General features: G+C 38.3%; 107 protein-coding genes (1 of these 107 running past the window's edge). 78 read left to right on the forward strand and 29 right to left on the reverse strand.

The features are described from left to right. The 37 genes from D9O48_RS16545 to D9O48_RS16720 form a co-directional block, all read left to right on the forward strand. Nucleotides 1-393, forward strand: partial view of a S9 family peptidase gene (locus D9O48_RS16545; RefSeq protein ID WP_126974107.1) — the 3' end only. Its footprint begins 1,731 nt before the window's first position; 393 of the gene's 2,124 nt are visible here — the last part of the coding sequence; its start codon lies off the left edge, out of view; it ends in the stop codon at nt 391-393. A 373-nt stretch (nt 394-766) separates the two neighbouring features. Continuing rightward, the gene (locus D9O48_RS16550; RefSeq protein ID WP_126974108.1) at nt 767-2,092 is read left to right on the forward strand and encodes a serine hydrolase domain-containing protein; all 1,326 of its coding nucleotides are present in this window, start codon (nt 767-769) and stop codon (nt 2,090-2,092) included. A gap of 371 nt (nt 2,093-2,463) precedes the next feature. After that, entirely contained in the window at nt 2,464-2,769 is a 306-nt protein-coding gene (gene rpsJ / locus D9O48_RS16555; protein ID WP_014220852.1) for a 30S ribosomal protein S10, read from the forward strand. A gap of 411 nt (nt 2,770-3,180) precedes the next feature. Next, on the forward strand, nt 3,181-3,798 hold the full coding sequence (rplC, locus tag D9O48_RS16560; RefSeq protein ID WP_126974109.1) for a 50S ribosomal protein L3: 618 nt from the start codon (nt 3,181-3,183) through the stop codon (nt 3,796-3,798). A 68-nt stretch (nt 3,799-3,866) separates the two neighbouring features. After that, nucleotides 3,867-4,502 (forward strand): 50S ribosomal protein L4, encoded by a 636-nt coding sequence (gene rplD, locus D9O48_RS16565; protein WP_126974110.1) that lies wholly within the window; start codon nt 3,867-3,869, stop codon nt 4,500-4,502. Nucleotides 4,503-4,556: 54 nt separating this feature from the next. After that, nucleotides 4,557-4,856, forward strand: coding sequence for a 50S ribosomal protein L23 (rplW, locus tag D9O48_RS16570; protein ID WP_126974111.1), 300 nt, complete (start codon nt 4,557-4,559; stop codon nt 4,854-4,856). Nucleotides 4,857-4,937: 81 nt separating this feature from the next. Then, on the forward strand, nt 4,938-5,780 hold the full coding sequence (rplB, locus tag D9O48_RS16575) for a 50S ribosomal protein L2 (RefSeq protein WP_126974112.1): 843 nt from the start codon (nt 4,938-4,940) through the stop codon (nt 5,778-5,780). Between the two features lie 28 nt (nt 5,781-5,808). After that, nucleotides 5,809-6,075: a 30S ribosomal protein S19 gene (gene rpsS, locus D9O48_RS16580; protein WP_126974113.1), complete on the forward strand. Its 267-nt coding sequence runs from the start codon at nt 5,809-5,811 to the stop codon at nt 6,073-6,075. A 65-nt stretch (nt 6,076-6,140) separates the two neighbouring features. After that, the gene (gene rplV / locus D9O48_RS16585; RefSeq protein WP_126974114.1) at nt 6,141-6,485 is read left to right on the forward strand and encodes a 50S ribosomal protein L22; all 345 of its coding nucleotides are present in this window, start codon (nt 6,141-6,143) and stop codon (nt 6,483-6,485) included. 25 nt (nt 6,486-6,510) lie between these two features. Then, nucleotides 6,511-7,272: a 30S ribosomal protein S3 gene (gene rpsC, locus D9O48_RS16590; protein ID WP_126974115.1), complete on the forward strand. Its 762-nt coding sequence runs from the start codon at nt 6,511-6,513 to the stop codon at nt 7,270-7,272. Nucleotides 7,273-7,367: 95 nt separating this feature from the next. Continuing rightward, the gene (gene rplP, locus D9O48_RS16595) at nt 7,368-7,787 is read left to right on the forward strand and encodes a 50S ribosomal protein L16 (RefSeq protein WP_126974116.1); all 420 of its coding nucleotides are present in this window, start codon (nt 7,368-7,370) and stop codon (nt 7,785-7,787) included. 105 nt (nt 7,788-7,892) lie between these two features. Continuing rightward, nucleotides 7,893-8,102, forward strand: coding sequence for a 50S ribosomal protein L29 (rpmC, locus tag D9O48_RS16600; RefSeq protein ID WP_126974117.1), 210 nt, complete (start codon nt 7,893-7,895; stop codon nt 8,100-8,102). Nucleotides 8,103-8,202: 100 nt separating this feature from the next. After that, complete coding sequence (gene rpsQ, locus D9O48_RS16605) at nt 8,203-8,460, forward strand: 30S ribosomal protein S17 (protein WP_126974118.1); 258 nt, start codon at nt 8,203-8,205, stop codon at nt 8,458-8,460. Between the two features lie 79 nt (nt 8,461-8,539). Further along, nucleotides 8,540-8,908 carry a 50S ribosomal protein L14 gene (gene rplN, locus D9O48_RS16610; protein WP_126974119.1) on the forward strand — a complete coding sequence of 123 codons (369 nt, stop codon included), beginning with the start codon at nt 8,540-8,542 and terminating at the stop codon, nt 8,906-8,908. Between the two features lie 71 nt (nt 8,909-8,979). Then, nucleotides 8,980-9,315: a 50S ribosomal protein L24 gene (gene rplX / locus D9O48_RS16615; RefSeq protein WP_126974120.1), complete on the forward strand. Its 336-nt coding sequence runs from the start codon at nt 8,980-8,982 to the stop codon at nt 9,313-9,315. Nucleotides 9,316-9,347: 32 nt separating this feature from the next. Continuing rightward, nucleotides 9,348-9,926: a 50S ribosomal protein L5 gene (rplE, locus tag D9O48_RS16620; protein WP_126974121.1), complete on the forward strand. Its 579-nt coding sequence runs from the start codon at nt 9,348-9,350 to the stop codon at nt 9,924-9,926. 80 nt (nt 9,927-10,006) lie between these two features. Next, nucleotides 10,007-10,276 carry a 30S ribosomal protein S14 gene (gene rpsN, locus D9O48_RS16625; RefSeq protein ID WP_126974122.1) on the forward strand — a complete coding sequence of 90 codons (270 nt, stop codon included), beginning with the start codon at nt 10,007-10,009 and terminating at the stop codon, nt 10,274-10,276. Between the two features lie 70 nt (nt 10,277-10,346). Then, a complete protein-coding gene (gene rpsH / locus D9O48_RS16630; RefSeq protein WP_126974123.1) occupies nt 10,347-10,745 on the forward strand; it encodes a 30S ribosomal protein S8 in 399 nt (132 codons plus the stop codon). Nucleotides 10,746-10,851: 106 nt separating this feature from the next. Then, complete coding sequence (gene rplF / locus D9O48_RS16635) at nt 10,852-11,406, forward strand: 50S ribosomal protein L6 (RefSeq protein WP_126974124.1); 555 nt, start codon at nt 10,852-10,854, stop codon at nt 11,404-11,406. Between the two features lie 102 nt (nt 11,407-11,508). Continuing rightward, complete coding sequence (gene rplR, locus D9O48_RS16640) at nt 11,509-11,862, forward strand: 50S ribosomal protein L18 (protein ID WP_126974125.1); 354 nt, start codon at nt 11,509-11,511, stop codon at nt 11,860-11,862. Nucleotides 11,863-11,897: 35 nt separating this feature from the next. Next, complete coding sequence (rpsE, locus tag D9O48_RS16645) at nt 11,898-12,416, forward strand: 30S ribosomal protein S5 (RefSeq protein ID WP_126974126.1); 519 nt, start codon at nt 11,898-11,900, stop codon at nt 12,414-12,416. Nucleotides 12,417-12,502: 86 nt separating this feature from the next. Beyond that, a complete protein-coding gene (gene rpmD, locus D9O48_RS16650; protein ID WP_126974127.1) occupies nt 12,503-12,682 on the forward strand; it encodes a 50S ribosomal protein L30 in 180 nt (59 codons plus the stop codon). A gap of 114 nt (nt 12,683-12,796) precedes the next feature. After that, nucleotides 12,797-13,246 (forward strand): 50S ribosomal protein L15, encoded by a 450-nt coding sequence (gene rplO, locus D9O48_RS16655; protein ID WP_126974128.1) that lies wholly within the window; start codon nt 12,797-12,799, stop codon nt 13,244-13,246. A gap of 74 nt (nt 13,247-13,320) precedes the next feature. Next, complete coding sequence (gene secY, locus D9O48_RS16660; RefSeq protein ID WP_126974129.1) at nt 13,321-14,646, forward strand: preprotein translocase subunit SecY; 1,326 nt, start codon at nt 13,321-13,323, stop codon at nt 14,644-14,646. A 91-nt stretch (nt 14,647-14,737) separates the two neighbouring features. Beyond that, nucleotides 14,738-15,550: a type I methionyl aminopeptidase gene (gene map / locus D9O48_RS16665; RefSeq protein ID WP_126974130.1), complete on the forward strand. Its 813-nt coding sequence runs from the start codon at nt 14,738-14,740 to the stop codon at nt 15,548-15,550. A 5-nt stretch (nt 15,551-15,555) separates the two neighbouring features. Continuing rightward, nucleotides 15,556-16,815, forward strand: a complete 1,260-nt coding sequence (locus tag D9O48_RS16670; RefSeq protein ID WP_126974131.1) for a BaiN/RdsA family NAD(P)/FAD-dependent oxidoreductase — start codon at nt 15,556-15,558, stop codon at nt 16,813-16,815. 843 nt (nt 16,816-17,658) lie between these two features. Beyond that, nucleotides 17,659-18,003 (forward strand): hypothetical protein, encoded by a 345-nt coding sequence (locus D9O48_RS19045; RefSeq protein ID WP_233589266.1) that lies wholly within the window; start codon nt 17,659-17,661, stop codon nt 18,001-18,003. 14 nt (nt 18,004-18,017) lie between these two features. After that, nucleotides 18,018-18,476 carry a hypothetical protein gene (locus D9O48_RS19050; protein ID WP_233589267.1) on the forward strand — a complete coding sequence of 153 codons (459 nt, stop codon included), beginning with the start codon at nt 18,018-18,020 and terminating at the stop codon, nt 18,474-18,476. Nucleotides 18,477-18,757: 281 nt separating this feature from the next. Continuing rightward, the gene (locus D9O48_RS16680) at nt 18,758-19,261 is read left to right on the forward strand and encodes a DUF6141 family protein (protein ID WP_126974132.1); all 504 of its coding nucleotides are present in this window, start codon (nt 18,758-18,760) and stop codon (nt 19,259-19,261) included. Between the two features lie 44 nt (nt 19,262-19,305). Then, nucleotides 19,306-19,959 (forward strand): DUF5710 domain-containing protein, encoded by a 654-nt coding sequence (locus D9O48_RS16685; RefSeq protein ID WP_126974133.1) that lies wholly within the window; start codon nt 19,306-19,308, stop codon nt 19,957-19,959. A gap of 296 nt (nt 19,960-20,255) precedes the next feature. Continuing rightward, nucleotides 20,256-21,527 (forward strand): DUF418 domain-containing protein, encoded by a 1,272-nt coding sequence (locus D9O48_RS16690; RefSeq protein WP_126974134.1) that lies wholly within the window; start codon nt 20,256-20,258, stop codon nt 21,525-21,527. Nucleotides 21,528-21,622: 95 nt separating this feature from the next. Then, on the forward strand, nt 21,623-22,279 hold the full coding sequence (locus tag D9O48_RS16695) for a hypothetical protein (RefSeq protein ID WP_126974135.1): 657 nt from the start codon (nt 21,623-21,625) through the stop codon (nt 22,277-22,279). A gap of 112 nt (nt 22,280-22,391) precedes the next feature. Next, nucleotides 22,392-23,156, forward strand: coding sequence for a type I methionyl aminopeptidase (gene map / locus D9O48_RS16700; RefSeq protein WP_126974136.1), 765 nt, complete (start codon nt 22,392-22,394; stop codon nt 23,154-23,156). 29 nt (nt 23,157-23,185) lie between these two features. After that, nucleotides 23,186-24,022 (forward strand): serine hydrolase domain-containing protein, encoded by an 837-nt coding sequence (locus tag D9O48_RS16705; RefSeq protein ID WP_126974137.1) that lies wholly within the window; start codon nt 23,186-23,188, stop codon nt 24,020-24,022. Between the two features lie 409 nt (nt 24,023-24,431). Beyond that, nucleotides 24,432-24,800: an iron chaperone gene (locus D9O48_RS16710; protein WP_126974138.1), complete on the forward strand. Its 369-nt coding sequence runs from the start codon at nt 24,432-24,434 to the stop codon at nt 24,798-24,800. Nucleotides 24,801-24,837: 37 nt separating this feature from the next. Then, nucleotides 24,838-25,197, forward strand: coding sequence for a DUF2200 domain-containing protein (locus D9O48_RS16715; RefSeq protein ID WP_126974139.1), 360 nt, complete (start codon nt 24,838-24,840; stop codon nt 25,195-25,197). A gap of 53 nt (nt 25,198-25,250) precedes the next feature. Then, complete coding sequence (locus D9O48_RS16720) at nt 25,251-25,613, forward strand: bleomycin resistance protein (protein ID WP_126974140.1); 363 nt, start codon at nt 25,251-25,253, stop codon at nt 25,611-25,613. 216 nt (nt 25,614-25,829) lie between these two features. Here the strand turns inward: D9O48_RS16720 and D9O48_RS16725 are convergent, their stop codons facing one another. After that, entirely contained in the window at nt 25,830-26,336 is a 507-nt protein-coding gene (locus D9O48_RS16725) for a DUF1572 family protein (protein WP_233589268.1), read from the reverse strand. A 249-nt stretch (nt 26,337-26,585) separates the two neighbouring features. Between D9O48_RS16725 and D9O48_RS16730 the strand changes: the two genes are divergently transcribed. Both D9O48_RS16730 and rpsA read left to right on the forward strand, forming a co-directional pair. Then, a complete protein-coding gene (locus D9O48_RS16730; RefSeq protein ID WP_126974141.1) occupies nt 26,586-27,062 on the forward strand; it encodes a hypothetical protein in 477 nt (158 codons plus the stop codon). Between the two features lie 62 nt (nt 27,063-27,124). Next, a complete protein-coding gene (rpsA, locus tag D9O48_RS16735) occupies nt 27,125-28,999 on the forward strand; it encodes a 30S ribosomal protein S1 (protein WP_126974142.1) in 1,875 nt (624 codons plus the stop codon). 235 nt (nt 29,000-29,234) lie between these two features. Here the strand turns inward: rpsA and hxpB are convergent, their stop codons facing one another. Continuing rightward, a complete protein-coding gene (gene hxpB / locus D9O48_RS16740; protein WP_126974143.1) occupies nt 29,235-29,891 on the reverse strand; it encodes a hexitol phosphatase HxpB in 657 nt (218 codons plus the stop codon). A 146-nt stretch (nt 29,892-30,037) separates the two neighbouring features. Between hxpB and D9O48_RS16745 the strand changes: the two genes are divergently transcribed. Next, entirely contained in the window at nt 30,038-30,775 is a 738-nt protein-coding gene (locus D9O48_RS16745) for a lysophospholipid acyltransferase family protein (RefSeq protein WP_126974144.1), read from the forward strand. Between the two features lie 44 nt (nt 30,776-30,819). On the opposite strand, the gene D9O48_RS16750 is transcribed toward D9O48_RS16745, so the two are convergent. Next, nucleotides 30,820-31,338 carry an acyl-CoA thioesterase gene (locus D9O48_RS16750; protein ID WP_126974145.1) on the reverse strand — a complete coding sequence of 173 codons (519 nt, stop codon included), beginning with the start codon at nt 31,336-31,338 and terminating at the stop codon, nt 30,820-30,822. A 153-nt stretch (nt 31,339-31,491) separates the two neighbouring features. Then, entirely contained in the window at nt 31,492-32,592 is a 1,101-nt protein-coding gene (locus D9O48_RS16755; protein WP_126974146.1) for a mandelate racemase/muconate lactonizing enzyme family protein, read from the reverse strand. A 130-nt stretch (nt 32,593-32,722) separates the two neighbouring features. Here D9O48_RS16755 and D9O48_RS16760 point away from each other — a divergent pair, with 130 nt between their 5' ends. Next, on the forward strand, nt 32,723-33,943 hold the full coding sequence (locus tag D9O48_RS16760; RefSeq protein ID WP_126974147.1) for a proline dehydrogenase family protein: 1,221 nt from the start codon (nt 32,723-32,725) through the stop codon (nt 33,941-33,943). 91 nt (nt 33,944-34,034) lie between these two features. On the opposite strand, the gene D9O48_RS16765 is transcribed toward D9O48_RS16760, so the two are convergent. Continuing rightward, nucleotides 34,035-34,685 (reverse strand): hypothetical protein, encoded by a 651-nt coding sequence (locus tag D9O48_RS16765; protein WP_126974148.1) that lies wholly within the window; start codon nt 34,683-34,685, stop codon nt 34,035-34,037. Nucleotides 34,686-34,772: 87 nt separating this feature from the next. Between D9O48_RS16765 and D9O48_RS16770 the strand changes: the two genes are divergently transcribed. Beyond that, complete coding sequence (locus tag D9O48_RS16770) at nt 34,773-35,048, forward strand: hypothetical protein (RefSeq protein WP_126974149.1); 276 nt, start codon at nt 34,773-34,775, stop codon at nt 35,046-35,048. A gap of 4 nt (nt 35,049-35,052) precedes the next feature. Here D9O48_RS16770 and D9O48_RS16775 read toward each other — a convergent pair whose 3' ends face one another. Continuing rightward, entirely contained in the window at nt 35,053-35,643 is a 591-nt protein-coding gene (locus D9O48_RS16775) for a DUF1684 domain-containing protein (RefSeq protein WP_158624924.1), read from the reverse strand. 37 nt (nt 35,644-35,680) lie between these two features. On the opposite strand from D9O48_RS16775, the gene D9O48_RS16780 reads away from it, so the two are divergent. From D9O48_RS16780 to D9O48_RS18810, 8 genes are all read left to right on the forward strand, one after another. Then, nucleotides 35,681-36,496 (forward strand): thymidylate synthase, encoded by an 816-nt coding sequence (locus D9O48_RS16780; protein ID WP_126974151.1) that lies wholly within the window; start codon nt 35,681-35,683, stop codon nt 36,494-36,496. Between the two features lie 8 nt (nt 36,497-36,504). Then, a complete protein-coding gene (locus D9O48_RS16785; protein ID WP_126974152.1) occupies nt 36,505-37,008 on the forward strand; it encodes a dihydrofolate reductase in 504 nt (167 codons plus the stop codon). Between the two features lie 5 nt (nt 37,009-37,013). Then, the gene (locus D9O48_RS16790; RefSeq protein WP_126974153.1) at nt 37,014-37,811 is read left to right on the forward strand and encodes an O-methyltransferase; all 798 of its coding nucleotides are present in this window, start codon (nt 37,014-37,016) and stop codon (nt 37,809-37,811) included. A 29-nt stretch (nt 37,812-37,840) separates the two neighbouring features. Beyond that, entirely contained in the window at nt 37,841-39,229 is a 1,389-nt protein-coding gene (locus D9O48_RS16795) for a methyltransferase RsmF C-terminal domain-like protein (protein WP_126974154.1), read from the forward strand. A 67-nt stretch (nt 39,230-39,296) separates the two neighbouring features. Next, nucleotides 39,297-40,433 carry a LysM peptidoglycan-binding domain-containing protein gene (locus tag D9O48_RS16800; protein ID WP_126974155.1) on the forward strand — a complete coding sequence of 379 codons (1,137 nt, stop codon included), beginning with the start codon at nt 39,297-39,299 and terminating at the stop codon, nt 40,431-40,433. A gap of 173 nt (nt 40,434-40,606) precedes the next feature. Next, nucleotides 40,607-40,861: a hypothetical protein gene (locus D9O48_RS16805; RefSeq protein WP_126974156.1), complete on the forward strand. Its 255-nt coding sequence runs from the start codon at nt 40,607-40,609 to the stop codon at nt 40,859-40,861. After that, a complete protein-coding gene (locus tag D9O48_RS18805) occupies nt 40,861-40,998 on the forward strand; it encodes a hypothetical protein (RefSeq protein WP_158624925.1) in 138 nt (45 codons plus the stop codon). Before D9O48_RS16805 ends, D9O48_RS18805 begins: the two co-directional genes overlap by 1 nt. After that, nucleotides 40,999-41,142 carry a hypothetical protein gene (locus D9O48_RS18810; protein ID WP_158624926.1) on the forward strand — a complete coding sequence of 48 codons (144 nt, stop codon included), beginning with the start codon at nt 40,999-41,001 and terminating at the stop codon, nt 41,140-41,142. Between the two features lie 388 nt (nt 41,143-41,530). On the opposite strand, the gene fmt is transcribed toward D9O48_RS18810, so the two are convergent. Both fmt and D9O48_RS16815 read right to left on the reverse strand, forming a co-directional pair. Continuing rightward, nucleotides 41,531-42,463: a methionyl-tRNA formyltransferase gene (gene fmt, locus D9O48_RS16810; RefSeq protein ID WP_233589269.1), complete on the reverse strand. Its 933-nt coding sequence runs from the start codon at nt 42,461-42,463 to the stop codon at nt 41,531-41,533. 2 nt (nt 42,464-42,465) lie between these two features. Continuing rightward, on the reverse strand, nt 42,466-43,674 hold the full coding sequence (locus D9O48_RS16815) for an exo-beta-N-acetylmuramidase NamZ family protein (protein ID WP_233589270.1): 1,209 nt from the start codon (nt 43,672-43,674) through the stop codon (nt 42,466-42,468). Nucleotides 43,675-43,818: 144 nt separating this feature from the next. On the opposite strand from D9O48_RS16815, the gene D9O48_RS16820 reads away from it, so the two are divergent. Next, on the forward strand, nt 43,819-44,271 hold the full coding sequence (locus tag D9O48_RS16820; RefSeq protein WP_126974157.1) for an FKBP-type peptidyl-prolyl cis-trans isomerase: 453 nt from the start codon (nt 43,819-43,821) through the stop codon (nt 44,269-44,271). A 161-nt stretch (nt 44,272-44,432) separates the two neighbouring features. After that, nucleotides 44,433-45,680 carry a peptidase T gene (gene pepT, locus D9O48_RS16825; RefSeq protein ID WP_126974158.1) on the forward strand — a complete coding sequence of 416 codons (1,248 nt, stop codon included), beginning with the start codon at nt 44,433-44,435 and terminating at the stop codon, nt 45,678-45,680. Here the strand turns inward: pepT and D9O48_RS16830 are convergent. After that, a complete protein-coding gene (locus D9O48_RS16830) occupies nt 45,677-46,681 on the reverse strand; it encodes a YpdA family putative bacillithiol disulfide reductase (RefSeq protein WP_233589271.1) in 1,005 nt (334 codons plus the stop codon). The two genes, pepT and D9O48_RS16830, sit on opposite strands and share 4 nt — an antisense overlap. Nucleotides 46,682-46,820: 139 nt before the next feature. On the opposite strand from D9O48_RS16830, the gene D9O48_RS16835 reads away from it, so the two are divergent. Both D9O48_RS16835 and D9O48_RS16840 read left to right on the forward strand, forming a co-directional pair. Continuing rightward, on the forward strand, nt 46,821-47,516 hold the full coding sequence (locus D9O48_RS16835) for a MotA/TolQ/ExbB proton channel family protein (RefSeq protein ID WP_126974160.1): 696 nt from the start codon (nt 46,821-46,823) through the stop codon (nt 47,514-47,516). Nucleotides 47,517-47,542: 26 nt separating this feature from the next. Continuing rightward, nucleotides 47,543-47,950 carry an ExbD/TolR family protein gene (locus D9O48_RS16840; protein ID WP_126974161.1) on the forward strand — a complete coding sequence of 136 codons (408 nt, stop codon included), beginning with the start codon at nt 47,543-47,545 and terminating at the stop codon, nt 47,948-47,950. Nucleotides 47,951-48,093: 143 nt separating this feature from the next. Here the strand turns inward: D9O48_RS16840 and D9O48_RS16845 are convergent, their stop codons facing one another. The 4 genes from D9O48_RS16845 to prmC all read right to left on the reverse strand — a co-directional run bounded on the left by D9O48_RS16845 (nt 48,094) and on the right by prmC (nt 50,339). Beyond that, complete coding sequence (locus D9O48_RS16845) at nt 48,094-48,498, reverse strand: DoxX family protein (RefSeq protein ID WP_126974162.1); 405 nt, start codon at nt 48,496-48,498, stop codon at nt 48,094-48,096. 6 nt (nt 48,499-48,504) lie between these two features. After that, a complete protein-coding gene (locus D9O48_RS16850) occupies nt 48,505-48,969 on the reverse strand; it encodes an SRPBCC family protein (protein ID WP_126974163.1) in 465 nt (154 codons plus the stop codon). A 1-nt stretch (nt 48,970) separates the two neighbouring features. Continuing rightward, nucleotides 48,971-49,291, reverse strand: a complete 321-nt coding sequence (locus D9O48_RS16855; protein WP_126974164.1) for an ArsR/SmtB family transcription factor — start codon at nt 49,289-49,291, stop codon at nt 48,971-48,973. 199 nt (nt 49,292-49,490) lie between these two features. Further along, nucleotides 49,491-50,339, reverse strand: coding sequence for a peptide chain release factor N(5)-glutamine methyltransferase (gene prmC, locus D9O48_RS16860; protein WP_126974165.1), 849 nt, complete (start codon nt 50,337-50,339; stop codon nt 49,491-49,493). Between the two features lie 27 nt (nt 50,340-50,366). Here prmC and ribD point away from each other — a divergent pair, with 27 nt between their 5' ends. Together ribD and D9O48_RS16870 are read left to right on the forward strand one after the other, a co-directional pair. After that, nucleotides 50,367-51,452: a bifunctional diaminohydroxyphosphoribosylaminopyrimidine deaminase/5-amino-6-(5-phosphoribosylamino)uracil reductase RibD gene (gene ribD, locus D9O48_RS16865; protein ID WP_233589272.1), complete on the forward strand. Its 1,086-nt coding sequence runs from the start codon at nt 50,367-50,369 to the stop codon at nt 51,450-51,452. After that, a complete protein-coding gene (locus D9O48_RS16870) occupies nt 51,452-52,060 on the forward strand; it encodes an IMPACT family protein (RefSeq protein ID WP_126974166.1) in 609 nt (202 codons plus the stop codon). The genes ribD and D9O48_RS16870 overlap by 1 nt, the downstream gene beginning before the upstream one ends. Before the next feature lie 279 nt (nt 52,061-52,339). Here D9O48_RS16870 and D9O48_RS16875 read toward each other — a convergent pair whose 3' ends face one another. Beyond that, nucleotides 52,340-53,239 (reverse strand): 3-hydroxyacyl-CoA dehydrogenase family protein, encoded by a 900-nt coding sequence (locus D9O48_RS16875; protein ID WP_199750604.1) that lies wholly within the window; start codon nt 53,237-53,239, stop codon nt 52,340-52,342. 60 nt (nt 53,240-53,299) lie between these two features. After that, a complete protein-coding gene (locus D9O48_RS16880; RefSeq protein WP_126974167.1) occupies nt 53,300-53,929 on the reverse strand; it encodes a carboxypeptidase-like regulatory domain-containing protein in 630 nt (209 codons plus the stop codon). A gap of 103 nt (nt 53,930-54,032) precedes the next feature. On the opposite strand from D9O48_RS16880, the gene D9O48_RS16885 reads away from it, so the two are divergent. Beyond that, nucleotides 54,033-55,127: an Mrp/NBP35 family ATP-binding protein gene (locus D9O48_RS16885; RefSeq protein ID WP_126974168.1), complete on the forward strand. Its 1,095-nt coding sequence runs from the start codon at nt 54,033-54,035 to the stop codon at nt 55,125-55,127. A gap of 167 nt (nt 55,128-55,294) precedes the next feature. Here D9O48_RS16885 and D9O48_RS16890 read toward each other — a convergent pair whose 3' ends face one another. The 5 genes from D9O48_RS16890 to D9O48_RS16910 all read right to left on the reverse strand — a co-directional run bounded on the left by D9O48_RS16890 (nt 55,295) and on the right by D9O48_RS16910 (nt 59,960). Then, nucleotides 55,295-57,454 (reverse strand): TonB-dependent receptor, encoded by a 2,160-nt coding sequence (locus D9O48_RS16890; protein WP_126974169.1) that lies wholly within the window; start codon nt 57,452-57,454, stop codon nt 55,295-55,297. Between the two features lie 52 nt (nt 57,455-57,506). After that, on the reverse strand, nt 57,507-57,815 hold the full coding sequence (locus D9O48_RS16895) for a hypothetical protein (RefSeq protein WP_126974170.1): 309 nt from the start codon (nt 57,813-57,815) through the stop codon (nt 57,507-57,509). A 93-nt stretch (nt 57,816-57,908) separates the two neighbouring features. After that, a complete protein-coding gene (locus tag D9O48_RS16900) occupies nt 57,909-58,283 on the reverse strand; it encodes a hypothetical protein (RefSeq protein WP_126974171.1) in 375 nt (124 codons plus the stop codon). 135 nt (nt 58,284-58,418) lie between these two features. Beyond that, a complete protein-coding gene (locus D9O48_RS16905) occupies nt 58,419-59,429 on the reverse strand; it encodes an amidohydrolase family protein (protein WP_126974172.1) in 1,011 nt (336 codons plus the stop codon). Between the two features lie 3 nt (nt 59,430-59,432). Next, nucleotides 59,433-59,960, reverse strand: coding sequence for a 3-hydroxyanthranilate 3,4-dioxygenase (locus tag D9O48_RS16910; RefSeq protein WP_126974173.1), 528 nt, complete (start codon nt 59,958-59,960; stop codon nt 59,433-59,435). A gap of 169 nt (nt 59,961-60,129) precedes the next feature. On the opposite strand from D9O48_RS16910, the gene D9O48_RS16915 reads away from it, so the two are divergent. From D9O48_RS16915 to pyrF, 6 genes are read left to right on the forward strand one after another with little or no spacing between them, the layout of a single operon-like run. Continuing rightward, entirely contained in the window at nt 60,130-60,915 is a 786-nt protein-coding gene (locus tag D9O48_RS16915) for an SDR family oxidoreductase (protein WP_126974174.1), read from the forward strand. A gap of 11 nt (nt 60,916-60,926) precedes the next feature. Then, nucleotides 60,927-62,384, forward strand: coding sequence for an aldehyde dehydrogenase (locus D9O48_RS16920; protein WP_126974175.1), 1,458 nt, complete (start codon nt 60,927-60,929; stop codon nt 62,382-62,384). A 3-nt stretch (nt 62,385-62,387) separates the two neighbouring features. Beyond that, nucleotides 62,388-62,804, forward strand: a complete 417-nt coding sequence (locus D9O48_RS16925) for a RidA family protein (RefSeq protein ID WP_126974176.1) — start codon at nt 62,388-62,390, stop codon at nt 62,802-62,804. Nucleotides 62,805-62,811: 7 nt separating this feature from the next. Then, on the forward strand, nt 62,812-64,089 hold the full coding sequence (gene kynU / locus D9O48_RS16930; RefSeq protein WP_126974177.1) for a kynureninase: 1,278 nt from the start codon (nt 62,812-62,814) through the stop codon (nt 64,087-64,089). Continuing rightward, nucleotides 64,089-65,426, forward strand: coding sequence for an FAD-dependent oxidoreductase (locus tag D9O48_RS16935; RefSeq protein ID WP_126974178.1), 1,338 nt, complete (start codon nt 64,089-64,091; stop codon nt 65,424-65,426). The genes kynU and D9O48_RS16935 overlap by 1 nt, the downstream gene beginning before the upstream one ends. 39 nt (nt 65,427-65,465) lie before the next feature. Next, nucleotides 65,466-66,269 (forward strand): orotidine-5'-phosphate decarboxylase, encoded by an 804-nt coding sequence (pyrF, locus tag D9O48_RS16940; RefSeq protein WP_126974179.1) that lies wholly within the window; start codon nt 65,466-65,468, stop codon nt 66,267-66,269. A gap of 162 nt (nt 66,270-66,431) precedes the next feature. On the opposite strand, the gene D9O48_RS16945 is transcribed toward pyrF, so the two are convergent. The 5 genes from D9O48_RS16945 to D9O48_RS16965 all read right to left on the reverse strand — a co-directional run bounded on the left by D9O48_RS16945 (nt 66,432) and on the right by D9O48_RS16965 (nt 70,141). Continuing rightward, nucleotides 66,432-66,953: a DUF4199 domain-containing protein gene (locus tag D9O48_RS16945; RefSeq protein ID WP_126974180.1), complete on the reverse strand. Its 522-nt coding sequence runs from the start codon at nt 66,951-66,953 to the stop codon at nt 66,432-66,434. A 110-nt stretch (nt 66,954-67,063) separates the two neighbouring features. Continuing rightward, nucleotides 67,064-67,534, reverse strand: a complete 471-nt coding sequence (locus D9O48_RS16950) for a helix-turn-helix transcriptional regulator (protein WP_126974181.1) — start codon at nt 67,532-67,534, stop codon at nt 67,064-67,066. A gap of 286 nt (nt 67,535-67,820) precedes the next feature. Beyond that, nucleotides 67,821-69,041 (reverse strand): hypothetical protein, encoded by a 1,221-nt coding sequence (locus tag D9O48_RS16955; RefSeq protein ID WP_126974182.1) that lies wholly within the window; start codon nt 69,039-69,041, stop codon nt 67,821-67,823. Further along, nucleotides 69,028-69,597 carry a hypothetical protein gene (locus D9O48_RS16960; protein ID WP_126974183.1) on the reverse strand — a complete coding sequence of 190 codons (570 nt, stop codon included), beginning with the start codon at nt 69,595-69,597 and terminating at the stop codon, nt 69,028-69,030. Before D9O48_RS16960 ends, D9O48_RS16955 begins: the two co-directional genes overlap by 14 nt. After that, nucleotides 69,590-70,141 carry an RNA polymerase sigma factor gene (locus tag D9O48_RS16965; protein ID WP_158624927.1) on the reverse strand — a complete coding sequence of 184 codons (552 nt, stop codon included), beginning with the start codon at nt 70,139-70,141 and terminating at the stop codon, nt 69,590-69,592. Before D9O48_RS16965 ends, D9O48_RS16960 begins: the two co-directional genes overlap by 8 nt. Nucleotides 70,142-70,333: 192 nt before the next feature. Between D9O48_RS16965 and D9O48_RS16970 the strand changes: the two genes are divergently transcribed. The 3 genes from D9O48_RS16970 to D9O48_RS16980 are packed head-to-tail and all read left to right on the forward strand — an operon-like array spanning nt 70,334 to nt 72,421. Continuing rightward, complete coding sequence (locus tag D9O48_RS16970) at nt 70,334-71,518, forward strand: acyl-CoA dehydrogenase family protein (RefSeq protein ID WP_126974185.1); 1,185 nt, start codon at nt 70,334-70,336, stop codon at nt 71,516-71,518. Nucleotides 71,519-71,526: 8 nt separating this feature from the next. After that, nucleotides 71,527-72,036, forward strand: a complete 510-nt coding sequence (locus tag D9O48_RS16975) for a shikimate kinase (protein WP_126974186.1) — start codon at nt 71,527-71,529, stop codon at nt 72,034-72,036. After that, on the forward strand, nt 72,029-72,421 hold the full coding sequence (locus tag D9O48_RS16980; RefSeq protein WP_126974187.1) for a DUF423 domain-containing protein: 393 nt from the start codon (nt 72,029-72,031) through the stop codon (nt 72,419-72,421). Before D9O48_RS16975 ends, D9O48_RS16980 begins: the two co-directional genes overlap by 8 nt. 374 nt (nt 72,422-72,795) lie before the next feature. Here D9O48_RS16980 and D9O48_RS16985 read toward each other — a convergent pair whose 3' ends face one another. Next, a complete protein-coding gene (locus D9O48_RS16985; RefSeq protein WP_126974188.1) occupies nt 72,796-74,703 on the reverse strand; it encodes a sensor histidine kinase in 1,908 nt (635 codons plus the stop codon). 126 nt (nt 74,704-74,829) lie between these two features. On the opposite strand from D9O48_RS16985, the gene D9O48_RS16990 reads away from it, so the two are divergent. Both D9O48_RS16990 and D9O48_RS16995 read left to right on the forward strand, forming a co-directional pair. Beyond that, a complete protein-coding gene (locus D9O48_RS16990) occupies nt 74,830-77,352 on the forward strand; it encodes an FtsK/SpoIIIE family DNA translocase (RefSeq protein WP_126974189.1) in 2,523 nt (840 codons plus the stop codon). A gap of 109 nt (nt 77,353-77,461) precedes the next feature. Beyond that, nucleotides 77,462-78,103, forward strand: a complete 642-nt coding sequence (locus D9O48_RS16995) for a LolA family protein (RefSeq protein ID WP_126974190.1) — start codon at nt 77,462-77,464, stop codon at nt 78,101-78,103. Nucleotides 78,104-78,235: 132 nt separating this feature from the next. Here the strand turns inward: D9O48_RS16995 and D9O48_RS17000 are convergent, their stop codons facing one another. Further along, a complete protein-coding gene (locus D9O48_RS17000) occupies nt 78,236-78,799 on the reverse strand; it encodes a UbiX family flavin prenyltransferase (protein ID WP_126974191.1) in 564 nt (187 codons plus the stop codon). A 32-nt stretch (nt 78,800-78,831) separates the two neighbouring features. Between D9O48_RS17000 and D9O48_RS17005 the strand changes: the two genes are divergently transcribed. Beyond that, nucleotides 78,832-79,359, forward strand: a complete 528-nt coding sequence (locus D9O48_RS17005) for a thioredoxin family protein (protein WP_126974192.1) — start codon at nt 78,832-78,834, stop codon at nt 79,357-79,359. 256 nt (nt 79,360-79,615) lie between these two features. Here D9O48_RS17005 and D9O48_RS17010 read toward each other — a convergent pair whose 3' ends face one another. Further along, entirely contained in the window at nt 79,616-81,358 is a 1,743-nt protein-coding gene (locus tag D9O48_RS17010) for a T9SS type A sorting domain-containing protein (RefSeq protein WP_126974193.1), read from the reverse strand. A 215-nt stretch (nt 81,359-81,573) separates the two neighbouring features. Further along, nucleotides 81,574-82,833, reverse strand: coding sequence for an aminotransferase class I/II-fold pyridoxal phosphate-dependent enzyme (locus D9O48_RS17015; RefSeq protein ID WP_126974194.1), 1,260 nt, complete (start codon nt 82,831-82,833; stop codon nt 81,574-81,576). A 181-nt stretch (nt 82,834-83,014) separates the two neighbouring features. On the opposite strand from D9O48_RS17015, the gene pafA reads away from it, so the two are divergent. The 9 genes from pafA to D9O48_RS17060 all read left to right on the forward strand — a co-directional run. Then, nucleotides 83,015-84,655, forward strand: a complete 1,641-nt coding sequence (gene pafA, locus D9O48_RS17020) for an alkaline phosphatase PafA (RefSeq protein WP_126974195.1) — start codon at nt 83,015-83,017, stop codon at nt 84,653-84,655. An 88-nt stretch (nt 84,656-84,743) separates the two neighbouring features. Then, on the forward strand, nt 84,744-87,548 hold the full coding sequence (locus D9O48_RS17025; protein ID WP_126974196.1) for a M16 family metallopeptidase: 2,805 nt from the start codon (nt 84,744-84,746) through the stop codon (nt 87,546-87,548). Between the two features lie 274 nt (nt 87,549-87,822). Further along, a complete protein-coding gene (locus D9O48_RS17030; protein ID WP_126974197.1) occupies nt 87,823-88,620 on the forward strand; it encodes a M57 family metalloprotease in 798 nt (265 codons plus the stop codon). 177 nt (nt 88,621-88,797) lie between these two features. Next, the gene (locus tag D9O48_RS17035) at nt 88,798-89,478 is read left to right on the forward strand and encodes a M57 family metalloprotease (protein WP_158624928.1); all 681 of its coding nucleotides are present in this window, start codon (nt 88,798-88,800) and stop codon (nt 89,476-89,478) included. Nucleotides 89,479-89,516: 38 nt separating this feature from the next. After that, nucleotides 89,517-90,314 carry a M57 family metalloprotease gene (locus D9O48_RS17040; RefSeq protein ID WP_126974199.1) on the forward strand — a complete coding sequence of 266 codons (798 nt, stop codon included), beginning with the start codon at nt 89,517-89,519 and terminating at the stop codon, nt 90,312-90,314. A 106-nt stretch (nt 90,315-90,420) separates the two neighbouring features. Beyond that, nucleotides 90,421-91,212, forward strand: coding sequence for a M57 family metalloprotease (locus D9O48_RS17045; protein ID WP_126974200.1), 792 nt, complete (start codon nt 90,421-90,423; stop codon nt 91,210-91,212). 101 nt (nt 91,213-91,313) lie between these two features. Continuing rightward, nucleotides 91,314-92,093: a M57 family metalloprotease gene (locus D9O48_RS17050; RefSeq protein WP_126974201.1), complete on the forward strand. Its 780-nt coding sequence runs from the start codon at nt 91,314-91,316 to the stop codon at nt 92,091-92,093. A 66-nt stretch (nt 92,094-92,159) separates the two neighbouring features. Then, entirely contained in the window at nt 92,160-92,933 is a 774-nt protein-coding gene (locus D9O48_RS17055; RefSeq protein ID WP_126974202.1) for a M57 family metalloprotease, read from the forward strand. A 37-nt stretch (nt 92,934-92,970) separates the two neighbouring features. Then, nucleotides 92,971-93,241 (forward strand): hydantoinase B/oxoprolinase family protein (locus D9O48_RS17060; RefSeq protein ID WP_148114551.1); only part of this gene is annotated, 271 nt, incomplete at its 3' end.

Genomic DNA, 93,241 nt, shown 5'->3' on the forward strand with positions numbered 1-93,241 from the left:
GGCGGTTCTGCAACATTACACCTTCTGTTCAGATATCCGGATATATATACAATGGGAATTGCCATCGCCGGACTCACTGATCCGCGTCTGTACGACAATATTTATACTGAACGGTATATGGGCCTGCCCTGGGAAAACAAAGATGCCTATACGAAAGGAGCGGCGCTGCAATATGTGTCGGGCTTAAAAGGTAAGTTACTGTACATACACGGAACAGCTGATGACAATGTGCATATTAATAATGCAGATTTATTAATAGATGCGTTAGTGCGTGAGAAAAAAGATTTTCAGATGATGTACTATCCGGGCAGGTCTCATTCTATAGACGAGCGAAGCGGAACGTCTGAACATTTAAGTAATTTGTTTACGAAGTATATAAAAGAAAACCTTTAAAACATAAATAGGTGACCCCGAAGGGGTCGTTTGTTTTTAAATAAAAATCATCGTTATACTTTAAGCAGGGTGTATTTAAGATTACTTGCATAGCTCAACCGGTTCAGAAGGAGGCACATGTTTTTTGTTTTTGTTTGCAGTATAAAAATTATAGTTATAAGCTCATTATTTTGCTTGTAAGATCTTTTTGTATAGCTGAATCGACCCTGAAGGGGTCATATGTTTTTTGTTTTTGTTTGCAGTATAAAAATCATAGTTATAAGCTCATTATTTTGCTTGTAAGATCTTTTTGTATAGCTGAATCGACCCTGAAGGGGTCATATGTAATAAAAACAAACTTTTAACGACTAATCATCAAAGCCAAAAAACAAATATGAAAAAGTTACTTTTTATTTTCTCAATGCTGTTCGCAGGGTTGGGAATGCATGCTCAGACTCCTGAGCTTGAAAAAATAAAAGCTTACATAGATACACTCTATAAGTATGAACGGTTTATGGGAGCGGTATCCATTTATAAAGACGGCCGTCCGGTAATGGATTATGCGGTAGGGTACAGGGATTACCAGCAAAAGGTGCCGATTAATCTGGATACGAAGTTTCGTGTGGGATCTATTTCAAAAACTTTTACCGCTGTATTGATTATGAAGGCGGTGGAAGATAAAAAATTGAGCTTGAACGATTCGCTGTCGAAATATTTTCCAACGGTGAAGAATTCGGATAAAGTCACTATAAAAAATTTGTTACAACACCGTTCGGGTATCTTTAATATAACAAATGATCCGGCATATCGCCAGTATTATCAGCAGCCGGTAACACAGCAACAGTGGGTGGAAAGAATCAGCAGTAAAGATCCGGTTTTCACTCCCGGCGAAAAATATCAATATAGTAATTCAAACTACATACTACTCACTTTCATTTTAGAGAAAGTGTATAAAAAAGATTATGCCTCTTTACTGAATCAGTATATTGTAAAACCAGCCAGGCTGGAGTCAACTTATTACATGCGTAAAACCGATGTGCAACAAAATGAAGCTTATTCTTATAGCTGGAATATAGATTCAATCTGGGTGAAGCAAAACGAAACGGATCCGTCAATTCCGGTGGGAGCTGGTGCGATCAGTTCGAATCCGCGTTCGCTGAATCAGTTTTCGTGGGCTTTATTCAATGGCAAAATAATCAAGCCGGGCTCTTTAAAAGCAATGCAGGAAGTAGTGGATGAAGTAGGCCTGGGGTTATTCCGTACAAAGCAGGGAGAACAGTATTATTGGGGGCATGGTGGTGCAATTGATGGTTTTTTGTCGGGCTATCAGGTAAATTCAGAAACCGGGTTATCGTTTTCTATCGCTGCAAACGCTCAATATGGGGGAGTGGATCCGGTATTGGCGGATATCATTAAGATTTACCAGGGGGGTGATTTCAAGATGCCGGATTATAGTAAAATGTTAAGCAATGAGGAAGAATTGAAAAAGTATGTAGGAGAATATGCTACTGAAGGAGTACCGTTGAAAATCAATCTGATCGTAAAGAAAGGCAGATTGTTCGGACAGGCGACAGGGCAGGCGCCGTTTGAGTTAAGCGAGTTGTCGGAAGGGGTATATGAGTTCAGGCCGGCGAGTATTAAAGTAAAACTGAACGGAAAAGCGGATGGGTTTTACTTTGAGCAGGGAGGAAACGGGATTGATTTTAAGCGTGTAAAGTAAAAAAGAACTCTTAAAAGAGCCCAAAATGTACAGTTGAATAAAAAAACAGCTGAATATTTTAGAAAATAGCGAGGAAATAAGTTGTTAGATTGTGTAGAATGATTATTTTTGCAGCTCCAAAAAAATGCACTTTAGGAAGAAGTTCTTCTATTAAGATAGTAAATTTTTGGTAAAGGAAAAAATAGAATTAAACATACAAACAGGAAAAGGGAACTTGCGAGCTGGAAGGTGAACGACGAAATAGGTGATTTTGAAGGTTTTATGTGAAAACATAAAATTTGAGATTTTTCGAAAAAAAAGTCTCAAAAAATTTTGCCTAAACGGAAACATCTCCTACCTTTGCATCCCCATTCCAAAAATGGGTTTGCTTTATGTCTCAAAGAATAAGAATCAAATTACAGTCTTACGATCACAATTTAGTTGATAAATCAGCTGAGAAAATCGTTAAAACTGTTCGTAGCACCGGAGCAGTGGTAACAGGTCCAATTCCTTTACCTACTCGTAAAAAGATATTTACTGTTTTACGTTCGCCGCACGTGAATAAGAAGAGTCGTGAACAATTCCAGTTATGTACGCACAAGCGTTTATTGGATATTTACACTTCTTCTAGCCGCACTGTAGATGCGTTGTCTAAATTAGACTTACCGTCAGGTGTTGAGGTAGAGATTAAGGCGTAAGAAAGTGCTCCGTTGGGTTCTCTTATTAGTTAGGAGGAACGAACGGGGTGTTTTTCTTTATAAGAGTTAATTAAGATCTTTGCAAACCTATCTGTAAACTTTGTGATGAATCACAGATAAAGCAGCGCTGGGTATACAAATAAAAACATTTCGCCCGCTTGCGAAGGCGGGCGAAAGTAGCTAACATTAAACAAAATATGAACTAGCCCTTCGCGGTTAGTTTACTATTGGTACTTCCTAAGTTATGTATCGATTGAGGTAACGAAGGTTATTTAGATACGAGAAACGCAAACGGAAAAGGTCAATAGCAAACGGGGATTGAAGTTGTCATGGTTGTACAGGCCGCGTATGCGCATAATGTATTTCTATTGCAATTGTCTCTTAAACCAAGAAGGCAAAAACAGAACAACGATGAAAGGAATCATTGGCAAAAAAATCGGGATGACCAGCATCTTCAGTCCTGATGGTAAGCAGACCTCCTGCACCATCATTGAAGCCGGTCCCTGTGTAGTTACTCAGGTAAAGACAAAAGATACTGACGGCTACAACGCAGTACAGATTGGGTACGGCGATAAGAAAGATAAGCACACTACTGGTGCTGAAAAAAATCACTTCGCAAAGGCAAATACAGCCGGTAAGAAAGTAGTAAAAGAATTCCGCGATTTTTCCATCGAAACAAATTTGGGTGATGCACTGACAGTTGAAATCTTCGCTGAAGGCGAGAAAGTAGAAGTTGTTGGTACAACAAAAGGTAAAGGTTTCCAGGGTGTTGTAAAACGTCATGGATTCTCTGGTGTTGGTGAGCAATCTCACGGACAACACGACCGTCAAAGAGCGCCAGGTTCAATTGGTAACTCTTCTGACGCTTCTCGCGTTTTCAAAGGTATGCGTATGGCTGGCCGTATGGGTAACGATCGCGTGAAAGTGAAAGGACTGAAAATATTGAAAATATTCCCTGAGAAAAATTACATCTTAGTGAGTGGTTCAGTACCAGGCCATAACGGTGCTATTGTTTTGATTCAGAAATAATCATTCTACACGAAAGTGAAACGACAGCGTAGCCTGCTGTATAAATAAGGCGATTAAAAATTAGTACAATGCAAGTAGATGTTTTAAATATAAAAGGTGGAAAAACAGGTCGTACTGTAGAGTTACCAGAAGAAATTTTTGGTGCAGAGCCGAACGATCACGTAATCTACCTGTCAGTTAAACAATATTTAGCTGCACAACGTCAGGGTACGCACAAAGTAAAGACCCGTTTAGAGGTTAAAGGGTCTAGCAAAAAGTTACACCGTCAGAAAGGTACCGGTGGTTCTCGTAAAGGTAACCTTCGTAACCCTTTATACAAAGGTGGTGGTACTATTTTCGGACCTAAGCCACGTGATTATAGCTTCAAATTAAACCGTAAGGTGAAAGATTTAGCAAAAATCAGTGCATTAAGTTATAAAGCAAAAGAGCAGGCGATCGTAATTGTTGAGGACATCAACTTAGATGCACCGAAAACAAAAGATGTAGTTGCGATTTTGAAAGCTTTAAACATTGATAGCAAGAAGTCATTAGTATTATTACCGGAAGAGAACAGTAACTTATATTTAAGCTTACGCAACATTCCAAGAGTAAATGGTACACACGTAGCTGATATTAATACTTATGACATTATCAATGCTGATGTTCTTGTGATTACAGAGGCGGTAGCGAAAATTTTCAGTGAGGAAGAAGAAGCAGCAGCTTAATTAGAAAGCTAGAATGCTAGCAATTATTTTCAAATTTTTTCAAATCGAGTTAATATGAAACTCTCAGAAGTGCTGATAAAACCGATTTTAACCGAGAAAAGCAATAAGCTTACTGATAAAGCAGCAACTTATGCATTCCGTGTTAATCGTAAGGCGAATAAACTGGAAATTAAAAAAGCGGTAGAGAGCTTTTATGGTGTAAAAATTATAGAAGTAAACACTATCGTAGTTCCGGGAAAAGCTAAAAGTCGTTTCACTAAAGCTGGTTTTATTTCAGGTGTTAAGCCTGCTTATAAAAAAGCATATGTAAAAGTAGCTGAAGGTGAAGCAATCGATTTATACGCAAATATTTAATCGACCTTTTAAATAGTATGGCGAGTCAATCGCCGCGAAGCATTGACAAACGAATTTTAAAAACTGAATAAGCACTAAAAAATGGCAGTAAAGAAGTTTAAACCAATGACTGCGGGAACGCGTTGGAGAATCGGCAATGCTTATGCTGAGGTTACTACCAATGTACCTGAAAAGTCATTAGTTGAGAAAGTAAAGTCTACTGGTGGCCGTAACGCGCAAGGTCGCAGATCTATGCGTTATATCGGTGGTGGAAATAAAAAAATGTATCGTGTAATTGATTTCAAACGTAACAAGAGTGAAATTCCTGCTACAGTTGTATCAATCGAATACGATCCGAACCGTACAGCGTTCATCGCATTATTGAATTATGCTGATGGTGAGAAAAGATATATTTTGGCACCGCAAGGTTTGCAGGTAGGTACTACTGTAGTGTCTGGTGACGCAGTAGCTCCTGAAATTGGAAACTCATTGCAAATGAAGAACATGCCATTAGGTACTAACATCCATAACATTGAGATGCAGCCTGGTCAGGGTGGTAAATTAGTACGTAGTGCAGGTACTTCAGCACAGCTTACCAACAAAGAAGAGCGTTATGCAGTATTGAAAATGCCTTCTGGTGAACTAAGAAAAGTATTGATCAACTGTTACGCTACAGTAGGTGTAGTATCTAACGGAGATCATAGCTTGGAAACAATGGGTAAAGCAGGTCGTAACCGTTGGAAAGGCATTCGTCCTAGAACCCGCGGTGTAGCGATGAACCCGGTAGATCACCCGATGGGTGGTGGTGAAGGTAGAAGCTCTGGTGGTCACCCACGCTCAAGAACCGGTAAATATGCGAAAGGTTTGAAAACCCGTAAGCGCGGTAAAGGCAGTGACAAACTGATTCTACAGAGAAAAGATGGTAAGAAATTAGCCAAAAAATAACTTTTTAAACATCAACTAAAATCAAGATATGGCTCGTTCAATTAAAAAAGGTCCTTATGTAGCCACTAAATTGGAGAAAAAGGTTTTAGCAGTAAACGAAGGCAAAACGAAGAAAGGTGTGATCAAGACTTGGAGCCGTCGTTCAACTATTACTCCGGATTTTGTGGGACATACCTTGGCGGTGCACAATGGCAATAAATTCATCCCTGTTTATGTGACAGAATTTATGGTTGGCCACAAATTAGGAGAGTTTGCACCTACCCGTAATTTCAGAGGACACGCAAATAAAAAGTAATCACTAAGTTTCTGGGTTTTGAAAGCTAAAGTGAGTAGAAACCAGAAATGTTGAAATAATAAAAAATGGAAGCAGTAGCTAAACTTAAGAATTATCCAACATCACCGCGCAGAATGCGTTTGCTAGCTGATGAGATCCGTGGAATGGAAGTGGAGAAAGCATTGGCATTACTGGAGTTTCACCCACAGCATTCAGCCACTCCTTTATACAAATTATTGAAGAGTGCTATCAATAACTGGGAGCAGAAGAATGAGGGTCAGGGCGTAGCAGATGTAAACCTGATCGTTAAAACGATCTTCGTTGATGGTGCCCGTACGATCAAACGTATGTTACCAGCTCCGCAAGGTAGAGCATATCGCCTACGTAAGCGTAGCAATCACGTAACGATAATTGTAGATGCTAAAAACTAATTTTCAAATTTTCAAATTGAAATAAATGGGTCAGAAAACAAATCCTATTGGTGCCAGGTTGGGGATCATTCGTGGTTGGGAATCCAACTGGTATGGTAACAAAAAAGATTTTTCTACCAAATTGATCGAGGATAATAAAATCAGAACTTATTTGAATGCTCGTATCAATAAAGGTGGAATCGCTAAAATCGTTATTGAGCGTACGCTGAATAAACTGATTGTTACCATTCACACTTCTAAGCCAGGTATCATCATAGGTAAAGGTGGCAACGAAGTTGACCGTATTAAAGAAGAGCTGAAAAAATTGACTGGTAAAGAAGACGTACAAATCAACATCCTGGAGATTCGTCGTCCTGAATTGGATGCGATGATTGTAGGTGATACGATTGCGCGTCAGATTGAGAACCGTATCAATTATAAAAGAGCTATCAAAATGGCGATCGCTTCAGCATTACGTATGGGTGCAGAAGGTATCAAAATTAAAGTAAGCGGCCGTTTAGGTGGTGCTGAAATTGCTCGTTCAGAAGAAATCAAACAAGGACGTACTCCATTACATACATTACGTATGGATATCGATTATGCAAACGTATTTGCATTAACCGTGTACGGTAAAATCGGTATCAAAGTATGGATCTGTAAAGGTGAAGTCTTAGGACAAAGAGATTTGAATCCGAACTTCGTAGGTGGTAAAAGTGAAGTAAGCGACAGAAGAGAGCGTAGAGATGGCGGTGGCGAAAGAAGAGGTGGTGGAAATAACCGTAACCGCGGAGAAAAAAGACCAGCATAAAATACTGTTCAACGATGCGATAACGACGGTGAATCAGTAAAGTGAGGCAGAATCGTTATCAAGATCAATTTTAAAATTTTCAAATAGTTTTATAAATGTTACAGCCTAAAAGAACGAAACACAGGAAATCCCAAAAAGGACGTATCCGTGAGGTTGCTAAAAGAGGAACTTCAATTTCATTCGGTTCTTTCGCCATTAAAGCTCTGGAGCCTGTATGGTTAACCAACCGTCAGATTGAAGCAGCTCGTCAGGCTATGACCCGCGCAATGAAACGTGAGGGTAACGTATGGATTCGTGTTTTCCCTGATAAATCAGTTACTCGTAAGCCTTTAGAAGTACGTATGGGTAAAGGTAAAGGTAACCCTGAGTTTTGGGCAGCAGTTGTAGAACCAGGTCGTATCCTTTTCGAATGCGATGGTGTTCCTTTACAAGTTGCTAAAGATGCTATGGAGTTAGCGGCGCAAAAATTGCCGATCAAAACGAAATTCATTGTTCGTAGAGACCTTCAAGCATAATCCAAACCGGAAAGTTTGAAATTCGAAAAAAAGGTGAAGTATGGTCGTGCATCTTTCCTTTTCAACTTCAAATTTTCAAATTTTCGAAATTCAAATTTATAAACAATGTCAAAGAAAATTGAGTTCTTAAATAGTCTGAAAGATCTGTCTGTAGCAGATTTACAGGCGCGCATTCAGGAAGATGAGTTGCGTTTGAAGAAGCTCGAGTTTGCTCACGCAATTTCTCCTTTAGAGAATCCAATGAGCATCCGTGCTTTACGCAAAGACATCGCTCGCTTAAAAACGCTTTTAACGGGTAAATCTAATAATGCGTAAGGTGTCAATTTCGAAAGAAGTTGTTACCAATTAGATAGTAGACAATTTTTAAATTATATGTCTTTGCAAAACAAAGGCAAATAGCTAAAAGCTAAATAGTATGTCTGAAAGAAATTTGCGTAAAACTAGAACAGGGGTGGTTACTAGCAATAAAATGGACAAAACCATCACCGTTGCAGTTGAAAGAAAGGTGAAACACCCTATCTATGGCAAGTTCGTAAAAAAGACCACGAAGTTCCACGCTCATGATGAAAAAAATGAAACTGGAATTGGCGATACGGTTAAAATTATGGAGACTCGCCCATTAAGTAAAACAAAGCGTTGGAGACTGGTTGAGATCGTTGAGAAAGCGAAATAGTACTCCGCATTTGTTCATAAACATTTTTTAATCATTTGCTGTTAGCAATTGCTAACGGTAGGAGCTAAAGCTTAATACAATGATTCAGCAAGAAAGCCGATTAAACGTAGCTGATAATAGTGGCGCAAAAGAAGTACTTTGTATTCGCGTACTGGGAAACAGCGGCCAGGATTACGCCAAAATTGGTGATAAAATCGTGGTTACTGTAAAAGATGCTATCCCAGCAGGTGGAATCAAAAAAGGAACCGTTACTAAAGCCGTAATTGTTCGTACTAAAAACAAATTACGTCGTAAAGATGGTTCTTATATCCGTTTCGACGACAATGCAGTAGTATTATTGAACAACTCTGACGATCCAAGAGGTACTCGTATCTTCGGACCAGTTGCTCGTGAATTGCGCGATAAAGGATACATGAAAATTATTTCGTTGGCTCCTGAAGTTCTTTAATACCCGTTCAATGCAATTGCAAAGAACAGAAAGCAAGTCAATAATTCTCTTTTGAGAAAAATTATACGAAAATGAGTAATCGATTCAAACCTAAATTTAATATCAAAAAAGGTGATACCGTAGTGGTAATCGCTGGTGATGATAAAAACAGAACCACTCCTAAAAAGGTGTTGGAAGTATTTCCTGAAACTGGTAAAATATTAGTGGAAGGCGTGAATATCATCACTAAACATACCAAACCGTCAGCACGTGAGACGAAAGGTGGCATCGTTAAAAAAGAAGCCCCTATCAATATCTCTAACGTGATGTTATGGGATGCTAAAGCTGGTGCTCCTGCTAAAGTGAAACGCACTCGCAACAATGGCAAATTGGTACGTATTTCAAAAAAATCCGGAGAGGCTATCTAATCAGACATCCTTACACGGATAAATTTTAAGACATGAGCACAACAAATTATACTCCAAGATTAGCAGACAAGTACAAAAAAGATGTTGTACCTGCTTTGATGAAGCGTTTTAACTACGACAGCGTAATGCAGGTTCCTCGTTTAGAAAAAATCTGCTTGAACCGCGGTGTTAATGGCGCAGTAACTGATAAAAAGTTAGTGGATGTAGCTGTTGATGAATTAACGCTAATCACTGGTCAAAAAGCAGTGCCTACTTTGTCTAAAAAAGATATCTCTAACTTCAAATTGCGTAAAAATATGCCAATTGGAGCAAGAGTAACTTTAAGAGGTACGCAGATGTACGAATTCTTAGACAGATTAATCGCTACCGCTTTACCACGTGTACGTGACTTCAAAGGAATCAATGATAAAGCTTTCGACGGCAGAGGTAACTATACCTTAGGCGTTACAGAGCAAATCATCTTCCCTGAAATCGATATCGATAAAGTAAATAAAATTACCGGTTTAGATATCACTTTCGTTACCACTGCTGGTACTAACGAAGAAGCTTACGAGCTTTTGAAAGAGTTAGGAATGCCTTTCAAAAACATTCGTAAAGAGCAAGCTATTTAGTACTCAACATTTTAGTGAGTGGGCAAGTACTAAGTAGTATACTACCGATTCAACATTATAAAAAATCGAAATTTACAATTATGGCTAAAGAGTCAGTTAAAGCCAGACAAAGAAAAAGAGAACGCATGGTTGCTCAGTACGCTGAAAAACGTGCTGCATTAAAAGCTGCCGGCGATTGGGCTGCATTAGACGAATTACCAAAAAATTCATCTTCTGTTCGTCTTAAAAACCGTTGTCAATTAACAGGACGTCCTAAAGGTTACATCCGTTACTTCGGTGTTTCTCGTGTTACTTTCCGTGACATGGCTTTACAGGGAAAAATTCCGGGAGTTAGAAAAGCTTCTTGGTAATCGGTTGTTCGAAACAACAGATCTTCACCCGATTTCAAACAAATTGTGAACTGATATAATATCAAATAAAATGGTAACTGATCCCATAGCAGATTTCTTGACCAGAGTTCGTAATGCGCAGATGGCTGGCCACAGGATCGTTGAAATCCCAGCTTCAAACTTAAAAAAACGTATTACCGAAATTCTTTACGATCAAGGTTATATCTTAAAATATAAATTTGAGGATGATAATAAACAAGGTGTGATTAAAATCGCCCTTAAATATGATGCTCAAAGTAAAGAGCCTGCTATCAAATCTTTGGAAAGAGTTAGCCGTCCTGGTTTACGCCAATACGCTAGCCCTGCTGAATTCAAAAGAGTGAAAAACGGCTTAGGAATCGCTATCGTTTCTACTTCTAAAGGAGTAATGACCGATAAACAAGCGAAAGTAAACAACGTAGGTGGCGAAGTTCTTTGCTACATCTACTAGTAATATTTAGAAAATATTCAGGTTGAGTTGATCATTAAGTTTTCTATACGGAGCTGAACTCGCTCAACCATTATCATCTATTATTTATAATTAATAATTAATTACTATGTCTCGTATAGGTAAAAAACCTGTTGTCATCCCTGCCGGTGTTACCATCACTGTTGGTAAAGATAACGTGGTAACTGTAAAAGGACCTAAAGGCGAATTAAAACAAACTATCGATAGAGATATCACGGTAGAAGTAAAAGACGGTGAACTGAACGTAACCCGTCCTACTGAACAAATTCGTCACCGTGCCATGCACGGTTTATACCGCTCGCTTGTAGCAAATATGGTAAAAGGTGTTACTGAAGGATTCGAGAAAAAACTCGAATTAGTGGGTGTGGGTTATAAAGCTTCTAACCAAGGTAATGTCCTGGATTTATCTTTAGGATATTCTCACAATATTATTTTTGACGTACCGTCTGAACTGACTGTAGTAACTCAAACTGAAAAAGGGGATAACCCGAAAATCACTTTGACCGGTGTCGACAAACAATTATTAGGTCAGGTAGCAGCAAAAATCCGTAGTTTACGTAAACCTGAGCCTTACAAAGGAAAAGGTGTTAAATACGTGGGCGAATTTATCCGTCGTAAAGCCGGTAAAGCTGCTGGTAAATAGTTTAATCTCTAAAGTGAGTGCTTTTCTCACTCACTTTAGAACCTTATATATTCTACTAATAAGAATTACTTCCGGCAGTATCGGAAGAAAAAAATAAATACAATGAATAATAAATCTTTAAGAAGACAGAAAATCCGTTACAATATCCGTAAGAAAGTTGCGGGTGTTGCTCAAAAACCAAGATTGGCTGTTTTCAGAAGTAATACCGACATCTACGTTCAACTTATTGACGATGTAAACGGTGCAACGCTGGCTTCTGCTTCTTCTAAAGCAAAAGACATTACCGCTCAAAAAGGTACAAAAGTTGAAAAAAGTAAATTGGTTGGATTAGCCATTGCTCAGAAAGCTACAGAATTAGGCATTACTACTGTTGTTTTTGACCGTGGTGGTAACCTTTATCACGGCCGCGTTAAAGCAATCGCTGATGGCGCACGCGAAGGTGGTCTTCAATTCTAATCCTCTATTTTAAAACAGAATTTCAAATTGAAATAATGGCAAAAGTTAATTTAAACAGAGTAAAAGCCGGCGATCTGGAGCTTAAAGAGAAAGTGGTAGCTATCAACCGTGTTGTTAAAACAACCAAAGGTGGTCGTGCATTCAGCTTTTCTGCTTTAGTAGTAGTGGGTAACGGAAGCGGTGTGGTAGGTCATGGTTTAGGTAAAGCTAAAGAAGTTCAAGAGGCTATTACCAAAGGTATCGAAGATGCTAAAAAGAACCTGATTAAAGTTCCTATCATGAAAGGTACTGTTCCTCATGATCAATTAGCTAAAGAAGGTGCAGCTATAGTTTTAATTAAACCTGCAGCTCAAGGTACCGGTGTAATTTCCGGAGGTAGCATGCGTGCTGTACTGGAAAGCGCTGGTGTAACCGACGTATTGGCTAAATCTTTAGGTTCAGCTAACCCTCACAACGTGGTAAAAGCAACTTTTAAAGCTTTATCATTATTACGTGAACCAGTTACTGTAGCCCAAACACGCAAAGTGGCTTTGAAGAAGGTATTCAATGGTTAAATAGTACAAGGGTAAATCCGGTTTCAAATTCTTGAATTTATTTCATACATTTGCTTCCCTTTTACTGGGTACTGAAACATATTATAATGAAAAAGATTAAAATAACACTTGTAAAAAGTGCCATCGACCGCCCGGAACGCCAAAAGCTGACCTTGCAGGCGCTGGGATTAAATAAATTACATGTTTCTAAAGAAGTAGAAACTACTCCCCAAATCTTAGGTATGATCCGTAAGGTAAACCACCTATTGAAAGTGGAAGAAATCTAATTCAGAAATAACTTTTTAGCTTACAATGCTTTATTTTGCATTGTAAGCTTTCCTATTTTTATTATTAATTATTTAGCGAGGGGAGTCAACCCCGTTGAGTTAAAAAAACATCTCATGAAATTACATCAAATTAGACCAGCGAAAGGCGCAACACACAAAGAGAAAAGATTAGGACGTGGTGAAGCTTCCGGTAAAGGTGGTACTTCAACCAAAGGTAACAAAGGTGGTCAAAGCCGTGCCGGTTACAGCCGTAAAATCGCCTTCGAAGGTGGTCAGATGCCTATCCAACGCCGTACTCCTAAACGTGGATTTAACAACATTAACCGCGTTGAGTTCAAAGTGTTCAACTTAGGTCAGGTAGATCATTTGGTTGAAAAATACGAATTACAAGAGTTCTCTTTAGAAAACCTGTACATCAATAACCTGGTGAACAGAACCGATAAAGTGAAGATCCTTGCCAATGGTGAGTTGAAAAACAAAGTTAGCTTCCGTGTGAATGCTGTTAGTGAGAAAGCTAAAGCTGCTATCGAAGCTGCTGGCGGGTCAGTAGAAATCGTAAAGTAATTTATGTAACTTGCGTAGACGCATGAAAATGCGTCTTTTTTGTTTAAGCGATCATTTAAAAATTTCTACAGTCCGTGAAAAAATTTATTCAGACGCTCAAGAATATTTGGAGCATCCCAGAACTGAGAAGTAAAATCACTGTTACCTTAGCGTTTATCGCAATCTACCGCTTAGGTACACACATCGTACTTCCCGGGATGGATCCTTCCAAAATTAACACTGCTGCCTCCAGTGGAGGTATCCTTGGTCTTATCGACGCTTTTGCCGGTGGTGCCTTCTCGCAAGCTTCTATCCTTGCCTTAGGTATCATGCCGTACATCTCTGCTTCAATCTTTATGCAGCTGATGACCCTTCTTTATCCGCGGTTCCAGAAAATGCAAAAAGAAGGCGAAAGCGGAAGAAAAAAAATTAACCAATACACCCGTGTTCTTACGGTAATTGTTGCTATCCTTCAGTCCAGCGCGTACGTTGCTTTCCTTCAGAAAACAAGTGGTGACGCAATGCTCGCAGCTTACAAAGACTATTTCTGGTTCAGCACTACCATCATTCTAACCGCAGGTACTTTATTCGTTATGTGGTTGAGTGAAAGAATCACCGACAAAGGTTTAGGAAACGGTTCTTCTGTTATCATCATGGTGGGTATCCTGGCCCGTTTGCCTCAGTCGCTGTGGCAAGAGTGGTTAGCTCGCTCTACCAGCGGTGGCGGCGGATTATTCTTCTTCCTGATCGAAATCGCTGTTTTCGTAGCAATCGTTATGGGATTAATCGTATTAATTCAAGCTGTACGTAAAATTCCTCTTCAATACGCTAAACAAATCGTTGGTGCCAAACAATTCGGCGGAGCACGTCAGTTCCTGCCATTCAAATTGTACAGCGCCGGGGTAATGCCAATCATCTTCGCTCAGGCGATCATGTTCTTACCTACCTTGTTCAGCAACTTCGATTCTACTAAAGGTATCGCTCAGATTTTCAGCGACCACTCTAACGCATGGTATATGGTCGTGTACTCTGTAATGGTAATCGCATTTACCTACGTTTACACCGCATTGATCTATAATCCGCGTCAGATCGCAGACGATCTGAGAAGAAGCAATGGTTTTATTCCGGGTGTTCAGCCTGGTCAGCCAACTGCTGATTATATCGCAGCTATCTTCGATAGAATTACCTTACCAGGTGCTATCTTATTAGCTTTAGTAGGTATCTTACCCGGCTTCGCTCAACGCTTAGGTGTTCAGCCAAGCTTCTCTACCTTCTTTGGTGGTACTTCGTTACTCATCATGGTGGGTGTTGTATTAGATACTTTACAACAAATCGAAACTCAATTGTTAATGCGCCAGTATGATGGTTTGATGAATAGTGGTCGTATCCAGGGTCGTCAGACTACTACTACCCCTATCTAAGCATTGATAATAGAATAAATATTTAAACCTGACCACTCACTGCCAAACAGTTTGAGGTCAGGTTTTGTTATAATAAAAATATCTCAGCGTTATGGTTTTTTATAAAACGCCTGCCGAAATCGAACTAATGCGCGAAAGTGCCCTGTCGGTGAGCAGAACTTTAACAGAAGTAGCAAAAATGCTTAAACCGGGTATTACCACCCTCTCGCTCGATAAATTCATCGGTGAATATATCCGCGATAATGGAGGTGTGCCTTCGTTTCTGAATTACAACGGCTATCCGTTTAACAGCTGCATTTCTGTCAATGATGTAGTGGTACACGGTTTTCCGAATGAAAAAGAGTTGAAAGACGGTGATATTATCTCCGTTGACATCGGCGTCTTTAAAAACGGGTTCCATGGCGACCACGCTTATACTTTCGCTATCGGTGATGTTCCGGCTGATATTATGCAGCTCATCCGCGTTACCAAAGAATCTTTGTACAAAGGCATCGAAAAAGCCGTAGTCAACAACAGAATCGGCGATATCGCTTTTGCCATTCAGAATCATACCGAAAAGAAACACGGCTACGGTGTGGTGCGTGAACTGGTAGGCCACGGCCTCGGACGAAAAATGCACGAAGACCCGCAGGTGCCTAACTATGGTAGAAGAGGTGAAGGCCCTAAATTGAAAGAAGGACTGGTGCTTGCCATCGAACCGATGATCAACATGGGTACGAAAGACGTATTCACTGAACCTGATGGCTGGACGATCAGAACCATGGACGGAAAACCATCTGTTCACTTTGAACACGATGTGTGTGTGAAAAAAGGTAAGGCAGATATTTTATCTGATTACACACCGATTGAAGCTGCTGAAAAAGCGAATATCGAATTGAAAACAGAAGAAGCTGCTACTGCTTAAAATATATGAAACATCGACCTCATCTGATCGTAATCGGAGGTGGCGCGGCAGGTTTTTTTACTGCTGTGAATGCTGCCAGGTTACATCCCGGTTTACAAGTCTCTATTGTTGAAAAAACGAATAAACTGCTGTCGAAAGTGAAAATTTCGGGAGGAGGTCGATGTAATGTAACACATGCGTGTTTTGAAATTCCCGAGCTGGTGAAAAAATATCCCCGGGGTGGAAACGTACTGAAAAAATCGTTTCATCATTTCTATACGCAAAACACCATTGACTGGTTTCAGGAAAGAGGTGTTAAACTACATGCGGAAGCAGACGGACGCATGTTTCCCACCACCAACAACTCACAAACAATTATAGATTGTTTATTGGCGGAAGCGAACCGATACCAGGTGAAAATTGTCACCGGTGCCGGCGTGAATGCCATTCATCCCAAAGAAAAAGGTTTTGACCTCGATGTGCAATACGCACACGGTAACGAGGTTTTACAGGCCGACTATGTGGTGATTGCTACCGGTGGACAACCGAAGTTATCAATGTTCGACTGGTTATCACCGTTAGGTTTAAATATTATTCCCCCGCAACCTTCTTTATTTACTTTTAATTTACCTAAACATCCCATTACCGGATTAATGGGTGTATCAGTAGCACAGGCTGCTGTAAAAATTATCGGAACCAAACTCACAGAAACCGGTCCGGTATTAATTACCCACTGGGGATTATCAGGTCCGGCAGTATTAAAGTTAAGCGCCTGGGGCGCTACAGAATTAGCTGATTTAAAGTATCAGTTCAATGCACAGGTAAACTGGTTACCCGGGTTTAATGACCAGACGATCGTGCCTACGATGCAGTCGCTCCGTTTTGGCAAAGCCACTCAACAGATCATTACCAAATCTCCATTTGCTGCCATCCCGAACAGACTATGGCAGTTCCTCGTAAAAGCAGCCGGTATACCCGAGCAGATGCGCTGGGCCGATTTGCCTGCTAAGAGCGAAAATAAGCTCATTCAACACCTGGTGAATTTTACTGTAGCCGTAAACGGAAAAACGACCTTTAAAGAGGAGTTTGTTACGGCTGGAGGTATCGATACCAAAGAGATCGTTCCGCAAACTTTAGAATTTAAAAAATATCCGGGTTTATTCGCCGCCGGTGAAGTATTGAATATTGACGGCATAACAGGCGGCTTCAACTTTCAGAATGCCTGGACAAACGGATTTTTGATTGCAGAGGCGTTGAAAGGTAAACTGTCGGTGCAGGGTGTTTGATATTATCAATAATTTTAAGATGGGTTAGTTGGGATTACTTATTTAAACTTAGTTGAATACATTTTCTTTTGTTTAGCTTAAATATTAAAATACACCCTATATTTAGTATTGATTTTAAAAGGAAGGAGAGATATATTCTTTCTCCGAAATAAATGTATTAGGCCTTAGCTAAAGATGATTTGTATCTGAGCAGGTAATAAAAATTAATACTTTTCCCTCTTTAGTAAAAAAGCAATGTGAAAGGTTACTATAAAATAAGTGAATTGGAATTTGGCGCCAATATCTTAGCTGTTAAGAAAGCATTTAGATTTTTTGAGCCCAATAATTATTTTTATCCTAACAATGTTAAGTAGAAAATACTTCGACCCAATCCTAATTTTCAAAAAAAATATTAGGATGGTTTTTAACTGTAATATTTTCAATAAGTATTTTAGGGCAATTCATTCCTTTAAGTAATGAGCATTTTGTACCTGCAGCGCTTAGTACACTTTCTATTACCATTGGTTTATAGGAATGGGATTTTATCTTATAGAGCATGGTAATGATAAGAATTTTAATGAAAAGGCACTCACAAAAGTAGATTGATATTTAAGATAATACAGTATAGTAAGAATATACAATCGGATATTTAAAAAATTGTACAAAAAATTGGAGATGTTGTACCAAATTATAAAAACTATTTTTGTTATTTTATTAATAATACAAATAAATCTATCTTTAAATATTTCTCCCCAATAATATAACAAGTAAATTTTAAATTTATTTTAGCTTCTACCCAACTCTCCTAATTGATATTAATTATTCGATTATGTATATTAGAATAAAATATAAAAAAAGAAAATAATGAAATCAGAAGAAATAAAAGACTTATTCAGAAAATTTGAAGAAGCCGCTTCTGAATTAGAAGGCGTTGAGTGTTGGAGTGCACGCGATTTGCAATTTTTACTAGGGTATAGCAAATGGGAAAACTTTGAAAGAGTAATACAAAAAGCTAAAGATTCCTGCAGAAATGCTGGCGAAGAAGTTATTTATCACTTTCCCGACGTCAGGAAGATGATCACTAAAGGCAAGGGTGCTAAAGATGAAGTAGATGATTTTTTATTAACTCGTTATTTAGTTGCACAAAATGGCGATAGCCGTAAAATAGAAATAGCCTTTGCACAAAATTATCAAGAAGAGCCGAGCTGATTGAACAACGTTTTTTGGAATATGAGAGAGTTAAAGCAAGAGAAAAATTAAATCAGACAGAAAAACAACTTTCAGGGATTTTATACGATAGAGGAGTAGATTCTCAAGGGTTTGCAATAATTAGAAGTAAAGGCGATCAGGCCTTATTCCGGTTGAACACACAAATGTTAAAATATAAAATGCGTGTTCCTGAAAGTAGGCCAATTGCAGATTTTTTGCCAACAATAAGTATTAAAGCAAAAGATTTAGCAGCGGAAATGACCGGATTAAATGTTCAAAGTAAAGATCTGAAAGGACAAAGTAAGATAGAAAAAGAACATATTGATAATAACTTAGCAGTAAGGAATATGCTTACAAACAGGGGTATTATTCCTGAAAATTTGCCTTCTGCTGAAGACGTAAAGAAATTACAAAGAAAGTTAAGTAATGATGAAAAAAAGCTTCTTAAAGACACTCGAAAGAAAAAGAAATAAATAAATGGATAATTTTATTGATTAAGTCACACTGGTGGAATAATTTGCCTGGTGAAACTCTAGTTCGAGAGCTTCTCAATATTTACTCTCTCATTATTTTTTCTATATTACACGAATACAAAATCACTGCCGAGCATTCTTCGTTATCCGGAAAAAATGAAAAATATTTTATTTATTCATACCACACGCATCACCCTGTTTGCTTTCAGAGATCTGAAAATAATAAAGTAACTTCAATACCGACAGATTTAATCTTGTAAGATCATATAATTCTATATAACATGAACGAAATAATCTTTACCGAAAGACAGCGATTTAAGCAATGGTGGATCTGGATCCTGTTATTGGGAGTAAACGCTTTTTTCTTATATGGCGTTTTCATACAGCTGGTGATTGGTCGTAGCTTTGGAAATAAGCCCATGAATAATACTACTCTGCTGATCATTACCGGGTTGACGCTACTGATAACTTTGCTGGTGTATAATCTTCGCTTAGATACGATCATCAGAAATGATGGCATCTATGTACGTTTTTTCCCGTTTCATTTTAAGTTTAAACAGTACACCTGGAATACGCTGACGAAATGTTATATCAGAAAATATTCAGCTTTGTTAGAATATGGTGGATGGGGTGTGAGAATCGGGCTTTCCGGCAAAGCTTTTAATGTTTCGGGCAATAAAGGATTGCAGTTGGAGCTTAACAATAAGAAAAAGATACTCATCGGAACAAAAAAGCCTGAAGAGCTCGCTCAAAAGTTAGAAAGTATCGCACAGTTAAAGCATTGATAAAAATGATCTTTGATAGATTAAGTTAACTAAACACTCTTGCTATGCCACTGAAGCTTAATGTTCCGTATGCCGATAAAGAGCTTGCAAAAAGCAAAGGTGCTTTTTGGGATGCTGAAGAGAAAACCTGGTATGTTCCTGATCATAGAAACATCAATGATTTTCTTACCTGGTTTGATACCGATAAAATTGATACCATTTTAAAAACGCCTTTTTATATGGCGTCGAATAAAAGATCGTGCTGGAAGTGTAAGAAGAAAATAACTGTACTTGCTTTATATTCAGATAATTTTTATTACCTGGATGAAGAGGGTTCTGATAATGAAGAATCGGTGTTTGAAAAAGCAGAGTTGAAATCATTTTTTAGCCATGTTTTTTATATTGATGAAAATTTTGCTTCTTTTGTAAGGCAACAATTTCCTGATTTTAAGTTAGGTTTTTCTAAAACAGTAAATGGAGAATACTGGGCTAATCATTGTGAATTTTGTCACGCATTACAAGGAGACCATTTTAATCATGAATCACCCGGTGGCGCATTTTTTCCGGTTACAGATGAAGAATGTGAAAACATTACGCTTATTCAAATACCTTTTAAATTTGATGTCGGTATCACAGGCTCTTATTCAGATTTTTCGAATCAGGATAGGGCATTTGAACGGGCGAAGAAGAAATTATGGCATTACGGGTTTAAGTTATGAAACTGGTATAAAAATCCAGCAGATAACGCAGAAAAGTAAATTTATATCTGCAGAATATTCAGCGAAGATCTGCGCTGAATAACTCTTCAGTAGAAAAGCACCGTTCTGCGTCATCTGCGGGCAAACTTAATCTCTCCTGTTTAAAGATTCATCAGCAATTGGAAGCAGGCAAATTATTCAGCAGCCTGGTTCTGAGAATTATAAAACTTACAAGTAAATAATATATATTCGGCTACTTGTATATGCTAGTTGAATTCTCTATATTTAATGGTTAGTCATCACTTTAAATCTATTCGATGCAAACCACTAAAATAAACCCCACCGGGTCACTGGACAGAATCCCTTCACTCGACTTCTTACGAGGTATCGCTATTCTGGGAATCATTTTTATCAATATTGAAAGTTTTGTTTATCCCGAAGCTTTTACGCCATGGAAAAACGGATTTCAAAGTGAAATAGACTATAGTACACGCTTTTGGGTGTATTTTCTTACACAAGGAAAATTTTACACGATGTTCGCTTTATTGTTCGGTGTTGGTTTCGTGATCTTCCTGAACCGTTTAGAGAGTAGAAATGTCGGGCTCAAAGCAATGGATATTTACACCCGGAGATTACTCTGGTTGTTTATATTCGGTGTTATTCATGCTTATTTTATCTGGACAGGAGATGTTTTGTATCACTATGCCATTTGCGGATTATTCTTACTTCCTTTCCGTTCTATTCAAAGTAAATACCTGGTATTCGTTATATTGTTACTCGCAGTTTTTCCGATGGTGAAATCGTATGAGTCTACCACTAAAAGACAAGAATCAGAACGCGACTATTTAACTGCTATTAAAGTAACAGAATCAGAAAGAACGGAAGAAGATAAAAAGAAGATAGCTTCCTGGGAACGTCTGACAGAAAAAAAATCGCCCGATACCAGTTATATAAAACCAAAAAAGGAAACATATTGGTCGGGTGTAAAAGAATCTTACCAACAGGTAAAAGTACATGATGGTGTATTTTACTATCAGCACGTCATCTTCTCTTCTTTAATGATTATGCTCACGGGTATGATTCTGTACAGAGCCGGCATCTTCTCCAATTACCGGGTATGGAAATACTACTGGCTGATCAGTATTACTCTTTTAATAATTGGCTTGCTCGTGAATTATTTCAGAGTATACAAATGGACCTACGAATACTATAAACCCATTACTAATGTTTGGGAAGGTTATTTGTCTGTATTTAATAAAGAATTATTAGGAGTAGCTTATATTCTGATCATTAACGGACTTTATCAGAAATTTTTGGTTCACTCAAAAATAAAACTGATTTCAAATGTCGGAAAAACGGCTTTGTCGAATTATATTTTCCAAAGTATTACGCTCGGAATTGTGTTTTACGGTTATGGTTTTGAGCTCTTCAACCGCTTCTCAAGATTTGAACTTCTTGGTATCATTTTATGCGTATGGATAGTTCAGATAATACTAACCTATCTGTGGCTTAAAAAACACCAATACGGTCCGTTGGAGTGGTTGTGGAGAAAACTGACGTATAGTTCTTTTGCCAGGAAAGACAATTAATAGGTTGGCTTTCTGAAAAGGATGTAAGAATTTTATGTAGAGATACATTAATTTCATTGTGTGGAAGCATCTGTTGATTTTTAGAATATAAACAAATGATATATTATAAGCTGACTATACCTGGTTTCAATCAATATAAATTTGCATGGGCTGAAATGACTGAAAATGCAAATGTATCACAAGATTTTCCGAAGTGTCCGCAATGTCATGAGCCTGTAGGGGTATCTTACTGGCTTCCTCCTTATGATATAGTTCTGAAACAACCAAAAAAGATAGGGGATTTCGTAGGAGGTGTAATTGGTGTTGATTTAATTGTTTCACAAAATTTCAAAGACAAATACCTTTCCAGCGGATTGACTGGTATCGTTAGCTTCATTCAACTTAATATTGTAAAGGCAGGAGTAAGTACCAAAAAAGAATACAATATTCTTCCGCTATGGGGCGCTACTGTAGAAATTACATATACACAAGTTGATTATAAAAAAATGGAAGTTACATGGTTTTCTGAGCCTGAGGAAAATATTTGCAAGTTATGTTGTCCTGGAGGTGGAGGTATAGGCGGTACTTATGAAAAATATCAAAAAATTGTTTTTAAAAAAGAAACATTAACAAAGAACGACTTTTTCATCCCCATTAATTTCCCGGGAAATATTATGCTCTCACAGAATGCAAAAGCATTCTTGGAAATAAATGATTTTTCAAACTATCAATTAGTGCCAGACTATGAAGCGAAAGAAAACATTTATAAATAAATCATTCTTTGATAAAATGGCTAAAAGATGCGAGCCATAGAAAATGTGTATATTTATTGTTGAATCGCGTTTTACATGAATCCAAGTGAAGAATGAACGTAAATATCAGGCAATGTCAATAACAAAAGAATCAGAACTCATCGGAATGCAGAAAGCCAGTAAGGCTGTTGCTTATACATTGAAAGAAATGATGCAATATGCTCAACCCGGTATGACAACGAAAGAGCTGGATGAATATGGTGCCTCCATTTTAGACGGTTTCGGAGCGAAATCTGCACCCTATCTCACCTATGGTTTTCCGGGCTACACCTGCATTAGTGTAAACAACGAGTTCTGCCACGGTATTCCATCTGACAAACGTATCTTGCTGGAGGGTGATTTGGTGAATATTGATGTTTCTGCTGAACTGAATGGATTTTGGGCAGATAACGGTGCTTCTTTTGTTTTGGGGAATGATATTCATCAACACCAAAAGTTGGTGACAGCCTCCAAAGACATTCTGGAAAAAACGATTAACAGTATCAAAGGTGGTGTAAAAATAGCAGATATCGGATTTTTAATGGAATCAGAAGCTAAAAAAAGAGGTTTTAAAGTCATTAAAAACCTTGGTGGCCACGGTATCGGCAGAAGTTTGCACGAACAACCGGATGAACTGCTAAACTATAAAAACCATTTAGACCAACGACGCTTTAAGAAAAATTCAGTAGTGGCTATTGAAACTTTTATTTCAACCTCCTCTTCCTATGTAACTGAATTAAATGACGGTTGGACGATGACCGGTAATAAAGGCGGATACATGGCACAGCATGAACATACCATCATCATAACAGATGGGAAACCCGTTATATTAACGGCGGAGAACGGTATATTTCAATAAAACCTTCTGTGAACAAAAGAATAAAGGGAATGATAATCATCCTACGGGTGTTAATACTGGTGCTATTGACAGGATGTAAACAAAACAGTCAATCGCAAAGTAATAAAGTGCCACTTGAGTTGATAGAAAGTGTGATCAATACAGAAGTAACAGGATTTTTAAAACCTCCTTACACAACACTTTCCGGAGTTATTTACATAAACGGTACTTCCTATCAGTTTCATTTCGGAAAACTGCTCAATGGTAATAAACCGGATAATCAAACAATATACGAAATTGCTTCTATTACAAAAACTTATACCGGATTGTTGCTTTCTCAGGCAATTGCCGATAATCAGCTTTCATTAAATGCGGATGTCAGAAAATACCTGAAATGTTATTATCCGGATCTACAGTTAGACGCTAATCGACCTGTTACTTTAAAACATCTGATAACGCATTCCGCAGGATTACCTCCGGTTATTAATTGCGAAAATGTTTCTTCAGTGGATTCGCAGGTAAGTTGTTATAGTCAGTTTACCCGAAATGATTTTTTTGAAAAATTGAAACATGTAAAGCTGATTGATCGTTCAGGAACTAGCTATAACTACTCGAATGCAGGAGTGCAATTAATAGGATACATTGGTAAATTTGCTTTGGAAATAGATAAAACACAGACTTTCACCGTTGTGTTGAAGAATGGTAAGTTGTTCTTTCTGGATGGCGATGGTAATGAGGTTGAAATGAAAGCCGAAGGCGAATTTACTTTTTTTGATAATCCCGGTTCCAGAGAGAGTTTTATTTTTGAATTGAATCCCGCAACTAAAAAATACGATCTTATATTACTCACCGAAGGTGTAAAGCTAAAGTGTCAGCGAATTGAATAACAACGAAAGGATTGAATTTATACGTAAATTGTGTGGCCGAACGAAGTATTGTATTCGTAAACGATTAATCACCATAAAACTGTAAACAGTATGAGATACCTGTACATCCCTTTCGGTTTAGTGGCAATTTTTATTGTGTATGCTTTATATCTTTTGTTAATAAAAAAGGATAGGGAGAAGTTTAAAGCTATGTTATACCCGGCTTTGTTTTTTATAGCTATCTGGATAGTACTGTATTACTTTTTATGGAAGTAAAGCGGACCAGCTTTTACAAAAATGAAATAATACTAATGTACTATAATTTGTTGTATTTCAGTTGTTTTTCTGTTTAGATGAGACTGTTCTCATAATATTTCGGTAGGTATCTTCCCATCAATTTGCTAAATTTATAGTCAAATATTCCTTTGCTATGGCGAAAACCGACTATCAATCTATCGATCAGTACCACGAAGCTTTTTCCGGAGATATCAGCCAACGTTTGCAAACTGTTCGTGAACTGGTACATCGTATTGCACCGGAGGCAGAGGAGGTAATCAGTTATCAGATTCCGGCTTTTAAGATCGGTAAAAAGTTTTTAATATACTATTGTGCTTTTGAAAAACACCTCTCTGTTTCAAATCCATGGAGTGATGCTTTACTGAAAGCTTTTGAAAAAGAACTGGCGATGTTTAAAACCTCCAAATCAGTGATTCAATTTCCTCATAACAAAGAGCTGCCGGTTGAATTTATTGAACGCATTATTGCGTTCAGAAAAAAGGAAGTCTACGACAGTCAATAATTTCCGGATGGTTAGATACTTTAAAACGAAATGACATATGAAAGCTAGTAATAATGAAAGAGTCTACCGGATGTCCTTCGCAGGTGTTTATCCGCATTATATTCAGAAAGCTGAAAAAAAAGGACGTACCAAAGCGGAAGTAGATGAAATTATATTTTGGTTAACCGGCTATAATGAAACAACATTGCAGCAGGTGATTGAAAATAAAACTGATTTTGAAAACTTCTTTGCCAAAGCGCCGTCGTTGAATCCCAACGTTTCAAAAATAACAGGTGTGATCTGCGGGTATAGAGTAGAAAATATCGAAGATCCGGTGATGCAAAAAGTTCGTTATTTGGATAAGTTGATTGATGAACTTGCGAAAGGAAAAACGATGGAAAAAATACTGAGAAAATAAAAAGAAAATCGGGTATCATTTTTATTTATCGTAACTTTTACAATTAATAAACTATGTTGACAGCAATTCATCCCAAATTACCTATGCGGAATAAAACCGTTACTAAAGATTTTTATATTCAGCAGTTAGGTTTTCAGGAATTGGGCAGTCCCGGCTACGACCAGTATTTAATGGTTCGGAAAGATGCTATTGAAATTCATTTTTTTGAATTCAAAGAACTGGATCCGAAAGAAAATTACGGACAGGTTTATATCCGTACAAACGACATTGAGCAATTATATCAATCCTTCCTTGATCAAAATATTCCTATTCATCCCAACGGTGCGTTGGATGTCAGACCCTGGGGGCAAAAAGAGTTCTCTATGTTAGATCCTGATAATAACTTACTCACTTTTGGACAAAGTGTGTGTCTCTGATTGATCACTTTATTCATTAATCCGGGAACACTTCCATTTTTTAAAGGTAGGAGAGAGTACGAAAGGAACTTATCTGGTGGAAGCGTTTTGTAGTGCAGAAGACCAGGATCAGTAAGTGACTGTCAGCTAACTGATTTAAAAACATTTTATTACGACGTTTTAAGCAATGTAGGCGAAATAAAAAATCCCGTTGTGAAACAACGGGATTTTAATATATTAAGCGTGTGCTTTTCTATGGTGTTGTACCTGACCGGTATTGAATTGCAGATGTTGCAAAACATGGAACAGGAAACGCTCGGTTGAAACAGGAGTAGATAAAACCTGTACAGGATATAACTTTTGCAACTCTGATTTGCTCAATTGCTCCAGTGTATCTCTCATTGTAACTTTTGCAGCTTCTACTTCTTCAATCAATTTCGCTTTCGAAACGTTCTTGATTTTGAATTCGGCATCTTTATTACGCATGTAGCCACTATCGTTGAGCACGGCTCCTAAATAGTGCTGCACATTACCGATAATATGCAAACAAAGATTACCTCCGGCAACTTCTTTTTCATTAAATGTAGTCCAAAGGCTACTATCGTCCGGATACTGATTAATTTCAGAAATGAGAACATCAAATCCTTCCTCGAATAACTCAATTAAAAGCGGTGTGATCATAAATAAAAATGCTTCTTTTATATTGGGGCTCAAATGTAAATCAAAAACGTTTGTATCGTTCATCAATCTGCAAAAAAATTTTAAAAAAAATATTTAACAACGATTTTCTAATCAATTATTAATGTTTCAGTAATAATAAGAATTGCGGATTTTTACGTGAGCGGAGGCAAAAAGGCTGGAAAGAGAAGATGCTGGGGACTGAAAAACGCAAATAAATGCTTGAAACGGCAATATACTTGAATAAAAGCAACTAAATATTTGATTGTTAAAACGAATGTGATTAAATTTAGAACATCAAAACTCTAGGCTTTTATGAGAAAATCATCACTATTCACCTTAATGGCTGCAATGTTACTGCTGGCAGCCGGTTGTTCGAAAGACGACAAAGAACCGAGCTTTTCTTCTGTAGAAGGTGGCTGGTTTGCACAACGTATGGACAACGGCGTTTTTGCACAGGTACGCCATTCTATCTTTTTAAACGGAAACGGAGTAGGAAAAGTATACCGTTTTACTTCTGCAACAGACAAATATCGCTATGATGCTGCATATTCGCAAACCGGCGATACATTAACTATTGATTATCAAGAAGTAATCAGAGTTAGTGGCAATTGGGATACCTCAAATGTAACGTTAAAATTAGGGGTGAATGAGAACTTATCTTCAGCTTATGGACGTTGGTTCTCGAGTTATAAAGGTGTTTCGAAGAAATTCGGCCAGGTTTATATGAACCAGGATGCAGAAATGTCAGAAACCAAAATCACCGGTAATTTCACCAATATACCACAGTAGGTAAAATTAAAATATTATAGTATCTTTGGTGCCCGAAATTAAACAATTCGGGCATTTTTATTATGTTTTCATTCATTAAACAATTAAACGCTGATGCTCAGGAGTCGTCTGCAAACGCAGATGTTACAGCGTCACAAAAAGCACCTGAGGCGACTGCACACGACGATTTCGATTGGAGTGTTGACAAACGTAATGTTGCTCATTACAGCCAGGCTGAAAAAGAAAAGTATGATGCTGTTTATGAGTCTACTTTTAAAGCTGTTACTGATGGTGAATTAGTAACCGGTTTAGTAGTAGGTGTTACTAAAACTGATGTTGTTATCAATATCGGTTTCAAAAGTGACGGCTTGGTTTCTCTGAACGAGTTCCGTGATTTAGCTGGTTTAAAAACCGGTGATGAAGTGGAAGTAATGGTAGTAGAGAAAGAAGACAGAGACGGTCACTTAAACTTAAGCCGCAAACAAGCTCGTATCACCCGTGCCTGGGAAAGAATTGTGGAAGTACACAAAACAGGTGAAGTTATTACCGGTACGGTTACTTCTAAAACTAAAGGTGGTTTAATCGTTGATGTATTTGGTATGGAAACATTCTTACCAGGTTCTCAGATTGACGTTAAACCTGTTACTGACTACGATCAGTTTGTTGGTAAAACTATGGAGTTTAAAGTTGTTAAGATCAATGAAGCAATTAAGAACGCCGTAGTATCTCACAAAGCGTTAATCGAAAGCGATATCGAAGCACAACGCGTTGAGATTATGAGCAAATTAGAAAGAGGTCAGGTATTAGAAGGAACTATCAAAAATATCACTGACTTCGGTGCATTCATGGATCTTGGTGGTTTAGACGGTTTATTATACATCACTGATATCAGCTGGGGTAGAATCAGCCATCCAAGTGAAGTATTGAAGTTAGACCAGAAACTGAAAGTGGTGGTTCTTGACTTTGATGATGAGAAAAAACGCATCAGCTTAGGTCTGAAACAATTAACTCCGCATCCTTGGGATATTTTACCAGAAACAGTGGTAGAAGGTTCTGTAGTGAAAGGTAAAGTGGTAAACATCGAGGATTATGGTGCTTTCTTAGAAATCATGCCTGGTGTTGAAGGTTTAGTACACGTAAGTGAAATTACATGGGCTAATACTCCGATCAATGCGAAAGAATTCTTTAAATTAGGAGATGAGTACGAAGCTAAAATCGTTACTTTAGATAAAGAAGCACGCAAAATGAGCTTATCTATTAAGCAAATGAGCGAAGATCCTTGGAGCACTATCGAAAACAAATTCCCTGAAGAAAGCCGTCACGAAGGTTTAGTAAAAAACATTACTCCTTACGGCGTATTCGTTGAATTAGCTCCTGGTATCGGTGGTATGATTCACATCAGCGATTTAAGCTGGTTGAAACGCTTCAATCACCCTTCTGAGTATACTAAAGTAGGTGATAAAATCGATGTTATTATTTTAGGTATCGATAAAGAAAACCGCAAACTTCAACTAGGACACAAACAACTGGAAGAAGATCCTTGGAATGCTTTACAAGATACTTTCGCAGTAGGTACTACTCATCAGGGTACTATCACTCGTAAAGATGACAAAGGTGCCAGCGTACAATTAGAATATGGTTTAGAAGGTTTCGCTCCAAACCGTCATCTGGCAAAAGAAGATGGTAAAACTTTAGGAGTAGACGAAACTGCAGAATTCATGGTGATCGAATTCGATCGTAATGAAAAACGCATCGTTGTTTCTCACTCTCGTATCTGGGAACAAACTAAGATAGAAGAGAAAGAAACTGCTCGTAAAGAAGCAAAAGCAGAATCTGATAAAACTAAAAAAGCTGTTAAAAACCTCCAATCTAAAGTAGAAAAAGCAACTTTAGGTGATTTAGGTGCTTTGGCAGAAATCAAAGAAAAATTGAAACAAGAAGAAAAAGGCGACCAATAATCCCTTTCTCAGACAATTTTCTATAGAAAAAGGCGTTCTTTATGAACGCCTTTTTTATTTAGTAACATTTGAATAACTAAAATGTAAATTGTTTTAAGTAAATTTGCGCACCTTAACCTAATGATTCGCTGCCGATTAAATCAATATCATCATGAACACGGAAAAAAACATCTATTCTTATCTTCAGTTAATCGCTTTAGTGGCAGCTATTATTTGTATTCACGCCTGCGCTTAATTAAAACATACTTTTAATTAAGTCTGCAGTTACTTCTTCTAAACTTTTTAGCTGGGCATCGGCTGCTTGCCATCTAACCTGACTGTGAAACAGTGCAGCAGGCACTACTATGCATTTCATCCGGGCTGCTTTCGCGGCAATCATGCCATTGAACGAATCTTCAAACGCTAAGCAATGATGCGGTTGAAAACCTAATTCTTTTGCACAGTTGATATAAACCTGCGGGTGCGGTTTACCAAACTCAAGATGCTCCGCTGAAGATTTTACCTTGAAGTATTGACTGATTTTAAATTGTTCCACTGCTGCTGTTATTAAACGCATGGGAGAGGAGCTTGCCAGGCCAATTGTGTAACCGGCTTCTTCCAGTAAAGAAAGTGTATGCGCTACACCTGGCATTAACGAACCTTTCTCTACTATATATTGCGTTGCAAGTGTCTCTACTGCTTCTATCCCTTCCTGTACCGGCGCTTTAATCTGATATTGTTCAAACCATAATTCAATCCATTCTTTGGTACGTAAGCCAACCGAACTGGTATACTCCTCTCCGGTTAAAGTTACTCCGTAACCAGCCAGTACTGCATTGCCGGCCTGTTCCCATAAAGGTTCGGAATCGATCAACAATCCGTCCATGTCAAATATTACACAACCTGTATTCATTTCATAAAAATTTTCTACATTCAACTAATAAAAGAAAGTTTATATAAAAGTACTTTAAATAAGTTACTTGCGTTTATTTACTTCCGCTGAAATATTTTGACTTATGTTTAGATTATTATTTAAATTAGCTGTGTAGGAATATCATTATGTCGAATTTACAAGAATCGCTTATACGTAGCCGTTTGTTCAGAAAGTTTCTCTATAGCACTATCGGAGCAATTACCTATCCTTTCATCGCAATCCGGAACAAAATTAAAATAGAAGGAACCGAACATATAGAGCATTTACCCCATAAAAATGTACTTTTTATCAGTAATCACCAAACCTATTTTGCTGATGTAATTACTTTTATTCATATTTTTTGTGCGGTTAAATGGCGGAAAAGAAACAAACTCGGCGTACCTTATTATTTGCTGAACCCTTTTGCAAAGATTTACTATGTAGCTGCATCCGAAACCATGAAACAAACTACTTTAAGTAAATTATTTACACTGGCAGGTGCTATTACAGTAAAAAGAACATGGAACCCTGATCATAAAGAAACACGGAAAGGACTCGATCCGTCAGATACCAGAAAAGTTACCCGCGCACTTGACGATAATTGGGTAATTACTTTTCCTCAGGGTACTACCACTCCATATGCGCCCGGTAGAAAGGGAACAGCACTCATTGCTAAAATGGCTCAACCGATTATTATTCCGGTAGTCATTGATGGTTTCAGAACGGCGTTTGGTAAAAAAGGAATTGCACTGGAGAAAAGAACAACGTTAACTGTACGATTTAAACCACCCATGCAGTACACTGCAGAAAATACAACTGATGAATTACTGGCTTTAATGATGGATGCAATAGAACAATCAGAAAAGTTTAAACCTGTTAAATAGTTATACAAAAACACCCCTCAACGGTAGTTGAGGGGTGTTTTTTATTATTTAAAGAATAATGCTTTTAACTCTGTTGCCGCATCGGGTTGCATTTTACCGCCCAGTATCAGCCTTAGTTGACGTCTTCTTAAAGCGCCGTCATATAAAACTTTTTCCTCTTCTGTTTCCGGAATTAATGACGGAACATGAATAGGTTTTCCATTATTATCGATTGCTACAAATGTCAGGTAGGCTTCATTACTTTTATACTTGTGTTGTAATACCGTATCTTCTCCCCAAACATTTAAATGTACTTCCATAGAAGTATTGAAGGAGCGTGATACTTTAGCTTGTATATGAACAACATTACCCAGTTTGATAGAATTTTCAAAAGAAATATTGTCTACTGATGCAGTAACAACTGGTCTTCCGCAGTGTTTCAAGGCTGCCAAAGCACCCGCAATGTCCATCCAATACATTAATCTGCCCCCCATTAAATTGCCGAAAGTATTGGTATCATTCGGAAGTACTAACTCGGTCATAATCACACTCGACTCTTTGGCTGTTTTAGCTTTCAATTCCATGCAAAAGATTTTGTGCAAATATACTCTTACTGATTTAAAAAATAGAAGAGAGGGGCAAGTAATATACAACGAGAACGTTAAAGTGGGAGGGATAATAAGCTTCTTTATTGCAGAAAAAAGGCTGCAATACGATCATTTGCAGCCTTTTGAATTTTATATTTGAATATGTTCCAGTTGTGATAAGAAATCATCTTTAACATCTGAACCCAGTCCGGCTCCTTCCGGTACTTCTACATAAAAATCGTTATACCTGATTCCTCCGGTTACGGGATCTGCCAGATGGCCTACCATACAGGTATCAAGATCATAAAACTGAACTATATCATACGCCTGGGCAAATTGTGCAAAAGCACTTAATGCCAGTCTGCTTTCAAGCATACCACCGATCATACACGGCATATTTGCTTTTCGGGCCACTTCGGCAATTTTAATAGATTCAAGTATACCGGAAGACTTGGCAAATTTGATATTCAGATAATGACAGCTGTCGGTAGCAATCAGTCTTTCTGCATCATGGTGGTGATAGATACTTTCATCAGCCATAATTTTTATGGGAGATAAATTTTTCAGTTCTGGTAATTTACCGTCATTCCAGGTACGCATCGGTTGTTCGCAATATTGAATATTTAAGTCACCCATAGCTGTTAATGCAAAGCGGGCATCTTCAAAGCTCCAACCCTGGTTGGCGTCAATACGTAATTTAATTTCATCACCGGCGGCTGCTCTGATTTGTTGCATCCTGATCACATCCTCCTGAGCGTTTTTACCCAGCTTTACTTTGATCTTTTTTACTCCCCGGGCTACAAAATCTTTTGCAGTGGCAGCCATTTTTTCAGGAGTATTAATTCCCATTGTTAAGTCGGTTTCCAACTGTTTGAGGCTTGTACCACCCAGGTATTTATAAAGAGGCAGGTTAACTTTTTTGGCATTCAGGTCATACAACGCCATATCAAATGCACTTTTAATAGTGGCATTTCCGGCGGTGAACAGATGCAATTCCTGCATTCTTTCTTCTATATTTTCAGCGTTTTTGCTTTTCCATAAACGGGCAAAATCCTTCGCCATTTCAAAACAGGTGTTCTGTGTTTCTCCAACAATCATCGGGAATGCAGAACATTCGCCGACGCCATGAATACCTGCATCTGTATGAATACGGATAAATGTGTTTTGCGCATAGTCCATGGTGCCGGTGGCAATTGTAAACGGTTCCATCGGAATGCTGAATTTCCAGACATCAATGTGCGTAATTTTCATATAACATCAATAAGATAGTGTGTTGGAAAGGTATGAAAATTCTAAGATAACTCAGAGGGTTGCGGCTATTTCATAAATAGATTTTATAAATCCAATCGCTTAAGTATTTTTGCCAAACAATTGTTAGTTCATGTCGAAAATTTCTTTTGATAACACAGCATATGCGTTTGCATATATGTCTGATAAGGAGCTTAAAAAAGCCGTACAGTTATACCAGATGATGGGTAAACCATGGTTAGTAAAATTAGGAGGTGTTTTTGCACCTGCCCTCTTAAAATGGAAACTACCTGTTAAAGGCATTATCAGGAATACAATTTATCAGCAATTTGTTGGTGGGGAAACTTTAGAAGCTACATTACCTGCCGTTCAGAAACTCGCTAAATATAATGTAGATTGTATACTTGATTATGGTGTGGAAGGCGGAGAAGGCGAAGCCAATTTTGACCGGGCAACGGAAGAGTTTATCCGTGTGATTAATTTTGCTGCCAATGAAAAGAATATTCCTTTCATGAGTATTAAAGTAACCGGGTTTGCCCGTTTTGCTTTGTTAGAAAAAATTCATGGCCAAACACCTGAAATCGTAGCAGCCAACGGAGAAGTGATTCTGGCAGGATTAACAGAAGAAGAACTGGCTGAATGGAACAGGGTGGAGGAGAGAATGGAACGTATCGCAGCAACTGCTTCAAAAGCAAAAGTAGGCGTAATGGTAGATGCTGAAGAAACGTGGATTCAATATCCCGTAGACGCATTGACGATGAAAATGATGAAAAAGTATAATCAGAAAGATGTAATTCTGTTTAATACGATTCAATTGTACCGTCATGACCGGTTAGCATTTTTACAACTTTCACATACTGTAGCGAAGGAAAACGATTTCATTTTAGGTGCTAAAATTGTAAGAGGCGCCTATATGGAAAAAGAAAGAAAACGTGCTGCAGAAATGGGGTATGCTTCCCCCATCCAGCTTACAAAAGAAGCCAGCGATAAAGACTATAATCTGGCGATAGAATTTTGTATAGAACACCTGAACCGTATTTCTGTAATTGTTGCTTCACATAACGAAAACAGTAGTGCGTTAGCGGCAAGCCTGCTCGACAGAAAAGGTATTGCACACGATCACCCGCATGTACATTTTTCACAGTTATATGGGATGAGTGATAATATTACTTTTAATCTTGCTAAAGACGGATATAAAGTAAGTAAATACCTGCCTTTCGGACCTATTGAAGATGTTATTCCTTACCTCTTGCGAAGAGCTCAGGAAAACTCTTCGATTGCAGGGCAAACCGGCCGTGAATTACAATTACTCAGAAAAGAAATGGTACGTAGAAAAGCCGCAGCCGGCAGATAAAATCCGATTTGGAAAATTCAATTATTTTTTGTATCTTATTTAGATAGGCCTGAGCCAAAAACAAAAAGGATGTCGTAAAGACATCCTTCTTTTATTTTAAGAAGTTGAATTTTAAAGAAATTTCACTGAAAAGATGTGTGTCGTATATATTATACGCTTTCAGGTCATATTGATTTTTATTACTTTGTACTGACCAGCCTACTTTAGCCAGTAAAAATACCTGTTTTGATACTCTGTAAATACCTCCGGTAAAAGGATGGAAGCCGATTGATAAACCGTTATTGTCGATCTGCAGATCGCTTTCGATATAGCTTGGAGAAATAGAGTTATAACCTGGTTTAAAGTTGATCGTGGAGCCTAAGCCGAACATTGGGTGCACTTTAGCTTTTGATTTTCTTTTAGCTACCAGTATCCCGAAATTCACATTACCTGCTTGTGTAGCTCTGGTATCACCTGTAAATGATCTTCCGTCGTCTTTGTTTTTGTAAGAAAAGTTAAAGCTGGGGATAAAATGCAGATTTACTTCGTAAAAAACAGGGCTTTCAACCGAAGGCATTTTTCCGATTCCTACGAAAAAACTATTTAACATTTTGTCGGGAGCGTCGAGATACCATTGCTTCAACCCTACATTAATTGCCAGATTACTGGGTTCTTTGTTAGCCTCACCTTGTATAACTGTTTGTGAGAATGTCGTTAGCTGGTTCAAAATCAATACTGCAAGTATTCCTATTACTTTTCTCATAGCGTTTTAGTGGTTAAATCATTTATGTTTTTGCTAACAATATTTGGTGTGCGATTTGAGTCTAAATATACCATGAATTTTGGAGGTATGACACAAATTGCAGTTTTTCTTTTTTGGATACTTTTGCCTTGTGCAGTGGTGGCTGTTTCCGTTACAGCTATTCTTCATTTAAGATCAAAACAGAAGCGTCAAAAGCTTTTTGTCAGTTCTGAACAAAAGCGAATCAGTGAATTGGAAAAAGAGTTAAAGCATTACAAAAAGGCATACAATAAACTCTTATGCAAATACCACGCTACGAAAAAAACAGATGAAGTGGAAGTCGATGAATCAATCCTTCAACCGTTTAGTCATTCCGAAAATTAATAGTTTATTTCTTTTTGGCAAACTTTGATTCGCCGGCGGTAATAACAGCTTTTATACGGTTATCTTTTGGTGGAATCGGACAATTGTAACCAGTTGTATAAGCGCAATAACCGGTGTATGCACGATTGAAATCTATATAGAGTAAGCCATCCGAAATGGCGTCTAAAGGAAAATCCAGATACCGGCCGCCTTCGTAGGTGGTAGCTCCATTCGAACCATCGTAAAAAGGCAGGAAAAACATCTCTGTCATCTTTTCCTGACCGGGTATATTTTCGAACTTATAAAGATAAAGCACTTCCCGCTGACCTTTTATTTCAAATAGTAATCTGGCATATTTACGGGCAGATCTGATTTTGGTGCCTGTAGTAGGTATTTTAACAATCGGCTGATTGGGTAAAAACTGAACAGCAGCTTTTACGTAAAATGCAGGGTCTCCGTCAAAGAACCTCAGATAAGTAGTATCATCTCCTATAATAGGATATAAATCAGCTACATATTTCGTTCTGTAAACAGTCAGAGAGTCTTGCGAAAAAGTTTGTGCATGTGTAGAATATGTTACTAATAATAGCACTGTTGCAAGAATGTGTTTCAACATATTTTTTCTAAATTTGACGCATTGTAAATATACAACTATGGAACAATACATCTCATTAGTAAAGCATATTTTAGAGGAGGGCGTGAAAAAAGAAGACAGAACCGGTACAGGTACCTATAGTTGCTTTGGTTATCAGATGAGATTCGACCTGGCAAAAGGTTTTCCGGTGGTAACAACTAAAAAATTACACCTGAGAAGTATTATCCATGAGCTTTTATGGTTTCTGAAGGGCGAAACAAATATCCGGTATCTGAAAGAGAACGGCGTAAGCATATGGGACGAATGGGCCGATGAAGAGGGCAACCTGGGGCCGGTATATGGTAAACAATGGCGTTCATGGCAGGGAACAGACGGAAAAACTATTGACCAGATTTCAGATCTGATTCATCAGCTGAAAACAAATCCGGACAGCCGCCGTTTGATTGTAAGTGCATGGAATGTAGCTGAATTACCTGAAATGGCACTCATGCCTTGCCATTCGCTGTTTCAGTTCTATACAACACCTCCTGATCAACAAACAGGCAGACGAAAACTAAGCTGCCAGCTCTATCAACGTTCGGCAGATGTATTTCTGGGAGTTCCCTTCAACATAGCTTCTTATGCTTTGTTAACGATGATGATTGCACAAGTATGTGATATGGATTACGGAGATTTTGTACATACTTTCGGAGATGTACATTTGTATACCAACCATATGGAACAAGCGAAATTGCAATTAACACGCGAACCTTATCCATTGCCTGTAATGGAGCTCAATAAAAATGTAAAAGATATCTTTGAATTTACTTACGAAGACTTTACCTTACACAATTATCAATCACATCCTGGCATTAAAGCTCCTGTAGCTGTATAAAATTACTTATGATTAAAGTTTCAATTATCGTTGCAGTCGGCAATAATTTAGAAATCGGTAAAGACAATCAAATGCTTTGGCACTTACCGAATGAATTGAAGTATTTTAAAAATACTACCTGGGGAATGCCGATTGTAATGGGTAGAAAAACCTTTGAATCTTTAGGTAAAACATTACCGGGAAGAGAAAATATTGTTATTACGGGTCAGAGAGACTGGAATGCTGCAGGTATTGTGGCCGTTCATTCTATTGATGAAGCTATACAGGCTGCAAAGAAAACGGATGCCACAGAGTTGTTTGTAATCGGTGGCGGTAAGATCTACGAACAAACACTGCCTCTGGCTCAAACTCTTTATATAACCCGTGTACAAGGTAGTTTTGAAGCTACCGTATTCTTTCCTGAATGGAATGAAGATGCTTTCGAATTGATAAAAGAAAAACATTTTGAAGCAGATGAAAAGCATGCTTATCCATATACATTTCAGGTGTGGGAAAGAAAACCCCTTAATTAATCGGTATGTATTCAGCTTTTCAACTAGCAAAAAAGTTTATCGGTTTTTATTTTAAAGCGTCTAACAGAAAAGGTCATGGTATTCATTCACCTTTCGTTTTTCATTTTATAAAATTTGTAAAAAACGATCGACGTTTGTTTTATGCTTACAACAGTATTGAACAACTGCGTAAGGTTGTAAAGAAAGATACATCTGTTATTGAGGTGGTGGATTATGGTGCCGGCAGTATTACCGGGGCAACTAAATACAGAAGTATTAAGGCTATCGCTAAAAGCTCAGCTAAACCAAAAGCAATTGCACAATTGCTTTTCAGAATGGTACAAAATTATAACCCCCAATGCATGGTAGAGCTGGGTACTTCGTTAGGATTTACCAGTAGTTATCTGGCTGCCGGTAATTTAAAAGGGCAATTAGTTACGCTTGAAGGAGATCCTACTATTCTGGACAAAGCAAGGCAACATTTTAATTATCTTGGGTTAAACAATATCACAACGATTGTTGGTAATTTCGATCACACGCTTCCAAAGTTATTGGCAAATTTGCAGCAGGTAGATTTTGCATTTGTTGACGGCAATCACAGATATCAGCCTACTGTTAATTATTTTCAACAACTTCTTGAAAAATCTCATTCCAAAACAATTCTGGTATTTGACGATATTCATTGGAGCCAGGAAATGGAATCGGCCTGGGCTTATATTCAGCAGCATGATGCGGTACGATTAACCATCGATATGTTTTTTATCGGAATTGTAGTATTGGACACTTCAATTAAAGAAAAACAGCATTTTTGTGTAAACTGGTAATCCAGTATCTTTGAATTAAACTATTCTCATTGGCAATATTACCTTCAGCGCTTATTGATGCTTTATCACAAATAGAGCATCTGAACGTTAACCGGTTACAGGAAGTTCACCATCATCCTGAAACGATTACCAGTATCCGCTTAAATCCTCTGAAACAGTTGGATGTTCCGGTGTTTGAAGTGAACGGAGAGTCTGTAATAACTTCTGATGTTCCCTGGAATCGTTATGGGCGGTATCTCAGTCAAAGACCTTCTTTTATTGCCGATCCTTTGTTACATGCCGGTGCTTATTATGTACAGGAAGCCTCCAGTATGTTTGTTGAACAAGCGCTGAAAGCAGCCGGAGCTGATCGTACAGGATTAAAAGTGCTGGACTTATGCGCTGCGCCCGGAGGGAAATCGACCTTGATTCAATCTTATATCGATCCGGGTAGTTTGCTTGTGAGTAATGAAGTCATTAAAAACCGCGCCAATATATTAGAAGAAAATCTGACGAAATGGGGTGGTGCTAATGTAATGGTATCTAATAATGATCCTGCCGATTTTTCTCCTTTAAAAAACTTTTTTGATGTAATAGTAGTGGATGCCCCCTGCAGTGGTAGTGGGTTATTCCGGCGTGATGCAGAAGCAATCGATGAATGGAGTTTACAAAATGTTCAGCTCTGCTGTCAACGTCAACAGAGAATTTTAGCAGATATATTACCGGTTCTAAAAGAAGACGGCTATCTGATCTACTCAACTTGTTCCTTCTCTGTAGAGGAGAATGAAAAAATGGTTGACTGGTTACTTGCAACGTTTGAATTAGCATCAGTACCGGTTCCGCTGGAAGCTGAATGGAAAATTCAGGAAACAATCAGTGAAAAAGAAAAAGGAAAGGGGTATCGGTTTTATCCCCATTTACTCAAAGGAGAAGGCTTTTTTCTGGCGGTTTTCCAAAAAAAATCAGCTATTGATAAATTTAAGTGGAAAGGGGGAAAGAAAAAATTGATACAGGTAGCACCGAAAGCTAGTCAGGAAGTATTAAAATTATGGACAAATACGACTGATTTACAATACTATAAGATACAAGACCGTTATTTTGCCCTGCCTTCAGTATTGGAACAAGATTTGTTCATCCTGAGTGAAACTTTGTATCTTAGAAACGCGGGAGTCGGATTCGGAAAAATAAACGGCCATGAGCTGATTCCTGAACACTCGTTAGCATTGAGTAGGGTATATGCAGATTCAATTCCGTGTTTGGCAGTAGATTATTCTCAGGCGATACAATACTTAAAGAAACAAGCGTTAAATTTAAGTACAAATAAAAAGGGATGGCACCTCGTTACTTATCAATCGTTACCTTTGGGATGGGTAAAGATATTGGCTAATCGGATGAATAATTATTATCCTGCAAATTGGAGAATACTTAAAGATATCTAGTTGAAAATAATTCTTCATATTTGCGATGTCGTTGAATGACAAATATGAAAACACGAAATATTGACCTATGTTGAAAAAAGGATTGTTAGCGTTTATTTTAGTATGTAGTGTATTCATTGCATGGGCGCAGCCTGATTTAACGGTTCAGGGCACTTCAGGTAATCTCTATATAGTGCATAAAGTTCAACCGCAGGAAAACTGGTATAGTATCGGACGTATCTATAATTTAAGTCCGAGAGAAATTGCTCCTTTTAACGGCAAAAGTCTGGATGCAAGTTTATCTATCGGACAAGAATTGAAAATTCCTTTAAAATCTGGAAATTTTGATCAGCAGAAACGAGTGGCTGCAGGTGAAACATTGGTTCCTCTTTTTCACCATGTGAAACCACAGGAGTGGATGTTTCGCATTAGTCAGCAATACAACAAAGTTCCGGTAGTGAATCTTGAATCATGGAATAATATCAGGAATGAAGATTTGAAAGTGGGAATGGATATTATCATCGGATTTTTAAAAGTTAAAACCGATGAATCTGTATTAGCAAAAAATGGCAATGCGATGAAGCCGTCTGCGGTAAATAATAACAGTGCGGCAGTTGCTACGGCTCCTGTGAATACAAATCCATCAACAGGTGTAAGTACAGGTGTTAATAATCCGCCTGTAAACAATAATCCGCCTGTAAACAATAATCCGCCCGTAAATAGTGGTGTGGTGACTACAACACCGCCTCCCGTAAATAATAATACCGGTGGAGTGCCTGTAAAAGTGATTGTAGACGATCCTAAAACCACTACAGCTGAAAAACCGGTTACAACTCCGGTAGTAAGCAATGTTGATGAGGAAATGCCGGCAACTTCAAATACACAATCAACTATCTCCAATACCAACAAATTAGTTGATCATAAAGGTGGTTACTTTAAATCACAATACAAAAACGGAAGAAAGTCAACCAGTGGAAATTCTGATATTTTCAAATCAACCAGTGGTTGGAGCGATGGAAAATATTATGCTTTAATGAATGATGTTCCTGTAGGAACAATTATCAGTGTAACATTTCCGTCTACGAGAAAAACTGTATTTGTAAAAGTGTTGGGCGGCTTACCGGATATGCGTCAGAGTGAAGGATTAACACTCCGGATCAGTGATGCCGCAGCAGCAGCTTTGGGTGTAAGTAACTCGAAATTTTATGTAGAAGTAGCTTATTAGTAAGAATTGTAAAACACATAGATTGAACCCTTAAGGAATTTAGAAAATACGCTGAATTTCTTGAGGGTTTTTTTATTTGATACAAGATTACTTTTATATTTCTTGATTACTGTCAATAAAATATGTACTAAAGATCTAAATCATTCATTACTACGTATATTTATAATATGAGTATGGACAGAAATCATCAAGATTATGGGAGATATGTTGTACGTAAGTTACGTGAAGAGACATTTCGTGAAGGACATCCTTTTATGATATATCAGGATGAATTACCTGATTATCATTTTTATTATGAATACCTTGATGGCAAAATTCATCTGATGTATATGGACGAACATACTGAGGAATTTATCCTGATCAGAGAGCTATCAAAGGAAGAAGCAGATCAATTAAGACACAGGTGTAAATTTGAAATAATAAAGTAATGGCAGATTTATACATTTTGACCGGAGCGAATGGGGCCGGGAAAAGCACACTTGGCCCGACTTTTTTACCTGAGAAATTGAGAGCGAAAGTTTTTGATGGAGATAAAATATTCGTACAAAAAAGAAACGAATTGTGAGTGAAAGGAATCAAACCTGACAAGGAATGTAAAAGATTAGCTATGCAATTTGTTGAAGAGTTATTTAATGAATTAGTAGGAAAGGCTCTTGCTCGTTCTGAAGATTTTTTATACGAAGGACATTTTACAAATGATATGACCTGAAGTGTTCCTAAAACTTTTAAGGAGGCAGGATACAAAATACATCTGCTTTTTTTGGGGTTACATAATTCAACTTTATCTCGAACCAGAGTGTCTAATAGAGCTCGAAAAGGCGGACACTACGTTGATCCTTTAACAATACATTCAAACTACTACGGTAATCTGGAAAAGCTCGACATCTACTGTTGAATGTTTGATTCCGTCGTTATCTATGATACTTCAAAGGAATGGAGTGTTGAACTGGCTCGAATCGAAAATGGAAAAGTTACTTCATACCTGTCAATAGAAGAACTTCCCTTTTGATTTAAAAATTATTTAAAAACTATAACAGAAAATATCATTAATCAAAAAGGAAGCAATTAGCTGCTTCCTTTTTGATTAATTTGTTTATTTACAATTTATAACCTCTTAAAAATTCTTCTACATTCATTTTACGTTTTCCTTCCAGTTGAATGTTATGTGTGACCAGATATCCGTCTTTACAAGCAAACTTTAAAAAAGTTTTACCATCACTGACCACAGTACCAGGCACTTCACTGACAGGGGAAGGCTCGATTGTTGATTGATATATTTTAAATATCTTATCATTTAAGTGTGTAAAAGCGCCGGGAAATGGTGATAATCCTCTGATATGATTGTGTACCTGCTGAACAGGTTGATCAAAATTAATCACGCAGGTTTCCGTAAAAATCTTCGGAGCGTGTTTTAATTTTTCTATAGCAACGAATGCCTGCGGTTGCGGAGTAATGGTTCCGGCAGCCAATGCTTTTATAGTTTTTACCAGTAAATTAGCCCCTACTATCTGCATATGGTCGTGAACATCACCGGCCGTATCATTTTCCCCAATGGGGAAGCTCTCCTGTAAAAGAATATTACCCGTATCAATTTCATGCTGCAGCTGGAAGGTGGTTACTCCGGTCATTTTTTCTCCATTAATAACTGCCCAATTAATAGGAGCTGCACCTCTGTAATGTGGTAATAATGACCCGTGCACATTGATGGTACCCATCGGTGGCATATTCCACACCATTTCTGGTAACATTCTAAAGGCTACTACTACCTGTAAATCGGCCTGATAACTTTTTAGTGTTTCAATAAATCCTGCTTCTTTCAGTTTTTCAGGTTGCAATACCGGTATCTGATGTTCTGTAGCATAGGTTTTAACTGCACTCGGAGTCAGTTTCATTCCTCTGCCGGCTGGCTTATCCGGAGCCGTTACAACAGCTACTACATTAGCACCGGCCTGTACTAACGCGTCTAAAGACGCAACTGCAAAGCCGGGAGTTCCCATAAATACTATTCTTAATGCTTCAAATGCTTTCATCACTATTCAAAATCTTTATAAAGTAAATATTTCTTTCTTACTTTCTTAAATGCAGTAATACCCGGTTCCCACGACAGCCTTATTTCTGCTGCTGATAATCCATTTACTATCTGTTGATAAAGTTGTTCTGAACCTGATAAGTTGTAGAAAAACTTTTTTAAGAAGAAAGAATCTTTTTGTGGGAATAAGCGATAGGCCTCCAGTAAGTATTCAATCTGTAATGTATTATTGATGGAAGCCCGGATAGCTGTTGGATCACCACTGACATCCCATCCGTAACTTAACTGATTTAATAATTTGGGTTTGGCTGCTCCCGGCATCGATCTGGGAGTGAAGCTAAACAGGTTTTTGGGTAAAGACGGATGGCCAAAGTATTGAAAAGGTTTCTCCGTACCTCGTCCTTCGCTCAATACGGTACCTTCAAAGAAACAGGTACTGGCATAACGATAAACAGACGCCATATCCGGCAGGTTAGGAGAGGGTTTTACGGGAAGTTCATATACACTGTTATGATCCCAATTTTTTAAAGGAATTACCGTGAGGTTGAACTTTGCACCTTTCCTGGTTTTGTTTTGTAAATGCTCACCCAACAAATATTGGGCATATTCACCGATGGTCATTCCGTATACTACCGGAACCGGTTGCATGCCTACGAAAGACCTGAATGCTGTATCGAGTATAGGGCCGGACACATAAAATCCGTTCGGGTTGGGCCGGTCCAGAACAATTAATGGAATATCATTTTCAATCGCAGCAATCATATATTCTTCCAAAGAAGAAATGTAAGTGTAAAATCTGGTTCCAACATCCTGAATATCAAACAACATCAGATCAATGCTTTTTAAATCCTGCGAAGAAGGACGTCTTTTGCTGCCGTAGAGTGATACTACAGAAATACCGGTTTTAGGATCTGTTTCGTTGCCCACTTTTGCACCGGCATCGGCAGTACCTCTGAAACCGTGTTCAGGGCCAAAAACTACTTTTATGCTAAAACCTGCTTTATGTAAACTATCTACAATGTTAACGTCATTGATAATGGAGGTATGATTAGCAAAAATGGCTATGTTTTTGTGCCTGATCAAGGGAAAATAAAGTTCCGTGCGTTCAGCAGCGGTTATAACAGGGGATGGCGCAATTTTAGTAGTATTCTGAGCATGGCAGGCCAATAATAAACTGGAGCTCAAAATATAGAGTATCAGTAGTCGTATCATTGCTGTTAACATTTGAATCAAAGAAACGATAATTATCCCAATATAGCCGGGATATCTGATTTGGTTACACAAAATTTTCCTCGTTTCTTTGTTATCAGAAAAAAAACCTAGGTTTTTAAACATTCATCTATTAAATATTTACGCATGCAACAAGTGAAAAGCGGCGACAAAGTAAAAGTGCACTATAAAGGTACTTTAAACGACGGTACAGTATTCGATTCATCAGAAGGTCGCGAACCTCTGGAATTCCAAGTGGGAAGCGGAATGGTGATCGCCGGTTTCGATAATGGTGTAATGGGAATGGTAGTGGGAGATAAAAAAACAATTGATATACCTGTAGACCAGGCTTATGGCCCGGTTGATCCTGAAAGACTGGTTGAATTTCCACTTGCTCAGTTTCCTCCTGATTTAAAACCTGAGGCAGGAATGCAGTTGAATATGACAAATGGCGCAGGACAAGTAATACCTGTAATTATTAAGAATGTAGGTACTGAAACTGTAACATTAGATGCTAATCATCCTTTAGCAGGTAAAGATTTAACTTTTGAAATAGAATTAGTAGACGTTCAAGGTACTTCTTCTATTATCATGCCTTAATAAAATCATTGTAAACATTGTTGTTCCCGCATATAGGAATACTAATATAAATGATTCTCTTTTCCCCGATGGCTGTTCGGGTTTTAAATCCGGGCAGCAATTGGGGATTTTTATTTTTATCAGATTGGCTTATATTGCCAAATTCATAAAATACGCACACTATGATGAATGATTATAGCTATACGGTAAAAGACCGCTTTTTGAGGTATGTGCAGATTGATACGCAAAGCGATCCTTTCTCCACTACTTTTCCTTCAACAGAAAAACAAAAAAATCTGAGCAGGTTATTGGTAGATGAATTAAAAGCTATAGGTATTCAGCAAGTTGAACTGGATGATAACGGATATGTATATGCGCGTATAGTTTCTAACGTAAACAAAAAAATTCCTGCTATTTGTTTTTGTTCACATGTGGATACGGCTCCCGACTGTAGTGGAACAGGTGTAAAACCCATTGTTCATTATAATTATACGGGTGAACCTTTATTTTTACCTGATGATGCTGAACAAACAATAAGAATAGAAGAACATCCGTATCTCCGCGAAAGAATAGGAGACGATATTATTACAGCTTCCGGTACTACTTTACTTGGAGCAGATGATAAAGCAGGGGTAGCGATCATTATGGATATGGCAAATTTCTTTCAAAAGAATCCTCAGATTCCGCATGGGGATATCAGTATTCTGTTTACTCCTGATGAAGAAGTAGGGCGTGGAGTTGATAAGGTGGATTTGAAAAAGGTGAATGCCGATTTCGGTTATACATTGGATGGAGGAGAACGTGGAAGTCTGGAAGATGAAAACTTCTCTGCTGATCAGGTAGTGATTAATTTTTATGGTGTGAGCGCCCATCCCGGATCTGCAAAAGATAAGTTGGTAAATGCAATTAAGGCGGCATCTTCTTTTATTGAAAGCCTGCCTAAACACGGATTAAGTCCTGAAACGACTGATAACAGAGACGGATTTGTGCATCCTGTGCATTTCTCCGGCTCTACTGAGCAGGCAACTGTTCATTTAATTATCCGCGACTTTCAAACGAACAAATTGAAGCTTTATGAACAGCTACTCGAAGAAAAACTCAATATAGTTTTGTTGCAGTACCCGGGTGTACGTGCCAGTTTTGAAGTACAGGAGCAATACCGGAATATGAAAGAAATGCTGGATGAATCTCCGGACGTGGTTGAATATGCTAAAGAAGCTATGGCGCGTGCGGGTATTGACCATCGGCCAATGATTATCAGAGGTGGTACAGACGGCGCAAGACTATCTTTTATGGGATTGCCCTGCCCGAATTTGTTTACAGGTGAAATGGCCCTGCACAGCAAACAGGAATATGTAAGCGTACAGGATATGCAGAAGAGCGTTGATACAATCGTTCACCTGGCAGTTATTTGTGCTGAAAAAAACTAACTTTTTAAAGCAATTTTAGATTGAATATCCTGTATGATTTTGATAGCATGTTCTCTTGAGTTTTCAATGAACCATACGTGGGTATTCAGTCCTCCGCAAACAACGCCGGCAAGGTACAAGTCGGTAATGTTTGATTCCATTGTTTGCTCGTTGTAATAAGGGCATGATACGCCATCATCAGAGAGTTGTACGCCTATTGCATTCAGTAAACTGAAATCAGGTTGATACCCGGTCATAGCAATTACATAATCATTCTCTACTGTAATTACACCATCTGCTGTCTGAATATCAACTGTATGTGGATGAATGGCTTTAATGGAACTGTTCGTATAGGCTTTAATACTGCCTTCCTCAATTCTATTTTCAATATCAGGTTTTGCCCAATACTTAACTCTCCGGCCGATTCCTTCGCCGCGTATCACCATGGTAACTTCAGCTCCTTTGCGGTAGGTTTCCAACGCTGCGTCAACTGCCGAGTTATTAGCCCCCACCACTAATACTTTCTGCATGGCATAAAAGTGAGGATCTTTATAGTAATGTGTTACTTTAGGTAAGTCTTCACCGGGTACATGCATTTTATAGGGGATATCATAAAATCCGGTAGCTATAATTACGTATTGAGCGAGGTATTGATGTTTAGATGATTCTACCAGAAACCCACCTTTTACCTTTTGAATCTTCTCAACCTTTTCCTGTAAACGGATATTGAGCTGATGGTTGGTAGCTACCCTCCGGTAATACTCCAACGCTTCGCTTCTGGTAGGTTTAAAGTTATTGGATACAAAAGGAACACCGCCGATCTCCAATTTCTCCGAGGTGGAGAAAAAAGTCATATTGGCGGGATAGTTGTAGAGTGAATTTACTAAACATCCTTTTTCCAGAATACAATAGGGGATGCCGGCAGCAGCTGCAGATAAAGCACAGGCTAAACCGATCGGACCGCCGCCTACAATCACTAAAGGAAAACTTAGTTGTTCTTTCATGTTAATAAAATTAATCATAATCAACTGTTTCAATGTGAAGCCGAATTGATTATTTTGCATGTTAAGTCAAAAAAACAAAGTTTTGTGAAATATTGTCCGGATTAGTTAAAATTCGGCACACATTTGTTTACATTTACAGTAATAAAACAATATTCGAATGAATTGGTTCTTGCTACAAATTAATAATGGTGATCCTTTACAGACAGCTACTACAGCTGCGCCTACTCCGACATCCATGAATGTAATGGAAATGCTGGCGCATGGCGGACCTTTAATGATTCCTTTGGCTATTTTGTTTGTACTGGCTATTTTCTTCTTTTTTGAGCGCTTCATTGCTATTAAAAAAGCCAGTAACATTGATCCGAACTTCATGCATATTATAAAGGATAACATTTATTCAGGCAATGTAACAGCTGCCCGTTCTATGGCCAGAAATACCCCTAATCCGGTGGCCAGAATGATCGATAAAGGGCTGCAACGTATCGGTAAACCGATTGATGCCATCGAGAAAAGCATGGAGAATGTTGGTAAACTTGAAATCTATAAGTTAGAAAGAAATCTTTCAGTGCTATCATTGGTAGCTTCTATTGCTCCAATGTTCGGGTTCCTGGGAACCATTTTCGGAATGTTACAATTATTCTATAATATCAATGCTACCGGAGAGTTTACACCTTCGCAGATTGCCGGTGGTATTTATACAAAAATGATTACTTCGGCCGCCGGTTTAATTATTGGTATGTTATCATATGTGGCTTACAATTTCCTGAATGCACAAATCGATAAAACCACTAATAAAATGGAAGTAGCTTCTGCTGATTTTATAGATATTCTGCAAGAGCCGACCTCACGTTAATACATTCACCTTTTAATGATTGAAGTATGAATTTAAGAAAAAGGTTAAAAGGGCATTCTGAAATGCAGGCAGGAGCTTTGAATGATATCCTGTTCATCTTGCTGTTTTTCTTCCTGATTGTATCAACGCTGGCTAACCCGAATGTTATTAAACTGGCACAACCAAAAGCTAAAAGTGATACGAAAGTTAATCAGACCGTAGTTGTAAATATCAAAACTGCAGGTGAATTTATCATTAATGGTAAAGCTTTACCGGCCGCTGAATTAAAAGCTTTCATGGAACCATTGGTATTGAAAGATACTACACAGGTAGCAACTATTGCTATTAATGCCGATAAAACGATTCCTATTGAGGAAGTGGTAAATGTAATGAAAGTCGCAAGAGATTTAGGCGCCCGTTCAGTATTGATGGTTGACAAAACCGGCCAGCAATAAACCTCCATAAATTTTATTAGTTTATAATAATAAAACAGGTATTAAGAAGAGTATTTTTATAACAACTCTTTTTAATACCTGTTTCTTTATACACAGAGCTACAATTAAATAGTATACTATTTGTAAAGTAATTTTTTCAGGTTTTATTCGTGAGCAGCCTGTAATTTAGCTACTGCCGTTAACTTTCTGTCTGACGGCCTGAAATACCAGGAAACAAACGTCAATACTAATAGTAAAAGTGGTCCGAATAAATCAATGAATGCATCACCGGATACTATATGTGAAATGATGGCGCCCGACATTACAAAAAAGAAGCCGGCATAGGCCCATTCTTTTAGCAAGGGAAACTTCGGAATAAGAATCGCAATCACTCCCAATAACTTCCAAATACCCAGAATGGTAAGAAAGTAGGCAGGATATCCTAGTCCGACAGATGTTTTATCCACCTCTTCCTGCATTTGAATTAACTGAACGATACCTGTAGATAACATTCCTAATGCCAGCCAGGCGGTAGCAATCCAATAAATGATTTTGTTACGTTTTGTCATAGTTGATTATTTTAACCGGGTTACAATTTCCTGTAAACGATCATGTGCCATATTAAGACCATAAGCAAACGGCATTTTTAATAACTCGTCTCTGAAGGATACAGATTTAAATACAATCTGCATGGTTACCCTACTTGAATTTTCAGACAATGATGTAAACTCAAAAAATTCAAGTTGTATCGGAAAGGCTGAATTTTCCATTTCAAAAGTGCGTGTGATTTTTTCGTTTGAAACAAACTCAAGAATTACTCCGTTAGCACTGAAAACTACGTTACCGTCATAAGAAGTTTCGTAACGCCAGCTACCGTGTTTCTTGTTTTCCAGTTTTAATACCTTGGTACCCATCCATTGTTCTACAATGTCAGCATCTTCATAGGCTTTAAAAAGTAATTCTAACGGTAAGTCAAAGTCACGGGTAATAACCAGCTCCTGTTTGCCTTCTTCGGCATGGATTTTTGTTTTTTGCTCCACTTTATTGAGGTTTATAATTTTTCATAATAGATTCCAGTTTGTTAAATCGGTCATCCCACATCTTTCGGAAAGGTTCAATAAAATCAGCGATTTCTTTCATCTTCTGCGGATTCAGGTGGTAATAAACTTCCCGGCCATTTTGTTCCTGCTGAAGTAGTTCGCATTCGGTGAGTATTTGCAAATGCTTCGAAACGGTTGGACGAGCCGTATTGAAATTGGAAGCAATCGCACCGGCCGTCATCGATTGTGTTGCTACCAATAATAAGATCGCCCTCCGGGTGGGATCGGCTATCGCCTGAAATACATCGCGTCTTAAATTCATACTGCTGCTTTTTAAATAGAAAAAGAATGCATCAGCTGCATATAGGTTATATATGAAGTCATTTGGCTACAAATATATGCGTAGTTATTTGGCTACGCAATTTTTTTGCAAGATTTTTTAGAAATATTTTGCCATCTGTGTCTGGCAGGTAGGAGACTCGAAAGCAGTTAGTTGATAATCAGAAGATAGTAGGTTCTTTTTATGATAACCGGGCTTTGATCATTCTCTCTTTACCCTGGAAATCTTTTTTGATAATGACGGTTTGGTATCCCTCCAATTCAAATGCCTGACGTGTTTCTGCACCCAGGTCTTCATGGATTTCTATATATACTGCCCCGTTTTCTTTGAGGTATTTTTTTCCGAATCGGGCAAGTTGATGGTAAAAAATAAGTGGCTCTTCATCGGCTACAAACAATGCGATAGAGGGTTCGTGTTCAGTTACCTGTGCAATCATACCGGCTTTTTCTGATTGTGGGATATAAGGCGGATTAGAAACAAGAATATCAATAGGTTGCCATTCATATTGTTCCCACGATAGAAAATCGCGGTGCAGAAATGTAATTTCAGCCGACAGGTCTGTTGCATTCCGACGGGCAATGGCGATAGCGCGATCACTGATATCTACCGATTGAACCGTAGCATTGGGCAGTGTAACTTTTAAACTGACAGGTATACAGCCTGAGCCTGTTCCTATATCCAATATATCAATAGGTTTATTAACCGCATCCTTCACAATCCAGTCTACCAGTTCTTCTGTTTCCGGACGGGGAATTAAAACACCTTCCTGTACATAAAAACGGTGTCCGTAAAAATAAGCTTCACCTAAAACATATTGAACCGGCCGATAAGTGAGCAAATCATTTAAGTACTGATCAAATAGTTGCGTCTGTTCTGTTGAAAGCAGGTGTGTTTCTTTCACTAACCGGTCTATTCGTGAAAGTCCGGTCAGCGATTCCATTACCCAATTGGTAATATTCAGAGCCTCTTGCGGCTCATAGATTGTTACCAATTTTTCTTTCAGTTTTGTTTGAGCATTTTTGATCGTCATATTACAAAAATACGAATGCCATTTGAAATGAATATATTTGCACCACTAATGAATATCAGCGAAACAGATATTGTTTATATGTATCGATGCCTCGAGTTGGCACAGAGGGGCCGGGGGATGGTGGCTCCCAACCCGATGGTTGGGGCGGTACTCGTGTATGATAACCGTATTATAGGTGAAGGCTATCATGAAGTATATGGGAAGGCGCATGCTGAGGTAAATTGTATCAGATCGGTAGCTGATAATGACAAACAGTTGATTAGCAGTTCAACTTTATATGTTAGTCTGGAGCCTTGCGCGCATTACGGAAAAACGCCTCCTTGTGCAGACCTGATTATTGAACAAAAAATTCCGAAGGTAGTAATCGGTTGTACCGATTCGTTTGATCAGGTAAATGGAAAAGGTGTTGAAAAGTTATTAGCTGCAGGCATTGAGGTAATCATTGGTGTGCTGGAAAAAGAAGCTGTTGACCTGAATAAACGTTTTTTTACATTTCATCAGAAAAAGTGTCCATATATCATTTTGAAATGGGCTCAGACTGCCGATGCGCTGATCGGAAGGGAAAGTAATGAACGTTTGATGATTTCAGGAGCTGCAACTCAGCTATTGGTGCATCAATGGAGGAGCGATGAACAGGCAATTTTAGTGGGTACCAATACTGCTATTAAAGACAATCCACAACTGACCGACAGGTATTTTAACAGAAGACAGCCGATTAGAATTGTATTGGATAAAACCTTAAAAATTCCTTCCGGCCACTATGTTATGAATGCCACTGCGATAACGTATATTATGAATGAGATGGTCGAAAAAAAGGAAGGTCATCTTCATTGGATAAAAATCAAAGACTGGAGCCTGCAATCATTATTAAAGAAGTGGTATGAACTGAATATACAATCGATTATGGTAGAAGGAGGGGCTGCTTTATTAAATGATTTTATCCGACAGAAGTGTTGGGATGAGATAAGAGTGATAGAAAACAAAAATATAAATACTACTATAAAAGACGGTATCCGTGCCCCGGTACTTCCAGGCGTACGATTACAGTCATCTATTTCTATCGAAGACGACAAAATAAATACTTATGTTCCTTTAGAAAAGCAGGCTGAATAATGTTAGATCAAGAGTTTTATTATACCATAGAGCAAAATGCATATACAGAGTTCAAAGACAGGGGCTCGAAGTTTTTGTCGTATGCATTTCCGGTTACGAGAGTAGAGGATTTTAAGAAATGTTTAGAACAGGTAAAAAAAGAGCATCCCAAAGCAACGCATCATTGTTTTGCTTATCGTTTAGGGTTAGACATGAATAATTACCGGGTGAGTGATGATGGCGAGCCATCGGGTACTGCGGGGAAGCCTATATTAGGACAAATAGATTCAAAGCAGCTAACGAATGTATTAATAGTGGTGGTAAGGTATTTTGGAGGAACTTTACTGGGGGTTCCGGGGTTAATTAATGCCTACAAGAACGGAGCGGCTTTGGTGTTGCAGGTTACACCTATTATACAAAAGCCTATTGAAATTACTTATGATATTCAGTTTGATTATACACAGATGAATGAAATTATGATGGTGGTAAAGCAAACGAACTGTACGGTGATTTCGCAGGAGATGATGTTGTTTTGTAATTTGCGCGTAGGTGTACCAAAAGGAAGGGTGGAGGAAGTATTGTACCGCTTAGGTGATATCCGTAATATAGAAGTGAAAAAAGTTGGTTGATACTCTGATAATCTTTTTCAATAGAAAATACGTATAAATATAAAATGGAGTTTTATTATCCATTTTAATTTACTAAAGGAGTATAGTGAAAAAGAAATTTGTTACGGCGGATTGATTTCCGCAATAAAGAAAATTTTGAACCGGTTTAATCTAACTGCCAGAATAAAACGTATAAAATAGAAAGGAGTCTTGAGACTCCTTTCTATTTTATAAAAACAAGTTTTTTATACTCAGATATTTCACTATTTCCCGGAGCACGATCTTATACTGTGCTGCCATTTATGCTTTTCTAAATCTTCCGGAAACGACCAACTCTTTTGATCCCTTTTCATATTTATAAAATCCTTCGCCCGATTTTGCACCTAAATAACCGGCAGTCACCATGTTGGTAAGCAAAGGACAAGGTGCGTATTTCGGATTACCAAATCCTTCATGTAATACATTCAGAATTGAATAACAAACATCCAGTCCGATAAAATCTGCTAATTGTAATGGCCCCATCGGATGTGCCATTCCTAATTTCATGATCGTATCGATTTCTTCTACTCCTGCAACCCCTTCATACAACGAATAAATGGCTTCGTTGATCATAGGCATTAAAATTCTGTTGGCTACAAAACCAGGGTAATCGTTGGCTTCGGCGGGAATTTTTCCTAATTGTTTACTGAGAGCAACAATTGTTTTTGATACTTCGGCAGTAGTAGCATAACCGTTTATTACTTCTACTAATTTCATTACCGGTACAGGATTCATAAAGTGCATCCCGATTACTTTGCCGGGACGTTTTGTTACAGCGGCAATTTTAGTAATGGAAATAGAAGACGTATTGGTAGCTAAGATGGCATTTTCAGGTGCATGGGCATCAATTTCCTGAAAAATTTTAAGTTTGAGTGCTACATTCTCTGTAGCTGCTTCTACTACTAAATCTGCTTGTTGAACGCCTTTGGCTATTGCTGTTTCAGTAGTGATATTAGCGAGCGCCTGGGTCTTACCGGCTTCAGTTAAAATTCCTTTTGTGATCTGACGATCCAGGTTCTTTCCGATAGTTTCCAGCGCTTTTTTCAATTGGTCTGCGTTCACGTCAATTAATTGAACGGTGAATCCGCTTTGAGCAAATACGTGTGCGATTCCATTTCCCATGGTACCCGCACCGATGACAGCAACGTTTTTAATATCCATAATTCCGATTATTTCATTTCTCAAAAAAACAAAAAAAGTAGGGATGACCCTACTTTTGAATTAATTATTCTTAAAATCTCCCCGTTTCCATGCTTTGATGAACTCATTCCATGCAAAGGGGTTAAATATGTTTTGAGGCGGTGCCTGACCGGTATAACGGGCTTTTTGAGCCCCCTGACGCATAAATTGATTCGTCGCTTCGGTTCCATCCATCGGCATTCCACGCGATAACACACGCCGGCGCGTTTCATCCGTGTTTTTCCGGGCGATTTCAGTAGCGTCGTCTGGCATCTCCATGTTGACGAAGTCGCGTTCAAACTGCTCCCTGGTAGGCCGGGGGCGGATAATGGTCGCTGCCAGCATTTGGGCATCAGTAACCATTAATTGAATCATACTATGATAATTTCCCTCCAAATCAGGAGGAATTCTCACAGTTTTGGGCTTGAAACCGATTGAGGTGAATTCGATACTATCTCCTTTTAAAGCTACAATCGAAAAAACACCCTGGTCGTTTGTAATAGTACCCCTGTTTTGTCCTTTAATGAACACGGTAACTGCCGGAATACCCTCCAAACTATCTGCGGTCATAACAATACCGTAAATCTGCACAACAGAATCCTTAAATTTTTCAAACTGTGCACTAGCCGCAAAAGGCGTCAAAATCAATAGAAAAAGTATAATTCGCTTCATTAATTCAAATATACGACCTAAGAAAATAATTGTTTCAACAAAATACAGCTTTGATCCGTTAATTTTACAGTAAATTATTTCATTTTAACAAAACTATTGGTAAATGACCCAAGAGAAAATACTCGCAGCACTGAGTCATGTACAGGAACCGGACCTCGGAAAAGACATTGTAACGCTGAACATGGTGAAAGATATTGTAATTGACGGAAACAAAGTTTCATTCACCGTTGTACTTACAACACCCGCTTGTCCGATGAAAGATATGATCAACATGGCTTGCGTGAATGCAGTAAAACTAATGGTCAATAAAGAGGCTGAGGTAACGGTTAATTTTACTGCGAATACCAGTTCTAACAGAGTTGATCCCGGACAGGTTCTTCCAAAAGTTAAGAATATTATTGCCGTTGTGAGTGGTAAAGGTGGAGTAGGAAAAAGTACCGTTTCAGCAAATCTTGCCCTTGCACTGGCGAATAATGGTGCAAAAGTAGGGTTGATGGACGCTGATATCTACGGTCCGAGCGTACCTATCATGTTTGGTGTGCGCGGTCAGCGCCCGATGATGATGAATACCGGCGAAGCAAAAGGAAAAATCGTTCCGATCGAACGTTTCGGATTAAAATTAATGAGTATCGGGTTGCTGGTAGATGAAAAAGATGCGGTTGTTTGGCGTGGCCCTATGGCATCAAGTGCCATCCGCCAGTTTGTTACAGATGTATTCTGGGATGAATTGGATTATCTTGTCATTGATATGCCCCCCGGTACCGGAGATATTCACCTGACACTGCTGCAATTAGTGCCTGTTACCGGTATTGTAGTAGTAACAACTCCTCAGGATGTTGCCCTGGCCGACGCTAAAAAAGCAATCGCTATGTTCGGTCAATCACAGGTAAACGTACCCATTATTGGTATTGTAGAAAATATGAGCTATTTCGCTATTCCTGAATTACCTGACCGCAAATTCTATATTTTCGGAAAAGAAGGTGGAAAAAAACTGGCTGAAGAGTATGAAATTCCTTTCTTAGGACAAATTCCGTTAGTGGAAACTATCCGTGAAGGAGGAGATATTGGTGTTCCGATTATGATGACCGATGAAGCCATTACAAAAACGGCATTTGAAAGTTTTGCCGCCACTGCAGCCAGAAGTATTTCGATGAATAATGCAAAAGTAAAAAGAAGCACAGTAGCAGAAACCGTATAAACGGTACTGCACAGAAAATAATAAAGCCCTCTGGAAATAACTATTTCAGAGGGCTTTTATATGAAGGGATTGATAAACAGAATGAATAAACCTTATCTTATTAAGATACGATTTTTTTCGCACATCTCCAAATAAGCGTTCCACACAATAAAAACTACACTTTTTTATTAAAGTTTCAGCTTGATTCCGCCGTTTACTACAAAACCGTCCAGTGGAGCGTAAATATCTTTGAATACCGGATTATCGATACTTCCTGTATAAATATTTCCGAAACGGGTTTGCCGCGTATTTGAAAAATTCTCAAAGTTGATGAATAAAGAAATTTTTTCCCATATTTTTTCAGCCATTAAACCCGTTATCCAATAGGATTGACCGAATGTTCCGTCATTGAGTTGCTGACGGCTGTAATAGTAGGCTTCCAGGCCGATTTTCCATTTCTCCTCTACTTCATACATTAATACATTATTCAAACGGTGCCTGGCAGTTAACGGCAACCATTCTTTATTGTTGAAATGAGTATTGGCATCGGTATAAGTATATCCGATAAACAATTTGAAGTCATGATAACTCAGTTTCAGATTTGTTTCCATCCCTTTTGTATCAATGTAGCCGGTGGAGTTTACAAATGAAACATTATTGTTTCCTGCATTTTCAAGCACCATTGGTCTGTTCAAACGGGTGTAGAAAAATAAGTGATTGAAATTAACTCCAACTTCTCCGATACGCGTGCGGTAATTGATGTCCCAGTTGGCACCTACTGATCTTTCATTCCGGGTGTTGTTCAGGTTGATCGGAAGAATCGCCCGGAATTGTCTGCGCTCTGCTTCTTCTGTGAAAATAGAAGGAGACTTGTATCCAAACCCACTTCCTAAACGGGTAGTGAAGGATTCATTTATTTTCCACATGGCAGATACACGCGGAAGCAGTTCAAAACCGAATTCATTCACATGATCACCGCGTAAGCCCGTTTCTAATGAGAAATGTTCATTGACCGTCCAGGTATTCTGAATAAATACACCTGCAGTTCTGTAATCATAGTCACGTAAAGAACCGTTGCCAGCTTGTTTTTGTTTTAATTGGTCGGTAATATAGTTTACACCGATAACCCAATCCATTGATTCGGTATTTTTATTCCAGCTGAATTCTGAAAAAGTAGATTGCTGTAAGGCATCAAAAATATACTGCGGAATTTCAATACTTCTGTTAAAGTGATTGTAACTGCTTTTTAATCGCAGAAAACTATTTTCCGATAAATCGTGTTTTAAGTTGATTTGTGCTACAACTCTATCCGTATTGTTTTTCTCAAAATAACCGTTACCGCCATTTTTGATGTAGTCAACATTTCCACCTGTTCTGTTTTCGGTGATATAACTCACGCCAATATCTGCATTGGTTTTATTATGATAAAAAAAGATTCTCGGATTGATTGTATAACGCTCAAATTCCGGAATAGCAGTCAATCCGATATCAGCCGGATCAAAAGGACGGTTACTATTTCGCGAACCGAATAAAGTGAGTCCGATTTTACCATACCGCTCGCTATAAAAACCACTTAAGTCTAAACCGCCTGCAGAAGTAGCATTGGCTAAAAAGTTAAGTTCCTTTTCTTCCTGCGGGGTTTTTGATACCAGGTTTACCAAACCTGCAATTGCACCGCCACCATATAAAGTAGAAGAAGATCCCTTGATCACTTCCACTTGTTTAAGATCGAGCGGAGCTATTTGTAGTAAGGAAAGTCCACCTGAAAAACCAGAATACAAAGGAAATCCGTCTTTCAGAATTTGCGTATAACGGCCGTCTAAACCCTGAATACGAATGCCGGCATTAAATGAGGTAGCAGATGTTTGCTGGGTTTGAATACCAGTGGTTTCGTTTAGTAACATCCGGATATCACCCGGTTTCATGTTTGATTTTTCTTCCAGTTCTTCTCCTGAAATCACTTCAATCCTTGTAGGCAGGTTTGCAATGGTTCGGCTATTACGTGTAGCCATCACTATTACTTCTTCTTCCTCGTGGCCGTGATGGTCGGTATCAAGATCTATCAGAAAAGTAGTATCTGTAGTTAATGGAAAAGTTACCTGAAATTTCTTTTCTTCAAATCCTATAAAAGAAAAAATAAAAAGATGAACACCATCCGGTATATCAGAAATCGTAATCATTCCCTGTGCATCAGCAACGGTTTGTTGATTACCTTGTTTCCATAACACAGTGGCACCCGGCATAATTTCTTTCGTATCACAATTGATAATTTTGGCTTTAAACTGATTTTGTGCCTGTGCTGTTAAAGTGTAGGCACAAAGAAGCGCTCCTATAATAAGAGATTTCATCGGTTGTCGATGTTTGATGAATAAATTAATTAAATGAAATAGCTGTATTGAATCAGCTCAGGCGGGGAGGACGAAAGGGAGAAGAATGGTAGGTTGCCAGTAAAGTGATCACTCTAGAAGTATAAACAGTATGATTGTTGAGTGGAGTGGTTAATACTAACTCTTGCGAATTGAACAAAAGTGAAGGGGCGCAGGTATTACACGCAAAGAATGGTGAACAGCTTTCCGGATGTTCATCCTCTTCATGTTCGGCGGCAGAAGCAACGGTAGAAGTAGCTTCTTCACACGAGTCCTGGCAACAGGGAACAAAAGTTTCTGTTACAGCAATGACAAAAAAGAATATCGCAAACCACTTTTTCAAGGTCTAAAGATAAAATATTTAAAGAAATTTGGTGAGCGAATCTTTCAAGCTGCTAATAAGTATAAAAAAAGCCCTTTAAAGGGCTTTCATATTTTAATGTTCAATCACATATCTGAACTGAGCCGTTTCAAAGTCTTCAATGATCGTGTGATATTGAAGGATGATTTTAATTTGACCGGGCGAAATTTCTGTCATGATTAACATACCGTCTAACAATCTGGTTGGAATAGCAGTGATGTTGTTCTGCATTTTCAAATATACGTTGATGTTGGAACGGCTCATTTTTTCGGCTGTAATTTCCGGAGCCTGAATGACCGTTGTTAAACGGGTGTTGTTATCAGAAAGCGTCCAGTCTGAAAAATTTTTAGTGGTCCAGTCAGACTGATAAACATAGATCTTATCTTTTTTACATTGCACAAACAGTAATGCCAGTGCAAAAAGCAAGGGTACTGTACGGATGAGTTTCATAAAAATTGTTTAGTTAATCAAAATCGGATAACGAATTTGTTTAATATCACACCCAAATTCAGTGAAAATATATTAAACGTTTAAAAAACTTTTAATGTTGTTATTAAAGTGGTAAGAATTTATAAGTTTAAGGTATTATATAAATTGTTTATCTGTTATGTTCAGCCAGTTTAATGCATTGTACCATAACATAGATTCTTTCAGCTCATTAGAAAAAATGCTGTTCTGAATCAATTCTCCGGGAGTGAGTTCTCCTAAAGGGAAAGGATAATCTGTACCGAGGCAAATTTTTTCATAACCGACTTTTTCTGTTAATAAACTCAGTGCGGAAGGGTCGTGCACCAGACTGTCTACCCAAAATTTATTCAGGTAATGGGTAGGTGGCAATGGGTTGTGAATGGCTACCAGGTCGGGGCGTACTTCAAACCCGTGCTGAATTCTCCCTAAAGTATAGGCAAAAGAACCGCCACCGTGCGCAAAACACCACCTGATTTTAGGGAAAGACTCGAAAATACCACCAAAAATAAGGCTACAGATAGCGCGTGTTGTTTCAGCGGGCATTCCTACTAACCAGGGCAGCCAGTATTGGGAGAGCTGGTCATTGCCCATCATATCCCAGGGGTGAACAAAAATTGAACAGCCTAATTCATCGGCTGCTTCGTAAAAAGGATGAAATCTTTGATCGTTTAGATTGATACCATTGATGTTAGTGCCGATTTCAACACCCGGCATGCCCAGGTCCAGTACGCATCTTTCCAGTTCTCTGATGGCCAGATCGATATCCTGCAGAGGAACGGTTCCGAGTGCTACAAACTTTTGAGGTGCTTCCGTTACAATTCCGGCAAGGTGGTCGTTGAAGAAACGGGAAGTTTCCGCTCCGTCTTTTGCATTCGCCCAATAATTAAACAGAACCGGTATGGTCGATAAAACCTGTACGTCAACAGCCTGCTCCTGCATTTCGTCTAAACGTACTTTATGGTCAAAGCAATTAGGGTTTACTTCTCTGAACTTCTGATGCCCCTGATACATGCAGGCTTTACAACCTGTATGTTCAAGATGTATAAAATTGCCATAGCCGAATTTTTGGGTCCAGTTCGGCATTTTTGCCGGCATCATATGTGTATGAATATCTATCTTTCTCTGCATGATTTACTTTTGAGGCGGTTGCATAACAGTGCCGCATTTAGAACAGGTTCGGTACGATTCTGTGCTCCAGAATCGATTCATAATCGGAGGTAACTGATGCACAATATCTTTGATAAAGGCAAACTCTTCGTGCAACTTATTGCCGCAATTTTCACAAAACCACATAAAAGCATCTTTTTCATTCTCTTCGTCAGTTCTGATTTTTTCAATCACAACACCTACCGTATTGGCAGGGCGTTGAGGTGAGTGCGGCGTTTTTGGAGGTAATAAAAACATCTCACCTTGTTGTATCGGGATTGATTTTGGTACCCCCTGATCAATGATTTTCAATACAATATTACCTTCTATCTGATAATAAAGCTCTTCGCTTTCATTGTAATGGTAATCTTTACGGGCATTGGGGCCGCCTACAACCATCACAATAAAGTTTTCGGCCTCTTTGTAGATGCATTGATTGCCAACCGGGGGCTTTAATAAATCGCGGTGTTCTTCAATCCATTTTTGTAAATTGAAGGGTGCAAGAATAGACATGGCAAACGTATTTTTTTCGTGAAAAATTAGCTGGTTGTTTGAAGTGAATACATTGTAATATAATAAATTACTTGTATTCAAACAATCCTCCATTAAAATTGATATCGATTAATAAATAAACCTGCATATTCTACCGCATTTTACTTAGGTTTACTTAAATTTTGGAAACATGAAAACCGTTATAAAAGATAAACATGCATTGATCGGAGGTAGTACACAAGGGATCGGCTTTGCTATTGCAAAACAATTGGCTGAACAAGGTGTACGATGTACACTAGTGGCCAGGAATGAAGATCGGTTAAAGAAGGCTGTGAGTGAGTTGCAACCGGTTGCAAAAGGGCAACATCAATACATCGTAGCCGATTATTCAGACTACAAAAACCTCTCCGAAAAAATTAATCATTTTGTAATTCAAGATCCAATTCATATCTTAATAAATAATACCGGCGGTCCGCCGGCAGGTTTAATTGTTGATGCAACTACTGACGCTTTTTTAGAGGCTTTTCAACAACATTTAATCTGTAATCAGTTGATGGCACAGGCCGTAATACCGGGAATGAAAGCAGCAGGCTGGGGTAGAATTGTGAATATTATTTCTACTTCAGTTAAAATCCCATTACACAATCTTGGGGTGTCGAATACTGTTAGAGGAGCCGTTGCTTCGTGGTCAAAAACTTTGTCGAATGAGCTGGGGCAATACAATATCACCGTAAATAACGTATTACCGGGTTTCACTGAAACACAAAGGTTGGAGAGTATTATCGATGGAACGATGAAAAAAGCAAACCAATCCTATGAAACAGTAACCGCACAAATGACCAAAGATGTACCAATGAAACGCTTTGGAACAGCTGAAGAAATTGCAGCTGTTGCCGTATTTCTGGCAGGTGATGCAGCCTCCTATGTAACAGGCGTAAGTATTCCTGTAGATGGTGGAAGAACCGGGTCTATTTAAACTTTGATTTTATGCCTTTAAACGATAAAACAACCATTAAGAATTTTATTAATGGTGAATGGATGCATGACTCTATGGACGGATCGTTGACCAATTATGATCCGGCTACAGGTCAGCCATATGGAAATTTACCAAATGCTACACAAGACACGATTGATCTGAGTGTTGAAGTGGCAAATAATGTTTTTTCAGATTGGAAAAATACCGGTGTGCAGGAGCGTGCCAATCATTTGTGGAAAATCGCTTCATTGATTGAAAAATATGCACATGAACTGGCTAAAGCTGAATGTATTGATAACGGTAAACCGTTGAGCCTTTGTGAAAGAATTGATATTCCCAGAGCCGCGGCAAATTTTAAGTTTTTTGCCCAGGCAATTATTTCTTTTCATGAACAGGCTTACCAATCGGGTAATACTGTTTTCAATTATACTGCGAATCAACCATTAGGAGTAGTAGCTACTATTTCTCCATGGAATTTACCGCTTTATTTATTTACCTGGAAAATTGCACCTGCATTGGCTACCGGTAATACCGTGGTTGCAAAACCTTCAGAAATTACACCGATGACCGCTTTTCTGCTTTCTAAAATTGTAAAAGAAGCCGGGTTACCGGATGGTGTTTTAAATATCGTACATGGTGAAGGATTGCTAACCGGTGAAGCTTTAGTAAATCATCCGCTCGTTAAAGCTGTTTCTTTTACCGGAAGCACAAGAGCAGGAAAAAGAATTGCTCAGGTTGTAGCTCCACAATTCAAAAAGTTTTCACTGGAAATGGGTGGAAAAAACGCAATGCTCATTTTTGAAGACGTACAAATAGATAAAGCAGTAGACCTTGCCGTTAGAGCTGCTTTTACCAACCAGGGGCAAATTTGTTTATGTGCCAGTAGAATACTGGTTCATGAAAAGATCTATGAAAGTTTTAAACAGGCTTTTGTAAAAAAAGTACAATCTTTAAAAGTTGGAGATCCGTTTGAAGCTGAAACACATCAGGGCGCTTTGGTTTCTGCCCAACACTATGAAAAAATATTAAAAGCTATTCAAACTGCTAAAGACGAAAAAGGAGTATTACTAACAGGCGGCGAAGCTATTCACCCGGAAGGCAGATGTAAAAAAGGATGGTTTGTTCAGCCGACCGTTTTTGAAGGATTGGCAATGCACAGTATTACCAATCAGGAAGAAATATTCGGTCCTGTTGTTACGCTGCAACCATTCAGCGATACTGAAGAAGCTATACAATCAGCGAATCAGAGTCATTACGGTTTGGCCTGTACGATTATGACCAATGATATATCAAAAGCTCATTTCGTAGCTCAGTCTGTAGAAGTAGGTATTGTTTGGGTAAACACCTGGTTGTACCGTGACCTGAGAACACCTTTCGGCGGTATGAAAAACAGTGGTGTCGGAAGAGAGGGTGGATCAGATGCGTTTGAATTCTTTACCGAAAAGAAAAATATTACTATTCAATATTAGAAGATGAGCAATATTATTAATACAAATTCAGCTGCAGCACCATTAGGAAATTATCCGCATGCGAGAAGAGTAGGTAATCTTTTATTTTTATCGGGAATCGGATCAAGAAACCCTAAGAATAATGAGGTGCCCGGTTTACAGCTCGATGAAAAAGGAAATATTGTTTCGTACGATTTTACAGCTGAATGTATAAGTGTTTTTGAGAATGTGAAAGCAATTATAGAAGCTGCAGGTGCTGAATGGAATCAGATAGTAGACGTGACCACCTATCTGACGAATATGAAAGATGATTTCAAAACCTATAACCAACTATATAATCAATTCTTTGAAGGAGTCAATGCTTGTAGAACAACGGTTGAAGTAAAATCATTACCTACACCCATCTCCATTGAACTTAAAGTAATTGTTTCATTTGAATAATTAGCTTATGAAAATGAATATCATGCTCGAAAGAGCACAGCGTCTGGATCAAAGCGACCCGTTAAGTGATTTCAGAAGTTTGTTTCATATACCGTTCAAAGATGGTAAAAGTATTATTTACTTTACGGGTAACTCGCTCGGACTGGCTCCTAAGACGGCTCAAACTGCTATTCAGCAGGAGTTGAATGACTGGGCTAAACTCGGAGTAGAAGGCCACTTTCATGCTAAAAATCCGTGGTATAGTTATCATGAATGGTTTTCTCCGGCTTTAGCACCTTTGGTGGGCGCACTTCCTTCCGAAGTAGTGGCAATGAACCAACTTTCGGTTAATCTGCATCTATTGCTCGCAAGCTTTTATAAACCTACTAAAGAACGTTATAAGATTATTTGTGAAGCAAAAGCTTTTCCCTCTGACCTGTATGCATTGCAAACACACGTTGCATGGCACGGATTAAATCCTAAAGACACCATTATAGAAATTAATTCATTACCGAATAAACAAATTCTTTATACCGATCAAATTACAGATGCTATTAAAGAAGCAGGTGATAGTCTGGCACTGGTCATGATGGGTGGTGTAAATTATTATTCCGGTCAGGTGCTGAATATGTCTGCGATTACTAAAGCTGCCCATGAGGTTGGAGCGTTGGCAGGATTTGACCTTGCGCACGCAATCGGAAATATTCCTCTGCAATTACATGCCTGGCAGGTTGATTTTGCTGCCTGGTGCAGTTATAAATATCTGAATAGTGGCCCCGGAAGCGTAGCCGGCATATTCATTCATGAAAAACATGCTAAAAATAAAGAGCTTAACCGCCTGGGTGGCTGGTGGGGACACAACAAAGACACACGCTTTCAAATGGAACCGGATTTTGATCCGATTGCTACCGCCGAAGGCTGGCAGCTGAGTAATGCACCTGTATTGTCTATGGCGGCACACCGCTCTTCACTGGAAGTTTTTCATGCAGCAGGCATCGAAAATGTTTTCAAAAAAGGAAAAGAGCTGGCAAGGTTTACCAAAGAAATTCTGACCATGATTAAAAATGATTTTCAAACAAATTATTTTGATCTGATCACTCCTTGTAATGACGACGAATGCGGTTGTCAGGTATCACTATTGTTTCATCAGAAAGGAAAAGAAGTTTTTCAGGCTTTAACAGATGCTGGTGTGGTTGTTGACTGGCGCGAACCAAATGTAATTCGCCTGGCACCGGTTCCTTTATATAATAAGTTTATAGAAGTGTATCGCTTCGGAAATATCATTCATCAAATTCTGTCTGCATAATGATGCAAAAAAAATCTGTAACCGTTGTTGGAGCCGGGCTGGTTGGTGCGTTGTGGAGTGTGTTTCTGGCTAAAAAAGGATATAAAGTAACGCTTTTTGATAAACGAAGAGATATACGCCTCGATACTGTTACCGCCGGAAAATCAATTAATCTCGCACTGAGCGACAGAGGTTGGAAAGCATTGGATGCCGTAGGCTTAAAATCGGCCATCGCTTCTATTACTATTCCGATGTATGCACGTGCTATTCATCAGGGAGAAGATGAAAAATTACTGCCCTACGGAAAAGATCAGCAGGCCATTCATTCTGTTTCACGTTTGGTATTGAATCAAACTTTGCTCGAGGAAGCCGATAAACTGGGCGTTGTTATGCATTTTGAACATGCACTTCAAAAAGCAGATTATAAAAATAGAAAAGCACTCTTTTCATATCAGAATAAAGTTATTGAATGGGATTTTGAACTTTTATTCGGTGCAGATGGTGCTTATGCCGCTACACGCCTTGAATACCAAACTCAACAATATCCTTTCGAATATCAGCAACATTATATTGATTGCTGTTATAAAGAATTATTGATCCCTGCCGTTAATAACGACTTCGTTTTACAACCGAATGCTTTACATATATGGCCCGGACAATCCTTTATGCTTATTGCACTACCCAATCAGGATAAATCTTTTACCTGTACATTGTTTATGCCTCCAAAAGGTGAAAACAGTTTTGAACATTTAAATTCGCAGCAAGCCGTAGAGCGTTTCTTCAGAAAACATTTCGCAAGTGCCGTTCCGTTAATGCCTACGCTGTGGCAGGATTTTCAACGAAATCCGACCAGCCATCTGGTAACTGTTAAATGTTACCCATGGACGTATAATGATAGCTTCTCGCTGATAGGAGATGCAGCGCACGCAATTGTACCGTTTTTCGGACAGGGAATGAATTGCGGATTCGAAGACTGTGCGGTGCTAAATGACCTGATGGAGGAGTTTTCAGAAGACTGGAGCCGGATTTTACCTGCCTTTCAGGAACGCCGGAAACAGAATACCGATGCCATCGCAGACCTGGCAGTGGAAAATTTTCATGAAATGAGTGCGAAAGTAGCCGATCCCGATTTCGTATTGCAGAAACAAATAGAGGGATATTTATATAAAAGCTTTCCTGAAAAATGGATTCCTTCCTATAGCCTTGTAACTTTTTCACCGGATGTAAGCTACGCTGAAGCACGGAAAAGAGGCCAGCAGCAGAACACTTTGATGCAGCAGGTAATAAAAGAAGGAAAACTTCCCGAAGACCTGACAGACACGCATTTTCTGAAAAGCATTATCGACCGGCTGGGGTAAAATATGGATTTTCAAGCCAGTTCGATTAACTTCGCGCTTATGAATCGTGCAGCACTTATAGAACAGATAAAAAAGAAACAATCTTATCTCTGTGTAGGATTGGATACTGATATATCAAAAATTCCTGCTCATTTAAAAAATGAAGAGGATCCGGTATTTGCATTTAACAAAGCTATTATTGATGCTACGGCTCCTTACTGTGTAAGCTATAAAATCAATACCGCATTTTATGAAGCCTTGGGTGTAAAAGGATGGATCGCTTTGGAAAAAACGGTGAATTATATTTCTAAAGACCATTTCATTATTGCCGATGCAAAAAGAGGTGATATCGGTAATACTTCTTTACAATATGCAAAAGCATTTTTTGAAGCACTTCCCTGCGATGCGGTTACTGTGGCTCCTTATATGGGGGCCGATAGCGTACAACCGTTTTTGACTTACGAAGGTAAATGGGCTATTGTACTCGGACTAACTTCAAATAAAGGTGCCGGCGATTTTGAACTACAAGCTGCCGGGGATGAGCTATTATATGAAAAAGTTTTAAAAACAGTGAGTGGCTGGGGTACCCCTGAAAATTTAATGTTTGTGATTGGTGCTACACAGGCGGAAGAATTTGTAAACATCCGTAAAATCACTCCTGATCATTTTTATCTGGTGCCGGGTGTAGGTGCACAGGGCGGATCATTGAAAGACATTTCTGAAAAAGCAATGAATAATGACATCGGTTTGCTCGTAAATGTGAGCCGTGGTATTATCTACGCCGATACTACCGAAAATTTTGCTGTTACTGCCGGTAGGCTGGCAAAAGAATATCAGGAAGAAATGAAGTCTTATATAAAATAAGTTGTCTTTTTAATAGATAGAACCTCTCAATAAAATTATAGAGTAATAATTTTATTGAGAGATTTTTATTAATAGCGGTCTTTTAGAAAACGGGAGAGTGGAAAAACAGATGCTTTCCGTTTTTTGTAATCCGGATAATACAAACACCGGGTTTGGCGGTCATTAAATTGCTGACGAATTGGTAGTTGCCTTTTTCTTAAGTATCAGGGCGCTGATGATGGATACAATGAAACCAATAGGCGCTACCTCCAGAAAGGTGCTGAAAACAACGAATGCAGGATTTTTATAAGATTCTTTGAATGATTCCATTTCTGCGGTTTTGGCTGCTAAGTCGCCGGGAGCACAATTTTTAAGTACATGATTGGTATATACATCAATAAAATCAGGTACAAAAAGGTAATAGTAAAATAGCCATACTATCACATAAATAGAGGATGCTACCAGGGTTATCCAAACACCGGTAACGAGGGCTTTCGAAAACGATATAAATCCACCGAGATACTTATTGCGGTAATTTCTGATACCAAAAAAAATCAGTGAGAAGAGCAGAATAAAAACGGTGTAACCAACAACGTCGTTGCCTTTGAAATCAGGATTTGAATACAGCCTGTTAACCATTAATAACATATTGATGGTCAGAATTGTTCCGATAATTGAACCGGTCAATAATACTATCTTTTTCATGTAAGGTGATTTGAATTTACGTTTACAAATCTATAACTCACGCAGCATCAGGGCCTCATACTTTAGTACCAAAATAGCTGAAATGAATTATTTATACTAAAGGTGTAAGGTTATTCGATGATTTTTAACCGTCTGGCTCTTTCAATCGCCTGTGTGCGACTCTTTACATCCATTTTTAGAAAAATATTCGATACATGGGTTTTGATAGTGCTCAATGACAAGTACAATGCTGCTGCGATGTCGGCATTGCTATGGCCTATTACCAGCAGTTGCAGTACTTCATACTCTCGTGTGCTCAGGTTCAGTTTCTCCAGTTCTTTTGTATTTACGGTTAACTCAGACGGGGCAGGAACATATATTTCCTTTTCAACAACAATGGTTTCAACCTTGGGTTTAATCAGTTGAGTGGCAATCCAGACACCCAGAAGAGTAAAAAAAACAGCAATCAGAGCGGCATAAACTTCCACCGTAATATCGGTAATTACAAATTTCCACTGAAGCCATTTGAGCAACAATACTAAAATGGCCAATGTAAAGCCATACAGTAACACAAACCTGTTTTTTAGTATAAGATTTTTCATTACAGCTTTTTGAGCTTAAAAAAATGGGGGTTCTCAAATGTAGTAATAAGTTTTAATAGCAGGAAGGGAAGTGTTTAAACTTTAAAGAAGGGGATAAGTATATACATAAATATAAAAGTAGAAAATACAGCTCCTTATAATAAGATACGAAAAAAAAGTGTAAGTATCAAATTTAGTTTTGAGCCCCTGCCGGTGCTCAAAAAAAAGAGTTACTCCTTATGCAGAGTAACTCCTGTTTTAACAATACGTGGGTATCGTTAAGTATGAAAAACAAAAAACGAGAATATTAATAATTTTCCTGCATTTTCAGTGAATCCAGTTTAGCTTTAGCTGCATCTGCTGCTATTTTAGCTTCAATTTTAGCTTTGGCAGCTTTCTCTTTAGCTTCTGCAGTTTTCTCTTCAGTGGCTTTAAATTCTTTAATGCTTACTGAAGATGCAGCAAAAGCTTCTTTTAAATCTGCTAATACTTCATTCGCCTGTACTTTAATCTTATTCATTTCTTCTTTGAACTCATTCGAAGCAAAGTATTGATGAACTTCAGTCATTGCTGCTGAAAAAGAAGCTTCACCTTTTTTGTTTTTGCCTTTGAAGAATGATTCTACAGGATAGCTGTTGTCGATGTAAATAGTACTGAACTCAGACTTGGTTTTGATAGATTTAGAGCTGTTGGTAGTATGGTTAAACTCGGCTGTTTGACTGTATTTATCTTTTTCAGTTTTTTCAAATTTCAATGAAGTATTGTTATTTACACTACCAAACTTAGAAACGATATTTACGTTTGAACTCAGTTTATTGTTGGTAACAAAATATACTTTTGAAAAGGCAACAGAGATATTACCACCGGTGATATTGTTTACATCAATTGCAGCATTCGAATACCGGATATTGATATTGGCATCACCTGAAATTGTTTTTACAATTGATTTCTCACTGGCAAACTCCAATTCTACATTCGGCTGTTCAATTCTGTTAATTTCAAGTCCACCGAACTTTACACTGATTTTAGAGTTTGATTTTACATCATTTACAAATAAACTACCGAACTGTACATCTGTTTTAGAACCGGCAGCAAGTGTAGGTACTTTGAAGTTGCCGAATTTTACAGAAGCGTCGTAAACAGTACCCTTGGGAACATAAATTTTCAACTTAATATTGAAGGTTGTTTTTCCTTTGGTGTTCATGCTTTTTCCTTTACCCAGAATACCCGATTCTATGGTAACAACATCTCCTTTTTGAGAGTGTTTCAGGTCTACTACCGACATCAGATGTTCAGTAGCTTCTTTTGAAGATGTTTCTACGCTGATATCAGCTCTGAACTGAATCTGATTTTTGTCCCACTCTTCTACTTCAACTGAAGTAAACTGGTTTTGTAACTTTAATGTAGAACCTTTGCCAACATTGTAAGTGCCTTCAACTACTTTGCTGTCTTTATAGTCCTGAGCAGATACGTACACCTGAAAAGAGGTGATTAGTACAACGGTGAATAAAAATTTAATGTATTTCATGGCTATCCTTTTTTAAATTTCTGATAATGTGTAATTGTTGATTGAGTACATCTGCCTGCATTTTAAGGTTTTCTATAAGCGCAATTAATACGTCTTCTTTATTAGGGTAAGTGTTAAGATCTTTTTTGAGCGCGCTGTTAACACTGTCTAACTCATCTAAGTCCGTAGTAAAGTTTTTATAGATACCGGGGGCTTTTGTTCCTATTTTTTTAAGTTCCTCCTGACGTTTCTCTACAATGTTGGTGAATTTTACCACCTGATCCGCGTAATCAGGATAGTATTTCTGTACCATGGAGAGGGCCGGGTCTACCGGTTGTTTTCTGTTGTCAATTAATATCCATACGGCAGCACCGAATACCATTAAGAAAACAGCAGCTGCGGCATATTTTAATAAAGGTCTGAAGTTAATCAGCACTCCTTTTTTGGGAGCATCAATCCTTTGTTCGATTTTATTCCAGATATCGGATGCGGATGGTACTTCATCATCAAACTCATCTCTGTTTTGATCGATGAAACGGATTAAACCATCTTCTTTATCTTGAAAGCCTTTATGCATAGCAATTCATTTGATTAATTAATGTTCTTATTTTTTCTTTTGCACGTGCGTATCTTGTACGAACCGTATTATGTGAAATGTCGAGAATTTCGGCAATTTCCTCCTGGTCGTATCCTTCAAACACATACAGTGTAAAAACCGTACTGTAGATTAAAGGAATTTGTTTGATCGCTTCCTTGATGATTTCAACTTTATAAGTTTGCAATTGCTCTGTGTTAACAACTTCGTCACCCTGATCGTGATGTTCGTTATCAAATTCGACCCATTCACGTTTTTTTCTAAGGTGGGTAATGGAGTTATTAATGGCTATACGTTTGATCCAATAACTGAAATGGCTTTGGTAGTTATACGTTTTGATGTATTTGAATGCGTCTACGAAAGTTTCCTGAAGCAGATCCTCTGCATCGGTGCGGTTACCTGCAATACGTACAATCGTACTGTATACCCTTTTCGAGTACTGCAGGTAAAGCTGGTGAAAAGCTTTCGTATCGCCCTCCTTACACAGTTCTATTAATGGATCAGTTACAATTAATTTTGAATTCAATTCTTTTGTTTTTCTATCTATTAAGACTGTTTGATTTCAGAAATGTTTCAACTTTTTTCAACTTTTTTTGATTTTTTTTTCCGGAAATGCTGTAAGTGCTGATAAATCAGCATTTTGTTCCTCTTTAAGGCCCAAAAAAAGTGTTTCTTCGATTCAATTCGTTATTTTAGCACATCTTTAAAACTCTATTTCATGGCGGCTAGAACTGACTTATTTGTAAGTCCTGATTATTTTCAGGTAGACGAATTGCTTACAGACGAACATAAATTAATTCGCGATACGGTTAGAAATTATGTAAAAAAAGAAATTTCCCCTATTATCGAAGATTATGCTCAGAAAGCAGAATTTCCCCAACAAATTGTGCGTCAATTAGGCGAGTTAGGATGTTTCGGTCCTACTGTTCCCGAGCAATACGGTGGCGGTGGCTTAGATTACATCAGTTATGGCCTTATGATGCAGGAGCTGGAGCGTGGTGATAGCGGGGTCCGTTCAACTGCTTCTGTTCAGGGCTCATTGGTAATGTTCCCTATTTATGAATACGGAAGCGAAGAGCAACGTAATAAATATTTACCCAAATTAGCCAGCGGTGAATGGTTGGGCTGTTTTGGGTTAACCGAACCGGATCATGGCTCAAATCCTGCAGGTATGATCACCAATATTAAAGATGCCGGTGACCATGTAATCCTTAACGGAGCAAAAATGTGGATTTCCAATGCACCTTTTGCTCAGATAGCGGTAGTTTGGGCAAAAGACGAAAACGGTGATATCCGCGGTTTAATCGTTGAACGTGGAATGGAAGGTTTTTCAACACCTACCACTCACGGTAAATGGAGTTTAAGAGCTTCTGCTACCGGTGAACTGGTATTCGACAATGTAAAAGTTCCTAAAGAAAATATATTACCAAACGCAAAAGGTTTAAAAGGTCCGTTAGGATGTTTAACCAAAGCCCGTTTCGGTATTGCATGGGGTGCAGTGGGTGCTGCCATGGATTGCTACGATACTGCTTTACGTTATTCAAAAGAAAGAGTACAGTTCGACAGGCCATTAGGCGGTTTTCAGTTGCAGCAAAAAAAGCTGGCTGAAATGGTGACAGAAATCACCAAAGCACAACTTTTAAACTGGCGCCTGGGAGTACTGATGAATGAGCATAAAGTAACTCCACAACAGGTATCCATGGCAAAAAGAAATGCCTGCGAAATCGCTACTAATATTGCCCGTGATGCCCGTCAGATGTTAGGTGGAATGGGTATCACAGGAGAATACCCGGTAATGCGCCATATGATGAACCTCGAAAGTGTAATCACTTATGAAGGTACACACGATATTCATCTGTTAATTACCGGAATGGATGTTACCGGTTTGAACGCTTTTAAATAAATGATTGAATGAGAATCTATTTATTAGGTTTCATGGGAGCCGGAAAGAGTTTTTGGGGTAAGCAATTATCACAACACTTTCAGGCTCCTTTTTTTGATCTGGATACGTATATCATTGAGCAGGACGGCAGGTCTGTTAATGATATCTTTACTGAAGAGGGGGAGGCTTATTTTCGTTTACTCGAAAAAAAAGCACTCGAAACCCTTACAGAAACATATCCCCAACTGGTTGTGGCTACCGGTGGGGGTACTCCCTGTTTTCATGGTAATATGAACTATATGACCGCAAACGGAAAAACCATTTGGTTAAATCCTCCGGTGGATGTATTGATGCAACGCCTCGAAAAAGAAAAAGACCACCGGCCATTGTTGAAATCATTAAACAATGATGAGCTCAGGAAATTCATTGAGGAAAAATTGGGCGAGCGAATTAAATTTTACGAAAAATCATTGCTGCAACTCAACAATGACGAAGACTTATCTGTAGAAGTATTCATAAAAATGATCAAACATGCATAAAGGGTTTTTATTAATCAGTACGATCCTCGGAGCTCTTTCAGTTATTCTCGGAGCATTCGGTGCGCACGGCTTAAAAAAGATAGTATCGGAAGATGTTATTCCTACTTTTGAAACGGCAGTCCGGTATCAGTTTTACCATGTATTCGCATTACTGGCTGTTGCCATTCTTTATGAAAAGTTCAGCTCGAAATATCTGGTATACGCAGGAAACAGCTTCTTGTTAGGAATATTATTATTCTCCGGTTCATTATACCTGATTACTTTATTAAAAGCTACCAATACCGTTGGTTTAAAAGGTATCGGTATTATTACACCAATTGGCGGGTTGTTTTTTGTTGCGGGTTGGATTTTGCTGGCGATAGGAATTATGCAATCTTCTAAATAAGAGTAGTTATATAAGTATAAAACCATTAAGAAGTTAAGATACCCCTGCCGCTTCGCTTTGGCTCATTCTATCTTATAATCACCATCATAAACATGAAGAAAATGAAGTTGAAAAGCGAATGAAGTGCTGTCTTCCGCGCTGCTTTACCTTCAAACCTTCATTTTCTTCCTATTTCCCATTACCATTTAAACAGGAAGGTAATGAAGCTGAACAGCCAATGAAGTGCTGTTTTCTGCGCTGCTTTACCTTCATTCTCTTCATGTTTCCCATTAACCTTTCAAACATAGGAGAAGTTAAGCTGGCTATCGATCAGGTAGTAAAATACCTGATGTTGGCTCTTTCTTAGTGGTTTATGTTCTGACTGGTTAAAGTTTTTAATCTTTCAGCGGAATCTCAAACACAATAATAGCTCCATCTTCCTGAGTAATCTGCATCGATCCGCCTAATTGTTCCATCCTTTTTTTCATATTGGTAATACCGTTACCGAATCGTCTTATTTTGATGTCATCAAAACCAACACCATTATCATGTATACGGATAATGAATTGATCGTTTTCTATGGCAATCGTAATTTCTACCCGTGTAGCACTGGAGTGTTTAACTATATTGTTAATTGCTTCTTTTGTACTTAAAAATATATTCCCCCGCTTTTCCCCGCTGATTTCTATTATAGGAATAATCACAGGAGTTTTAATTTCCAAATGTATGGGTGTGTTTTCTAAAAATTCTACAGTGTGCGAACGGATATAAGCAATCAAACTTTCAATGGTGTCGTTTGAGCTTTTCATTGACCATATGATGGTATTCATTTTAGTAAGCAACTCGTTCGCTGAATTTGAAATTTTCTCCAGCTCAGGTACTACATTTCCTTTTAGTTTTGCTTTTACAATTTCAGTCATCAATCCGATGGCTGTTACGCCTGAACCCAGCTCATCGTGCATATCTGCCGAGATACGGTCACGCTCATGTTGTGTTGCAGTAATCACTGCCATTTGTTTTTCAAATTCTTTTCTTTCATTATCCCGCTTTAACTGCTCCTGTTCTTTTACACGCATGATTAACTCCATCCGGTTTTTATATACCAGTCCTGCCAGAAAACAAATCAATTCCAGAATAACTCCTAATACATACCAGAACATCGAGCGATTAAAAATTGATTCAGGATACTTGGGAAGTATTTCCCAACCGAACATTAATAATGCCAGCGAAATAAATGAAAAGCCGATTAATAAACCATTTCCGATAGCAAGGTATCTTAGGAGAACTTCTTTTTTAGCAAATCCGTAAACCATTAAAACCAGCCCGATCAGTAGTAATATTATTTTTACCAGGTAGTTTTCGATGTAATGTAAGATGGTATAGTTGTTGGTAAAGAAGTAAATGATACTGAAAACAGCCAGCATCACCCATAAAAATCCCTGAGAAACAATCAGCAGATGGTCTAACCCGCGATGATTTTTGCCGGTATTTATAAAGAGTCTGAAAAAAGCCAGATAAGCAATCAGTCCCATTATCATACAAACAAGATCAAGATATTCTTCATATAAGTGAATGATAGGAAAGTCTTCAAAGAGGAAGAAAGATTTTAAAAAGAACATACTGGCCATCGACAATGCATAGAGGCCGTAATACAAAAACTCTCTGTTCTTTTGCTGATAATAGGCTGCGAATGAATAAAGCACCATCATCATCAGGATACCTGCCGCAAAAAAAGAAAAAATATTTAACGGTCGGTTCGACTCATAAAGAATATCCTTCCAGAAAGGAGCAAAATTCTTTTCAATTAATATCGGCTTAAACCGGTTGATATTTGATTTAATAAAGTGAAAATGAGTATATAAGGCTAAACTATCACCTGGTTGAAGGGTTAACAATCCGTACATTTTAGCGCCCAACACCTGGTTTTGCGCTACTACTGGTTCGGGAGGGCTACCCGTTCTTAAATTTTGAATATACAGGTGCAGGTATTTGCTATAGAACCCGGGTGAAAAATAAACCGAAAGGGTATCGCCGGAGGTGTTATAGACAATCAGTTTTCCGTAAATATTATTGTCGGTATAAGTATGGGGAATAAAGCCGTTTTTGAAAAAACTACCGGGCTGGTAGGGGAGGTAGGGAAGTTGTGACTGAGCAAAAATCTGTTCGCGTTTTACAGGAAAAAGAGCTATATCCTGATGTACATATTTGAAATTTTTTATGCCGTTTAAATCTATAGGATCAGCAATAGCATTTACAAATGAAATGCAAAAGAATATATAAAATATCAAAAAACGATAAATCATTAAATAAGGCTTTATAACTTCCAAATTCTTCTCTAAGAATGTTTGAATGCTGCTGTAAAATACATATTTTCATTGTGCATTCTATCTATTTAGAGATAATTTCTCTAAGTACTTATCTTTGTAATTATGGCGAATCGCACCAAGAAATCTAAAAAAAAGACAGCTGATCCCGGAGAACTTGTTCAGGAACAAGAAGTGAAGGTGGAAGTGAAGGAGATTGTAAAAGATGAACGTACTCATAAAATTGTGGGTACCATATCTTTATTGATCTGTTTGTTTCTTTTTGTTGCCTTTTTTTCCTATTTGTTTACCTGGCGCGAAGACCAGGATAAAGTTTTTAAAGGCTCTTCCATTCTTTTCCCCAGCGCACAGGTGAAAACCGAAAACTGGGCAGGTAACATCGGCGCTTATGTTAGCCATCAGTTTTTTTATTATGGGTTCGGACTGGCTTCTTTTCTGTTCTGTACCTTTTTTCTGGCATTTGGATTAAACAAAATTTTTGGAGAAAGAGTACTTTCTCTCAAGCGTAATATCAGGTATGTTTTATTGGGGCTGGTTTATTTCAGTTTATTATTTGCTTTTTTGGGAGCTCAAACCGAATTTCCCTGGGGCGGAGCTGCCGGTAATTATATGAATGACTGGTTAACCAAAATGGCGGGTACACTGGGTGTTATTGTGTTGTTGATAGCCGTTCCTTTTGCTTATTTTATCTGGAGAAAAAATCCCCGGTTCAGTATGCCGGCTAAAACTGCCGTACCTGAAAAACAATTGACAGACGAAATTCCTGCCATTCTGGAAGAAGAGGAAAACAAAGAAGAAGTTGTGCCTGTAAAAGTTAAAGGAAATGGACTAAAAGGTAACGGTAAAATGGTAAAACCTGTCATTGAAGAAGAAGAAGAGGAGGAAATGACCCTGAACATTATCGAAAATGATGATGAACCACCATTTGAGCCGGACGATGAAGAAGAGGAAGAGGAAGAAATCATACCCGAAGAGCCGGAAGTAATAGAAGAACCACCGGTACTTCTTCCTAAAAAAATAGAAAAATATGTAGCTCCTTCGTTAGAGCTTGAAATCAATACCACCCCGCTTTCTCAGGAGGAAGAACCGTTGGTGCCTGTACAGAATACGAATGTACTTGAACCTTATGAACCTACCTGGGATCTTAAAGAATATGCTTATCCTCCTTTAGATCTTTTAACAGCCTATGCAAATGACAAAGTTGCACAGGACGCACATGAACTGGAAGCTAACAAAAATCAGATTATTTCTACACTGAGAAATTATGATATCACTATTCAGAAAATCAGTGCTACCGTTGGGCCAACAGTTACCTTATATGAAATTGTACCGGCAGCCGGCGTGCGTATTTCAAGAATTAAAAATCTTGAAGATGATATAGCCTTGAGTTTGGCTGCTTTGGGTATTCGTATTATTGCTCCGATACCGGGTAGGGGAACCATCGGTATTGAAGTACCGAATGCGAAAAAGTCAATCGTAGGTATGCGGGCTTTGCTAAGCTCAGAGAAATTTCAGAATAATAATTTCAGTTTGCCGATTGCCTTAGGAAAACGTATCGATAACGAAAACTTTATAGTTGACCTGGCTACTATGCCGCACTTGCTGATGGCCGGTGCTACCGGTCAGGGTAAATCTGTAGGTTTAAATGCAATACTTGTTTCTTTACTCTATAAAAAACATCCGTCACAACTGAAGTTTGTACTGGTCGATCCTAAAAAGGTAGAATTGAGCCTGTATCGCGCTATTGAAAATCATTTTCTGGCAAAATTGCCGGGCGAAGAAGAAGCAATTATTACCGATACAAAAAAAGTAATCAATACATTGAATGCTCTTTGTATTGAAATGGATAACCGTTACGATTTATTAAAAGAAGCCGGCGCCAGAAATATTAAAGAGTATAATGAAAAATTCGTTAAACGGAAGTTGAACCCCCAGAAAGGACATCAGTTTTTGCCGTTTATTGTATTGGTAGTAGATGAGTTTGCTGATCTGATCATGACAGCAGGTAAAGAAGTTGAAATGCCAATTGCCCGTTTGGCACAGCTGGCCAGGGCTGTAGGTATCCACTTGATTATTGCTACCCAGCGCCCGTCTGTAAATATTATTACAGGTACCATTAAAGCAAACTTCCCTGCAAGAATTGCCTTTAAAGTATCGTCTAAAATTGATAGCCGCACTATTTTAGACATTGGCGGTGCCGAACAGTTAATCGGTAAAGGAGATATGCTGATTTCCTATAATGGTGAGTTAACCCGTTTACAGTGTGCTTTTGTTGATACACCGGAAGTAGAGTCGATTTGTGAAGCCATCGGTTATCAGGATGGCTATCCGCAGGCATTTTTATTGCCGGAATATGTAGATGAGAAAGATACGGACTCAAAAGATTTTGATCCGAGCGACAGAGATCCGTTGTTCGAAGATGCTGCAAAAATTATCGTACAAAATCAGATAGGGTCCACCTCCTTACTGCAAAGGAGGATGAAATTGGGCTATAACCGGGCAGGAAGATTGATGGACCAACTCGAAGCGGCAGGTATCGTAGGCCCTAACCAGGGCTCGAAAGCGCGCGAAGTACTCATTAAAACAGACATGGAGTTGCAACAACATTTAGAAACTTTTGGCTATTAGATGAAATAACTGTTAAAGTTGTGTGAACTGATTAAACCTTTTAAGCCTTTGGTAGTCTAATTGTTAGATATGTTTGTATAACTTTGTTTTCAATTGTAAAAATCAACCAATGAAAAGACTTTTATTACTAGTTACTTTGTTTTCTTTTGTGGCGTTAGGATATAGTCAGAATGATCCAAAAGCTAAAACTATTTTAGACAAGTCAAGCTCTACTTTTAAATCATATAAAACGATCTACGCAGAATTTGAATTGAAAAATGAATCTGCTGCCGGTAAAGCATTAGGAGTAGAATCTGGAAAAATGTGGACGAAAGGTTCAAAGTTTTATGTAGAGCTGGGCAATAGAAAAATCTGGTCTGACGGTAAATACATCTATAATGCAGATGAGGATACAAAAGAAATTACAAAAACACTGGCAGAGAATAACGAGTCAGGATTTACTCCGCAAAAGATTTTCACTAATTTCTATGATAAAGATTTTTTATACCGTTACAATTCAGAAGGAACAACGAACGGGAGAGCGGTTAATGAAATCGAAATGACTCCAAAAGATAAATCAAACCAGTTTCATAAACTTTATTTAGGCATTGATAAAGCCACTAATCATATTTCTTTTTTGAAATTATTAAATAAAGCAGGAAACAAAATAACTTATCAGATTAATAAGTTAGTACCTAACAGTACTGTTAATGATACAAAATTCGCTTATAATTCGAAAGATTACCCGGGTTATGAATTATTAGACTTCTAAGCAGAGAAGCATTATTACATTTAAATATCAGGAACTATAAAGTTTAGGTTTTATACAAGTAATTAAGTACTTCTAATATTTTTAAAAGCTGATCATAAGTTTGATCAGCTTTTTTATTAGATACTGGTGAAATTATTTTCCCCAGCGAAAAGTATCTACACGAATACCTGCCAGGTCGAGCACACGGTCAACCACCGTTAATGCTACTTCTTCAATGGTTTGCGGTTTACTGTAAAACGATGGAGTAGCGGGGCATATAATGCCTCCCGCCAGCGTTACAGCCTCCATATTTTTAATATGAATGAGGTTGTAGGGCGTTTCCCGGGCCACACAGATCAATTTTCGTCTCTCTTTGAGTACAACATCGGCGGCACGGGTAATAAGGTCATTAGAAGTGCCGTGCGCGATTCTGGAAAGCGTTCCCATTGAACAGGGGGCAACAATCATGATGTTATACTGGCCCGACCCGGATGCAAAAGGAGCGTTAAAGTTGTTTTTATCGAAAAACTTTACCCCATCAAAATCATTATACGAAGTATTATTGAGTTCTTCTTCCCAAACCTGTTTGGCATTATCACTCATCACAACTGATAAGTCTGACCATTGTTCCTTAACTTGTAACAATCTTTTTAAAAGCAGATAGGGATAAATCGATCCGCTGGCGCCGGTAATGGCAAGAAGAATTTTATTAGACATCTTTTAATAAATTACGCTTACAAAAATACGATATGCGCTTACAGTTTTGGCTTTTTTTATTGCTGACGAACTTTTTTTTAGGAGAAATTAATGCACAAGATGCTAAAAAAGAGGAGGTTAAATGGATTGGTTTCGAAGAAGCATTGAATTTGCAAACTACTTCGAAGAAACCGATTATGGTTTTTGTGTACACTAACTGGTGTTCATGGTGCAAATTAATGGAGAAAGATATCTTTCAGAACCCAAAAGCAGTCAGTTACCTGAATGATCAGTTTTATTCGGTAAAAATAAATGCAGAATCGAAAGATACATTTGTTGTGAAAGGACAAACTTATACTTATCTACCTCAATATAAAGCCAATGAGCTGGCACTTTATCTGTTAGAAGGTAGATTAAGTTTTCCAACCACCGTTTTTTTAACGGCAACACAAAAGATGCAAAGAATTCCGAGTTACCTTGATTTAATGCATGCTGAATGGTTATATAGATTTTTCGGAGAACAGGTGTATGAGAAAAGCAGTTTCGATGATTATATGAAAACGCATAAACCTACCTGGTAAAATCTTTTGCGGCTGGTGCAGAAACTTTTTTAGATAAGAAAGTTTCTGTCAAAAATAAAAATGTAACCGATGATAATTTTTTTGTTAATGCTGCAACCCTTTTTTAACTGTAATCATCTTATATAAGAATTTTCATAGGATAAGGTTTAATGGTTAATGGTATTTGATTAGTGCAACCCCGTACTCTTACGGGGTTATTTTTTAAACTATAGTTTTTAATATAAAAAGAACCCGATGTTTACATCGGGCTTTTTTTTTATTGTTTAATAAAACTATTCGTCGTTACATGTTGATCTTGAATTGTTTTTAAATAATATGCACCTTTTGGTAAAGAGGTGATATTAATAGTTTCAGAAACATTCTGCGCTTTGTACTGTAATAGCGGTGTGCCCGCTGAATTGTAAATAACGATCATTGCTCCCGGTGAAACATTCCGCACTGTGATCGTTGCATTGGCAGGGTTAGGATAAATCTCAATTGTATTAGAATTGTCAATTACTTTAATAGACTTTATACTTGAATAAGTTTTTTCATTATCTATATCCACTTGTTTTAACCGGTAATAATGTTCACCGCGGATAATATTTTTATGTAGATAAGAATAATTAAGCAGAGCCTGGCTATTTCCGTTATTTGCTGCGCTTTCTACGAAATCAATATTAGTCCAGTCTTTACCGTTTGTTGAGTATTCTATATAAAAACCTTTATTATTTTGTTCTGTAGCAGTACTCCACTTTAACAAAATGTTTTTTTGTTGTTGTGATACATCAAATTTTGTGAGTTCTACCGGTAACACATTATCGCTGTAATAAAGGTCGATATATCCATGAATACGAACACGCGCTGTACCATCGGTAGGTGGCGCGGTAAACCCTGTTTGTGATTTTACCGCAGTGTACCTGTAATAAACAGGTGTTTCAAAGAAACAGCGAAATGAATCAGGTTCCACATTTCGTGGATAAAGTGAAATATCTAAATCTCCTACACGCTGATAATTATTCACGACGCCTAAAAAATCATAAGCTCTTAAAAAACCGGTTTCATTTTGAAAGTATGGTTTGGCATCAAATAAGAGATAAGTTAAATCGAGATAAGTTTCACTGCTATAAATCTGGTAAGGGAAGGCACCGAGTTCTAACTGAAAAAATCCCATATGTTCTATTAGTGCGGTGCGAAGTAGTTCATTCAGGTTGTGATCGGTTCCCATTGGATGAAATGGAGAAAGTTCCTGGGTGGGTGGTAAGTTCCAGTAACCGGATGGATCAGAATAATCAAAAGAAATGTATACTTCGTTTTGCGCAGCATTCGTACTAACGGCTCCCCAGTTACGCTGAGCACCAGATCGTGAATCTATAGCCGATAAAGTTACCGGTACCGACAGGGTATCATCACGCCATTTATAAGGTGATGTTCGTACAAAGAGAAGGTCAAAAGTGTTGATGCCATTTAATGAAGTTGGATTGGCAGTTACCTTGAATTGTAAACGCCGTGTAAAAACCGGTTTTGTTTTGAGGGATAATGTAAACGAGTTGTTAGAAAGATCCGTTTCCGTACCGGCTCCGTTATCAGTGAAATCGGCAATTAAACCGATATCCTGTTCTAATGGAGCAATAGGATTTACATAATACCTGATGTTAAATTGCAGAACTGCTCCTTCAGGGATATTTAATCCGGTGATAAGATCTGTTCCGTTCCAGGTGACAAGGTCAGGACAAACTGATTCGCCTGCATAACCTGGAGCTGTAATACAATTAATGCTCGATACTACCTGGGCAATATTACCGAAATGACTTAATTGTAAGGCTCCGTTAATGATAGGAGCTGTACCGATATTACCGACCTGAATAAGAAATTCAACTTCCTGCCCGGGATTGACGTAATAATTCCCAGTAGTGGTAATCGTAACTGTAGCATCGGTTTGCGCAAATGAAGGAAGAGTACTGAAGAGAGAGAATAAAATAAAAATGAATAGTGTTCCCCGTTGTAAACATCTTATCATAGTACACAATGTTAAGGTGAATAAAATGGAATAAGGTTGTTGGGGGCACCTAAATATAGAGAAAAGTACGAGGCTTATTGTAAAACCCGATCCGATTAACAGGTGTTAAAATGGCTAAAAAAGTACTGTTCTTTACAAAACGAAGAGTGTTTTCAGTGCAAAAACAAAAGAGCCGATCATTTGATCAGCTCTTTTTATCATAAATATTACAACTATTAGTGTTTTTCTGCCATATCAGGAATAGCTTCTACTTTATAATCACCTGCATCTAATTTCTTCTTGGTGATTTCGAAAGCCTGTAAAGTTTGTTGAATATCATCGTCTGTGTGAACAGAGGTTGGAATCAAACGGTAAATGATATGCCCTTTCGGAATTACCGGATAAACTACAATTGAACAGAAGATACCATGATTTTCACGTAAGTCCATTACCATTGCAGTAGCTTCTTCCACACCCCCTTTCATATAAACCGGTGTTACAACAGAATCAGTATTGCCGATATCAAAACCTCTTTCTTTCAACCCTTTTTGTAATTTCAATGCATTACTCCAAAGTTGTTCTTTTAATTCAGGTTTTGTACGTAACAATTCAAGACGCTTTAAATTACCTAATACCAATGGCATTGGTAAAGATTTAGCGAATATCTGGCTACGGATATTATAGCGGATATAATCTACGATTTCCTGATCACCCGCTACAAATGCACCAATGCTGGCCATAGATTTAGCGAAAGTAGAGAAGTAAATATCAATCTGGTCCTGCACACCTTGTTCTTCACCTGCACCTGCACCGGTTTTTCCTAAAGTACCGAAGCCATGCGCATCATCTACTAATAATCTGAATTGATACTTAGATTTCAGGGCCACGATTTCTTTTAGTTTACCCTGGTCTCCGGCCATACCAAATACCCCTTCAGAGATTACCAAAATACCTCCTGAGCTTTTTTCTGTCAAAGCAGTTGCACGTTGCAACTGTTTTTCGAAATCTTCCATATCGTTGTGCTTGAATACGAAACGATGTCCAGGATGTAATCTCAAACCATCGATGATACATGCGTGAGCCTCAGCATCATACACAATTACATCATGACGGCTTACTAAACAGTCGATGATGCTCACCATACCCTGGTAGCCAAAATTTAAAAGGATGGAATCTTCTTTTGATACGAAATCAGCCAATTCTCTTTCTAACTGCTCGTGGTAGTTAGAGTTACCGCTCATCATGCGGGCGCCCATTGGTAAAGCCAGTCCGAACTGTGCTGCTGCATCGGCATCCGCTTTTCTAACTTCAGGATGATTTGCTAAGCCTAAATAGTTATTTAAGCTCCACACAATCATGTCTTTACCTCTGAATTTCATTCTGCTGCCTATATCGCCTTCCAATTTAGGAAAAGCGAAATATCCATGTGCTCTTTTACGGTGCTGACCCAGCGGACCTCCAGAGTTTTTCCTCAACCTTTCAAATATGTCTGCCATATATAGGAGTGTTTTAAAATAAACTTTACATTAAAATTGCCGCAAAGGTAAGAATTTTCCGATTTTGCCTTTACGAAATTATATTCTTTCAATAAATTTTATAAGAGATTTAAGTAAAACGTAATTTTGAGATAACTTTATAACGTTATCATTGCCAATAAATTTTGCAATTATTTTAATTATGAGACAACTTTTTATTGCCCTAGCTTTATTAGTGTCATTGTCATCAATGGCGCAAAAAAAGCAAAAAGCCCCTAATTATCGTGAAAGACCTAAGTTAGTAGTAGGTATTATTGTTGATCAGATGCGTTGGGATTATCTATACAGGTATTACGACAGATATACTGAAAACGGTGGTTTTAAAAGATTTTTACATCAGGGATTTACTTGTGAAAACACCTTAATTCCTTACACCCCTTCGATCACAGCCTGCGGCCACGCTACCGTTTACACCGGTACAACACCGGCTATTCATGGAATTACCGGAAACGATTGGTTCGATAATGTACAAGGACGTTCTGTGTACTGTGTAGAAGATGCTAAAGTACAGAATGTAGGAAGTACCGGTAAACAAGGACAAATGAGTCCTAAAAACATGCAGGTAACCACTATCACCGATGAATTGAGATTGGGAACTAATTTCCGTAGTAAAGTAGTTGGGATATCTATTAAAGACAGAGGTGCTATTTTACCGGCCGGCCATACCGGTAATGCTGCTTACTGGTACGATGGATCTACCGGAAAGTTTATTACTTCAACTCATTATATGAACGATTTGCCAAACTGGGCAAAAGAATTCAATGCTAAAGATTGGCCTGGTGAATTACTTAAAAAAGGATGGGAAACTTTGTATCCGATCGATACTTATGTAAATAGCTCAAGCGACGAAAATGGATGGGAGGAAACACCATTCTCTGACTATGGTAAAAAATTTCCGTACGACCTGAAAGGTTATGCCGGTAAAAACTACGGTAAAGTATCAAGCACACCGCATGGTAACACACTGACTTTTGAATTTGCAAAAGCTGCTTTACTAAACGAAGGTTTAGGAAAAGATGAATTTACAGACTTCTTAGCGGTAAGTTTTTCTTCACCAGATTATGTAGGACACGCATTCGGCCCTAACTCAATCGAAGCGGAAGATAACTATCTGCGTTTAGATATCGAAATGGGTGAGTTCTTTGATTTTCTGGATAAAACAGTAGGAAAAGGAGAGTGGATGGTATTTTTATCTGCCGATCACGGCGCCGCTCACGTTCCGGCTTATTTAAATGAAAACCGTATCCCGGCAGGTACTTTAAGTACCAGTGGTATGGCACGTGAACTGGGTAAAGAATTAACGGTTAAATACGGAACACATCGTTTAATCAGCGCAGCACAAAACTATCAGGTATCTTTAAATCATAAGCTCATCGATTCAATGAAGTTAGATCTGGAAGATGTAAAAGCTACGGTAATCACTTTGTTAGAGGCAAATGAAATCGTTGAAAGAGCTTTTGACAATACAAAAACACTCGTAACCTCTTTACCTAAAAAAGTAAGAGAAATGGTGGTAAACGGATATTATCCTGACCGTTCAGGTGATATTCAGATCATTTTAAAACCTCAGTATTTCAGCGGCAGTGCAAAAGGTACAACACACGGTAGCTGGTACAACTACGATACTCATATTCCTTTGTTATTCTATGGTTGGAAAATTCCTCATGGAAAATTAAACAGAGAAACTTATATGACCGATATCGCTCCTACATTAGCAGCCCTTCTGAAATTACAAATGCCTAGCGGTGCTACCGGCCACGTAATCGAAGAAGTTGTTAAATAATATAGTTCTCTTGAATATTCAAGTGGCACCTGATTTGTAAATTAAAGTCTATCCTGTATTACAGGGTAGACTTTTTTAATTATTATCTATGAAGCGAGAAAGACTGATCATTATATTAGTGTTGGGATTGTTTTTTCCGGCTGTTTTATCAGCACAATGGACGTTACAAAGCCCGGTTCCTGCCGATGCCTCTATAAAAACGGGAAAACTATCTAATGGAATGACTTATGTCATTAAACAAAATAACTATCCGGAAAAGAAAGCAACCGTTGATTTGCTGGTAAAAGTAGGATCGGCGTGGGAACGTGATGATGAACAGGGCATTTCACATTTAATAGAACACCTGGCATTTAACGGGTCAAGCAATTTTACTAAAAATGATGTGATAAGATATCTTGAATCAATCGGACTCACATTCGGTGGCGATTTAAATGCCGAAACCGGATTTACGACCACCGATTATTTTTTCGAAGTACCGGCTGAGAGAAAAGGAGCGATAGATTCGTCTTTATTGATTTTATCAGATTTTGCTTTCAGGATGTCGCTGAAACCGGAAGATATCAATAGTGAAAGACCAATTATACAAAATGAAAGGAATGCCAGAGCGGGAGTACAATACCGCCTGATCGTAAAATTAGTAGAAGAATTAACGCAACCCGCAGCGCTGGAAAAAAGATTACCGATCGGAGATGTAAAAGTAATTGATACGATCAAACCGGCTGCCCTTCGCAGTTTCTATGAACGATGGTACGTTCCTGAAAATATGATGGTAGTGGTAGTAGGAGATATTGAGGTGAATGACGTGGAAACAGTCATTAAAAAATACTTTAATGAAAATACCCGTAACAAGTCAGTTCCAACCAAAAGATCCTTAGCACTCAGCAAATTTGATGTAAGTAGTGTCGTTTACTTTGAAGACAAAGATTTGTCACAAAACAGAATGGAAATCTTTTTTAATCCGGTAGAGAATAAACCGGTTACACATTTAAACATTTATAAAGAGCAGTTACTTGACCGTTTTGCAATGGCCGCCTTGAATGAAAGGTTTACAGAAGCTATCAGAACAACCGGCACACCTTATCAATCAATGGCATTGTCTGATTTTGATTTACTGAAAGAATATTATAATCCGTTTTTGAGTGGCGGAATTGCAGATGCTGATCCGGTTAAAGTAATCAATAGCATGTTTGAAGTGATCGGGCCATGGTATCAGCATGGTGTTACAGAGGATGAATTGAACCGTTACAAAATAACGCTGATTGCTTCGTTGGATACACGTTTGCAGAATAAGGATAAAATTAATTCTAACGATTTTGTTACCGATATTAAAAACTGGTTTCAGACAGGTGAACCGGTAGCCAGCCTTGAGCAGGTAGCTGAAATTGAAAAATTTCTCCTGCAGAATATTACCCTGAAAGAAGTAAATGAACGCATAAAGAAGATAGATTTTTCGCGCGCTAAAGTATTTTTATCAGGCAATAATCTGAAGAAAGCTTCTTCGGCAGAGATTATAAATGCAATTGATAACGGTTTTAAAAAACAATATACGGCAAAAACAACCGCCGCATTACCAACTATATTGCTGAATAAAAAATTACCTGCCGGAAAAATCTTGAAAGAAACGCTCACCGATAGCACAAACGGAATTAAACGGTGGGATCTCAGTAATGGTTTAACTGTATATGCTCAGAAAACCAGTTTTAAAAAAGAAACCGTACAAATGACAGCTTACCGGGCAGGCAGTATTAATAATTTACCGGCTAATCAGGTAAAAGATGCTTTGTTTGCAAATGCTGTAGTAGACATAATGGGTTATGGTGCCTTTACACCGCTTCAACTAAAAGAATTTTTAACAGGAAAGGTCGCTAACGTTTCAGTAATGGTAGGTGATAATGTAGAGCAGGTAACCGGAAATGCCCGTACGAAAGATTTGTCTACCCTGTTCGAACTGATTCAATTAAAAATGTTGTATCCCCGCTTTGATAGTGTATTGCTGCAAACAACGCTGGATAAAGCAATTGTGTCGAGTGAACACGTTTTAAATAACCCCGAAGCTTATTTTGCAGATACTGTACATAAACTGAAATATGGAAATAATATATATGCCGGGTATAAAGTAATGACTCCGGCAATATTAAAAAGTGTACAGGCTTCTAAATCGTATAATTATTACAAACAACGTTTTGCCAGTGCCGAAGGATTCAGTTTCTATTTCATAGGTGACTATAATGAAGATTCTTTAAAAATATATATCAAAGAATATATCGCTTCGTTGCCGGTGAATAACCGGAAACATGAAATGGGCAGATACAGGGATAAACCATTGCCGAAAGATCAGTCTGTGAGAATCGTAAAAGGAAACCAGGAAGGTGTAAACGTTATGGGAGAGTACTTTGGTGAAATGCAATCCAGTCCCGAAAAACAAAGGGTAGGAATGTTACTGGTGTCTGTTTTAAATCAGCGCATAATTGAATATTTAAGAGAGGAGAAGCAGTTAATTTACTCTGGAGGGGTGAATTTTAACGTAACGGATATACCAGAACCACATTTTATGTTGATCTATCAGTTGCCGACTCAACCTAAATTATTAGACAGTTTACTGAAAGAAAAGAATGTGTTGTTTGAACGCTTTAAAAAAGAAGGGCCTTCTGAAAAAGAACTGGAAGCGGCTAAAAGCCAGGTGTTGAATCAATTAAATAGTTTAGAGAAAGAAAACTCTTTCTGGTTAACGCGTATGACTTCACACTATTTCTTTAAACAACCATTAACGGCAGTTACTTCATTAAAGAAAGAAATTGCTGCCATTACGAAAGAAGATGTACTTGCGTTATTCAAAGAGATAATGGATAAGTCATATCACTTCCAATATATCTTATCTCCGGAAGTAAAATAATAAATTTTATTTTATGCTTAAAACAGGAACATTGTTCCTGTTTTTTTTATGGGTAAAAGTTCGCTTTAATGAATAGTAATTGAAGTTAGATACAATAGGTGTTAACTTATCTTGTTGATTTCTTGATGGTAACAATCATGTGTAAGTTATTTAGTGATCTTTTAAGGGTATGTGGCTAACATTTACGGATATACGTTTATGTGAAAAAATAGTTAAATTACGTTTAATCGGTAGTGTCATATATATCCTTAACAAACCTTTTAAATAAAAACACATGAGAAAATTACTATTTGTTGCTGCTGTATTTTCACTAATTATGGTTTCTTGTCAGAAAGATCAGGTTAAAACGGATGCTTCTATCGATGAAGTTTCTCAGGATGTAATTGAACTGATCGCTGCTTTAGGATTTAAAACAAATGATATTCAGAAAGTACCTGAAGGGTATCTGGTAGAAGGCGATATCATTATCACTGATGAAGATCTGAGAAATGGTATCGGAAGTGGTAGTGAATTAGTAGTTGGTGACTCTGAGCACTATAGAACTACTAATGTTGTAACAGGTTTACCGAGAAATATCACTATCCGGGTGAACTCTTCATTACCTACCAGTTATGTAACTGCTACCAATGCTGCTATTGCACGTTACAATGCTTTAGGTTTAAGACTAACTTTCACAAGAGTTACTTCCGGTGGTAATATCGTTATTAATCCTGCCCCAAGTACTGCTACTTATTTAGCATCTGCAGGTTTCCCTATTGGAGGTAACCCTCATGCAAATATTAATGTAAATAGAAATTATCTGGACGTTTGGGTGGCTAACACAGTTACTTCTATCATTGCACACGAAATCGGCCACTGTATCGGTCTTCGCCATACAGATTATATGGACCGTTCTTACAGCTGCGGCGGGGCTTATTATAATGAAGGTGCTGCAGGTGTAGGTGCTATTCACATTCCTGGTACACCAACAGGCCCTGATGCTAATTCATGGATGTTAGCTTGTATCGGTAATGGCGTTAACCGTCCGTTCACTGCTAACGACATCATTGCATTAAGATTTTTGTATTTATAGTATACAAAGACACTACCAAAATGGGTATCCACAGGATACCCATTTTTTTATCCGATATTTTTAATTAAAAACAAATCGATGAGATTTTTATACCTGTCATTTTTTTATTTGTGTATAGCTAACATAGCTTGTAATAAAGGTCATACACCGGTTCAAAACCGTAGTAATCTTTCTGTTATGGAGAGAGAAGTACTCGTTTCAAAAGGTCTGAATCCTGATCATGTATTAAGACTGGAAAAAGGACTTGTAGTGGAAGGTGATATATTTATTAGTAATGAGGAACTGTTAGATGTTGACAAGGGCAGTAGCGTTAAACTTCCCAGTGCAGAACATTATTACACCGGAAGATTAGTGAGTGGCGGAATTATCAGAGTTACTGTAGATGTATCATTACCCAAAAAAATAAGTGTTGCGATTGATTCAGCATTATCTCGTTACAATAACCTGGGCCTGAGTATCTCATTTCTGAGAGTGAATGCTTTTCCTGATATAGCAATCATCGGAAGTAGTATTTCTGGTATTACCGGTATTACCGGATTTCCTACAGTCAGTGGTCCTTCACCGGTGATTGAATTAAATAATACTTTACTCTCTTCGTGGGGATTACCTTCCATTACTACTGTTGTAACTCATCTGATTGGCCATTCTATTGGCTTTCATCATTCAGATATCAGTACCACAGGTTGTGGTTCGTTTTTATCTGTGAGAGATTCTTTAAATGCCACTGCGCCGGCTATTCATATTCCGGGTACACCCACAACAACTTCAGCTAATTCGTGGATGCTAACCTGTATTTCTGATGGTATTAACAGGCCTTTTACCGCAGTTGATATTGCAGCATTGAATTATCTGTATTAATTGTTTACCCAATAAATAATCACCTAAATCAAAACAATATGCGAAACAAAATTTTTTATCTGCTCGTTTGTATTTTAGTAGGAATAGCGTGTCAGAAAAGCGAAACGGCAACATCGTCATCAAATGAAGTGACAACTGCCGATCTGCAACGAATCAGTGCATTGGGTTTTAACGCTGACAGAGTACATAAAACAGAAGGCGGATTCATTGTGGAAGGAGATATTTTTCTGAGTCATGAAGACCTGCTGAAACCTGAAATATTATCTGTCAATGCAACATCACTGAATGAAGAGCATTACCGTAGTCCGGGCCTTGTGGCAGGTTTACCCAGAATACTGAGGGTAAATGCACATCCGTCGTTGCCGCCATCTATACAGGCAGCTGTTGATTCGGCATTGTTACGTTACAATAGTTTGAGCCTGGCCATTACTTTTATTAAAGTAACCACTCCGGCAGATATTCATATTAATCCGGTGAGTATAAGCCCATCTGTTTTTGGTGTTTCCGGTTTCCCTTCCGGTGGAAATCCTTATCCGGTTATTCAGTTAAATATGCCTGTTTTATTGCCATGGGCACACCCAACTATTACTACTTCCATTACTCACCTCATAGGCCATGCGATCGGCTTTTTGCATACTGATCAGATGAGCCCTTCTTTTAGTTGTGGTACTGGTGGTGCCGGTATCTCTGATGGCGTGCCGGGCTCTCCGGGAGCAGTCATTCCGGGAACACCCTCTGGCCCCTCACCAAACTCATGGATGCTGACCTGTATCAGTAACGGTATTAACCGTCCGTTTACCGCACTGGATATTACTGCACTGAATGTGTTGTACTAATATGTTCTTTTCAGTTCTTATGGTTACTTGCTTTTGTTAAAACTATTAATGCGTACCTCTATGATTTAAAGCATCGAAAACGATTATTCACCTTTAAATTGATAGTATGAGAAACGTATATTTATTTTTGTGTTTTTTGATGTTGTTGTTTACTGCCTGTCAGAAAAATGAAACCGTATCACTATCACAAAATGGAGTTAGCGCAGCCGATCTGGCGAAAATAGATGCATTGGGCTTTAACTCAGACAGAGTTCATAAAATAGAAGGCGGTTTTGTTGTGGAAGGAGATATTTTCCTCAGCCATGAAGACCTGCAGCAGCCTGAAATGTTATTATTGAATGCAGCAACCTTCAGAGAAGAACATTATCGTACGCCGAATATTGTTACCGGAACTCCCAGACCCATACGTGTATTTGTAAATCCGGCCATTCCTTTACCTGTTCAGGTATCAGTTGATTCTGCATTAATCAGATACAATAGTTTAGGTTTAACTATTTCTTTTATACGGGTTACTTCTCCTGCAGATATTAATATACAGCCATTAAGTACGACGGCAGCAATTTTCGGTGTATCGGGTTTTCCGACAGGAGGTAATCCTTTTCCTACTATTCAACTGAATTTACCTGTTTTAACCACCTGGGTGCAACCTACCGTAACCACTTCTATCGCTCACCTGATAGGCCATGCGATCGGCTTTTTGCATACTGATCAGATGAGCCCTTCTTTTAGTTGTAGCGGAGCGGCTATTCCCGATAATATACCTGCTTCTCCATCTATACTGATTCCGGGAACACCCTCCGGTCCTTCTGCCGGTTCATGGATGCTGACCTGTATCAGTAATGGTATTAACCGTCCGTTTACTCCTTTGGATATCACTGCACTGAATTTTGTTTACTAATACCAGATAGATTATAACGTTGCTTGCTTTTTTAAGATGATGAATTCGTACACTATGATTTAAAGAATGAAACAAATTATTCACCTTTAAATGAATAGTATATGAAAAACATATGCTTATCAGTGTGTTGCTTTTTGCTCTTATTCACAGCCTGTCAGAAAAATGAAATTATACCTGAAGATAAAACCCTTGTAACAGATTCGGATATTGAAAAAATTACTGCAATGGGGTTTAATCCGCAAGGTTTGCAAAAAGTGGATAAGGGATTTATTGTGGAAGGAGATATTTTTATCAGAGAGGATGAGGCTGCATATAACGGCTTTAGTGATCAATTGGAAGAATATGTAGTCAGAACCAGCCGTGTTACAGGTTTACCCCGAACGATTACTATCCGGGTGGCAGGCAGTTTACCTTCTTCTTATATTACAGCAACAGATGCAGCCATCGCCCGCTATAATGCAGTTGGTCTGAGAATTACTTTTGCGCGGGTAACCACCGGAGGCAATATCGTTATTAGCGGAGTTGCCTCTACATCTTTTCTTGCGATTGCCGGTTACCCTGCCGGAGGTAATCCTTATAATAGTATTCAACTTAGCAGAACCTATCTGGATAGCTGGGTTGCTCCCTCGGTAACGACTGTAATTGCACATGAAATCGGGCATTGTATAGGTTTCGGACATACTGACCAGTATGACCCGTCTTATAGTTGTGGCAGTGGTGGATTTGAACAACCCGGATATCCTTCAGGTGGTGTTGTACCTATTCCGGGAGTACCGCCAGGCCCTTCTCCCGATTCATGGATGCTGCGATGCATCAGTAATGGAATAAATCGCCCGTTTACGCCTACAGATCTTACTGTTCTTAGAATCATTTATGGGTAATAGTGGCGCTGATTCGTAGTGTGAAAATTGGTCTGTAGCATTCTTTACTCACCTGAAAATTTCATTATGAAAAATATAATATCAATGTCACTGCTGATACTGTTTATCAGCGCGGGTTGTCAAAAGAATAGCCAACATATTCCGGCTGATAATAGTATCAATGAAGCGGATATTCAAAAAATTGAAGCAATGGGTTTTAGTGCAGAAGGAATTATCAGAATCGATAATGGGTATGTTGTTGAGGGGGATATTATTATCACCGATCAACAATTGGTGCAACCGGTGAAAACCCCGGGAAAACTATTTACTGATGCTGAGCATTATGTAGACAGTAACCTGGTAATAGGCCCCAGAATAATTACAATTAGGGTAAACGCAGCTATGCCGTCACGTTATATGACGGCAGCTGATTCAGCGATTGCTCGTTATAATGCTTTAGGATTGAGTTTGACATTTCAACGAGTAACAATGGGTGGAAATATAGTTATTAATGGTGTGACCGGAGCTAGCTATCTGGCAGCGACAGGATTTCCATCATTAGGCAATCCTTATAGTACTATTTTGTTAAACAGATCTTTCCTGGATGTATGGGCAATGGGTACGCTCACTACTATTGTTACACATGAAATCGGCCATGCAATCGGTTTTCATCATACTGACTATGCCGATGTGTCGTATAGTTGCGGGCCTCCATCAAGACCCGTTCCTCCGCGGAATGTTCACGTGCCGGGTACTCCAACCGGTCCTGAACCTGATTCATGGATGCTCGCCTGCATTCCTAACGGTGTTGATCGTCCGTTTACCGCTATGGATATTTTAGCACTTACTACTATTTATTAAACTGCTGCAGTTTAAATTATTCACCTAAATAATACACATGAGAAAAATAGTTATAATACTTTTATCAGCATTTATTATGAACAGTGGCTGTCATAAAAATAATTCAATTGTTGAGAAGGATGAAGCTTCTGCATCTGATATGGAACGTATCGGATCAATGGGGTTTAGTAAAGAAGGTATTTTGAAATTACCGGATGGCTTTATCGTAGAAGGCGATCTTTTTATCAGTAATGATCATCTCTTGCAACCGGAAAATTATGCCATTCAATCATTAAATAGTAATGAAGAACATTACAGGCACGTGAATC

It is taken from the genome of Gynurincola endophyticus (assembly GCF_003991195.1).
Taxonomy (GTDB): domain Bacteria; phylum Bacteroidota; class Bacteroidia; order Chitinophagales; family Chitinophagaceae; genus Gynurincola; species Gynurincola endophyticus.

What these genes read in the sequence shown, in the direction of transcription:
- pepT (WP_126974158.1), top strand. Translation starts at nt 44,433, where the DNA reads ATGATGAATGATTATAGCTATACGGTAAAAGACCGCTTTTTGAGGTAT.
- D9O48_RS16820 (WP_126974157.1), top strand. Translation starts at nt 43,819, where the DNA reads ATGCAACAAGTGAAAAGCGGCGACAAAGTAAAAGTGCACTATAAAGGT.
- D9O48_RS16750 (WP_126974145.1), bottom strand. Translation starts at nt 31,338, where the DNA reads ATGGAATTGAAAGCTAAAACAGCCAAAGAGTCGAGTGTGATTATGACC.
- D9O48_RS16960 (WP_126974183.1), bottom strand. Translation starts at nt 69,597, where the DNA reads ATGCATAAAGGCTTTCAAGATAAAGAAGATGGTTTAATCCGTTTCATC.
- D9O48_RS16730 (WP_126974141.1), top strand. Translation starts at nt 26,586, where the DNA reads ATGAGAAAATCATCACTATTCACCTTAATGGCTGCAATGTTACTGCTG.
- D9O48_RS16815 (WP_233589270.1), bottom strand. Translation starts at nt 43,674, where the DNA reads ATGATACGACTACTGATACTCTATATTTTGAGCTCCAGTTTATTATTG.
- rplX (WP_126974120.1), top strand. Translation starts at nt 8,980, where the DNA reads ATGAGTAATCGATTCAAACCTAAATTTAATATCAAAAAAGGTGATACC.
- rpsC (WP_126974115.1), top strand. Translation starts at nt 6,511, where the DNA reads ATGGGTCAGAAAACAAATCCTATTGGTGCCAGGTTGGGGATCATTCGT.
- D9O48_RS16990 (WP_126974189.1), top strand. Translation starts at nt 74,830, where the DNA reads ATGGCGAATCGCACCAAGAAATCTAAAAAAAAGACAGCTGATCCCGGA.
- rplP (WP_126974116.1), top strand. Translation starts at nt 7,368, where the DNA reads ATGTTACAGCCTAAAAGAACGAAACACAGGAAATCCCAAAAAGGACGT.
- D9O48_RS16835 (WP_126974160.1), top strand. Translation starts at nt 46,821, where the DNA reads ATGAATTGGTTCTTGCTACAAATTAATAATGGTGATCCTTTACAGACA.
- rpsE (WP_126974126.1), top strand. Translation starts at nt 11,898, where the DNA reads ATGGCAAAAGTTAATTTAAACAGAGTAAAAGCCGGCGATCTGGAGCTT.
- D9O48_RS16950 (WP_126974181.1), bottom strand. Translation starts at nt 67,534, where the DNA reads ATGAAAAATCTTATACTAAAAAACAGGTTTGTGTTACTGTATGGCTTT.
- rplV (WP_126974114.1), top strand. Translation starts at nt 6,141, where the DNA reads ATGGAAGCAGTAGCTAAACTTAAGAATTATCCAACATCACCGCGCAGA.
- pyrF (WP_126974179.1), top strand. Translation starts at nt 65,466, where the DNA reads ATGAATCGTGCAGCACTTATAGAACAGATAAAAAAGAAACAATCTTAT.
- D9O48_RS16915 (WP_126974174.1), top strand. Translation starts at nt 60,130, where the DNA reads ATGAAAACCGTTATAAAAGATAAACATGCATTGATCGGAGGTAGTACA.
- D9O48_RS19045 (WP_233589266.1), top strand. Translation starts at nt 17,659, where the DNA reads ATGAAATCAGAAGAAATAAAAGACTTATTCAGAAAATTTGAAGAAGCC.
- D9O48_RS17000 (WP_126974191.1), bottom strand. Translation starts at nt 78,799, where the DNA reads ATGTCTAATAAAATTCTTCTTGCCATTACCGGCGCCAGCGGATCGATT.
- D9O48_RS17050 (WP_126974201.1), top strand. Translation starts at nt 91,314, where the DNA reads ATGAAAAACATATGCTTATCAGTGTGTTGCTTTTTGCTCTTATTCACA.
- D9O48_RS17055 (WP_126974202.1), top strand. Translation starts at nt 92,160, where the DNA reads ATGAAAAATATAATATCAATGTCACTGCTGATACTGTTTATCAGCGCG.
- ribD (WP_233589272.1), top strand. Translation starts at nt 50,367, where the DNA reads ATGAATATATTTGCACCACTAATGAATATCAGCGAAACAGATATTGTT.
- D9O48_RS16840 (WP_126974161.1), top strand. Translation starts at nt 47,543, where the DNA reads ATGAATTTAAGAAAAAGGTTAAAAGGGCATTCTGAAATGCAGGCAGGA.
- fmt (WP_233589269.1), bottom strand. Translation starts at nt 42,463, where the DNA reads ATGAAAGCATTTGAAGCATTAAGAATAGTATTTATGGGAACTCCCGGC.
- D9O48_RS16745 (WP_126974144.1), top strand. Translation starts at nt 30,038, where the DNA reads ATGTCGAATTTACAAGAATCGCTTATACGTAGCCGTTTGTTCAGAAAG.
- D9O48_RS16805 (WP_126974156.1), top strand. Translation starts at nt 40,607, where the DNA reads ATGGACAGAAATCATCAAGATTATGGGAGATATGTTGTACGTAAGTTA.
- D9O48_RS16725 (WP_233589268.1), bottom strand. Translation starts at nt 26,336, where the DNA reads ATGAACGATACAAACGTTTTTGATTTACATTTGAGCCCCAATATAAAA.
- D9O48_RS16900 (WP_126974171.1), bottom strand. Translation starts at nt 58,283, where the DNA reads ATGAAACTCATCCGTACAGTACCCTTGCTTTTTGCACTGGCATTACTG.
- D9O48_RS16980 (WP_126974187.1), top strand. Translation starts at nt 72,029, where the DNA reads ATGCATAAAGGGTTTTTATTAATCAGTACGATCCTCGGAGCTCTTTCA.
- rpsN (WP_126974122.1), top strand. Translation starts at nt 10,007, where the DNA reads ATGGCTAAAGAGTCAGTTAAAGCCAGACAAAGAAAAAGAGAACGCATG.
- D9O48_RS17030 (WP_126974197.1), top strand. Translation starts at nt 87,823, where the DNA reads ATGAGAAAATTACTATTTGTTGCTGCTGTATTTTCACTAATTATGGTT.
- D9O48_RS16765 (WP_126974148.1), bottom strand. Translation starts at nt 34,685, where the DNA reads ATGAGAAAAGTAATAGGAATACTTGCAGTATTGATTTTGAACCAGCTA.
- D9O48_RS16770 (WP_126974149.1), top strand. Translation starts at nt 34,773, where the DNA reads ATGACACAAATTGCAGTTTTTCTTTTTTGGATACTTTTGCCTTGTGCA.
- D9O48_RS16790 (WP_126974153.1), top strand. Translation starts at nt 37,014, where the DNA reads ATGTATTCAGCTTTTCAACTAGCAAAAAAGTTTATCGGTTTTTATTTT.
- prmC (WP_126974165.1), bottom strand. Translation starts at nt 50,339, where the DNA reads ATGACGATCAAAAATGCTCAAACAAAACTGAAAGAAAAATTGGTAACA.
- map (WP_126974130.1), top strand. Translation starts at nt 14,738, where the DNA reads ATGGTTTTTTATAAAACGCCTGCCGAAATCGAACTAATGCGCGAAAGT.
- D9O48_RS16830 (WP_233589271.1), bottom strand. Translation starts at nt 46,681, where the DNA reads ATGATTAATTTTATTAACATGAAAGAACAACTAAGTTTTCCTTTAGTG.
- D9O48_RS16880 (WP_126974167.1), bottom strand. Translation starts at nt 53,929, where the DNA reads ATGAAGCGAATTATACTTTTTCTATTGATTTTGACGCCTTTTGCGGCT.
- D9O48_RS18805 (WP_158624925.1), top strand. Translation starts at nt 40,861, where the DNA reads ATGGCAGATTTATACATTTTGACCGGAGCGAATGGGGCCGGGAAAAGC.
- D9O48_RS16985 (WP_126974188.1), bottom strand. Translation starts at nt 74,703, where the DNA reads ATGATTTATCGTTTTTTGATATTTTATATATTCTTTTGCATTTCATTT.
- D9O48_RS17035 (WP_158624928.1), top strand. Translation starts at nt 88,798, where the DNA reads ATGGAGAGAGAAGTACTCGTTTCAAAAGGTCTGAATCCTGATCATGTA.
- D9O48_RS16720 (WP_126974140.1), top strand. Translation starts at nt 25,251, where the DNA reads ATGTTGACAGCAATTCATCCCAAATTACCTATGCGGAATAAAACCGTT.
- D9O48_RS16970 (WP_126974185.1), top strand. Translation starts at nt 70,334, where the DNA reads ATGGCGGCTAGAACTGACTTATTTGTAAGTCCTGATTATTTTCAGGTA.
- rplB (WP_126974112.1), top strand. Translation starts at nt 4,938, where the DNA reads ATGGCAGTAAAGAAGTTTAAACCAATGACTGCGGGAACGCGTTGGAGA.
- rplD (WP_126974110.1), top strand. Translation starts at nt 3,867, where the DNA reads ATGCAAGTAGATGTTTTAAATATAAAAGGTGGAAAAACAGGTCGTACT.
- kynU (WP_126974177.1), top strand. Translation starts at nt 62,812, where the DNA reads ATGAAAATGAATATCATGCTCGAAAGAGCACAGCGTCTGGATCAAAGC.
- D9O48_RS16685 (WP_126974133.1), top strand. Translation starts at nt 19,306, where the DNA reads ATGCCACTGAAGCTTAATGTTCCGTATGCCGATAAAGAGCTTGCAAAA.
- D9O48_RS16715 (WP_126974139.1), top strand. Translation starts at nt 24,838, where the DNA reads ATGAAAGCTAGTAATAATGAAAGAGTCTACCGGATGTCCTTCGCAGGT.
- D9O48_RS16945 (WP_126974180.1), bottom strand. Translation starts at nt 66,953, where the DNA reads ATGAAAAAGATAGTATTATTGACCGGTTCAATTATCGGAACAATTCTG.
- D9O48_RS16695 (WP_126974135.1), top strand. Translation starts at nt 21,623, where the DNA reads ATGATATATTATAAGCTGACTATACCTGGTTTCAATCAATATAAATTT.
- rpmC (WP_126974117.1), top strand. Translation starts at nt 7,893, where the DNA reads ATGTCAAAGAAAATTGAGTTCTTAAATAGTCTGAAAGATCTGTCTGTA.
- rpsA (WP_126974142.1), top strand. Translation starts at nt 27,125, where the DNA reads ATGTTTTCATTCATTAAACAATTAAACGCTGATGCTCAGGAGTCGTCT.
- D9O48_RS16855 (WP_126974164.1), bottom strand. Translation starts at nt 49,291, where the DNA reads ATGAATTTAAGACGCGATGTATTTCAGGCGATAGCCGATCCCACCCGG.
- rplW (WP_126974111.1), top strand. Translation starts at nt 4,557, where the DNA reads ATGAAACTCTCAGAAGTGCTGATAAAACCGATTTTAACCGAGAAAAGC.
- rpsH (WP_126974123.1), top strand. Translation starts at nt 10,347, where the DNA reads ATGGTAACTGATCCCATAGCAGATTTCTTGACCAGAGTTCGTAATGCG.
- D9O48_RS16920 (WP_126974175.1), top strand. Translation starts at nt 60,927, where the DNA reads ATGCCTTTAAACGATAAAACAACCATTAAGAATTTTATTAATGGTGAA.
- rplF (WP_126974124.1), top strand. Translation starts at nt 10,852, where the DNA reads ATGTCTCGTATAGGTAAAAAACCTGTTGTCATCCCTGCCGGTGTTACC.
- D9O48_RS16955 (WP_126974182.1), bottom strand. Translation starts at nt 69,041, where the DNA reads ATGAAATACATTAAATTTTTATTCACCGTTGTACTAATCACCTCTTTT.
- D9O48_RS16755 (WP_126974146.1), bottom strand. Translation starts at nt 32,592, where the DNA reads ATGAAAATTACGCACATTGATGTCTGGAAATTCAGCATTCCGATGGAA.
- D9O48_RS16705 (WP_126974137.1), top strand. Translation starts at nt 23,186, where the DNA reads ATGATAATCATCCTACGGGTGTTAATACTGGTGCTATTGACAGGATGT.
- D9O48_RS16785 (WP_126974152.1), top strand. Translation starts at nt 36,505, where the DNA reads ATGATTAAAGTTTCAATTATCGTTGCAGTCGGCAATAATTTAGAAATC.
- D9O48_RS16875 (WP_199750604.1), bottom strand. Translation starts at nt 53,239, where the DNA reads ATGGATATTAAAAACGTTGCTGTCATCGGTGCGGGTACCATGGGAAAT.
- rplO (WP_126974128.1), top strand. Translation starts at nt 12,797, where the DNA reads ATGAAATTACATCAAATTAGACCAGCGAAAGGCGCAACACACAAAGAG.
- D9O48_RS16550 (WP_126974108.1), top strand. Translation starts at nt 767, where the DNA reads ATGAAAAAGTTACTTTTTATTTTCTCAATGCTGTTCGCAGGGTTGGGA.
- D9O48_RS16710 (WP_126974138.1), top strand. Translation starts at nt 24,432, where the DNA reads ATGGCGAAAACCGACTATCAATCTATCGATCAGTACCACGAAGCTTTT.
- D9O48_RS16925 (WP_126974176.1), top strand. Translation starts at nt 62,388, where the DNA reads ATGAGCAATATTATTAATACAAATTCAGCTGCAGCACCATTAGGAAAT.
- map (WP_126974136.1), top strand. Translation starts at nt 22,392, where the DNA reads ATGTCAATAACAAAAGAATCAGAACTCATCGGAATGCAGAAAGCCAGT.
- D9O48_RS16845 (WP_126974162.1), bottom strand. Translation starts at nt 48,498, where the DNA reads ATGACAAAACGTAACAAAATCATTTATTGGATTGCTACCGCCTGGCTG.
- rpsS (WP_126974113.1), top strand. Translation starts at nt 5,809, where the DNA reads ATGGCTCGTTCAATTAAAAAAGGTCCTTATGTAGCCACTAAATTGGAG.
- D9O48_RS16870 (WP_126974166.1), top strand. Translation starts at nt 51,452, where the DNA reads ATGTTAGATCAAGAGTTTTATTATACCATAGAGCAAAATGCATATACA.
- D9O48_RS16995 (WP_126974190.1), top strand. Translation starts at nt 77,462, where the DNA reads ATGAAAAGACTTTTATTACTAGTTACTTTGTTTTCTTTTGTGGCGTTA.
- D9O48_RS16905 (WP_126974172.1), bottom strand. Translation starts at nt 59,429, where the DNA reads ATGCAGAGAAAGATAGATATTCATACACATATGATGCCGGCAAAAATG.
- rpsQ (WP_126974118.1), top strand. Translation starts at nt 8,203, where the DNA reads ATGTCTGAAAGAAATTTGCGTAAAACTAGAACAGGGGTGGTTACTAGC.
- D9O48_RS16885 (WP_126974168.1), top strand. Translation starts at nt 54,033, where the DNA reads ATGACCCAAGAGAAAATACTCGCAGCACTGAGTCATGTACAGGAACCG.
- rpsJ (WP_014220852.1), top strand. Translation starts at nt 2,464, where the DNA reads ATGTCTCAAAGAATAAGAATCAAATTACAGTCTTACGATCACAATTTA.
- rplN (WP_126974119.1), top strand. Translation starts at nt 8,540, where the DNA reads ATGATTCAGCAAGAAAGCCGATTAAACGTAGCTGATAATAGTGGCGCA.
- rplR (WP_126974125.1), top strand. Translation starts at nt 11,509, where the DNA reads ATGAATAATAAATCTTTAAGAAGACAGAAAATCCGTTACAATATCCGT.
- D9O48_RS17005 (WP_126974192.1), top strand. Translation starts at nt 78,832, where the DNA reads ATGCGCTTACAGTTTTGGCTTTTTTTATTGCTGACGAACTTTTTTTTA.
- hxpB (WP_126974143.1), bottom strand. Translation starts at nt 29,891, where the DNA reads ATGAATACAGGTTGTGTAATATTTGACATGGACGGATTGTTGATCGAT.
- D9O48_RS17040 (WP_126974199.1), top strand. Translation starts at nt 89,517, where the DNA reads ATGCGAAACAAAATTTTTTATCTGCTCGTTTGTATTTTAGTAGGAATA.
- D9O48_RS17025 (WP_126974196.1), top strand. Translation starts at nt 84,744, where the DNA reads ATGAAGCGAGAAAGACTGATCATTATATTAGTGTTGGGATTGTTTTTT.
- D9O48_RS16890 (WP_126974169.1), bottom strand. Translation starts at nt 57,454, where the DNA reads ATGAAATCTCTTATTATAGGAGCGCTTCTTTGTGCCTACACTTTAACA.
- D9O48_RS17015 (WP_126974194.1), bottom strand. Translation starts at nt 82,833, where the DNA reads ATGGCAGACATATTTGAAAGGTTGAGGAAAAACTCTGGAGGTCCGCTG.
- D9O48_RS17010 (WP_126974193.1), bottom strand. Translation starts at nt 81,358, where the DNA reads ATGATAAGATGTTTACAACGGGGAACACTATTCATTTTTATTTTATTC.
- pafA (WP_126974195.1), top strand. Translation starts at nt 83,015, where the DNA reads ATGAGACAACTTTTTATTGCCCTAGCTTTATTAGTGTCATTGTCATCA.
- D9O48_RS16975 (WP_126974186.1), top strand. Translation starts at nt 71,527, where the DNA reads ATGAGAATCTATTTATTAGGTTTCATGGGAGCCGGAAAGAGTTTTTGG.
- D9O48_RS16775 (WP_158624924.1), bottom strand. Translation starts at nt 35,643, where the DNA reads ATGTTGAAACACATTCTTGCAACAGTGCTATTATTAGTAACATATTCT.
- rplE (WP_126974121.1), top strand. Translation starts at nt 9,348, where the DNA reads ATGAGCACAACAAATTATACTCCAAGATTAGCAGACAAGTACAAAAAA.
- D9O48_RS16935 (WP_126974178.1), top strand. Translation starts at nt 64,089, where the DNA reads ATGATGCAAAAAAAATCTGTAACCGTTGTTGGAGCCGGGCTGGTTGGT.
- D9O48_RS16760 (WP_126974147.1), top strand. Translation starts at nt 32,723, where the DNA reads ATGTCGAAAATTTCTTTTGATAACACAGCATATGCGTTTGCATATATG.
- D9O48_RS16800 (WP_126974155.1), top strand. Translation starts at nt 39,297, where the DNA reads ATGTTGAAAAAAGGATTGTTAGCGTTTATTTTAGTATGTAGTGTATTC.
- D9O48_RS16680 (WP_126974132.1), top strand. Translation starts at nt 18,758, where the DNA reads ATGAACGAAATAATCTTTACCGAAAGACAGCGATTTAAGCAATGGTGG.
- D9O48_RS16780 (WP_126974151.1), top strand. Translation starts at nt 35,681, where the DNA reads ATGGAACAATACATCTCATTAGTAAAGCATATTTTAGAGGAGGGCGTG.
- D9O48_RS16690 (WP_126974134.1), top strand. Translation starts at nt 20,256, where the DNA reads ATGCAAACCACTAAAATAAACCCCACCGGGTCACTGGACAGAATCCCT.
- D9O48_RS17045 (WP_126974200.1), top strand. Translation starts at nt 90,421, where the DNA reads ATGAGAAACGTATATTTATTTTTGTGTTTTTTGATGTTGTTGTTTACT.
- rpmD (WP_126974127.1), top strand. Translation starts at nt 12,503, where the DNA reads ATGAAAAAGATTAAAATAACACTTGTAAAAAGTGCCATCGACCGCCCG.
- D9O48_RS16670 (WP_126974131.1), top strand. Translation starts at nt 15,556, where the DNA reads ATGAAACATCGACCTCATCTGATCGTAATCGGAGGTGGCGCGGCAGGT.
- D9O48_RS16910 (WP_126974173.1), bottom strand. Translation starts at nt 59,960, where the DNA reads ATGTCTATTCTTGCACCCTTCAATTTACAAAAATGGATTGAAGAACAC.
- rplC (WP_126974109.1), top strand. Translation starts at nt 3,181, where the DNA reads ATGAAAGGAATCATTGGCAAAAAAATCGGGATGACCAGCATCTTCAGT.